The organism is Adlercreutzia rubneri, assembly GCF_009755265.1.
Taxonomy (GTDB): Bacteria; Actinomycetota; Coriobacteriia; order Coriobacteriales; family Eggerthellaceae; genus Adlercreutzia; species Adlercreutzia rubneri.
The window spans coordinates 1-92,323 of the sequence record NZ_WPOO01000012.1 but is presented as its reverse complement, the minus strand read 5'-3'; the positions used below and the strand labels follow the sequence as shown (position 1 = coordinate 92,323).

General features: G+C 63.0%; 80 protein-coding genes, 1 other RNA gene and 1 pseudogene. 58 read left to right on the top strand and 24 right to left on the bottom strand.

Going from position 1 to position 92,323, the window contains the following annotated elements:
• Positions 1-283: 283 nt before the first annotated feature.
• From GO707_RS07985 to aspS, 3 genes are all read left to right on the top strand, one after another.
• Positions 284-886 (top strand): HEAT repeat domain-containing protein, encoded by a 603-nt coding sequence (locus GO707_RS07985; RefSeq protein WP_114540188.1) that lies wholly within the window; start codon positions 284-286, stop codon positions 884-886.
• A gap of 18 nt (positions 887-904) precedes the next feature.
• Positions 905-3,565, top strand: a complete 2,661-nt coding sequence (acnA, locus tag GO707_RS07980) for an aconitate hydratase AcnA (protein ID WP_157012728.1) — start codon at positions 905-907, stop codon at positions 3,563-3,565.
• 172 nt (positions 3,566-3,737) lie between these two features.
• On the top strand, positions 3,738-5,519 hold the full coding sequence (gene aspS / locus GO707_RS07975; protein WP_114540186.1) for an aspartate--tRNA ligase: 1,782 nt from the start codon (positions 3,738-3,740) through the stop codon (positions 5,517-5,519).
• A 111-nt stretch (positions 5,520-5,630) separates the two neighbouring features.
• On the opposite strand, the gene GO707_RS07970 is transcribed toward aspS, so the two are convergent.
• Complete coding sequence (locus GO707_RS07970) at positions 5,631-6,302, bottom strand: type II toxin-antitoxin system RelB/DinJ family antitoxin (protein ID WP_114540185.1); 672 nt, start codon at positions 6,300-6,302, stop codon at positions 5,631-5,633.
• A 519-nt stretch (positions 6,303-6,821) separates the two neighbouring features.
• On the opposite strand from GO707_RS07970, the gene GO707_RS07965 reads away from it, so the two are divergent.
• Genes GO707_RS07965 through GO707_RS07895 form a run of 15 tightly spaced genes read left to right on the top strand, consistent with a single transcriptional unit; the run spans position 6,822 to position 22,661 of the window.
• Entirely contained in the window at positions 6,822-7,370 is a 549-nt protein-coding gene (locus tag GO707_RS07965; RefSeq protein ID WP_022739000.1) for a 4Fe-4S dicluster domain-containing protein, read from the top strand.
• A gap of 20 nt (positions 7,371-7,390) precedes the next feature.
• The gene (fdhF, locus tag GO707_RS07960) at positions 7,391-9,565 is read left to right on the top strand and encodes a formate dehydrogenase subunit alpha (RefSeq protein WP_022739002.1); all 2,175 of its coding nucleotides are present in this window, start codon (positions 7,391-7,393) and stop codon (positions 9,563-9,565) included.
• A gap of 37 nt (positions 9,566-9,602) precedes the next feature.
• Positions 9,603-10,196, top strand: coding sequence for a 4Fe-4S dicluster domain-containing protein (locus GO707_RS07955; protein ID WP_114540184.1), 594 nt, complete (start codon positions 9,603-9,605; stop codon positions 10,194-10,196).
• On the top strand, positions 10,197-12,287 hold the full coding sequence (gene hyfB / locus GO707_RS07950; protein WP_114540183.1) for a hydrogenase 4 subunit B: 2,091 nt from the start codon (positions 10,197-10,199) through the stop codon (positions 12,285-12,287).
• A 9-nt stretch (positions 12,288-12,296) separates the two neighbouring features.
• Positions 12,297-13,223, top strand: a complete 927-nt coding sequence (locus GO707_RS07945; protein ID WP_114540182.1) for a respiratory chain complex I subunit 1 family protein — start codon at positions 12,297-12,299, stop codon at positions 13,221-13,223.
• Positions 13,224-13,232: 9 nt separating this feature from the next.
• Positions 13,233-13,889, top strand: a complete 657-nt coding sequence (hyfE, locus tag GO707_RS07940) for a hydrogenase 4 membrane subunit (protein WP_114540181.1) — start codon at positions 13,233-13,235, stop codon at positions 13,887-13,889.
• A 3-nt stretch (positions 13,890-13,892) separates the two neighbouring features.
• The gene (locus tag GO707_RS07935) at positions 13,893-15,470 is read left to right on the top strand and encodes a hydrogenase 4 subunit F (RefSeq protein WP_114540180.1); all 1,578 of its coding nucleotides are present in this window, start codon (positions 13,893-13,895) and stop codon (positions 15,468-15,470) included.
• Positions 15,470-17,209, top strand: coding sequence for a hydrogenase large subunit (locus GO707_RS07930; RefSeq protein ID WP_114540179.1), 1,740 nt, complete (start codon positions 15,470-15,472; stop codon positions 17,207-17,209). Before GO707_RS07935 ends, GO707_RS07930 begins: the two co-directional genes overlap by 1 nt.
• Before the next feature lie 3 nt (positions 17,210-17,212).
• The gene (locus GO707_RS07925; RefSeq protein ID WP_114540178.1) at positions 17,213-17,743 is read left to right on the top strand and encodes a formate hydrogenlyase complex iron-sulfur subunit; all 531 of its coding nucleotides are present in this window, start codon (positions 17,213-17,215) and stop codon (positions 17,741-17,743) included.
• Entirely contained in the window at positions 17,744-18,526 is a 783-nt protein-coding gene (locus tag GO707_RS07920) for an NADH-quinone oxidoreductase subunit B family protein (protein WP_022739030.1), read from the top strand. It abuts the gene before it with no gap.
• The gene (locus GO707_RS07915; RefSeq protein ID WP_114540177.1) at positions 18,523-19,110 is read left to right on the top strand and encodes a formate hydrogenlyase maturation HycH family protein; all 588 of its coding nucleotides are present in this window, start codon (positions 18,523-18,525) and stop codon (positions 19,108-19,110) included. Before GO707_RS07920 ends, GO707_RS07915 begins: the two co-directional genes overlap by 4 nt.
• Entirely contained in the window at positions 19,104-19,610 is a 507-nt protein-coding gene (gene hycI / locus GO707_RS07910; protein WP_114540176.1) for a hydrogenase maturation peptidase HycI, read from the top strand. The genes GO707_RS07915 and hycI overlap by 7 nt, the downstream gene beginning before the upstream one ends.
• Before the next feature lie 51 nt (positions 19,611-19,661).
• Positions 19,662-20,492, top strand: a complete 831-nt coding sequence (locus GO707_RS07905; protein ID WP_157012727.1) for a formate/nitrite transporter family protein — start codon at positions 19,662-19,664, stop codon at positions 20,490-20,492.
• A 3-nt stretch (positions 20,493-20,495) separates the two neighbouring features.
• Positions 20,496-21,305 (top strand): formate dehydrogenase accessory sulfurtransferase FdhD, encoded by an 810-nt coding sequence (gene fdhD / locus GO707_RS07900; RefSeq protein ID WP_114540175.1) that lies wholly within the window; start codon positions 20,496-20,498, stop codon positions 21,303-21,305.
• Between the two features lie 21 nt (positions 21,306-21,326).
• Entirely contained in the window at positions 21,327-22,661 is a 1,335-nt protein-coding gene (locus tag GO707_RS07895; protein ID WP_157012726.1) for a chloride channel protein, read from the top strand.
• Positions 22,662-22,820: 159 nt separating this feature from the next.
• On the opposite strand, the gene GO707_RS07890 is transcribed toward GO707_RS07895, so the two are convergent.
• Entirely contained in the window at positions 22,821-23,858 is a 1,038-nt protein-coding gene (locus GO707_RS07890; protein WP_227070567.1) for a tyrosine-protein phosphatase, read from the bottom strand.
• 8 nt (positions 23,859-23,866) lie between these two features.
• On the bottom strand, positions 23,867-25,522 hold the full coding sequence (locus tag GO707_RS07885; RefSeq protein ID WP_114540173.1) for an SNUT3/LISCH7 family protein: 1,656 nt from the start codon (positions 25,520-25,522) through the stop codon (positions 23,867-23,869).
• A 231-nt stretch (positions 25,523-25,753) separates the two neighbouring features.
• Between GO707_RS07885 and ffs the strand changes: the two genes are divergently transcribed.
• From ffs to recR, 5 genes are all read left to right on the top strand, one after another.
• An RNA gene (gene ffs / locus GO707_RS07880) (signal recognition particle sRNA small type) lies at positions 25,754-25,847 on the top strand.
• Positions 25,848-25,992: 145 nt separating this feature from the next.
• The gene (locus GO707_RS07875; protein ID WP_022739063.1) at positions 25,993-26,823 is read left to right on the top strand and encodes a VTT domain-containing protein; all 831 of its coding nucleotides are present in this window, start codon (positions 25,993-25,995) and stop codon (positions 26,821-26,823) included.
• A gap of 3 nt (positions 26,824-26,826) precedes the next feature.
• Entirely contained in the window at positions 26,827-29,190 is a 2,364-nt protein-coding gene (gene dnaX, locus GO707_RS07870) for a DNA polymerase III subunit gamma/tau (protein ID WP_114540172.1), read from the top strand.
• Between the two features lie 75 nt (positions 29,191-29,265).
• Positions 29,266-29,574 (top strand): YbaB/EbfC family nucleoid-associated protein, encoded by a 309-nt coding sequence (locus tag GO707_RS07865; RefSeq protein ID WP_022739071.1) that lies wholly within the window; start codon positions 29,266-29,268, stop codon positions 29,572-29,574.
• A gap of 30 nt (positions 29,575-29,604) precedes the next feature.
• On the top strand, positions 29,605-30,201 hold the full coding sequence (gene recR, locus GO707_RS07860) for a recombination mediator RecR (protein WP_114540171.1): 597 nt from the start codon (positions 29,605-29,607) through the stop codon (positions 30,199-30,201).
• Positions 30,202-30,281: 80 nt separating this feature from the next.
• On the opposite strand, the gene nrdD is transcribed toward recR, so the two are convergent.
• Together nrdD and GO707_RS07850 are read right to left on the bottom strand one after the other, a co-directional pair.
• On the bottom strand, positions 30,282-30,599 hold the full coding sequence (gene nrdD, locus GO707_RS12935; RefSeq protein ID WP_022739078.1) for an anaerobic ribonucleoside-triphosphate reductase: 318 nt from the start codon (positions 30,597-30,599) through the stop codon (positions 30,282-30,284).
• Positions 30,600-30,742: 143 nt separating this feature from the next.
• A complete protein-coding gene (locus GO707_RS07850; protein ID WP_114540170.1) occupies positions 30,743-31,699 on the bottom strand; it encodes a response regulator transcription factor in 957 nt (318 codons plus the stop codon).
• A gap of 377 nt (positions 31,700-32,076) precedes the next feature.
• Between GO707_RS07850 and GO707_RS07845 the strand changes: the two genes are divergently transcribed.
• Positions 32,077-33,666, top strand: coding sequence for a YfcC family protein (locus tag GO707_RS07845; RefSeq protein WP_114540169.1), 1,590 nt, complete (start codon positions 32,077-32,079; stop codon positions 33,664-33,666).
• A gap of 255 nt (positions 33,667-33,921) precedes the next feature.
• Here GO707_RS07845 and GO707_RS07840 read toward each other — a convergent pair whose 3' ends face one another.
• Entirely contained in the window at positions 33,922-34,134 is a 213-nt protein-coding gene (locus tag GO707_RS07840; protein WP_114540168.1) for a hypothetical protein, read from the bottom strand.
• A 32-nt stretch (positions 34,135-34,166) separates the two neighbouring features.
• The gene (locus GO707_RS07835; protein WP_114540167.1) at positions 34,167-34,562 is read right to left on the bottom strand and encodes a hypothetical protein; all 396 of its coding nucleotides are present in this window, start codon (positions 34,560-34,562) and stop codon (positions 34,167-34,169) included.
• A gap of 279 nt (positions 34,563-34,841) precedes the next feature.
• Here GO707_RS07835 and GO707_RS07830 point away from each other — a divergent pair, with 279 nt between their 5' ends.
• From GO707_RS07830 to GO707_RS07805, 6 genes are all read left to right on the top strand, one after another.
• Positions 34,842-35,345, top strand: a complete 504-nt coding sequence (locus GO707_RS07830) for a helix-turn-helix domain-containing protein (RefSeq protein WP_114540166.1) — start codon at positions 34,842-34,844, stop codon at positions 35,343-35,345.
• Between the two features lie 254 nt (positions 35,346-35,599).
• Positions 35,600-35,971, top strand: coding sequence for a type IIL restriction-modification enzyme MmeI (locus GO707_RS07825; RefSeq protein ID WP_114540165.1), 372 nt, complete (start codon positions 35,600-35,602; stop codon positions 35,969-35,971).
• Positions 35,972-36,119: 148 nt separating this feature from the next.
• Positions 36,120-37,187 carry a DNA-processing protein DprA gene (locus GO707_RS07820; protein ID WP_114540164.1) on the top strand — a complete coding sequence of 356 codons (1,068 nt, stop codon included), beginning with the start codon at positions 36,120-36,122 and terminating at the stop codon, positions 37,185-37,187.
• 8 nt (positions 37,188-37,195) lie between these two features.
• On the top strand, positions 37,196-38,353 hold the full coding sequence (locus GO707_RS07815) for a hypothetical protein (protein WP_157012724.1): 1,158 nt from the start codon (positions 37,196-37,198) through the stop codon (positions 38,351-38,353).
• Between the two features lie 26 nt (positions 38,354-38,379).
• Entirely contained in the window at positions 38,380-40,884 is a 2,505-nt protein-coding gene (locus tag GO707_RS07810; protein ID WP_157012723.1) for a DUF6273 domain-containing protein, read from the top strand.
• Positions 40,885-40,925: 41 nt separating this feature from the next.
• Positions 40,926-41,075, top strand: a complete 150-nt coding sequence (locus GO707_RS07805) for a hypothetical protein (protein WP_157012722.1) — start codon at positions 40,926-40,928, stop codon at positions 41,073-41,075.
• Between the two features lie 115 nt (positions 41,076-41,190).
• On the opposite strand, the gene GO707_RS07800 is transcribed toward GO707_RS07805, so the two are convergent.
• From GO707_RS07800 to GO707_RS07780, 5 genes are all read right to left on the bottom strand, one after another.
• A complete protein-coding gene (locus GO707_RS07800) occupies positions 41,191-41,646 on the bottom strand; it encodes a HEPN domain-containing protein (RefSeq protein ID WP_114540162.1) in 456 nt (151 codons plus the stop codon).
• Positions 41,639-41,971: a nucleotidyltransferase domain-containing protein gene (locus tag GO707_RS12370; RefSeq protein WP_114540161.1), complete on the bottom strand. Its 333-nt coding sequence runs from the start codon at positions 41,969-41,971 to the stop codon at positions 41,639-41,641. The genes GO707_RS07800 and GO707_RS12370 overlap by 8 nt, the downstream gene beginning before the upstream one ends.
• Before the next feature lie 220 nt (positions 41,972-42,191).
• On the bottom strand, positions 42,192-42,872 hold the full coding sequence (locus GO707_RS07790; protein WP_157012721.1) for a hypothetical protein: 681 nt from the start codon (positions 42,870-42,872) through the stop codon (positions 42,192-42,194).
• 151 nt (positions 42,873-43,023) lie between these two features.
• The gene (locus tag GO707_RS07785) at positions 43,024-43,908 is read right to left on the bottom strand and encodes a methionyl aminopeptidase (protein ID WP_157012720.1); all 885 of its coding nucleotides are present in this window, start codon (positions 43,906-43,908) and stop codon (positions 43,024-43,026) included.
• A gap of 139 nt (positions 43,909-44,047) precedes the next feature.
• Positions 44,048-44,572 (bottom strand): TetR/AcrR family transcriptional regulator, encoded by a 525-nt coding sequence (locus GO707_RS07780; RefSeq protein ID WP_157012719.1) that lies wholly within the window; start codon positions 44,570-44,572, stop codon positions 44,048-44,050.
• A 392-nt stretch (positions 44,573-44,964) separates the two neighbouring features.
• On the opposite strand from GO707_RS07780, the gene GO707_RS07775 reads away from it, so the two are divergent.
• The 5 genes from GO707_RS07775 to GO707_RS07755 all read left to right on the top strand — a co-directional run bounded on the left by GO707_RS07775 (position 44,965) and on the right by GO707_RS07755 (position 51,034).
• The gene (locus GO707_RS07775; RefSeq protein WP_114548954.1) at positions 44,965-46,134 is read left to right on the top strand and encodes a DMT family transporter; all 1,170 of its coding nucleotides are present in this window, start codon (positions 44,965-44,967) and stop codon (positions 46,132-46,134) included.
• A 114-nt stretch (positions 46,135-46,248) separates the two neighbouring features.
• The gene (locus GO707_RS07770) at positions 46,249-47,079 is read left to right on the top strand and encodes a creatininase (protein ID WP_114548955.1); all 831 of its coding nucleotides are present in this window, start codon (positions 46,249-46,251) and stop codon (positions 47,077-47,079) included.
• The gene (locus GO707_RS07765; protein ID WP_157012718.1) at positions 47,069-48,391 is read left to right on the top strand and encodes an MFS transporter; all 1,323 of its coding nucleotides are present in this window, start codon (positions 47,069-47,071) and stop codon (positions 48,389-48,391) included. The genes GO707_RS07770 and GO707_RS07765 overlap by 11 nt, the downstream gene beginning before the upstream one ends.
• Before the next feature lie 234 nt (positions 48,392-48,625).
• Positions 48,626-50,014, top strand: a complete 1,389-nt coding sequence (locus GO707_RS12750; RefSeq protein ID WP_157012717.1) for an MFS transporter — start codon at positions 48,626-48,628, stop codon at positions 50,012-50,014.
• Between the two features lie 198 nt (positions 50,015-50,212).
• Complete coding sequence (locus tag GO707_RS07755; RefSeq protein WP_161127906.1) at positions 50,213-51,034, top strand: DUF4013 domain-containing protein; 822 nt, start codon at positions 50,213-50,215, stop codon at positions 51,032-51,034.
• A 4-nt stretch (positions 51,035-51,038) separates the two neighbouring features.
• On the opposite strand, the gene GO707_RS07750 is transcribed toward GO707_RS07755, so the two are convergent.
• Positions 51,039-51,812 (bottom strand): DnaJ domain-containing protein, encoded by a 774-nt coding sequence (locus GO707_RS07750; RefSeq protein ID WP_161127905.1) that lies wholly within the window; start codon positions 51,810-51,812, stop codon positions 51,039-51,041.
• 9 nt (positions 51,813-51,821) lie between these two features.
• Positions 51,822-53,036, bottom strand: a complete 1,215-nt coding sequence (locus GO707_RS07745) for a putative ABC transporter permease (protein ID WP_157012715.1) — start codon at positions 53,034-53,036, stop codon at positions 51,822-51,824.
• 112 nt (positions 53,037-53,148) lie between these two features.
• Between GO707_RS07745 and GO707_RS07740 the strand changes: the two genes are divergently transcribed.
• The 5 genes from GO707_RS07740 to GO707_RS07720 all read left to right on the top strand — a co-directional run bounded on the left by GO707_RS07740 (position 53,149) and on the right by GO707_RS07720 (position 58,327).
• On the top strand, positions 53,149-53,565 hold the full coding sequence (locus GO707_RS07740; protein ID WP_157012714.1) for a hypothetical protein: 417 nt from the start codon (positions 53,149-53,151) through the stop codon (positions 53,563-53,565).
• A 91-nt stretch (positions 53,566-53,656) separates the two neighbouring features.
• Positions 53,657-54,997, top strand: coding sequence for a hypothetical protein (locus tag GO707_RS07735; protein WP_157012713.1), 1,341 nt, complete (start codon positions 53,657-53,659; stop codon positions 54,995-54,997).
• A gap of 132 nt (positions 54,998-55,129) precedes the next feature.
• Positions 55,130-56,149, top strand: a complete 1,020-nt coding sequence (locus GO707_RS07730) for an acyl-CoA dehydratase activase-related protein (RefSeq protein WP_237974463.1) — start codon at positions 55,130-55,132, stop codon at positions 56,147-56,149.
• Complete coding sequence (locus GO707_RS07725; RefSeq protein ID WP_232325713.1) at positions 56,142-57,341, top strand: hypothetical protein; 1,200 nt, start codon at positions 56,142-56,144, stop codon at positions 57,339-57,341. Before GO707_RS07730 ends, GO707_RS07725 begins: the two co-directional genes overlap by 8 nt.
• Positions 57,338-58,327, top strand: a complete 990-nt coding sequence (locus tag GO707_RS07720) for an acyl-CoA dehydratase activase (RefSeq protein ID WP_157012711.1) — start codon at positions 57,338-57,340, stop codon at positions 58,325-58,327. The genes GO707_RS07725 and GO707_RS07720 overlap by 4 nt, the downstream gene beginning before the upstream one ends.
• A gap of 92 nt (positions 58,328-58,419) precedes the next feature.
• Here the strand turns inward: GO707_RS07720 and dmsD are convergent, their stop codons facing one another.
• The 5 genes from dmsD to GO707_RS07695 form a co-directional block, all read right to left on the bottom strand.
• Positions 58,420-59,088, bottom strand: a complete 669-nt coding sequence (dmsD, locus tag GO707_RS07715; protein ID WP_231699571.1) for a Tat proofreading chaperone DmsD — start codon at positions 59,086-59,088, stop codon at positions 58,420-58,422.
• Positions 59,089-59,124: 36 nt separating this feature from the next.
• Positions 59,125-59,979 (bottom strand): dimethyl sulfoxide reductase anchor subunit family protein, encoded by an 855-nt coding sequence (locus tag GO707_RS07710; RefSeq protein ID WP_157012710.1) that lies wholly within the window; start codon positions 59,977-59,979, stop codon positions 59,125-59,127.
• Positions 59,976-60,605 carry a 4Fe-4S dicluster domain-containing protein gene (locus GO707_RS07705; RefSeq protein ID WP_022739168.1) on the bottom strand — a complete coding sequence of 210 codons (630 nt, stop codon included), beginning with the start codon at positions 60,603-60,605 and terminating at the stop codon, positions 59,976-59,978. Before GO707_RS07705 ends, GO707_RS07710 begins: the two co-directional genes overlap by 4 nt.
• Positions 60,606-60,719: 114 nt before the next feature.
• The gene (locus GO707_RS07700) at positions 60,720-61,352 is read right to left on the bottom strand and encodes a DMSO/selenate family reductase complex B subunit (RefSeq protein ID WP_022739171.1); all 633 of its coding nucleotides are present in this window, start codon (positions 61,350-61,352) and stop codon (positions 60,720-60,722) included.
• A 13-nt stretch (positions 61,353-61,365) separates the two neighbouring features.
• Positions 61,366-63,792, bottom strand: coding sequence for a DMSO/selenate family reductase complex A subunit (locus tag GO707_RS07695; RefSeq protein ID WP_157012709.1), 2,427 nt, complete (start codon positions 63,790-63,792; stop codon positions 61,366-61,368).
• Positions 63,793-63,997: 205 nt separating this feature from the next.
• On the opposite strand from GO707_RS07695, the gene GO707_RS07690 reads away from it, so the two are divergent.
• The 13 genes from GO707_RS07690 (at position 63,998) to htpG (ending at position 80,494) form a co-directional block, all read left to right on the top strand.
• Entirely contained in the window at positions 63,998-65,674 is a 1,677-nt protein-coding gene (locus tag GO707_RS07690; protein WP_022739179.1) for a LuxR family transcriptional regulator, read from the top strand.
• Between the two features lie 139 nt (positions 65,675-65,813).
• Positions 65,814-67,787 carry an MDR family MFS transporter gene (locus tag GO707_RS07685; RefSeq protein ID WP_232325712.1) on the top strand — a complete coding sequence of 658 codons (1,974 nt, stop codon included), beginning with the start codon at positions 65,814-65,816 and terminating at the stop codon, positions 67,785-67,787.
• A gap of 195 nt (positions 67,788-67,982) precedes the next feature.
• A complete protein-coding gene (locus GO707_RS07680; protein ID WP_114548966.1) occupies positions 67,983-68,660 on the top strand; it encodes a hypothetical protein in 678 nt (225 codons plus the stop codon).
• A gap of 63 nt (positions 68,661-68,723) precedes the next feature.
• Positions 68,724-71,435: a molybdopterin-containing oxidoreductase family protein gene (locus GO707_RS07675; RefSeq protein WP_157012708.1), complete on the top strand. Its 2,712-nt coding sequence runs from the start codon at positions 68,724-68,726 to the stop codon at positions 71,433-71,435.
• Positions 71,425-72,051 carry a 4Fe-4S dicluster domain-containing protein gene (locus GO707_RS07670; protein ID WP_022739203.1) on the top strand — a complete coding sequence of 209 codons (627 nt, stop codon included), beginning with the start codon at positions 71,425-71,427 and terminating at the stop codon, positions 72,049-72,051. The genes GO707_RS07675 and GO707_RS07670 overlap by 11 nt, the downstream gene beginning before the upstream one ends.
• Positions 72,052-72,060: 9 nt before the next feature.
• Positions 72,061-72,873, top strand: a complete 813-nt coding sequence (locus tag GO707_RS07665) for a DmsC/YnfH family molybdoenzyme membrane anchor subunit (protein WP_022739206.1) — start codon at positions 72,061-72,063, stop codon at positions 72,871-72,873.
• A gap of 65 nt (positions 72,874-72,938) precedes the next feature.
• Positions 72,939-73,739 (top strand): TorD/DmsD family molecular chaperone, encoded by an 801-nt coding sequence (locus GO707_RS07660; RefSeq protein WP_157012707.1) that lies wholly within the window; start codon positions 72,939-72,941, stop codon positions 73,737-73,739.
• Positions 73,736-74,362 carry a 4Fe-4S dicluster domain-containing protein gene (locus GO707_RS07655; RefSeq protein WP_157012706.1) on the top strand — a complete coding sequence of 209 codons (627 nt, stop codon included), beginning with the start codon at positions 73,736-73,738 and terminating at the stop codon, positions 74,360-74,362. The genes GO707_RS07660 and GO707_RS07655 overlap by 4 nt, the downstream gene beginning before the upstream one ends.
• Before the next feature lie 4 nt (positions 74,363-74,366).
• Positions 74,367-75,236, top strand: a complete 870-nt coding sequence (locus GO707_RS07650; protein WP_022739216.1) for a 4Fe-4S binding protein — start codon at positions 74,367-74,369, stop codon at positions 75,234-75,236.
• Between the two features lie 174 nt (positions 75,237-75,410).
• Positions 75,411-77,123 carry a helix-turn-helix transcriptional regulator gene (locus GO707_RS07645; RefSeq protein WP_232325711.1) on the top strand — a complete coding sequence of 571 codons (1,713 nt, stop codon included), beginning with the start codon at positions 75,411-75,413 and terminating at the stop codon, positions 77,121-77,123.
• Between the two features lie 98 nt (positions 77,124-77,221).
• Positions 77,222-77,521: a hypothetical protein gene (locus GO707_RS07640; protein ID WP_157012705.1), complete on the top strand. Its 300-nt coding sequence runs from the start codon at positions 77,222-77,224 to the stop codon at positions 77,519-77,521.
• The gene (locus GO707_RS07635; RefSeq protein ID WP_157012704.1) at positions 77,505-77,951 is read left to right on the top strand and encodes a type II toxin-antitoxin system VapC family toxin; all 447 of its coding nucleotides are present in this window, start codon (positions 77,505-77,507) and stop codon (positions 77,949-77,951) included. Before GO707_RS07640 ends, GO707_RS07635 begins: the two co-directional genes overlap by 17 nt.
• A gap of 554 nt (positions 77,952-78,505) precedes the next feature.
• Positions 78,506-80,494 carry a molecular chaperone HtpG gene (gene htpG, locus GO707_RS07630; protein WP_157012703.1) on the top strand — a complete coding sequence of 663 codons (1,989 nt, stop codon included), beginning with the start codon at positions 78,506-78,508 and terminating at the stop codon, positions 80,492-80,494.
• Positions 80,495-80,799: 305 nt separating this feature from the next.
• Here the strand turns inward: htpG and GO707_RS07625 are convergent, their stop codons facing one another.
• From GO707_RS07625 to mihF, 3 genes are all read right to left on the bottom strand, one after another.
• Positions 80,800-81,387, bottom strand: coding sequence for a hypothetical protein (locus tag GO707_RS07625; RefSeq protein WP_237974468.1), 588 nt, complete (start codon positions 81,385-81,387; stop codon positions 80,800-80,802).
• Entirely contained in the window at positions 81,384-82,397 is a 1,014-nt protein-coding gene (locus GO707_RS07620) for a TrmH family RNA methyltransferase (RefSeq protein WP_157012702.1), read from the bottom strand. Before GO707_RS07620 ends, GO707_RS07625 begins: the two co-directional genes overlap by 4 nt.
• Positions 82,398-82,468: 71 nt before the next feature.
• Positions 82,469-82,777 (bottom strand): integration host factor, actinobacterial type, encoded by a 309-nt coding sequence (gene mihF, locus GO707_RS07615; protein WP_022739229.1) that lies wholly within the window; start codon positions 82,775-82,777, stop codon positions 82,469-82,471.
• Between the two features lie 353 nt (positions 82,778-83,130).
• Here mihF and mazG point away from each other — a divergent pair, with 353 nt between their 5' ends.
• Positions 83,131-84,006: a nucleoside triphosphate pyrophosphohydrolase gene (mazG, locus tag GO707_RS07610; protein ID WP_335878769.1), complete on the top strand. Its 876-nt coding sequence runs from the start codon at positions 83,131-83,133 to the stop codon at positions 84,004-84,006.
• Between the two features lies 1 nt (position 84,007).
• Here the strand turns inward: mazG and GO707_RS07605 are convergent, their stop codons facing one another.
• Positions 84,008-84,949 (bottom strand): LysR family transcriptional regulator, encoded by a 942-nt coding sequence (locus tag GO707_RS07605; RefSeq protein ID WP_022739231.1) that lies wholly within the window; start codon positions 84,947-84,949, stop codon positions 84,008-84,010.
• 202 nt (positions 84,950-85,151) lie between these two features.
• Between GO707_RS07605 and GO707_RS07600 the strand changes: the two genes are divergently transcribed.
• On the top strand, positions 85,152-86,945 hold the full coding sequence (locus tag GO707_RS07600) for an FAD-dependent oxidoreductase (protein ID WP_157012700.1): 1,794 nt from the start codon (positions 85,152-85,154) through the stop codon (positions 86,943-86,945).
• 189 nt (positions 86,946-87,134) lie between these two features.
• On the opposite strand, the gene GO707_RS07595 is transcribed toward GO707_RS07600, so the two are convergent.
• Entirely contained in the window at positions 87,135-88,763 is a 1,629-nt protein-coding gene (locus GO707_RS07595; RefSeq protein ID WP_157012699.1) for an amidohydrolase, read from the bottom strand.
• A gap of 742 nt (positions 88,764-89,505) precedes the next feature.
• Here GO707_RS07595 and arcA point away from each other — a divergent pair.
• From arcA to GO707_RS07580, 3 genes and pseudogenes are all read left to right on the top strand, one after another.
• Positions 89,506-90,729 carry an arginine deiminase gene (gene arcA / locus GO707_RS07590; protein WP_022739234.1) on the top strand — a complete coding sequence of 408 codons (1,224 nt, stop codon included), beginning with the start codon at positions 89,506-89,508 and terminating at the stop codon, positions 90,727-90,729.
• A 158-nt stretch (positions 90,730-90,887) separates the two neighbouring features.
• Positions 90,888-91,886, top strand: coding sequence for an ornithine carbamoyltransferase (gene argF, locus GO707_RS07585; protein ID WP_022739235.1), 999 nt, complete (start codon positions 90,888-90,890; stop codon positions 91,884-91,886).
• 301 nt (positions 91,887-92,187) lie between these two features.
• A pseudogene (locus GO707_RS07580) lies at positions 92,188-92,323 on the top strand (carbamate kinase); the annotation flags it as partial.

Here is a 92,323-nt window from a genome sequence, read left to right as displayed (position 1 = left end):
GCCCCTTGTTCGGGGCTCGGCGCGGCGCGGAGGCCGCTCGGCCCCGAGGCGGGGCGATTCCGGGCGCCTGCCGGACCCTCGCCGACTTCCTCGGGCGAGCCTGTGCGACAAAACTATATTATTATTTGGACGCCCATGCGGGCGTCTTTTTGTTTTTGTGCGCCCTTAACCGTGAAATGGGAACGGCTTCTTTCTTTGAAAATATAAGGACGCGTATAATGTTTTCTGGAAAACTGGCGTCGATGACAGAGCCGAAGGGCTCGTCAGGAAAGGGAGGTTTCCCTTGAGTTCAGAGACCCCTGAAGATAAGAAGCGCGTTGAGGAGGCGCTGAAGGATTCGGCGAAGCTGAAGGAGTTGGTGGAGGCTCTTTCCGATGGGAGCCGCCGCGGCCGCCAGCAGGCAGCGAAGGTCATTGCAGGCGTGGCTGCTGAGAATCCTGAAATACTCGTGCCTTTCGCGTCCGATCTCGTCGACGCATTGGAGCGCCCTGAGGCTCAGACGCGTTGGGAATGTCTTGATGCGCTGACTTACGTCGTGTCCTTCGACTCTCGGCCCTGCGACAAGGCCATCCCCGGCGCCGAGGCGGCCCTGTTCGACGAGGACAGCGGTCCTTTGCGTTTGGCCGCCATGCGCTTTCTGTGCAAGCTGGGTGCGACGACCGAGAAACGCTCGGAAAAAGTATGGCCTCTCATCGACGAGGGCATCCAGTGCTATCACGGCGATTTGGAATTCCAGGATATGCTTCTGGCGGTCATCGACTTCTCCCAGGGGAAGCTGGACGGGTCTGTGAAAAGCGCCCTGGCCGATCGTATGCGCTTCGATGCCGAGAACGGCAAGGGCATGCTCAAGCGCCGTGCCGCTCAGATCATCGAGAATGTAGCTTAGTTCCAAGGAGATTGATACATGAGCTTTGAAGCTTCTTTGAAGGTGGGCAATGGGGCCTACACCTATTACCCGGTGAGCGAGATAGAGGGGGCGGCGCAGCTGCCTTACTCCCTTACCGTGCTTTTGGAGAATGCGCTGCGCTGCGGGCGCACGCCCGAAGAGGCCCAGGCCATGGCCGAGCGCATCGTAACTGCTGGCTTGGCGGGCCAGACGGGCGAGGAAGTGGAGTTCTCGCCGGCGCGCGTGTTGTTCCAGGACTTCACGGGTGTGCCGGTGTTTGTCGATTTCGCCGTCATGCGCGAGGCCTGCGCCGATCTGGGCGGCGATCCGAAGAAGATCAACCCGCAGGTACCGTGCGATTTGGTCATCGACCATTCGGTCATCGCGGATGTGGCCGGGTGCGACGGCTGCATGGATGAGAACATGAAGCTGGAGTTCAAGCGCAACGGCGAGCGCTACGACTTTTTGAAGTGGGCCCAGGAGTCCTTCGAGAACGTGCGCATCGTGCCGCCGGGACAGGGCATCTGCCACCAGCTGAACATCGAGAAGTTCGCCAGCGTGGTCATGGAGTCTCCCGCCGGCCTTACCGGCGCCGATGGCACGCCCGTGGTGTACTTCGACACGCTTGTGGGCACCGACTCCCATACGCCCACGGCCAACGGCATCGGTGTGCTCGGCTGGGGCGTGGGCGGCATCGAGGCGGAGGCGGCCGCGCTGGGCCAACCCATCACGACGCTTGTGCCCCGCGTCATTGGCGTGAAGCTGACGGGCGACTTGTCCGAAGGCGTGTCGGCCATGGACGTGTCGCTGACGTTCGCACAAATGCTGCGCGAGCGCGGTGTGGTGGGCTGCTTTGTGGAATGCTTCGGCCCCGGCGTGGCGGCGCTTTCCGCCACCCAGCGCGCCTGCATCTCGAACATGACCCCGGAGTACGGCTGCACCTGCACGCTGTTCCCGGTGGACGACCGCACCCTGGACTACCTGCGCCTCACGGGCCGCAGCGCCGAGCAGGTGGCTCTGGTTGAAGCCTACGCGAAGGCCCAGGGCTACTGGAATGATCCCGAGGCGGCGCCGCGCACCTATGCCGAGGTGATCGAGCTCGATCTTTCCACGGTTCAACCTTCTCTGGCGGGCCCCTCGCGCCCCCACGATCGCATTCCGCTCGCCAAGGCCGGCGAGCGCTTCCGCGCCATCTGCGCCGAGCGCGGCCTCGACGATGCGACGGTGCATGTGGAAGTTGACGGCGAGGACTACGAGCTGACCCACGGAGCCATTGCCATCGCCGCCGTGACGAGCTGCACCACGGCCACCGACCAGGCCATGATGCTGGCCACGGGCCTCATGGCGCGCAACGCCGCCGAGCGCGGGCTTGCGCCGGCACCCTGGGTGAAGACCATCTTGGCTCCCGGTAGCCGCGCCACCGAGCTTCTGCTCGAGCGGGCGGGGCTTACTGAGCCCTTGCGCCAGCTGGGCTTCTATACCTGCGGTTTCGGTTGCATGAGCTGCATTGGCAACTCGGGTCCCCTCTCCGAGGCCATGCATGCCGTGGCCGACGACATCGAGCTGGCCAGCGTTCTGTCGGGCAACCGCAACTTCGAGGGCCGCATTTCACCGGACGTGTCGCAGAACTACCTGATGCAGCCGGCCAACGTCATCGCCTACGCCATCGCCGGCACCATGGACATCGATCTGGAGAAGGATCCCCTTGGTACGGACGCTGAGGGAAATCCCGTGTTCTACGCCGACATCGTGCCCGCCGCCGACGAGGTGGCCGCTTTTGTGGACGAGTTCGTGACGGCCGACTTGTACGAGCAGGGCGCCGCAAACATGTTTGAGGGCGACGCCGCGTGGCAGGCCCTGGGCGCCGAGCCGAGCGACACCTTCGCGTGGGACGATGACTCTACCTACGTGCGCCGCCCGCCCTATTTCGACGGGATGACCCGCGAGGTGTCGGGCCAGGATGCCATCGAGGGCGCTCGTGTGCTCGGCAACTTCGGCGACTTCATCACGACCGATCATATCTCGCCGGCCGGTGCCATCGCGCCGGACATGCCGGCGGCCGAGTACCTGGAGACCCATGGCGTGGCTCCGGCCGACTTCAACACCTACGGTAGCCGTCGAGGCAACCACGAGGTGATGATGCGCGGCACCTTCGCTAACGTGAAGCTGCAGAATAAGTTGGCCTGCGGCCGCAAGGGCGGCTGGACCCGCGACTTTACCACCGGTGAGATCACGCCTCTGTATTATGCCGCCGAGAACTACGCCGCCTCTGACACGCCGGCGGCAGTCCTTGCGGGCAAGATGTACGGCTCCGGTTCGTCCCGAGACTGGGCGGCCAAGGGCCCGATGCTGCTCGGCGTGCGCGTGGCCATCGCGGAGAGCTTCGAGCGCATTCACCGCTCCAACCTCATCGGCATGGGCATCCTGCCGCTGCAGTTCATCGAGGGGCAAAACGCGGAGACGCTGGGTCTCGACGGCTCCGAGACCATCACGGTGGCGCCCATCGACTTCTCGGCGGGGCTGCCGAGCCCGGCTGTCGTGAAGGTGACGGCCGAGAAGCCCGATGGAGGCGTCGTGACCTTCGACGCCATCGTGCGCATCGACACGCCCACGGAGGGCCGCTACTACGAGAATGGCGGCATCCTCCAGTACGTGCTGCGCGATCTGATCAAAGGATAAGAACTGATCGTGCATTGCTCAGCCCCCGTCGCTGCGCGAGAGCGACGGGGGCTTTTTGCTGCCGTCTGTGCGCTTTTCCGTTGCTGAACGCGCTGAAAGCTAGCTTGCGCGCCTGCAATGCGGTACGATTACGGGCACGTGATTTTTGACCCCTAGGAGCAACGAAACGACTATGGAAGACTTCCGCAACGAATATTGCATGCATACCGCCACCTGCGGACAGCTGCGTGCGACTGATGTGAACCAAGAGGTGACTTTGTGCGGTTGGGCGTGGCACACCCGCGACCACGGCGGCCTCATCTTCATCGACCTGCGCGACCGTGATGGCTATACCCAGGTGGTGGTCGATCCCGATTGCGTGAGCGAGGAGGACTTCCATGCGGCCGAGCACTTGGGTCGCGAGTACGTGCTGAAGGTGTCCGGGCGCGTGCGCGAGCGTGCACCGGAGGCGATCAACCCGAACATGATCACGGGCGAGATCGAAGTTTTGGCCAATGCGGTACAGGTGTTGAACACGTCGGTGACGCCGCCCTTCTCCATTGAGGATGGCATCGAGACCGATGAGATCACGCGCATGAAGTGGCGCTATCTGGACATCCGCCGTCCCGAGATGCTCGCCAACCTGAAGCTGCGCCACACGGTGACCCAGGCCATGCGCCGGGCCCTGGACGAGCGTGGTTTCCTGGAGATCGAGACGCCGATTCTGGCGAACTCCACGCCCGAGGGCGCCCGCGACTACATCGTGCCGTCGCGTCCGAACCCGGGCAAGTTCTACGCCCTGCCCCAGAGTCCCCAGCAGTTCAAGCAGATGCTCATGTGCGCCGGGGTGGAGCGCTATTACCAGATTGCCCGCTGTTTCCGCGACGAGGACCTGCGCGCCGATCGCCAGCCCGAGTTCACCCAGGTCGACATCGAGATGTCCTTCGTCGAGGGCGACGATGTGTGCGACATGATGGAAGGTGTCATGGCCGAGACCTTGAAGGCCGTGGGTGTGACCGACGTCGCCTTCCCGCTGCAGAAGATGCAGTACGCCGACGCCATGCGCCTGTACGGCTGCGATCGCCCCGACGTGCGCTTCGGCATGCTGCTTCACGACATCACCGACATTGTGAAGGACACCGGCTTCAAGGTGTTCGCGAGCGTGGCCCAGTCCGGCGGAGTGGTGAAGGCCATCAACGTCAAGGGTGCCGGCGACTGGTCCCGCGGCGAGGTGGAGAAGCTCGCCAGCATCGCCGAGGCCAACGGCGCCAAGGGCATGGCCTGGGTGGCGTTCACCACCGATGGCCAGGAGAAGAGCCCTATCAAGAAGTTCTTCACCGACGAGGAGTGGGCGGCCCTGAAGGCCGAGATGGAAGTAGAGCCCGGCGACCTTTTGCTGTTCGCGGCCGATAAGCCCGAGATCGCCAACGCGGTGCTCTCCGCCCTGCGCCTGCACATGGCTGACGCCATGAACATCCCCCGCGAGGGCCACGCGCTGCTGTGGGTCGTGAACTTCCCCATGTTCCGCTACGACGAGGACGAGAAGAAGTACGCTGCCGAGCACCATCCCTTCACCCATGTGCTGAAGGAGGATCTGGACAAGATCGAGAGCGATCCGCTGGCCTGCGGCAGCTACTCCTACGACTTGGTCATGGACGGCTTCGAGGTGGGCGGCGGCACCATCCGCATCCACAACGCCGAGGAGCAGCGCCGCATCCTGCGCGTCGTGGGACTGACCGATGAGGAGATCGACGAGAAGTTCGGCCACCTCATTCGCGCGCTGGAGCTGGGCGCCCCGCCGCACGGCGGCATCGCCCTGGGCTTGGATCGTCTCGTGATGCTTCTGGCCCGCAAGGACTCCATCCGCGATGTCATCGCCTTCCCGAAGACGAGCAGCGCGAGCGACCCCATGACCGGCGCTCCGAGTGCCGTCACCGGCCGTCAGCTGAAGGACGTGAGCCTGCGCATCCTGTAAGCGCGCAGCGAGCTCGCGCAGATGCGACAACCTGTTTTGCACGGCGCCTGCCCTTTGGGGTGGGCGCCCTTTTTGTGAGCAGTCGATTCTTCTCTGGCGGCGAACAGAGGCCTATCGGGTGATGTTGGAGAGCTGCTTGTTGAAGGTCTCCACCGGATAGCCCGTCAGCACGTTTCTGGCGGCAATGAGGCAAGCGGTGAACGAGAGGCGGTTGCCGGCGTAAAGGCGCGCGGCCAATCTGACGGTCGCGCCGTCTTGGAAGGAGACGTCGTCGGCGAGAAGCTCCATCACGGTGCCGATGAGCGATCGGGGAACGCGGTAGTCCTCCTCGAGCAGCTGGACGGTGAGCGCCGCCGTTTCCGGATAAGCTTGGGCGCATCCGGAGGCGATCAGGCGCCGCGCTTTGGCCGATGGTCGCGGCTCGTCGTCGAGCAGGTAGTGCAAGAGGACGGTTTCATCCACGATGGTTGTGGCGGGGTCGGCGACGGTTGTCGTGCGAAAGCGCGCGTCGCCCGTGTTCTCCCCCTGCTTTTTGAGCCATGCGGCGCGCTCGTCTCCCGTAAGGTGGGGGTTGGCGTAATGGCGCAGCTTGCCGAAAGCCGACGTGCCCCCCTCGCTTTTGCTGAGGTGCGGCGTGAAGGGGAGCCGTCGCTCGATAACCGATTGGGCCACGAAGAGGCGCACGGCCTCGGAGGGGGAGAGGCCAAGGGCCTCGAAGAGGCGGTCGGCTTGTTCTTTGAGATCCTCATCGATGCGAATTTGCATGGTTGCGTGCTTGGCCATGGGAGCCTCCTGGGTAGCGCCGTTGCGGCCTCTTCGGTAGCGAGAAGAGGCTTATTTCGGGGGTTTTGTACCAACTTCATAAAGAAACCCCTGGGAAATGGAATATAGTGTAGTACAAATACACTACAAATAGAAGAAGGCTCATCCAAGCTGTCCCTTATTTCCAATTTGAAAAAAGCCAAAATTCACTCTTGCGAAACACTTTCGAGGGGCGTATAACGGCCGTGACATCTTCGAGAGGCACTAGCTGTCCGACTTAATATCTTTTTCCTTTGCTACGGCTTTACCGCAGGGGACACCTGCGTCCATTTTGAGGGGTGCGCAAAGAGCACTCCCGGCGATTCCGGAGCGCCGGGAAGTCGTTGCGCAGCGTCAGGAGGCGCGCGTCTTTGTTGGGTGAAGCGAGCCGCCGCTCCGTGCTTGGGCCGATCCGACGATAGGGGAGGCAACGGCAGGGCGCGGAATCATGCCAGCGACGGCCTTGCGGCTGTCGCGCGAGAAGAGCGTAGGAGGATCTACATGGGTTCCAAATTCGTCATTGCCGACCCGGGCCTGTGCATTGGTTGCCAGACCTGCATGGCGGGCTGTCTTCTGAAGCACAGTGTGCCGGGTGACGTTCCCAAGCCGCGATTGAATCTCATCACCACCCTTACCATTTCGGCGCCCATCGTGTGCCACCATTGTGCCGACGCGCCCTGTGTGGCATCGTGCCCCGAAGGCGCGCTATACTTCGATGGCGCCCGCGTGGCCGTCAAGCAGGAGCGCTGCATCGGTTGCCGCAGCTGCGTGCTCGCCTGTCCCTATGGAGCCGTGGAGGTCGTCTCCCAGGAGGGCGCGGCCAAGCTCGGCGGCCTTACGGTGGAAAGCGCTCCCAAGGCATCCCTTGTCAAGTGCGATTTGTGCTACGACCGCGAGGGCGGCCCGGCCTGCGTGGAGGCCTGCCCCACCGGAGGTCTTATGGTCGTCGACGAGGAGGAGCTGGCCGACCGCCAGCGTCAGCGCCGTATGAGGGCCGCCGTGGCCTCGGGCGCCTTCTCGAGCGTGCCCTTGAACACCGATCTCAACTAGCCCCAAGGAGGAATTGCACTATGGAAAAGCACATGGCCGTCTGCCCGTACTGCGGTGCCGGTTGCAAGCTCAATCTCATCGTGGACGACGGCATGGTCATCGGCGCCGAGGGCCTCGATGGCGTGACCAACGAGGGCGAGCTGTGCCTGAAGGGCCTGTCGGGCTTCGATTTCATCAACGACACCAAGATTCTCACGCCGCGCATCCTGCATCCGATGATCCGCCGCGAGAAGGGCGGCGAGCTGGAGCGCGTCACCTGGGACGAGGCGCTGGACTTCACGGCCAAAAAGCTCATGGCCATCAAGGAGAAGTACGGCCCCGACGCCATTATGCTCACGGGCTCCTCGCGCGGGCCGGGCAACGAGGCCAACTACGTCATGCAGAAGTTCACCCGCGCCTGCGTGGGCACCAACAACATCGACAACTGCGCCCGCACCTGCCACGGCCCCTCGGTCATCGGCCTTATGGACACCGTGGGCTCCGGCGCCATGTCCGTCTCCATTCCCAACATGGAGAACGCCGACCTCATCATGTTGTTCGGCTACAACCCCTCGGCCTCGCACCCGATCGTCGCCCGCCGTATCGTGAAGGCCAAGGAGAAGGGCGCCAAGATCATCGTCGTCGACCCGCGCTCCATTGAGACGGCGCGCATCGCTGATCTGTACATCCAGATCAAGAACGGCTGCAACCTCGCCTTCATGAATGCGTTCGCCAACGTTATCGTGAGCGAGAACCTGCACGACCGCGCCTTCATCGACGCCCACACCAACGGCTTCGACGAGTGGTGGGAGACCATCAAGAACTACACGCCGGAGTCGGTCGCCGACATCTGCGGCTGCAGCCCCGACGATATTCGCAAGGCCGCCCGCATGTACGCTACGGCCCCCAACTCCATTATCGGCTGGGGCATGGGCGTCACCCAGCAGCGCCAGGGCGTGAAGACGGTGCACACCATCGCCGCCATTGCCTGCGTCACGAACCAGATCGGCCGCGACAACGCCGGCCTGGCTCCGGTGCGCGGCCAGAACAACGTCCAGGGCTCCTGCGACATGGGCATGTGGCCGAGCCTGCTTCCCGGCTATCAGAAGGTGGAGAACCCCGAGGCCCGCGCCAAGTTCGAAAAGGCATGGGGTCTGCCGGAGGGGAAGCTTCCCGCCGAGCCCGGCTTCAAGCTGACCGACCTGCCCCATGGCGTGAAAGAGGGTAAGATCAAGGCCTTCTACAACTTCGGCGAGGATCCGTTGCAGACTGAGCCCGACTCCGCCGATATGAAGGAGACGCTGGAGAACCTCGAGCTGCTCATCAGCCAGGACATCTTCATGACTCAGACGACGGCTTTGGCCGACGTGGTGTTCCCGGGCACGTCCTGGGGCGAGCATGACGGCGTGTTCTCCGCTTCCGACCGCACCTTCCAGCGCTTTACGGCTGCCGTGCCGCCCAAGGGCGAGTGCAAGCACGACTGGCAGATCTTCAGCGAGCTGTCGACCCGCATGGGCTATCCCATGCACTACGAGGACACCCAGGAGATTTGGGACGAGATGCGCTCGCTGTGCCCGAACTTCTACGGCGCCACCTACGAGAAGATGGCCGGCGTGGGCCATGCCCAGTGGCCGATTCCGACGCTGGAATGCCCGGGCACTCCGACGCTTTACAAGAACGGCCAGTTCAACACCGCCGACAAGAAGGCCATTCTCATGGCTCACGATTTCGTGGAGCCCACCGAGATGCCCGACGACGCCTATCCGCTCGTGCTGTGCACGGTGCGCGAGGTGGGGCACTACTCCTGCCGCTCTATGACCGGCAACTGCAAGGTGCTCTCGATGCTGGCCGACGAGCCGGGCTACGTGCACATCAACCCCGCCGATGCCGCCGCCCGCACCGTCAAGGACGAGGATCTGGTCTGGGTGAGCTCGCGCCGCGGCAAGGTGATCACGCGCGCGAAGCTGGACGAGCGCATCAACAAGGGCGCCGTCTACATGACCTACCAATGGTGGATCGGCAAGTGCAACGACCTGACCATGCATGTGACCGACCCGCTGTCCGGTACGCCCGAGGACAAGTACTCCGCCTGCGAGGTGCACTGCATCGACGACCAGGTGTGGGCCGAGCGCCATATGCAGTCGCTCTACAGCGCGATGAAAGATCGCCTGGCTGCGGAGGCGGCACCTCAGAACGTCGCGCCCGCCGCTCAATAGGGCGTCTCGCTACCGCACTCATTCCGAAAGGACTCTGATGAACACTTTCATCGCCATAGAGCCGGATAGGTGCATTGGATGCGGCACGTGCCTTGCCGCCTGCAGCCACGGCCACCGTGTGGCCGGGCTGCAGGCGGAGCCCCGTCTCGCACTGACGTTTACCCCGCAGGTGACGGCCGCCGTCACCTGCCATCAGTGCGAGGGGGCGCCGTGCTTGGCGGTTTGCCCCGTGGATGCGATCAAGCGCACCGAAGAGGCCATCGTCGTGAACGAGCAGACCTGCATAGGCTGCAAGTTGTGCGCGGTGGTGTGCCCCTTCGGCGCCATCCATCCCTCGGGCACGTCCACGGCGGGCGTTGCCGGCATCTCCTATCCCACTCCCACTCAGCCGCGGGGCACATCGCCTCTGCTGGCTTGGAGCATCGGCGTCTACACCTGCGCCGTCAAGTGCGACCTGTGCTCCACCTTGGGCCCCGACGAGGAGCCCCATTGCGTCGAAGCGTGTCCGACCAAGGCGCTCTACGTGCGCGATGCCACGACGCTCGCGGGCGTTCGCAAGGACAAGATGCGCGCCGCCGTGGCGGCCAACCAGATCATGATGGGTCGAACGACGAACTTGAAGGAGGCCTAAATGTTGGAACTGATACTGCTTTCCCTCGGGCTCTCCTGCGCCACCGGCGTACTGTCGCTGGTGGCGTCGAAGGCCCGCGCTGCTTCCAAGACCATCGCTTGCGTCGGCGGCATGGGGGCAGCGGCCTTAAGCTTTGCCGGCGGCATCGGCGCGCTGTTCCAGACGGCTACCTACGCCAGCTGGATCGGGCCTATGCCCTTCACGAACTTCACGCTCTTGCTGAATCCGCTGGCGGGCCTTCTCATCGCGGTCATCGCCGCGCTGGCCTTCGTGGCGTGGCTCTACGGGCTTTCCTACTTCGATGAGTACTACGAGGCGGGCATTGGCGTCATCGGGTTCTTCATGAACCTGTTCATCGCCTCCATGAACCTCGTCATCCTGGCCGACAACGCTTTTTGGTTCCTCGTGTTCTTCGAGCTGATGTCGCTCACGTCCTACGTGCTCGTCATCATCGACCGGACGGAAGCGTCGCTCAAGGGCGGTTTTCTGTACCTCATCATGGCCCACATCGGCTTTCTGATGATCGCGTGCTCGTTCTTCGCCATGGCCTCGGCCACCGGCTCGCTCGAGTTCGAGGCGTTCCGCACCCATGCGTTCGCCCCCGGCATCGCCACGCTGGCCTTCGCGCTGGCCTTCTTCGGTTTCGGGGCGAAGGCGGGCATGGTGCCCTTCCATTCGTGGCTGCCCCAGGCCCATCCGGCGGCGCCCTCCAACGTGAGTGCGCTCATGTCCGGCGGCATGATCAAGATCGGCATCTTCGGTATTTGCAAGGTGTGCTTCGATCTGCTCGGCGCTGCGGGCGGCGAAGTTGGTTGGGGCGTGCTCGTCATCGTCATCGGCGCCGTCTCCTCGGTGCTCGGCGTGGTCTATGCTCTGGGAGAGCACGACCTCAAGAGTCTTCTGGCCTACCACTCCGTCGAGAACATCGGTATCATCCTGCTTGGTGTCGGCGTGGGCATCTACGGCTGGGCCGCAGATCTGCCTTGGCTCGCCGCCATCGGGCTTCTGGCCGGTCTCTATCACTTGGTGAACCATGCCATGTTCAAGGGCCTGCTCTTCCTCGGCGCCGGCAGCGTGCTGCATGCCACGGGCACCCGCAACATGGAGGTGCTCGGCGGCCTGGCGAAGGTGATGCCCATCACGGCGGTGTGCTTCCTCATCGGCTCCCTCGCCATTTCGGCCATCCCGCCGCTCAACGGCTTCGTGTCCGAGTGGTTCACCTACCAGGGACTCATTGGGGCGGCCATGGACGGCGGCATCTTCATGCGCATCGTCTTCGCCTTTGCCGTGGTGGCCCTCGCCATCACCGGCGCTCTGGCGGTCACCTGCTTCGTGAAAGCCTTCGGCGTGACGTTCCTCGCCCGTCCCCGTTCGGAGGCGGCCGAGCATGCCCACGAGGTGCCGGCTCCCATGACCATCGCCATGGTCATCCTCACGGTGGCCTGCATCGCTCTGGGACTCGGCGCGGCCTGGGTGGCGCCCGTTATCAGCTCCATCGCGAGCTCGATGCTCGCGGCGCCGTCTCTGCCGGTGGTCGAGGGCGCGACACTGGTGTCCTTGGACACGGTCTCGGTAGTCTCGCCGCTCATCATGGCCGCTCTTATGGCCGTTGTCATCGCCCTGTGCGCCTTGGTGCGCAATGCCGCCAATCGGAAGGGCGGCATGAAGAGCGACCCGAGCACGTGGGCGTGCGGCTATGAGGCGGATCTGTCCATGGAGACGCTCGCCTCTACGGTGGGCGCGAACGTCAAGACCTTCATGGGGCCGCTCTACGCCCTTCGCTACGGCGTGAACCGCGCCGGCCAGGCGGTTGCCCGCTTGATCGCCCGCGCGCTTGAGTCCGATGCCGAAGAGGCTCCCGCCGCCCCCGTGGCGACCGGCGCTGTGGCCTCGCGCTACGATCGCGACCGGACGGTCGGCATCGCTCCAGCCGAGCGGCACGCTCCGGCGCTTTCCAACTCGGTGCTCTCCATCGTGAGCGATGTGGGCGCCTGGTTCGGCCGCATGGAGAGCGGGGATTTCCGCACCTACATCGTTTACATCGTCGGCGCGCTGGTGTTCTTCCTCGCGCTCATCATCCTGGTACGTTAGGGGGATGCCATGACTATCATTATCGCGATACTTCAGGCCATCCTTCTGGTCGCCATCGCCCCGCTTCTTTCCGGCATCACCCGCAAGATTCGTGCGAAGATGCACTCCCGTACGGGCACGAGCGTGCTGCAGGACTACTACGACCTGGCGAAGCTGTGGCGCCGCTGCGAGGTGAAGGAGGGCGGAAGCAGCATTGTCTCCCGCCTTGCGCCGCCGATATTCTTGGGCTCGTTCATCCTGCTCGCTGCGGGTCTTCCGCTTGTGACTCAGGCGTGCCCGGTGCCTATTCTCGGCGACATCATCACCATTCTGTACCTCATGGCCCTTCCGCGCTTCATGTTCGCCCTGGCCTCCATCGACTCGGCCGGTTCCTACACGGCCATCGGCGGTGTGCGCGAGCTGCTCGTGGGCGTGCTGGTTGAGCCCTCGCTCATACTGGTGCTCTTTGTCATGGCCGTGGCCGCGGGCTCGACCAACGTGGGGCTTATGGCCTCATCGGTGGCCAATCTGACGGCATGCCCCTTCGTGGCCGTCGTCGTGGCCGGCGTGGCCTGCGCCATGGCCTGCTACATCGAGACGGGAAAGCTCCCGTTCGATCTGGCCGAGGCGGAGCAGGAGATTCAGGAAGGCCCTCTGGCCGCCTACTCGGGTCCGTCGCTGGCCATGATGAAGCTGGGCGTCTCGCTCAAGCAGCTCGTGGTGGCGAGCTTGTTCGTGGCGATCTTTCTGCCCTTCGGCGCGGCGGCCACGGCGTCTCCTCTCGATCTGCTCGGCGGCCTGGTGGCCTACGCGTGCAAGGTGCTCGCGGTGTTCCTTGTCGCCTCGGTGATCGAGAACGCGGTCATGCGCGTGCGCTACAAGTATCTCGGCCGTTACACCTGGTTCGTCGTGGGGATTGCCTCGCTGTCCCTCGTGTTCCTCGTCATTGGAATTTAGGTGGTGAATATGTTCGGTTACCCATTAGTCAATGTGCTCGGCGCCTGCCTCATCATCACCTCGATGATGGTGGTGCTCGCCCGCACCGGACGGGCGGCGGCCTTCTTGTACTCGCTGCAGTCCCTGGTGCTCGTTGGCGTGCTCGCTTCGCTCGGCGCCGTCACGGGCTCGACAGAGCTGTTCACCTGGTCGGCCACGGCCTTCGCCACGAAGGTGGTGCTCGTGCCCGCCATCCTGCTGTTCACGCTGAAGAAGATTGGCGACGACGCCGAGGCGGACCTTCCGCCGAAGCTAAACCCCATGAAGTCGGTGGCGCTGGTGGCCGTGGAGGTGTTCGTCTGCTTCGTGGCCGTCTCCGGCATCGATTTGCCCACGGCTGCGGCGGTCAAGCCCACGCTGGCCGTGTCGCTCGCGCACTTCTTCATCGGGCTCACCTGCATCGTTATCCAGCGCTCCATCTTCAAGCAGATCTTCGGATACTGCCTGATGGAGAACGGCTCCCATGTGACGCTCGCGCTTCTGGCGCCTCAGGCGCCGGAGCTGGTGGAGATCGGCGTCGCCACCGACGCCATCTTCGCGGTGATTATCTTGGCGGTGCTCGTGTGGCGCATGGCGCGCTATGCGCACACCCTTGACGCCGACGACCTCTGCGAGCTGAAGGGATAAGCCATGGATTACTCAATGTTACTTCTGGTGCTTTTGGGCTGTCCTTTGGCGGCGGCGCTGCTCATTGCCGTGCTGCCAGCGAAATCGACTCCCCGCGGCGCCTACGAGACTCTTCACGTACTCTCCCTGGCGGGCGTCGCGGTAGCGGGTCTGACGCTTGTGGTGGCCGCCTTTGCGGGCAGCGACATCTTCGCTTTGGGGGAGTGGTTCCATCTCGATGGCCTCAGCGCCCTGTTCTTGGGGCTCATCGCCGTCATCGCGCCTTGCACGGGCGTGTACTCGCTGCCCTATGTGGCCCACGATGTGGCCGAGGGCAAACTCGGGCCCTCCCAGGTGAAGCAGTACTATGCCTTCTTCAGTCTGTTCGTGTTCTCGATGATTCTCGCCGTCACCTCCAACAACATCATCATGATGTGGGTTTCGGTGGAGGCCACGACGCTTTCCACGGTGTTTCTCGTCGGTGTGTACCGCACGAAACTCGCCCTGGAGGCGGCTTGGAAGTACGTCATCGTCTGCACGGCTGGCGTGGCCTTCGGCTTGTTCGGGACGCTGCTCGTCTATGCGAACGCCGCCGACATTATGGCCGATCCGCACCAGGCGGTGTTCTGGACAGCCATCCTTCCCAACGCGCCGTTCATGGACCGGTCCCTCATGATGATCGCGTTCGTATTCGCGGCCATCGGTTTTGGAACCAAGGCGGGCCTGTTCCCCATGCACACGTGGCTCCCCGATGCCCACTCCGAGGCGCCGAGCCCGGTGTCGGCCCTCCTCTCCGGCGTGCTTTTGAAATGTGCCATCCTCATTGTGCTGCGCTTCTACATTCTGACGGCGGCCAATGTGGGCGCGACGTTCCCCCAGACGGTCATGATGATCCTGGGCGTGCTGTCGGTGTGCTATGCGGCCTTCGAGGTGTACAAGCAGAACGACCTCAAGCGCAAGCTGGCCTACAGCTCGTGCGAGAACGTGGGGCTCATCGCCGTATGCTTCGGCATCGGCGGCCCCCTCGGCATCATCGCCGGGCTCGTGCACTGCGTTGCCCACGGCCTCACCAAGGCCCTCATGTTCTGCCTGTCCGGCAATGTGATGATGAAGTACCACACGCGCGACCTCGCGAAGATCTCGGGCATCATTTCGGTGGCGCCGGTGACCGGCGTGCTGTTCGCGGCCGGCTGCCTGGCTTTGGCGGGCTTCCCTCCCTTTGCCATGTTCGTCAGCGAGATGTTCATGGTTCTCGCCGGCGTGGCCGCGGAAGTTTGGTGGGCCGTGGCGCTTGTGCTCGTGGCGCTCGTGGTGGTGATTATGGCGCTCGTGCGCATGATCACCGGATCGGCGCTGGGGCGCGTGCCCGAGGGCGTGAAGCGCGGCGACGTGCCCGCTTTGGCGCTTGTGCCCGAGGTGGTGCTCCTCGCTTTGGTGGTGCTGCTCGGCGTGGCGCTGCCGGGGCCCTTGGCCGGCTCCATTGAAGAGGCCAGCGCCATTGTCATGTCCTACGAGGAAGAGGGCCTCTCTTCCGGCAGCTTGTTCGAAGATGCCCTGGCGGCTTTGGCTTTCGATGATACCCCCGAGGAGGTGTTCGAGTAATGACGACGAAGAAGCAGTCGCCTTTGCGCGTGGGCGAGACCCATGTTCAGGCCGTGAGGGACACCTTTCCCGGCGCGGTGCTCGATGCGACGTGGCAGGCCGCCGATCAGGTGACCATTACGGTGCCCACCGATATGCTGCCCGATGTGGTGGAGTTTCTGTACTACGGCCGCGGCGGCTGGCTGCCCAACATGGTGGCCAACGACGAGCGTCCGCTGCATGGTTGCTACGCCCTGTACTACCTGCTCTCTATGGAGGAGAGCGATCCGGGGTTCGTGGTGGTGCGCGCCGAGGTGGATCCGCATTCCATGGAATACCCGTCGGTGACCCCGCGGGTTCCCGCTTGCGTGTGGAGCGAGCGGGAGGCCTTCGACATGTTCGGCCTGCGCGCCATGGGGCTCCCCGACGAGCGCCGGCTCGTGCTGCCGGACGACTGGCCCGATAATCTGTATCCGCTGCGCAAGGACTCCATGGACTACCGCAAGCGCCCGGCTCCCGTGACCGATGTGGAGAACTACTCGTTTCTCTACGAGGGCCATGCCGAGGAGACGACCGAGGTGCCCATGGGCCCTCTGCATATCACCTCCGACGAGCCGGGGCACTTCCGCCTGTTCGTGGAAGGGGAGGACATCATCGATGCGGACTACCGCCTGTTCTACGTGCACCGTGGCATGGAGAAGGTGGCCGAGAGCCGCCTGAACTACGACGCCGTGACGTTTCTGGCGGATCGCATCTGCGGCATCTGTGGCAACGCCCACTCGGTGGCCTACGCCGAGGCGGTGGAACACGCCCAGGGCATCGAGGTGCCCGTGCGCGCCCAGTACATCCGCTCCATCTTGCTGGAGGTCGAGCGTTTGCACTCTCATTTGCTGAACCTGGGGCTGGTGTGCCACTACTGCGGGTTCGATACGGGATTCCAGCACTTCTTCCGGGTTCGCGAGAAGACCATGGACTTGGCCGTGCTGCTCACCGGAGCCCGCAAGACCTACGGCTTGAACCTGATCGGCGGCGTGCGGCGCGACATCTTGGACGAGCAGAAGCTCGCCACGATCAAGTACGTGCGGGAGCTGCGGCACGAGGTGGAGGCGCTCGTGGACATGCTCGTGTCCACGGCCAACTTCGAGTCGCGCACGGCCGGCATCGGAAGGCTTGACCCGGCGGTGGCCCGCGACTTCAGCCCCGTGGGGCCCTGTGTTCGCGGCAGCGGCATCGCCCGCGATGTCCGTTTCGACCATCCCTTCGACGGCTACAAGTTCCTCGTGGGAATGTCGGCGCGCAGCCACGACGGCTGCGACGTGCAGAGCCGCACGCTGGTGCGCGTGGAGGAGTTTATGGATTCCCTGGATATGATCGAGCAGCTGCTCGAGGGAGCGCCGTCCGGGCCCATTCAAACGGAAGACTGGCAGTACACACCGCACAAGTTCGCCTTGGGCTACACCGAGGCGCCCCGCGGCGAAGACATGCACTGGGCTCAGGTGGGGGACAACCAGAAATGCTATCGCTGGCGCGCCAAGGCGGCCACGTACTCGAACTGGCCGATTTTGCGCTACATGTTCCGCGGCAACACCGTGGCCGACGCCGCCATCATCGTGGGTTCCATGGATCCGTGCTATTCCTGCACCGATCGCGTGACGGTGGTCGATGTCAAGAAGAAGACGTCCACCGTGCTCACCAAAGATCAGCTCGAGGGCTACTGCCGCCGCCGCACGCACTCGCCTCTTTCCGGGAAGGGGTGGTAGGCTATGCTGAAGCTGTTCAAGGAAATCCGCAAAACCGGCGACGCCACGGTGGGCTATCCTTTCACTCCCCTGGAGATGCCCGCGGGGTTTCGCGGCAAGCCGGAGCACAACGAGAAGCTCTGCATCGCGTGCGCGGCCTGCGCCATCGCCTGTCCCGCCAATGCCATCACTATGGAACTTGATGCCGAGCAGAACTACCTCACGTGGGATATCAGCTACGGTCGCTGCATCTTCTGCGGGCGCTGCCAGGAGGTCTGCCCTCTGTTCGCCATCGAGCTGACAACCGACTTCGAGCTGGCCGTGACGAACAAGGAGGATCTGCGCGAGTCCTGCTCCTACGGCGTGGCCCGCTGCGCTCGTTGCGGCAAGCCCTATGCCCCGGCCAAGGAGGTCGATTACGCTCGCCGCGTGCTCGCGGGCGTGGGCGGTTCTGCCGCGGCCGATATCGAAAAGGTCGACCTGTGCCTGGATTGCCGCCGCATCGACGATGCCGAGGCCTTTGCGCACCAGGCGCCCGAGAGGGGGGAGGAGTAAATGCTGGAGAACGATTTTCCGCTCGATCTCCAATGGCGGCCCGATCCGGTCGTGCTGGACGCGAAGGTGGCCGAGGCGAAGCAGAAGCTCCTTGAGTCCATCAAGCGCTCCGTGTACGTCTATCGCGTCGATTGCGGCGGTTGCAACGGCTGCGAGATCGAGATTTTCGCCACCATCACCGCGGTCTTCGACGCGGAGCGCTTCGGCATAAAGGTCGTGCCCTCGCCGCGCCATGCGGATATGCTCATCTATACCGGGGCCATGACGCGCTCCATGCGGGAGCCGGCGCTTCGGGCCTACCATGCGGCCCCCGATCCGAAGATTGTGATGTCGTACGGGGCTTGCGGGTGCACGGGCGGCATCTTCCACGACAACTACTGCGTGTGGGGCGGCACCGATCCGATTCTGCCAGTTGACGTGTACGTGCCGGGATGCCCGCCCTCGCCGCCGGCCACGATCTTCGGGTTCGCCACGGCTTTGGGCCTTTTGGATCAGAAGTTGCACGCGAGCCACCATGTGGCCCCGGCCGGCGAGCAGGCGCCCGTGGCCTTCCCGGCCATTCCCTACAAGGTGCGCACGGCGTTCGAGCGCGAGGCGCGCCGCATGAGCGGGTACTACTACGGAAAGCAGATCGTGGACGAGTTCATGCTGGCGTTGTCCAAGGACACGGTGGATGCCCTGGGAGCGGCCGATGCGCTCATCGCCGCCGAGACCGATACGCGCAAGCGCGCCGTGTTCATGGATCTGAAGGCGCTGCTTTTGAGCAAGGTCGTCGACGAATGAGCGTGACCGTGCGACAGCGATGCAGGCGCGAGGCCGCCGGTTTCGAGGAGCCGGCGGCCTTGGGGGACGTCCTTTCGCCCACAAGGCCGCTCGCGGCCCATACCACCGATGGGCGCACGGCTCGCGAGGTGGTGTTCTACCGGCTGGGCGAGAAGTTCGTCGATCACGAGCGCTCTATCCCTGAGGATGTGCGGTCGGTGCTGTACTACACGCTGGCCATTGGGCACCATACCGGGGTCATCGATTGCCTTGCCCCTCGCTTGACGACTTCGCGCGAGGTGTTCGCCGACGTGCTGGCGCTTCTCGGCCCGGGTCGGGCCCACGACAAGCTGGCGGGTATTGAGAAGTTCGGCGAGATCGAGGTGAAAAAGGAGCACGTGCCCGTGCTGAAGCCCGCGGTTCTCGCGGCGCTCGATCGCGTGGGCGCTGCCCTGGAAGTGAGCGACGAGCCGCCCTTGTGCGCCGTGTCGGAGGCGGTTGTCGCCATCGATGCCCCGGCGTGGCTAGAGGAGTTCCTGCGTCTTTTGGAGGAGATCCAGTGCGAGCCGTGCGTGTACGCCATGGGGAGGAGGGTCACATGCTGAATGCCGAGGAGATTCTCGCGGCCAGCGAGGCGTCCAAACGCGGTGGCAACATCGTTTTCTGCGTGGGCAGCGTCCTGCGCGGCGACGATGCGGCCGGGCCTCTTCTGGCCAAGAAGCTGGAGGATTTTCCCGTGGAGGGCTGGACGGCCGTGGACGGCGGCCAGACCCCCGAGAACGATCTGGGCTATCTGCGGCGCCTTGCGCCGAGGCGGCTTCTGCTGGTGGATGCGGCGGCCATGGGCCTTGAGCCCGGCGCTATCCGCCGCCTTCAGGCCGCGGACGTGGCCACCCAGTCGCTTATAACGACCCACACGCTGCCCATCACGTACCTGCTCGGCGAGCTGGAGGCCGTGTGCGAAGAGGTCGTGTTTCTGGGCGTGCAGCCCGCGGGGACCGAGTTCTTCGATCCGGTGAGCCCCCGGGTGCTCGCGGCCGTGGAGCACGTGTACCAGTGCCTCGCCGATGGTGCCGATTTCGAGCAGTATCCCTTTGTGAATTGAGATGACGCACGTAGGTGCGCCTTTGGTAACTTGGAAAGGATTGAAACAACTATGGCTATTGTGAAAGAAGATCTGGCCGCTGTGAGCCCCGATGCGCTCGCGCCGGCGGCCACCGAGGCCAAGGCCGAGAACATCGGCGTGACGAAGGCGGCCATGCCCGGTGCCAAGTGCTTCGTCTCCGCCATGCTCGCCGGCGCCTTCATCGGCTTCGGCGGCATGTACTTCTGCACCTTCCTCGGCGACACCACCATGGCCTTCGGCGTGCAGCGCCTCGTCGGCGGCTTGTGCTTCTGCCTGGGCCTGTGCCTGGTGCTGTGCTGCGGCGCGGAGCTGTTCACGGGCAACGTGCTCATGGTGTGCGCGAAGGCGTCGAAAAAGATCACCTTCGGCGGCCTGTTCCGCAACTGGGGCATTGTATGGGTCGGCAACCTCGCCGGATCGCTTCTGGCTATGTTCATCATCTTCATGTCGAATTTGCAGGGTATGAACGGGGGCGCCGTGGGCGAGGCGTTCGTCTCGGTGGCCGCCGGCAAGGTGTCGCTCGCGCCCGAGGTGCTCTTCTTCAAGGCGATTCTCTGCAACATCCTCGTGTGCCTGGCCGTGTGGATCGGCTTCTCCTCGAAGACGACGGCCGATAAGGTTCTGGGCATCCTGCTTCCCATTTCGGCCTTCGTGGCCTGCGGGTTCGAGCACTGCGTGGCGAACATGTTCTTCCTTCCCATGGGCCTGGTGCTCAACGGCCTCGGCTTCGGCGCGGCCGGCGCGGTGACGCTGGGGGGCGTTGCCTACAACCTCGTGCTCGCCACGCTCGGCAACATTGTCGGCGGTCTTTTAGTGGGTCTGGCCTACTGGTTCATCTACCGCAAGAAGCAGGAGAAGTAGATCATGAACGTGATCGATCGGTATCGGGAGGGCGAGCCGGTGGAGCTCTGCGAGGGCGAGCTGCTGACGCCGGCGGGACTTGCAGGCGACGCCGCGAGAGGGGTGCTCGTCGAGCATGCCATGGAGGTGACCGTCAACACGGTGCCCACCATGCGCGTCGTCTGCACTCCCGATCACCTGGTCGATTTGGTGGTGGGCCGTCTCTACACCGAGGGCATCGTGGGAGGGCTCGACGATATCGAGGACATCTACGTATGCGATCAGGGGACGCGTGCCTCGGTGCTGCTCTCCTGCCATCATGCTGATTTTTCGCGGCAGGGTGTCGAGACGGTTCCCTCGTGCTGCACGGGCAACCGCGTCTATAACCGCTACTTCACCAGCGACGAGCGCCCGGCCAAGGTGAAGCCCATTCCGTGGGAGGCGGCATGGGTCTTCGCCGCGGCGCGAGCGTTTGCGGAGGATTCGCCTTTGCACAAGGCGACGACGGGCACTCACAGCTGCTATCTCGTGCTCGGGGGCACCGTGACCATCTGCCGCGAGGATCTGGGTCGCCACAACGCCTTCGACAAGGTGGTGGGGGCCGCTTTGCGCGAGGGCATCGATTTGCGGGACGCGCTGATCTTCTCAAGCGGTCGTTTGCCGGTGGACATGGTCATGAAGGCCATCCATGCCGGCGTTCCGATTTTGGCCACCAAGGCGGTGCCCACCGACGAGACCATTCGCCTCGCCCGTGAATTCGATCTGACGCTTATCTGCCAGGCGCGTCCCGATTCGGCCGTGGTCTACAACGACCCTTTGGGGGAGAAGCGCTAGGGGGTTGAGAAGGGGAGGCCGATGAGCGCCGCGAAGCGACAATCTGCGAGGGCGGGCGTGATTTTCGCGCTCGCCTTGGTGGTGCTCGGGGCGCTGGTCGGCCTGCTCACCGTTGCGCTCAGCGTTGCCGTAGACGGGGGCGCCTCCCTGTTTGCGGAGCGACCGCAGCTCGTTTGGCTGCTGCCGGTGGCGGGGCTTTGCTCCTATGGGGCGTATCGGGCGGTCGGCCTTGATTTTTCCTGGAGCACCGCTCGGGTCATGGAGGCAGTTCGCGATGGGCGTTCGGTGCCTCCGCTGCTTGCGCCGGCGATCATCGTGGGCACGGCGCTCACGGTGCTGTGCGGAGGGTCGGTGGGCAAGGAGGCGGCGGCGCTCCAGATGGGCGCGGCGGCAAGCGGCCTTTTGCGCGATCGTGTTTCCGCGCGTTTCCGCACGGTGCTGGCGCCAGCGGCTATGGGCGCCGCTCTCGGCGCTATGCTGGATGCCCCGTTGGCGGGCGTCGTGTTCTCCTTCGAGGCGCTTCGCCGAAGGCCCGGCTCGCTTGCTTCGCTCGCTGCGCCGGCGGTGACGTCTTTAGTGTCCTGGAGCGTGGTACGGGCGATGGGCGTACGCTTTCTTCCGGGTTCCGTTGCGGCGCCGGCCGTATTGGACGTTGTCCTCGCAGGCGATTCCTTCATGGGGGATCGGGTTGTCGGGGCTCTGCTTTTGCTCGCTGCGGTGGGTGCGGCGGCGGGACTGCTGGCCCTTGCTTTCTGCGGAGCGCTCGGGAAGCTTCGGGGCGGTCTCGCCCGGCTCGGGGCGCCCGTCTTTGCGCTGGCGGTCGGGGGAGTGGCCACGGCGCTCGTCGTCGGCTATGCGGATCTTTTCCACTATGAGGACGTGCGCTCGTACTGCGGTACGGGCCTTTTGCAGATTGAGGCGGCTCTGGCGGGGGAGGCTCTGCCTTGGTGGGCCTTCATCGTAAAGGCGGCACTTACGCTGCTCACTCTTGCCGGTGGTTTCAAGGGCGGCGAGATCATGCCCGTTCTCGCCATCGGCACCTGCCTCGGCGCGGCAGTCTTCTCCGCTGCGTCGTCGCTTCTCCCCGCATCTATCTTGGGCGCTGTGGGAGCGAGTAGGTCTCTCGGAGCCCTCGTCGGCATGGTCGCCTTTTTCGCCGCCTGCACTAACTGTACTCTGACGGCTCTCGTGTTTGCTGGCGAGCTACTCGGCTTCGCTTCCTTGCCCGCCACGATTGTCGCGATAGTTCCCGCCTATCTGATCGCCCGCCGGGTCAGTCTTTATCCGACCTCCTTGCAGCGTGCGCGAGGCAAATGCCAGTTCGACCCCGTTATGGCCCGGCGCGATGCCAGTTAAGGGGTGAAATGGTAAGGAAATGCCAGTTCGACCCCGTTATGGCAAGACGCAAACGACCATTTCTGGGTCGAACTGGCATTTGCACGGGCAAAAGCGAAAATGCGCGCCCGAGCTTTGGGCTGTCGGCTTCCAGGGCGCAGGCGTTTTCTGGAGCGCGTTCTAGGCCACCAGGGCGCGGAGGCTCTCGATCGCCTCGTTGGTGAGATGCAGGCCCTCGCGCAGGTAGGTAGCGAAGCTGCCGTAGAGGCGGTCGATCTCGTCGAAGTAGGCGCGCAGGTAGGCCGGGCGCGCTTCCAGAAACGACATCAGGATGGCACGCTCGTGGTCGGTCATGCCGCCGTCGAGGTGCGCGGCCTCCTCCGCGATGAGGTCGGCGTGGTCGGTGTTCACTCGCAGGTAGTCCTCCATGATGGCGTCCTCGTCGGCGCCGGTGGCGCGCAGCAAGGTGGCGCATAGCACGCCGGTGCGGTCCTTGCCGTTTACGCAGTGGATGAGCGCGGGGCGTCCCTCGGCGGCCATGGAGCGCAGGGCCTGGCCTACCAGCGGATACTCGCGCACGTAACGGCGGTAGTTCGCGCCCATGCGCTCCTCGGGCTCACCGTAGCGCTCGATAACGCCGGCAATCAGGCGCTTGTCGGAATCCTTGCGGCGGTGCTCGGTGGAAGGTTCCAGGGCCACGGTGCGCATGCCCACGATATAGGGCTCCGGGTGCGCCGCCACTTCGGCGGCCGTACGTAGGTCGTAAATGGTGGCGATGCCGAGGGCGCCCGAGAGGAAGGCCGCCTCTTCGCCCGTGAGGTTCGAAAGCTCTCGGGAACGGAAGATGCGCGCGTCTCTGAACGAGCCGCCCACGGCTCGGATACGCGCATCTCCGTAGGTGCCTCCGGCGGGCAGCGCCTCGAAGGCGAAGCCGGCCACGAGTGCGGAGGGCTCGCCGTCCTCGGTCACGGGTCGCACCTTCAAGAGGTAGCGCCCGGGGGTCTCCGGCGTGTAGACGAACCGCCAGTTCACCCCACGGCTTTTGTCCACCGCGGCGGTAGGGTAGGCCGTCCACGAGGCGCCGTCGTCCAGGGAGAACTCCATGGCGCAGATCGTGCGATCGAAGTCGTCAACATAGCCGGCGAACTCGATGGGCTGCCCGGCATAGTAGGGTGGCCGCGTGCGTGGGGCGAGAGGATTATCGGGAGCGTCGGCCACGGATCCTCCTATACCAAGTCGCCGCGGATTTCCAGTAGGGTGCGGGCGAGGTGGGCGAAGGCCTGCTCGCCGGCGGCCGAGTCGGGCGCATTGGTCATGATGGTTATGAGGTAGTCGCGACCGTTGATGGTGACGATGCCCGAATCGCACACGGCGTCGTCGTCTTGGCCGTCGATCCAGCCGGCTTTGTTGCGCACGGTGATGTTCGTGCCGATGGACGCAACGGTCTTATCCTCTTCAATGAGCGTCTGGCCGCCCTCCGCGTCTTCGGCGAGCACAGAGCCGTCGCCTTCGGAGCCGTCGGCGGGCGTGCTCTCCTCGGAGCCCTCCTCGTCGCTTCCGTCGTCTTCCACGCCCTCCTCGCCGCCGGAACCCTCTTCCGGCAGGTAGTCGGTGTGCCCTGCGCTCGTGGTGCCCAGGGCGCCGTTGCGCAGGAATGAGACTTCGGTTTTGCCGAAGGTGTCGGAGAGCCACTGGGCTGCCGAGGTATCGGCAGTCGTCAGGTACTCGTAGATCTTCAACCACATGAGGGCCGACTGGCGTGCCGTGTAGGTGGGGAAGTACGTGTCGTTTACCAGCGCGGTGTCGACGCCGGCCTCGGCCAGCCATGCTTCCATGCCGTCGTTTCCGTAGGTGCGGCGCAGCTTGCCGTAGGAGGAATTGTCCGACCAGACAATGGTGTTTTCCACCTGAGTGAGGCGCGAAGACGAGGCGCGGTCGATGTCGTTGGGGAACTCCTTGTTCACCACATAGGCGCAATAGGGGCCTTTGAACGAGCTGGCGCCGTAGATGGGCACGTCCACGTTGCCGGCAATGCCGCGTCCCGTGCCCAGATCCATGATGAGGTAGCTGGCCTCATAGCCATTGTTGTCGTAGTAGGAGAGCGCGTTGTTCAAGCTCACGAGGGAACGGTCGGAGAGCACGGGCGCGGCGGCCTGCTCGCCGGCGTCGTTGGTCGCGTTGCCGAGGGCGAAGGCGAAGGGGGCCTTCTGACCGGCGAGGTTGGTGAGGTCGTCGCGGGTCGGCGTGTAGGCGGGCAGCTGGGCCAGCTCCGGCTCGACGGGGCGGGCGAGGCTTACCTGGGTGGCGACGTTCTGCGCGAAGTAGGAAGCGTTGTTGCCCACGGCGTTGGCGCTGGCGACACCGACGTGCTTGCTGCCGTCTTTGGCGGCGGCCGATGCGAAAGGACCGATGTGGAAAAGCGCCATGGCGAAGATGACGGCCAGCGCGATGACGATGAGCGCCATGGCCGCCCGTGCGAGGTTGAAACCGCCAGTCGGGGCGAGGGTGTGCATCTGGGGGGCGAATGCGGCGCCTGCGCGAGGGGCGTGGCTGCCGCGGCCAGAGGGAGCGCCGTTGCGCGAACGCCCCTGGGCGCTGCGATTGCCGGCGGGCGCTTGATTGCCGCGGGGCCTCTCGCCGCGTGCAGAGCGCTCGTCGCCCGAGTGCCGGCGTCCCGACTCGGGTTCGCGACGCCGGTCGCGACTTGAGGGGTACTCGTCGCGCAGGGGATTATGCCGGGTGCTGCGCGGGCGATTGTCGGAGGAAGAAGACGAACGGGTGGCACCAGTGGAGCGGCCGTCGAAGCGGCCCGTGGAAAGAGAGAGGCCGCCTTGGGAGCGTCTGGGTTCGTCGTCGTAGCGGCTGTAATCGGATCGGGCCATGACATCCTCGGGACTGATGTGTTTGAGTTACGTTTAAGGGTCGAAAGAATAGTAGCAATTCCCCCGGTTTTTGCGAAGACCTTACGAAGATCTTAACAAGGATCGCGTAGTGAAAATGCCCGCAGACGGTCTTTAGCGGGCGCCCTATGGACTTTTAGTTGCCGGAGGGGAGCGCCGTCGCCAGTCGTGCGCGCTTCCCCTATACTTAGGCCTTACGAGTTCGAGTGCCTCGAATGGGTATGGGCGGCGACATGTTCCGAACCTGGTCAGGTCCGGGAGGAAGCAGCCATAAGGGACCGCTGACGAGCGCCCATACCTATTCGGGGCACTTTTGCGCGAAGGGCGCACCGCGGTGCCAACGTAAAATTACCGTGGCGCTTTTGCGCAGGGTCTCGTTGCCGTGACCTCTGAAAATACAATGGGGCCGGCGGCGCGCCGCCTTCTACGTTATTCTGCAGATTGGAGACTCGGTGGGCATCATCGACTTTTTCATCAACCTTTTGAAAGACCCGCGCGGCTTCATCGCCGGCTGGATCATCGCTTTGGGCCCGGTGTGGGTGTACACGCCGCTGTTCCTCATCGTGTTCGTGGAGACGGGGCTGGTGTTCTTCCCGTTTCTGCCGGGCGACTCGCTCCTGTTCGCAGCGGGCGTGTTCTCCGCCGACGGCGGCGGCCTGAACGTGTGGGCCACGCTCATCGTGTTCTGGGCGGCAGCCATTTTGGGCAACACCTCGAACTACTGGATCGCGCGCCTGTTCGGCAGCCGCATCATCGATTCGGGGAAGGTGAAGGCGCTCACGCCCGAGCGCATGGCCAAGCTCGACCACTTCTTCGAGCGCTATGGCGGGCTCACGATCATCATCACGCGGTTCATGCCGTTTTTCCGCACCTTCGCGCCGTTCATCGCCGGTACCGGACATATGAACTTCGGGAAGTTCACGTTCTTCAACGCCGTCGGCGGCATCTCCTGGGTGAGCCTGTTCGTGCTGGTGGGATACTTCTTCGGCGGTATTCCGTTTGTGCAGGAGCACTTCGAGGTGATCGTGCTGGGCATTGTGGCCGTGTCGGTGGCGCCGGCGTTCATCGGTGTCATCAAGGCCGCGCTGAACAGTCGTCGCGCCAAGGAGGGCGATCCGGTAGCCCAGGCGGCCGAGCGCGTGAACGAGGCCGAGTACGAGCGCGAGCTGACCGAGGAGCGCGTGATGCGCGCCGAGGCCGAGGCGAAGGCGGAGGCGCGGCGCCGGGTGGCGGCCGAGGACGCGCAGGCGGCTTCCGAGACTGAGGAGAAAGGCGGGGAGTAGGCCATGGCCGAGGCACTCTATCGCAAGTACCGACCGCAGATCTTCGAGGACGTGGTCGGTCAGGAGCACATCGAGCGCACCATCAAAAACGCCATCGCCCAGGACAAGGTGAGCCACGCCTACCTGTTCACGGGCCCGCGCGGCACCGGCAAGACCACCACGGCGCGCCTTCTGGCCAAGGCGCTTCTGTGCGAGAAGGGGCCTACGGCCGAGCCCGACGGCACCTGCGACGATTGCGAGATGATCGCTGCCGGCGAGCACCCCGATGTGTACGAGCTGGACGCCGCGAGCCGCACCGGCGTGGAGAACGTTCGCGAGGAGATCATCGGCCGCGTGCAGTTCGCGCCGACGCGCGGGCGCTACAAGGTATACATCATCGACGAGGTGCACATGCTCTCGACGGCCGCCTTCAACGCGTTGTTGAAGACGCTGGAGGAGCCGCCGAGCCACGTGGTATTCATCCTGGCCACCACCGATCCCCAGAAGGTGCCCGAGACCATTCACTCGCGGTGCCAGCGCTTCGATTTCCGCCGCATCTCCACCGAGGCCATGGTGTCTCGCTTGGGGGCCATCTGCACCGCCGAGAACGTGGAGTTCGAAGGGGAGGCCCTGGAGCTCATCGCGCATCGGGCCGAGGGCGGCATGCGCAACGCGCTCACTTCGCTGGAGCAGCTCATCGCCTTCGGCGACGGTGCGGTGACCATGGAAGTGGCCGAGCGGATGCTGGGAGCCGTGGACTCCACGGATTTGGCCGACATCGTGCGGACGATAGGCGTCCGCGACGCGGCGGCGTGCTTCCGCTGGGTGGCCGAGTACGTGGAAACCGGCGCCGACATGGCCCAGTTCGTCGCGAATTTGGCCGAGCATATGCGCAACATGTACGTTATGGCTGTGGCGGGGCCCGAGGTGGTGCTCGACGTGTCCGAGACGACGCGCCGCGAGCTGATCCAGGAGCTGCCGCTGTTCGGCGTCGACCGCCTGGCGCGGCTTCTGGGTGTTTTGGGGGATGTAGCCGGCGAGCTGAAGACGTCCACGAACCCGCGGCTTACCTTCGAGATCGCGCTGACGCGTATGGTACGCCCCGACGCCGATGTGACGTTGGAAGCTCTGGCCGAGCGCGTGGAAACCCTGGAGCGCCAGCTGGCCGGCGCCTCTGTCGTGGCTGCCGCGGCGCCCGCGTCCGCAGGCGTGCCGGTGGCTGCTCCTGCGCCTGTGTCTGCCGCTGCTCCGGCGGCGGTCGTTTCGGCAGCGGTTGCCCCTGCTGGAGCGAGCCCCGTAGGGGGCGACCTTGGTCGCCCCTCGGCTCCAGCTGGGTCAGCGCCGTGCGACAGCCCGTCCGCCTCGCTCGCCGAGGGGCGACCAAGGTCTGCCCCTACGGAAGAGGTTGTCCCGGCGGCAGCCCCTGCCGCGGCGACCTCTGCTGCCGTTGCCCCCGCGCCGTCTACGGCATCCGCCCCCGTTTCCGCACCGCCCGCTTCGGCCGCTGCGGGCGCCTTATCGCCGGAAATCACCGCCGCCCTCTCGAATATGGCCTCGCTTCAGCGTCTCTGGGCCGGTGTTCTCGCCTCGCTGAAGAAGTCCAAGGCGGCCTACGGCGTGCTGTTCATGAACACCAAGGCGGTCTTCGATGCGGCGGCGGGCGCGCTTCTCATCGAGTTCCCCGCCGAGAACGACTTCGCCTTCCGCGCCGTGCAGAAACCCGACGTGCAGGCCGAGCTCGCCCAGGCTCTGCGCCGTGAAGCCCACGGGGACATTCCCTTCGAGCTGCGCAAGGGCGGCGCCTCGGCTCCGATGGCCTCTGCTCCCGCCGCGGCTTCCGCATTTAACGTACCCGCACCGGCCTCTCAATCGGTACCTGCCCCGTCCGCTGCTTCGGCGAGCCCGATGTCCGGCGCGCCTTCTAGCGTGAGCGCGCCCGCGGTTCCCGCTTCCGCCGCTGTGCCGGCCCTCTCGCCGGCCCCCGCGCCCGATGACGATCGGCCGCCCTACGACGACTACGTCCCCTACGACGATGCGGATATCCCTTTCGAGGATCCCTTCGCCTCCCGGGGCGCCTCGCCCCAGGGCGCAGCGACCTTCCCGGCGCCGAGCGTCTCCGCAAATGCCTCTCCCGCAGCCTCTTCCGAAGTGCCCCCGTGGGAGGAGGCGCCCCAGGTGCCGGCGCCGTCTGGTGCGACACCTCAAGCGCCTGCGTCCGCTCCTGCCCCCTCGCCGGCCCCTTCGATGGCAGCACCGTCCGCCTCCGCGCTTCCCCCCGAGCCCGATGCCGTGTCCGGGCCTTCCCCGAATCCCGTAGAGGAGCCCGACCTCGCCGCCTCGCTTGCCTTCGGCTTCGGCGACGGCGTCAACTTCGAGGAAGTCGTCTAAGCGAGATTGGGCGAGATGCCCTAGAATACGTTAGCAGTCGGGCGCGACCCGCGAACCAGCAAAGGAGACCCTTTCATGGACATGAAGAAAATGATGAAGCAGGCTCAGAAGATGCAGCGCGATGCTGCCGCGGCCCAGCAGGAGATCGCCGCCATGACCTTCGAGGCCTCGGCCGGCGGCGGCATGGTGAAGGCCACGGCCACCGGCGAGATGGCCATCACCGACATCACCATCGACCCCGCTGCCGTGGATCCCGAGGACGTGGAGATGCTGCAGGACATGGTCGTCGCCGCCGTGAACGAGGCGCTGCGCGCCGCCAGCGAGGCGGCCAACGCCCGCATGAACGCCGTCATGGGCGGCATGAAGATCCCCGGCCTGATGTAGCCAGGCCGTCTCCATCTCAAGGCGACATTCGTGCAAGCGGCACCTTCCATTCAAAAGCTCCTCGACGAGCTGGAGCGTCTGCCCGGCGTGGGACCGAAGTCGGCCCAGCGCATGGCCTACTGGATCCTGAACACCGACGCCGCCGAGGCGCTGCGTCTGGCCGATGCTATCCGTGAGGTGAAGGCGGGCGTGCACTTCTGCGCTCGCTGCTTCAACTACGCCGAGGGCGATTTGTGCGAGATCTGCGTCAGCTCCAAGCGCGACGGCGCGGTCATCTGCGTGGTGAGCGAGCCTCGCGACATTCCGCCCATCGAGCGCACGGCCGTGTTCAACGGCGTCTACCATGTGCTCGGCGGCGTGCTGGCACCCATGGAGGGCGTTGGCCCCGGCGACTTGCGCATCGCCGAGCTGATGGCGCGTCTTGGTCGCGAGGACGTGACCGAGGTGGTGCTCGCCATGAACCCCAACATTGAAGGAGAGACCACGGCCGCCTACCTCGCGCGGCTCATCAAGCCCTTGGGCGTGAAGGTGACGCGCCCGGCTAGCGGGCTTCCCGTCGGCGGCGACTTGGAATTCGCCGACGAGGTCACCTTGGGCCGCGCCCTGGAAGGGCGATTGCCGCTGTAGGCTTTCAGGCTGCGAAAAAAGAAGGGCCGTTGCGAAAAGCATCTCGCAACGGCCCTTCTTTATGGGTTGAAAAAGCCAGGTTACTTGCAGCAGGCGGGAACCTCGTGTTTGACGCGGTCGTGCTCCTCGGCGCGCTTGGCGTCGTTGAAGCGGTCGAGCGTGCCCACCAGGTAGCCGGTGATGCGGCGGATGCGGTCGAACTTCACCGGCGCGAGCCCGTAGTGGATGCCCACGTCCTCGCCATCGACATCCAGCGTCAGCGACTCCAGCTGACCATGGGGGTACTTGTCGTAGGCGCGCTTGATGTAGGCCTTGATCTCGTCGTCGGATACGGGGGCATCGCTGGCTTGGGCGTAGTTCACGGCCACCTTCACGCCGTCGATCATCTTGTTCTCCATGATGGGCTCCTTGTCGTTTGCGGTTCGGTTAATGCCTCGCTGGTTCACTATATCTAGTTAGCGAAACGGAATTCTAACACAATATGTGGCCCTTTGGGGTCATGTTCTCGAGATGTAGCAAAAACCTCGCGAAAGACCTTTGCTCAGCGCTCCCAGAAGTCGGCGGCCAGCTCGGCGCGGTTGGCGTGGCCGGTCTTCTTCAGGATGTTGTGCATATGCACCTTCACGGTGCCGGCGGAAAGCGTCAGTGTGCTTGCAATGTTCTGGTTGTCCTTCCCCATGAGCGCGTGGCGCAATACCTCCTCCTCGCGTTTGGAGAGGTCGTAGGTGCGGCTATACAAAGGCAGCAGACGATCGATGGACTCCGCGAGCAAAGGATCGTCGCCTTCGGGCAGCTCGCGGGCTCGCAGCTGCAGGGACACCGACGCGCCCCGCAGAACCGCTAGGCCGTAGCAGATGAACAGGAGGTTCTCCATGGGGCTGCGCTCGGCGAGGACCCACATGCCGCGGGGAATGCTGCCGGGGTCGAAGATCAGCTGGACGTACACGTTCTCCAGAATGATGCCGCAGGTAAGACCGATGGCCCAGAAGAACGCGGTGCGGTGGCTCTTCATGATGGAGCGCCGCTCGGGGTCGGGGGAGTGCGTGTACCACCAGGCGAGCAGGCCGTAGCAGACCAGCTGCAGCACAGCGCGCAGGTTGTAATAGACGAACTCCCTCCATTGCGGGTTCTCGATGAACTGATAGGCGGCCAACGACAGCGCGGCCCACAGTGCCACGGGCGCAAAGCGAACGACGGGGCGTTCTTCCCGGCAGTAGCGGCAGGCGGCCAGCCACAGAAAGAGGAACGCACCGCCGCCGGTGATGATGGAGGTGTAAGGGTGTCCCACATCGTAGAACGAGGCGGCTTCGAACACGGCATCGGGGGTGATGAAATTGTCTTTAAAGACGAGGGAGACATCGAAGAAGTAGAACGTGAATCCGAACGTGGCGTACAGGAACGTGCGACGGTGCGACACGTAAAAGGCCGACAGGCTCGTGGCCGCCACGATGGTGTAGAAGAACATGATGAGAAGCGTGTAGTAGAACAGCAGGGTCATTGGTGCTCCTCGAAAGCAGATGCGGCGGCAGGACTCGCTCGGCGTGGTTTGCCAGCTTGGCGGTAGTGTAGCGAATCGCGGCGGGGGCCGTCGAGCCGCTATGGCGCTTTGTTGACGGATCGGCAACGGCGATGTTCCCACCTGCGGTTTAGTCCGTGTATAGATGGAGGTCTTCGCAATATCTCCAAGTTATACCCGCTGCGCTTGAGGAACATCCCCGGCTTATGCCTTGGCTGCGCGCAGCCCGTGCCCCTACACTCGGATCATCACATCCTCCCATGGCTCGCGGTCGAAAGCAGTGGCTCCGATGGCGATTCCGATGGCGGCCCATGGGAAGGCATCACGGCGTTTCGCCCCGATTCAGACAGGAGATCATCATGGCCGAGACAACCATGGAAGCCGTTCCCATCCCGACCGAAGAGCCCAAGAGGGAGAAAAAGAAGCGCAAGTTCTCTTTTCCCTCGGCGTTCACGATTCTGTTTATCGTGACCATCATTGCCGTCATTTGCACGTGGTTCGTGCCGGCCGGCCAGTACTCGAAGCTGCTCTACGATTCCGAGAGCGGCAAATTGGAGATGACGACACCGACCGGCGAGGTGTCCCAGCTTGATGCGACCCAGCAAACGCTCGATGAGCTGGGCGTGAAAATCGACATCGATCAATTCACGAGCGGCGCCATCACCAAGGCGGTGTCTATTCCCGGCACCTATGAAGGGCTCGATCCGCATCCGGTGTCGCTTGCCGACATTCCCTACTCCATGGTCTGGGGCGTGATCGACGGCATCGACGTCATGGTGTTCATCCTGTGCCTGGGCGGTCTTATCGGCGTCGTGAAAGTGACCGGCGCCTTCGAAAGCGGGCTTTCCGCCCTCACGAAGAAGACCAAGGGTCGCGAGTTTCTGCTCGTGTTCGGCGTGTCGGTGTTCATGATCTTCGGCGGCACCATGTGCGGCCTGGAGGAGGAGGCCGTGGCCTTCTACCCGATTCTCGCGCCGATCTTCATCGCGCTGGGCTACGACTCCATTGTGGTCGTGGGCGCGATCTTCATGGCCGGCTCCATCGGCACCACGTTCTCTACGGTGAACCCCTTCTCGGCCGTTATTGCCTCAAATGCTGCCGGCACGGTGTTCACCGAGGGCATCGCCGTGCGTGCCTTCGCTTTGGTCGTGGGCGCCATTGTGTTTCTGCTGTACTTGCATTGGTATGCCAAGAAGGTGAAGGCCGATCCGAAATTCAGCTACTCCTACGAGGATCGTGAGAAGTTCAATGCCCAGTGGGAGCTGGACGAAAGCGGCGCAGCGGCCCGGGAGTTCAGCCTGCGCAAGAAGATCGTGCTCGTCATCTTCGTGGCCGCCTTCATCATCATGATTGTGGGCGTCATGAACCTCGGTTGGTGGTTCCCGCAGATGGCCGCAGAATTCGTGACGCTGTCCATCCTGGTTATGTTCATCGGCGGCACGGGCAAGGACGGCGTGGGGGAGGCGAAAATGGTGGACGCTTTCGGTGCCGGCGCCTCCAGCCTGGTGCCCGTGGCCCTCATCATCGGCCTGGCCCGCGGCGTGAACCATGTGCTCACCGAGGGCATGATCAGCGACACCATGCTGAATGCGGCCTCCAACCTGGTGGCCGGCATGAGCGGCCCTCTGTTCGTGGTGTGCCTGCTGCTCATCTTCTTCGTGCTGGGCTTCGTGGTGCCTTCTTCCAGCGGCTTGGCGGTGCTGGCGATGCCTATCTTCGCGCCTTTGGCCGACACCGTGGGCATTCCCCGCTGGATCATTGTGGCGGCCTACCAGTTCGGCCAGTACGCCATGCTCTACATCGCGCCGACCGGCCTAGTGATGGCAACGCTGCAGATGCTGGACATGAAGATGTCCCACTGGTTCAGGTTCGTCTGGCCCATGATGGTGTTCACCTTGGTGTTCGGCGCCATCCTTTTGAGCATCTGCTCCGTGGTGTTCGCGGTGTAGCGACTTTTCCCGATAGGTCGGGCGGCCTTGCCGGCGCCGCCTAGGCCCTTCCCGACAGAGGGCGACCTTTTCGCGAGGGCCGCCCTCTGGTTGTTGCGCAGGAGGGGGCGTGCCACGGAGGCTCTGCGCCGGTAGCTACCAAGGCCTAGAATTCGGCTTGGGGGACAGATTCGCGCAGGATCGATCCTGCTGCAAAAAGCGCTGCCCTCGTAAAGGAGCGAGGGCAGCAATCGCGAAGGGCCGATCGGGCGGGAGCTAGGCTTCAACCACTTCGATTTTTATTTCTTCGTCGTAGTCGGGCTCGGGGTTGTCTCCTGGGTTGGACATATGCAGGATCTCTTGCCCCTGGAAGTAGCAGCTCTTGAGGTAGCATCCGTATTCGTAGGCGTCTTCCTCGGTATCGTAGAGGTCGTCTTCCTCGTGCACCTCGCCGTCTTCGGAGATGAGTCTGACCTTGTACTGTGCCATGTTATAGCCTTTCTCTTTGAGCAATTATTTTCTTAAGCCACGGCCAGTGCCTGGCTCGCGGTCTCTTCTTCAGGGAGCGAATCGAGCATGCCGACGAGCTTGAAGCGGAGGGATTTGGCCACGTGGTAGCCTTCGATTTTCTGCTTGATGGTCTCCTTCGTCTCGCCCTGCTTGTACAGCTGCTTGACCACGTTGGACAGGATTGCGTCGAAGCCGAACTCGGATATTCCTCGCACTAAAAGCAACGCGACGCCCAAAGTGGCCACGCCCCCGATCATACCGCCGGGCCCCAGGGAGCCCAAAGCTGTGGTGATCGCAGCTGCACCGGTGAGCCCGGATCCCCCCAGGGCCGTCAGGAGCATTAAGCCGGGCACTCCGAGTGAGGCTACGGTCTCGACGATCTTGTCTAGGGGTACTGTCTTTTTCATTTCTACCTCTCTTTCCGGCGTCGCGTCCGACGGCGCCATTTCTGGATCTGCGTCGGGGGCCGTTCGAGCCTGCGGAGATGGCGCGAAGTGTAAACTACTCGAAAGGAGGTATCAGCCCAAATGAAAGGAGATGGATTGCCTTCTCCGAGGATCGCGGTCTCCCGACGGACTAAATAATATGACGGAGAGGGTCATGAAGCGAGGAGCGGAAACAGCCCATTTTGGGCTCCAATGGATAGCTTTTCTATCCATTATGGGGCATATATAAGGTGGTAGCGAATGGAAAACATCGATTTGGCGAGGGAGATGAGAGCGCGGCTGTATCGGGAATGCCGCGAACGCGGGCAGTTCAGCAGCAGGGACAAGGCGGCGTCGGCCTTCTCTGTGGAGAACGTCAAGATCAGCGCGTCGTCTCTTAAAGATTTCGAGACGGGGAAGAGGACGCCGTCGCCTAATTTGGTGCTTGATATGGCAAGGGTGTACCAGACCCCCGAGCTCAAGTGGCTGCACTGCTCGACGGTCTGCCCGATCGGACTGGAGATCTACAAGAAGGGTGCCGGGCTGGGAACCGAGGACATCTACCGAACTTATTTCGAGCTGGCGGGGGCCTTCGACCGCATCAACGATGTCGAGACGTCACTGCACGAGATCATAGCCGATGACGCCTTCACTCCCGACGAGGAGGAGAAGATGGACGAGATACTGGGAGTTCTCGATAAGATCACCGAGAGCACCGATAGACTCCGAGTGTGGATTGAGAAGAGTCGGAAGGGCGCTCGCTGATAGGCAAATCGTGTCTAATTTGTGACCTCCGATTACCTTTGGGCCGCCAGCAATGAGCTGAACCCCGCTATCGGGGTTCAGCTCAGCTACGGCAGGGCCTTTTTTCATGTTGGCGGATGCTGTACGGGACACTTACAGCCCTGATCAAGCGTTAATCTGTGTCTTATGCAGATAGCAGAAATGCAAGGCAAGGTGATGCATCTATAATAGCTTCTTGGTGGTTTATACCCTCGATCAAAGATTGAAGTTGAAATATGACACAATCAGAGAAGGTAAAGGCTGCGCGGCAGTTTGCCGAAGCGTGGAAGGGCAGAGGCTACGAGAAGGGCGATGCCCAGGTTTTCTGGACGGAGCTTCTGCGCGATCTCATAGGCATGGAGCACGTCTCGTTTAATGCAAAATTCGAGTACTGGACCGTTGATGGCGGTTTCATAGACTACCTCATATCGGATGCGGCGGTGTTCGTTGAGCAGAAGGGCTTGAGCATAGACCTCAGCAGGCCCGAGGAGCCCGGAGGGAGGATGGTCGCGCCGTTCGAGCAGGCGCTTGCCTATGCGGAGAGTTTCGGGCGCAACAAGCAACCGCGCTTCATCGTTATGTGCAATTTCGGAACTTTCTGTGTGTGACCGCAATGCGCATTCCAGGAAAAAGCCGGGTGATAAGAACAAGATGCTTGTGGTAATGCAATGGCAACTCGACTCGGGTATGATACCGAGGGAACGATACTGCCTTTGAGCCTGCGAGCGATTGAGGGAGAGAACGAGAGATACAGAGATGGTTGGACTAGAGCCAGGTGATAGGTGCGTTAATACTTTCATTCTGACGCTTATGGAGCTGCCCGGGGTTGGAGCCCGGACGGTTCAGAAGATCCTCGAGGATAAGCGGTTGATAGTTGAATCGACGGAAGTTCTCGATGGGGAGTTCGCATTGGCCCTGAACGTTGGGGCAGTCAACAAGGCCCTGGCTTACGATCCTATCGATTCGCCGGATGCCAACGCGGAGCGTGCTGACGCCATTTGGATGGAGGCCGAGGGCGTGGCCGATATGATCGTCGAACGCGCGAATGACTGCGGTGCGAGCATCCTGAACCCCTATATGAGCGCATATCCGCGCCGCTTGCTTCTCAACAAGAGGTACCCGCCGATCCTGTTCTGTAGAGGCGATGCCGCCGTGCTCAACGCGGAGAAGGCTGTAGCCATAATCGGCACGCGGGAGCCCACGGATTTCGGGAAGAGAATGGGGACGAGGCTCGCGGAGGTTCTTGCAGCCGACGAGTACGTGATCGTGAGTGGGCTTGCTTTGGGCTGCGACACCGTTGGACACGAGGGCGCGCTTCTGGCCGAGGGGAAGACGATTGCTGTGCTGCCCACGCCGATCGACGCGCCCGTGTACCCCTCGCAGAACCAGGGTCTGGCAGACCGTATCGTGGGAGGTGGTGGCGCGTTGGTTTCGGAGTACGCGCCCGGCGCCATGTTGCACGACAAGCAGCTCGTGAGTAACCTAGTCGCGCGCGATGAGTGGCAGCCCGGACTCTCGGATGGTGTCATCGCTATCGAGACGAGCGTCGCGGGGGGCACCAACCACGCTATGAAGCACGCCCAGGGTACGAACACCCCCATCGCCGTTTTCGACTACAGCAGCCGCATGGGCGAGGACTTTTACGCCGACGAGCGCTTCGGCGGGAATGTAAAATACCTCAAGGACGGTGCGTTTCCCATATTCGAGGCCTCCACCATTGAAGACTTCAAGATCGCCATGGAGTCCTACCGTCAAAGGAATTTCAGAGGAGCCAGCGGTGGCACGGCGCTTGGCAGGGACAGCCAGCTGAATCTGTTCGGTTAGGGTGATCGATGATGGTCGGGGATTCCTGCGACAACCTGCTCGCCAACTATCGGATCTTTTTCGAGGGCATGCCCGATCCGGTGTTCTATAAGTACTTCTATCCCACTGGCGATAATACTGGCGTGCTCTGGGATCTTTACCACTATGTGAGGGGACTGAAGAAGGATAAGGATAGCGACGCCGAATGTTACTACAAGTACAGCGAGATGCCCGCGGGGCCCAATGGAGGGAACCTCAGCTATTACGAGAAGGATCTCCGACAAATGCTGAGGGCTGTTTGGAAAGACACGGGCGGCAAGGCAGTCAAGGGCGCCGTTGCCACGATACCCTCAAGTGACGTACTCAAGATCAACAGAGTGACCGAGATGGTACGCGACGTGCTGAGCAGCTCCGGCGGCGCCTATGTCGACCTGACGCGAATCATCCGGCGTGGGAAGAGCCGCGGAGCCTTCCATTTGGAGGGAGGAAAGCGCAGTGTGGCCGAGAACAAATCGACCCTTTTGATATCTAATCCGGGAATTCTCGCCAGGCTTGATTTGGTCGTCGTCGTTGACGACGTCCTGACCACGGGCAGTTCTTTCAGGGCGATGGGCGAGTTCCTGAGGGAAAACGGGTTCCGGGGGAGGATCGTCAATTTCGCCTATGCTCGGGCTTTTACGGGCGAGGTCGTGAAAGCATACTTGAGGTACGATCGCGGAATCGAGTACGAGTTCTTTCCCGACGCACGGCAGCTGCGGGAGCCGTTTCCCGAGAAGGGCGGGTCGCAGGATCCAGATGGCCCGATCGGCGCGATCGTCTACGACTTAGACCAAACGCTCATCGACAGCGGCATAAGGGATCTGCGCTACGAGGAGAACATGGCCCATGCGGTTATGCCCTACAAGGTCTACGAGGGCGTTAGGGAGCTCACCTCGCTTCCCATTCCGACTGCCCTTCTGAGCAATCGGTCGAAATGGCAGATGGACAAGTTGCTTTCTCCTTCCGAAGCGGTCGACAATATTAAATTCCCGGAGCACCGCGGGCTCATTCCCTTCCCGGTGTTCACCTATCCACAAGATGAGGATGAGGGGGCTTTCGCAGAAACTACTACAAGCCCTGCCGTCGTGGCGTTTGCGAAGTGGTGGACTATCTCAAGAAATACTACGACGTTGGAGGCTGTCGCATAGTGGGTCTGGGGAATACCTGTGAGGACATGATCGCGTACAAGTCTGCCGGCATCGACGGCGCTCTTGCGCTCTGGGGCGTCCCCGACTACCTCAAGGGGCACGCGCGCAAACATTGGGGTGCGGACTGGGTCTTCGAGAGAGTCGAGGATTTCGCGGCATGGTGTAAAAGCCGCATGAACTTCTACCAGCGCGGAATCGAATGCATGGACACAGACGCTGATCTCGCTAAGAAGCTTTTTGATAAGGCCATTCGGGTGGGAGATAATGTCGGTTCAGCGGCGAGTTGTCTGGGATATTTGATTTCCAAAGAAGATCCCAAGACAGCGATTGAGCTCTATAGAAAGGCCATCGATGCCGGCGAAGTAAAAATGGCCGCCAACAATCTCGCCCTTCTCATCGAAGAAGATTATCCCGAAGAGGCCGAGTCGTTGTATATGAAGGCGATCGAGGCGGGAAGCAATAAGCTAGCACCGAGAAACCTCGCGCTGCTTATCCGAATGAGCGATCCCAAGCGCGCCGTGAGTCTTTTCAGGCAGGCCGCCCTCAATGGCAATAGTCAATATCTCGAAAAAGACCTTCGGCCGCTGATTCGATCGGGTGTGGAATGCGCCGTGCGGTTGTACGAAGCGCTCTTGGTCTCTGCAGATGGAAAGAAAGCCGCAGAGCTGGCCCAGTTGGTCGAGGAATGGGACACCGAGAAGGCCGAGACGCTGTATGCCACCGCGATGTCCTCTGGAGACAACTATGATGCTCCCAGGTGTTTAGGACGACTGCTAAGGGAGAGCCAGCCGCAAAGGGCGCTCGACCTCTTCGCGGTGGCGGCGAGACACGGCAACACTGAGGGGATGTTTGAGGACGTCAAGCCGATGATCAAGAACGGCGTTCTGGAGGCCTTGGAATTCTTCGAGCGTTCAGTGATCACGCAGGACGGGAGAGGAGCGGCCGATCTGGCGCAATTCCTCGAGAAAGAGGATCCGGGCAAGGCGCGCGGGCTTTACGCAGCCGCGGTCGAAGCCGGTGCCGGAGGATTGACTTGCACGAAGTTAGCCGATTTGCTGCGCGACGAGGACCCTGCGAGGGCCCTGGAGTTGTACGAGCGCGCGATTAAGGAGGGGGACGAGTTTAGCGCGCCGATTCGTTGCGCGAAGATGATTATGGACCGCGATCCCGATCGCACCCTCGATTTGCTGCAGCTTGCGGGTAAAGCTGGCAATTACACGGAATTGTCGGATGTCCTCATGCCGCTCATTGCTGACGGCAGCGAGCGGGCGATGCAGCTTTATGAAAAATATGTCATAGCTACGGACGAGCTTGATGGGGATTCTCGTATTCAAGATTTGGCCACTTACCTTCACGATAAGAATCCGCATAAAGCGGTCGAGCTCTATAAACGGTTGTTCCACACCGACCTCAAGGGTGAAGCAATGTACAGTTATGGCATTTTGATACAAAAAGAAAGCCCCGGAAAGGCCAAGGAAGCATTCAGAATGGCGATAGCGGCGGGCAACGAGCAGTATGCAACCTGCGCCCTCGCGCGGCTTATTGAGGACGAGAACCCGGCAATGGCGATCGAGCTGTTTGAGAGATCGCTAGCCGTGAAGTACGACAGCGATGTCGTCAACGAGCTCGGGATCGTGAGGGCGAGTAAGGATCTTGACCTGGCTAAGGACACCTTCGTCGAGGCGATGGAGGCCGGGGACAAGCTGTGCGCCCCGTGCAATTTGGCCCATCTTCTCATTCCCGACGATCCCAACAGGGCAGCGGATCTGTATCTATCTATACTGGAACAAAACGAGCCGGAGGTTGCCCTCGGCCTCTCCTTTTTGGTGCGGGAGAGCGACCCGGCGCTGGCGGCCAACCTGTTGAACAGAGCCATCGTGAATCGAGAAGACAGAGAGCCGCTGCGCTTCTTCCTCACGTTCCTTGCCTTGGCCGACAAGGAAACAGCTCTGAATGCTTGCAAGTACTTTGCCAACCAAGGCTTCAGCGCAGCGCCCGGCATCGCGTCCGAGATCATGTTTGGGAGCGCGTACGACCCCGCTAAGGGCACCGTGTCCCTGAAAAAGGGCACTTGCGAAGACGATGCAGCATGCGAATGGATCGTATTGCGACAGGACGGAGGGAGGGTGCTCCTTCTCGCGCGCGACGTCGTGTCGCACATGCCGTTCGTCCAAGGGGTTGACACTCTGGACTGGTTCAGCTCCGAGGTCAGGCGATGGCTCAACGGGGAATTCCTGGCCGACTCGCTCGACTGGGACGTGGCCGAGTTATTGGTGGCTGGCGACGAGACGGACGATCTCGTCTTCTGCCTGTCCGCGGAGGAGGTCAAGAGGTACATGGACGAGGGGCACCTCCTGGCGGCTCGGGCCTGCAATGACGCGACCGGATTGCGCGCAGCGCGATGGTGGCTCAGGCCGTCAGGCGGCGAGAGCACGTTAAGCGTACCGTGCGTCGATGAGGATGGCGTCATCGGGTGGTGCATGTCGTTTGCCTCCGCTGGCGTGCGACCGGCGATATGGCTTGCTTTCTGATGAGTCGTTGTGCCTATTCGGCACTGAGGAAAACGTCCTCGGTGCCGAGCGTAGCGCAAGACTGGCTCGTGGCCTTCGAGGAGCAGTTCGATAGGCTGTTTCGCGCAGGTGAGGTCGTCGTAGTAGCTGGCCCGGAGATCGTAGAGCAGCGGCGACAGGGACGCCGTGCTCAGGGCTACGGGATGGCCTAGGGTCTGGGGCGCTATGACGTGGAGGCCCCCATGCTCGGCGCAGGTCTCGCCGATCCACAAGGCTGCCTTCCGAGTGCCGAAGGGGGCGGTGAATCTTCGCCGTGCGACGGGAGGCCTACTCGTCCGAGTCGTCTCTCGGTTTCTCTTCGTGCAGGTAATGTACTTCGACCTTGATTTCTACGGAGTCGTATCCGTTTTCAGCGAGCGATTTTGCGATGGTGTTGCAATCGGCGATGGCCTGAAGGGCCTCGCCGCGGTCGATATCCGGCATCTGGGAATAACGTGCTGCAACCGCATGCATGCTGATATTAATGGCAGCGTCGATAACAGGGGGCTCGACGCTCAGCCAGCCAGAATCGATGGCTTTCGACAGAAGCTCGTCGACGCTATGGGTCTTGCTGGGAACGATTCCATTCTGGATGAATACGTTCTTCACCATCTTTTCTGCTGCTTGCTGCGAATGGAAGGCGATGGCCTCGGTGTAGGGATCGATTTCCTTCGCCAGATTCTCGACAACGAGCACATCGCGGTGGGCGGCGTACATGAAGCCGGTGTATTCCGTATCAGCCATAAATCTTCACCCCTTCACGAGCGACGATGTATTCGGGTGTCGAGAGGTCGTGCGAGCGTTGCACAAAGGTGTCGGCGCTTGAGCAGAGCACGTCCTTGGGACGCTTCATCCAGAGAAGCGCCTTGCGAACCAAAGCGCCGTAGGCCAGGGGTCTCTTAGCGGCGTCTTTTGTGACGACGTAAAGGTCGACGTCGCTATCGGGTGTTTGCTCGCCGCGGGCGTAGGAGCCGAACACATAGATGGCGTCGGTGGGCACGGTGCTTACGATGCTGCCCACAATATCGTCGAGATGATCGATGGGAAGTTGTTTCGCATTGGGGTTCACGGTGCCTCCTTCCGATGGCTAGGTATGCGGCGTCGCCTGATGGGCGTGATTTGCCTGGCTCCGTCTGATTATACCTTCAACGAAAAGTCCCCAGGCATGACAAAGGGCCCTGTCCCCTCCAAAAACAGAGCCCTCATCGTTCGAAGCTTGTGGGCTTCGGCGTAAATCGGTGATTATTATAGCAACCCTCACAGAAAATGCAAAACGTCACCGAAAACTGTTACTTTTGCTCGCGCTTCTTGGCCTTCATGTACTTGGCGCCGAAGGCGCAGATGTCGGTGGCGCCGAAGCCGATGAGCAGCATCGAGAAGCCGGCCTTCAGCACTTGAGCCGAGGTGGCGCCGGCGCTTGCGAAGCCAGCGGAGCCGTTCATCTGGTAGGTGTCGAACAGGGAGCCGACGTCGTCGGGCGTGTAGTAGGCGAGCATGCACAGGCCGAAGACGATAATGACGGCGCCGACGATCATGCCGCAAATGCGGAAGGCCTGCTCGGGATCGATGGTCTTGTGCGTCTTCTGGACGGCGGCCGCGGTGGCGGCTGCCGCTGCGTGAGGCGAGGCGGTGGGGGCAGTGCCGGGTGCCGCGGCCGCAGTGGGAGCCTGGGGTGCCGCTGCTACCTGCTGGGGCGCGCCGTAGGTCGCCTGGTAGGCGGCTTGATGGGTCGCGACCGGATTCTGCGGCATAACGGGGGGCTCGTTGGTGACGGCGGGCTCACCGGGGTTCAGTTCCTGGGATTGCAGCACCTCGCCGAGCATCTCACTCGCATCGCCCGCAGCGGCGGTCTCGACGTCGCCAGGGGTGCGAGCCGGTTCGCCGTAGGCGAGAGATTCCCGCTCGAGCTCGCGGCCTTCGGGGCCGTAACCGGCGGTGGCGCCAGGGGTTTGGTTGGTGTTCTCGGTCATGGGAAAGCTCCTCTCAGAGAAAGGGTTCTTGGTTGAACGCAAACCAGCATAGAAGCGGCCCTCCCCAAAATCGGAGCGGGCCGCTAAGCGTATGGCGACCGTAAAGTTGCCGCCACCGTTTCGGAAACGGTGGCTGGCGAGTCGGTTCCCTCTACCAGCTGAGCAGCTCGTAGCCGTCTTCGGTGATGGCGAGTTGGACTTCCCATTGGGCCGTGAGCGAGCGATCGGCGGTGCGAACCGTCCAGCCGTTGGGGTCGGTCATGTCGATCTCCTGGGCGCCGGCGTTGATCATGGGCTCGATGGTGAAGCAGAGCCCCGGCACGAGAATGGGGCCGGTGCCCGCCTCCGTGACGAAGCTCACGAAAGGATCCTCGTGGAACTCCAGGCCGATGCCGTGGCCGCCGAACTCGCGCACGACCGTGTAGCCGTGCTCCCGGGCGTAAGCGTTCACGGCGGCGCCGATATCTCCCAGATGTCCCCACGGCTTGATGGCGTCCAGCCCCACCTGCACGGCCTCTTTTGTGACGCGCACGAGATCGGCCGCCTCCGGCGACACCTCGCCGATACAGAACATACGGGAGGAGTCCGAGAAGAAATCGTCCTTGATGGTGGAGCAGTCGATGTTGACGATATCGCCCTCGCGCAGCACCTCGTCCGGAGAGGGGATGCCGTGGCAGACCACCTCGTTGACCGAGGTGCACACCGACTTCGGGAAGCCCTCGTAATCGAGCGGCGCGGGAATGGCGCCGTGCTCCACGGTGTAGTCGTGCACCCACTGGTCAATCTGCTCAGTGGTAATGCCCGGCGCGATGCGCTCGGCCACGTAATCCAGCACGCCGATGTTCACCTTGGCGCTGCGCTTGATGCCCTCGATCTCGGCCGGGGTCTTCAGCAAATCGCGCGGCGGCACTTCCTCGCCGGCCTCGGCGAGCTCCTCTAGGCGCTCGTCGAAATCGAGGTGGCATTTCTTGTACTTCTTGCCACTGCCGCACCAGCACTCGTCGTTGCGTCCAGGACTTTGAAGGCCGTCATACATGGGGGCTCGCTCCTTTATAGTGTGCGCCCGCGGGCGCCTTGATGTTCGCGTTCCCATGGTACTACAAGTTCGCCGAAGCGAACCTGCTGGTTTGCTTCGGCGGGTTCATTGCGAGACGGGATGAAGGGCTTGCGCGACTCTACCGATCGGTTGCGGGCATCTCCAGGGCGCGGTAGAGGCGGTCGGGCACGAGGCTCACCAAATCGTCGGTCCAGCGCGCGAGGTTGGTGGGCTCGTCGGAGCGGAACCAGTCGTTCATGACCTCGCATTCCAGCTTCGAGAACACCTCCACGATGAAGCGCAGGTTGTCGTTCACCTCGACATGGCGGTAGTTCTCCAAGGTGTCGAGAAGCACGGCCTTGCGGTTTTCTGGCATGATGGTCTGCCCGAAGGGCGTGTTGATCGAATACTGGATGGACTCACGGAAGAAATCGCGCTCCTGGGCGATGAGCCGCAGATGGTGGTAGTAGCCCGTTTTCCAATCGATGGTGCGGCCGATCTCGTTCAAATAGAACTGGCGGCAGAAGATGGAGTACCACCAGGGGATGTCATACTTGCTCTCGAAGTGCCGGTAGAAGGTCTGTCGCGAGATGCCGGCGTTGCGGCAGATCTCGGCCACGGTAATCTGATCGAGAGATTTGTTCGTCGCATGAAGAATTTTCATCTTGATGCTCAAATCGGGGGAATTGAAGATGTTCTCGCCCAGGGGAGGTCAGTGATCATAGGAGTGCCGCCTTCTGCTCGTTTCGGGTATGCATCCGGGGGTTGGTCATGTCCTCCTTAAACGCATAGTACCTGATCGCTGTGGCTGTATTGATGACAACTGAAGGTGAACGTCAAGAGAACCATGATGCGGTTTCCCCCTTGTCGCAATTTTGTGACATTATTGCCAATTTGTCCTCCGCTTCAAACAAAAACCCGCTGACATTCTGTTTCGAGGAACAGGGTTTGCGACTCGACCTTTGCGCTCGCCTACGACTGGGCCGCACAATTCTTCTCATAGGGGAAGGTGCTTCCAATGAGGCGTCTTCGAAATCGAATGGGAAGAGGGTTCCTATGAACGAAAGGGCGAAGTACAAGCTCATCGGATTTATCATGATGTTCTGCTCGTCATCTTTGATGGGCGGCATCGGAGCGTTCACGCGCTTCATTGACGCCCCAGGCGACTTCGTGTCGTTCTGGCGCAACTTCGCGGGCCTTATTGCGCTCACGATCATCTTCTTGTTTATCGGCGGCTTCAAGAAGGTGAAGGCCACGCGGTTCTCGGGCATGATGTTGCTCTCGGGCATCTTCTTGGGGCTGCTTTCCGGCCTGTACTGCCTGTCCACCCAGTACACGACGTTGGCGAACGCGTCGTTCCTCATTTACACCGGCCCCATTTACTCGACGATCCTTGCGGCGATCTTCCTCAAGGAAAAGATTGATTGGCGTGGCATTCTTTGCATCATCGCCGTGGTAGTCGGCATGCTGTTCATCGTGGGCATCGTCACTCCCGAGGGCCTGACGCTCGATCTCGATCCCACCTATACCTTCGGCAACGCCATTGCCTTCGCATCGGGTGTCGCCTACGGCCTCTATTTGTTCTTCTCGCGCTATCGCGAGGATTGCGACTCGAACGTGCGCTCCTGGTGGAACTTCCTGTTCGCATCGCTGGCCATTCTCGTGCTGCTTCTGTGGCACAACTTCTGCCTGCAGCCGCTGTCCTATACCGAGAAAGTGAATGGCGTAACGCAGGTCGACGCCGCTGGCCAGATCATCACGCACCCCTGGAACCTGTTCACCATGCCGCTCGATTCCTGGCTGTGGCTGATTGCCGCCGCTCTCATCACCGGCTTCGGCGCGTTCTATCTGCTCACCCATGCCACCAAGCGCCTGAAGGCCGGCGAGCTGGCTGCCATCTCCTATCAAGAGACCATCATGGCGTCGCTTCTGGGCCTGTGCCTGTTCGGCGAGACCCTGACCGCCTTCCAGCTTATTGGCGGCGCGCTCATCGTTATCGGCGGCGTGAGCCAGATCGTCTTCACCACCAGTGCGGCGAACAAAGAAGTCGACGATGCCGCTGTTGATGGCGAAGTGGCCCTGGCGGCCCAAGTGGGAGCCGGCGGTGCGGGCTTCATCGATGCGAACCCGGATGGAATGGATCCGAAGCTGGCTGCTATGGCCGACGGCGCCCAGAAAGCTGCCGACGCTTACGATCGGGACCATCCCGACGCCGACGACCGCTAAGTCCCCTGCTTTCGCGGAGGGTCTGGCTGGGGAAGTGAGAGTCCGGCCCTCCGCTTACGCACTTGCCAAATGGGTCTTTTTGGGAGGGAAGGCCCCTGCTTTCAAGGAGTGACTATGAAAAACTCTGTATTCATGGAAGAGATGGACGCCTTTACCTACCGCGAGAAGCTCGCGAAGGATGCCGTCGTCTTCATCCCCGTTGGTGCGCTCGAACAGCATGGCAGCCATATGGCCATGTGCGTGGACGCCGCTCTTACCAAGGCCATGGCCGGCGCGACCGCTGAGGCGCTCACGGCCGATACGGACGGCGCGCTCGAGGGTATCGTGTGCTCGGCCATCAATTTCGGCTATCGTTCCCAGCAGCGCAGCGGCGGCGGGTTCCACCTGTCGGGCACGACTTCGCTGTCGGGTACTACGATCATCTCTTTGGCCCGCGATATCTGCTATAGCCTCATCGAGGACGGCGCTCGCAAGATCGTGTTCATGAACGGCCATTACGAGAACTACCAGTTTATCTTCGAAGGCGCCGAGCTGGCTCTCGAGAAGGCGTCGGCCGAGGGCATCAAGAACGTGAAAATCCAGCTTTTGTCCTACTGGGATTTCGTTGACGATGCCACCATCCAGGAGTTGTACCCCGATGGTTTCACGGGTTGGGATTTGGAACATGCTGGCGTGATGGAGACGTCCCTCATGCTCTTGTTCTATCCCGATTTGGTGGACATGGACCGCATCGATCCCGCGCTGTACACGGGGTTGCCCGCCGAGCTTCCCAATTACGATGTGCTGCCCATTGTGGCCGACTACACGCCCCCTTCGGGCTGCCTGTCGCATCCTGGTGCCTCTACGCGCGAAAAGGGCATCATCTTGCGTGACGTTGCCGTGGCCAATATGGTCATCGCCATCGAGGATGAATTCAGCGGAGCAGGTGATTTCCATGAGGACTAACGATGCCGCGGCTGAGGTCGCCCCTGTTGCTCACGAGCCCCACAGCGATTTGAAGCGCGTTGCCGCCTCGTCGTTTCTGGGAAACTTCATCGAGTGGTTCGATTATGCCACCTACACGTACTTCGCCATTACGATTGGCCAGGTCTTCTTTCCCGGCTCCGAGGTGAACTCCACTTTGATGGCCTTCGCCATCTTCGCCCTGGCCTTTATCTTCCGCCCGCTCGGCGCCATGTTCTGGGGAAGCATGGGCGACAAAAAAGGTCGCAAACAGTCGCTGGCCATCTCGGTTCTGCTGATGTCCGGTGCCGCTTTCCTCATCGGCTGTCTGCCGTCCTACCAGGCCATTGGCCTGGCCTCTCCCATCCTGTTGCTCGTGCTGCGCAGCGTGCAAGGGTTTTCAGTGGCTGGCGAGTACTCGGGTGCCGCCGTGTTTCTGGCCGAGTACGCCCCGCCTGAGAAGCGCGGCCGCTATTGCTCGCTCGTCCCCGCATCGACGGCCACGGGCCTGCTGGCGGGCTCCACGATGGCCCTTGTGCTGAAAATGGTTCTGCCCGAGGCCGCCATTATTGAGTGGGGCTGGCGCATTCCGTTTCTTCTGGCTGGCCCACTCGGCTTCATCGCCCACTACATCCGCACCAAGCTGGAAGACTCTCCGGCTTTCGTGAAGATGGAAGAGGGGAACAAGGAGGCGGAGCATCCGACGCACTTGGTGTTCAAGAAGTACCGCAAGCGCCTGCTGTCCTCCGTTGCCGCTACTATGGTGAACGCGGTGGGATTTTACCTGGTGCTCACCTATCTGCCGACGTACCTGACGAGCTACACCTCAATGGAGGCGTCCCAGGCGCAGCTGGCCACCGACATCGCGCTCATTGCGTATCTGCTCATCATCTTCGGCTCGGGTACGCTGTCCGATAAAGTGGGGCGTCGGCGTATGCTGCTCACCGCATGCGTTGCCTTCATTGTGCTTTCCATTCCCTGTTTCCTCATGCTGGGGACGGCGTCGCTGCCCATCGTTATTGTCGCCGAGCTGATCATGTGCGTGACGCTGTCGCTCAACGATGCGAACATCGCCTGCTATCAGGCGGAGATGTTCCCCACGGAAGTGCGCTACACCGGTGCGGCTTTGGGTTCGAACATTGCCTACGTGGTGTTCGGCGGCACGGCGTCGTTTGTGGCCACGGCGCTCATCGACGCCACAGGCAACGGGCTCATGCCAGCTTTTTACATGATGGCCATCAGCGCGGTGGCCGGCGTTATCCTGTTCTTCACAGCTCACGATTATAATGGCATACCCCTGGACGAGATCAGGTAGCTGGTTGGTTGACGCTGGCTCGTGCCCCTTCTTTCGGGCCAGCTCCCTCTGAGGTGTCAGCTACCGCCTCGTTCCGGCGGATCGGCCGCTTGCCCGGCGGCCGCCTTTCGAAGGCCCCGCAGCCTGCCCTGGCTGCGGGGTCTTCCGTCACCTGCGACGACGTGCTACCCTACAGGGCGGCAGGCGTTAAGCCGGGCGCGGCCCGGCATCATGAGCGGGAGCGGAGGTGGAAGCGTGGCGAAGGTGAGCCCGGGAGTCTACAAAAAAGTGCTGCGCGTGCGCGAAGCCTACCCCTTCGATATCGCCTGTTTGCTCATGCGCTTCTTCGGCAGCATGCTGAACATCGGCGTAGTCACGATGATCACGCTGTCGGGTTACTCCTTTCTCACAGCAGGGCTGTCCTCATCGCTCATCGCGCTGTCCATCTTCGTGGTGACGCCCCGGGTGTCGAAGCGCATCGACGAGCGCGGCCAGTCGGCCGTGGTGCCCAAGGCCGCGGCCGTATCGCTTCTGGGCCTTGCTGTTCTGATTGCGAACGTGGCGCTGCACGGGCCGGTATGGCCCCTGTTCGTAGGAGCGCTGCTGGTGGGGTTCTTCCCGAGTCCCCAGGCCATGGCCCGCGCCCGGTGGACCTACCTCATCCGCTCCGGTCGTTTGGGGGAGGCGGCTCCCGACTTGCGCACCATGTTCTCCTACGAGAGCGTGCTCGACGACATGGCGTTCATCTTCAGCCCGTCCATCTCCATCGCGCTCGCCGCTGCCATCGCCCCGGTGGCGGGTATGGTGTGCGGCGGCGTCGCCTTTGCCGTCGGGGTCGTGCTTCTGTGCGCGGCCAAGAGCACCGAGCCGCATCCCGGTTGGTCGCAGGCCGGGGCTGCGGGGGGCGATGCCGATATCGTCGATGTTGCTGATGCCGCCGATGCCGTCGCCGATGTGGCGGGAGACGGTGCGGCCGCTTCGAAGGGCGCGCTCGCCGAGGGGGCGGCTGCCGTCGCTTCGGCAGCGTCCGTGCCTTCGAAGAGCCTGCTTGCCACCTCCGCAGCGGTGCGCGTGCTGTTCGTGATCTACGCCTTCGCCGGGTCGTTCCTCGGCCTGTTCGATACTGCCACAGTGTCGCTTTCCGAGGACTTGAACAGCCCCGATTTCGCCGGCGCGGTTCTTATGGCCTCGGGCGCGGTGTCCATGACGGCGGGCTTTCTGTTCGGCATGGTGCGTCTGCGGGCGCCCCTGCCCAAGCAGCTCGTGGTGGCCGCCTGTGCCGTCGGCCTGTCCTTCGGCACCATGTTCCTCATCGACTCGGCGCCCACGCTGATGGCGGTGGCGCTTTTGGGGGCGTGCACCTACGCGCCGCTGCTCATTGTGGCCAACGGCGTCTGCGAGCGCGCGGTGCCCGACGCGCGCCTCACCGAGGCCATCACGTGGCTCAATGCCGGCTATACCTGTGGGGCCGCCTTCGGGCCCACCGTGGCCGGCGCTCTCATCGACACCTTCGGTACCATGGCCTCCTTCAAGGTGGGCACGCTTCTGTGCCTGGGCATGCCGCTTACGGCCATACTCTGCTATCGCGTGGTGAAAGCGAGCATCCTTCCCGCCTACACGGTGGTGGAAGAGCGCGAGATGTAGGCGGTCGCTCTCTTGGGGCCCTTCAAGCTTACTTAACCCTTGCGGAATTAGATGACAATTTTCCCACTGATCCGGTGTCAAAAGGGGAATGATGGCACAATAGCCCCAACGTCATTCGAGTCGGAGCGCCTCTGGTTTGCGCGGCGTCTCGCGTACCGCAAGGTGCAGGCATTTCGACTCCGGAAAGAGGAGGTTCCCATGGATCCGATGAACTACACGCCCCCGGTGCAACCTGCGCCCGCGCCTTCGCCCGCCTACACCACCAGCTGCCTGAAGGCCGCCTGGGAAGACGTGAAGGCGACGCCGAACTACATAAGCCGGCTGTTGGTGCTCGGCCTCATCATGTGCGTGCCGATTCTGAACTTCGTCGTGGCCGGCTACCTTCTGTTCTGGTCCCGCGAGGTGCCCTTCGGCGGCCGCAGCCTCTTGCCCCAGAAAATAGTGACGGGCAAGAACTTCGAGTATGGTTTTTACGCTTTCGTGCTGACGCTGGTGGTGGGCCTGGTTGGCGGCATCATCGGCGGTATCTTCGGCTGGATTCCCTTCATCGGCTGGGTCGTCTCCATCGCCGTTTCCCTGGCCACCTATGTGGCCGGCATCATCATGCAGATGCGCATGATCATGGGGCAGAGCCTGGGCGATGGCTTCAATGTGAAGGACATCTGGGAGAAGGCGCGCCGCAACTGGGGCCAGCTGTTCGCGGTGACGCTCATTCCCATGGCCATCGTCATCGGCATCTCGCTCGTGCTGAGCATTGTGGTGTTCTCGATCATGTTCCTCTGCATCATGGGTGCGGCTCCGACCATCGCCGCCATAGGCGGTGCGGCCGATCCCTCCTTCGCGCAGATCATGTCGCTCATCGCCGCTTTGGCCGGCCCGATGATTTTCTGCACGCTCATCCTGTACGTGGTGCTGTCGGTGGCGGAAACCTTCGCCGAGGCCGTGGCCATCCGCGGCGTGGCCCACTGGGTCGCCCGCTACGCCCCCGAATGGACGACGCTTTCCGCTCCGCGCTACTAATAAACTACAGGCAGAACAAAAACGGTTGGCAGAGGGCCGGGCCGCACATGAGGCAGCAGCACAGCGAGCTGGGATCCACGCAGCCGCCGAAGCCGCGGCTCTCGCTTTCCTGCTGGTAGGTGCGGGCGCGGGCGCCGATGACGGCCTCGGCCTGGCGGTAGTCACCGTTGGTGGGGTCGGCCTTGCGGGCGGTGCGGATCTGGTCCACGGCGGCCACGGTGTTGCCGGCGCCGTAGTTGGCCAGCGCCGCTAAATAGTGCCAGCGGGCCGTGCGCTCCTTGATGGGCAGGGCCGCGAGCACGGTGAGGGCCGCCTTGTAGTTGCCGCCGTCGATGAACAGCACCGCCTGGCGCAGCTCGGCCGAATCGGTGGCCGACACCTCCGGCCGCGGCACCGAGGAGGCCTGGTTCCAGGTGTTGAACAAGTCCTCCCAGTTGATTTCCACCCACTGGTACTGGTACCCGCCGCCGGGCGCACCGCCGCCATAAGGGCTGCCGGGGCCCGCGCCGCCGAAGGGGTTGCCGCCCGGCGTGCCGTAGCCGGTGTAGGTGGGGTTGTAGGGCGACCGATAGCGTCGGGCGTCCTCGCGGGCGTACTTCTCCGGGTTCGTGATGCGGTCGTAGGCCTCGTTGATCTTCTTCAGGCGCTCTTCGGCCTCGGGGTCGTCCGGGTTCAAATCCGGGTGGTTCTCCCGCGCCTTCTTGCGATAGGCCTTCTTTATCTCGTCGGACGTGGCCGTGCGGGGAACGCCGAGGATGTCGTACGGGTCTTCAGTCACGAAAATCTCCTAGGATGAGCGATGGGCGGCATCGGGGTGGATGCTCATCGATTCGAAGCGGTTTTCCATCCACTGGTTATCGAACTGCTCGGCGCAGAACTGCTCGAGCGCGTTGTCGGGCGCTGCGCCTGCCAAGCGCGAGTACCAGCAGTCGAGGGCCACGAGCGTCATGGCGCCGTCGAAGATCATGAGCGCCGCGCACAGCGCCGTAATCGAGTAGCGCCAGCGCCACGGGATGAGGTTCACCGTGTGCAAAAGTGCCGGCAGGGCCAGCTTCACCCACACCACGCCAAGGGCCCCCCACATGCACATGAACATGAAGTTGGTGCGACCGTTGATGTTGAGAAAGGTGCCGGTATAGTCCCAGGCGATGGCGCCGAAGGCGTATTCCATGAACCAGCTGACGAAGTACTCAAAGGCGCCCCCGATGACGGCGCTAACGAGGAACACCACGGGGATGGGCGCGTTGTGGAAGCGGTTGAGCGCCAGCGTCATGAGCACGGCGCCGAAGCCGTAAATGGGGGAGAAGGGCCCCCACAGAAGGCCGGCGCGATCCTCGTAGTGGCCGAAGTCGACCACGAGCACGTGGTAGATGGACTCGATGACCACCCCGGCCACCGAGGCGATGACGAAGATCCAGAACAGGTTGAAGAAGTCCAGCTCGATATAGCCGCGGCCGGTCTTGTCCAGACCGAGGGTGCCGTCCTCGGCCTCCTCGCGCGTTTGCATGAGTCGCAGCCGCCGCTGCAGCTCGCGCTCGCCGGACAGCGACGGGTCCACCCAGACGTGGGCCGCGATGAGGATGAGGGCGCAGGCGCCGAGGAACCACAGGCCCGGGTTCACGCCGAACAGCAGCAGATCGGCGGAGAAGGCGACGACGAGCCCTATAGCCACGGCCTCGGCGATGAGGCGGGCGCGCCGGCGGTTGCCGCGCAGGAGGCGGAAGCCGAGAACACCGGAGGCCAGGGCGCAGAAGCAGGCGGACAGCGCGAGCGTGACGTACAGGATGATGGTGAGCAGCGAGTCGTCGGTGTAGGTCTTCTCGACGAAGATGGTTCCCATTTGGGCGAGCGTGTGGATCACTTCGGGCACGACGGCCACGCCCCCGGCCATGAGCAGGGCGCCGAACACGCGAAGCGCCAGGGGAGTGCGCTCGCTTTTGCTGCCGTCTCCGATGCCGGGCGAGGGCTGCAAGGGGGTTTGTTGAAGAACCGTCGGATCCATGGGCCTATGGTATCATGACCCCCATCTTCAGGCGGCAAGCCCACAACAAGCCCGCAAGCTTGAGGGGCGTCCGTCACATTGCCCGCAGGGCAGCAGGCTGAAAGGAGCGCTGGTGGCAGTCGAACAGACAAGCACCATTTCATGGTATCTGCGCATGTTCTCGTACCTGCTGATGATTTGCGGCCTGTTCGGACTCGCCGTGGGCGGCGTGGTGATCTACGGGGCTCTTGCCGACGGGGCGGGCGCTACGACGGGGCTTCCGCTTTCTGCCTTTGTGCTGGGCATTGCCGCTGCGGTGGCCAACGGCATTACCATTGCGGCGGGGGTTCTCGGGCGCGCGGCCTCGCGCAACCCGGGGCGCGTGGCGGCCCTGCGCAGCCTCGCTTTGGCCGGCGTGGTCGCCTCGGTGTTCGGGTTGGGACTGCGCTATGCCACGGGCGGTCAGCTTCCCACGTCGCTCATCTTCAACCTGTTGCTCATGGCGATTTGCGTCGTCATCGCCGGCAACCTGGGGAAATCTGTCCAATAGTTCTTTCGCTGCTCTAGCCGACATCGAGTCAAATACAGTATACTGCGAGGCTAAGGCCGCATAATGGCGGTCTGCTTTCTCAGGAGGAATTATGACTGAACTCGATCCGCGCAGCGCCTCTCCGGCCGATTCCGCCCCCGACGAGGGTCTTTCCCCCCGCGCGGCCGCCGAGGCCAAGAAGGCCGCCGCCGCGAAAGCCGCCGCTGCGGCGTTCATCCAGAGTGCCGGGGACGATTACGGCAACGTCGAGGCCGCTCAGCCCCGCGACGTGAAGAAGGGCCAGCGCACGGCCGTCATCGTTGGTCTTATCATCTGCGTGCTCGTAGCCGCCGGCGTGCTCACCTATCTGTTCACCTCCGGCTTCTTCAACAAGCAGCCGGTCGCCGAGGAGACCCAGCGGGTGCCGCTGTCCGACGCCCGCGTCATCGCCGCCTTCGACGAGGTGGCCATGGACGCGCCGGACATCTCGCAGTACGCCTATGTCTCCCAAGACGCGCTCATCGGCCCGAAGTTCAGCGACATCGTGCTGAACGAGCCCACGAACTTGGGCACGCCGGGCAACCAGATCGTCACCTGCGAGGCCACTGCCACGGCCACCTTCAAGAACAAGGGCGTCGAGATCAACGTGCCCGTGACGCTGCCCTTCGAGTACTCCGATGCCGGCGAGACGTGGGTTCCCGGCGACTTGGTGGTGGGAGAGGCGGCGGCGGTGCCTTTGGCCAGCGCCAACGCCAACGACATCTTGGCCAATCTGAACGACATCCTCGCGACCAACGACCCCACCTACGGGGAGGCCATGGTTGATGCGTCCATCGTGAAGACCACCTCCGATCTCACCATCGACGGCGGCCCTATCACCGTGGATCTTTCGAAGACCGTGGAAAGCGAGGCCGACGGCGTGAAGACGAGCGAGCTGCGCACCTCCACGGTGACGCTGAACGTGGCCTGGTCCAACACCGAGGGCTGGCTTGTCACGGTGGCCGATGCGGGGCAGATCGACACGCAGACGAACCAGATTCCCGTCGCTCCGGCCGAGGGCACGGATTCGCCGGCATCGGTCGATCCCGCCAACACCGAGCCCGAGAACATCGGCAACGTCAAGTTCGGAGACTCGGTGTCGCTGTCGGGGACACTTCAGGCGGTGGAAGACGCTGCGGGCCTTTCCTCCGGCAACAACTACACCAATAAGGGCACGACGGACAACGCCAACGGCAGCGTGCAGCTGGTGCTGAAGCTCACCCGGCCGCTCGACATGAATCTGAACGGCACCCAGTACCGGCTGACCACCATCGCCGTGGCCACCTCGGGCCTCGACGACAACGGCAAGAGCCTCATTGGCCGCAAGGCCGATGTGAAGGGTCCCCTGGAGGAGTCGTTCGCCACGTCCTGGTCGCCGGCGGGCGTGAAGGCCCTCGAGATCCACGTGGAATAGCGGACAGCATTTCGAAATGTGCAGACAGCGCCCCTTGGACGAAGGTTCAAGGGGCGCTGTGCTATGATTGCCGGTACTGCTTATTCGCGCCGGGCCGCTCGGCCGGCGCCTCGATACCTGAGGAGGTTGCCCGTGCCCCAAACGACAGATTGGGCCGATGTGCAGGTGGTGGGCATTCCCCGCGCGCTTCTGTTCTATCGCTTCGGCGTGCTGTGGACCACGTTCTTCGAATCCATCGGGCGCACCGTGGTGGTGAGCGACCCGACGGACAAGGCCATCGCCGATGGGGGCGATCGTCTTTCCGTGGACGAGTGCTGCCTGGCCTCGAAGGTGTTCATCGGGCACGTGGAAAGCCTTGCGGGCCGCTGCGACGCCGTCTTCGTGCCCTGCTATCCGACGAGCGACCACCGCAGCGGGTTCTGCACGAAGTTCCAGTCGGCCACCGATATGGTGCGCAACACCTTCCGCGACGACAAGCTGCGCGTCATCTCCTGCGAGGTGCAAAATGCCCGGAAGGCGAAGGACGTGCGCCGCGCCTTCTGCGACATGGCCGCCCGCATGGGCGTCGCGCCCAAGGACGCCCGCGCTGCCTTCAAGGCCGCCTGGGACGCCCAGCGCGCCCACGACGAGGCGCTGGCCACCGCCCAGGAGCGCACGCTGCGCCGCCTGGTCGACGAGCGCCGGGCCGCCGATGCCGCCGCCGCGGCCGGCGACGATGCGGTCGCGCGCCCGCTTGGCATCCTCGTGGTGGCCCACCCCTACATTTCCCACGATCCGTACCTCTCCGGCGCGGTCATCGATTCGCTCGAGGAGATGGGCGCCACGGTCGTCTACGCCGACGCCATGGATCACGAGCGCGCCTACAAGAAGAGCTTCGAGTTCTCCGGCACCATGCCGTGGCTCATCAACCGCGAGCTCATAGGCTCTATCCTCCTGGCGCAGGATGACATCGACGGCATCGTGCTCATCAGCGCCTTCCCCTGCGGCCCCGACTCCATGACCGACGACGCCATCATGCGCTGCATCCAGGGCACGCCGATTCTGAACCTGATGATCGATGCGCAGTCCGGCACCGCCGGCGTGGAGACTCGCGTAGAGAGCTTCGTCGACATCCTGCGCTTCCAGCAGAAGGGAGGCTATGTCCATGAGTAAGCCCCAGGCCCTCATCGAGCAGGTGCGCTCCTCGGTGGCTGTTGAGCTGGAGCGGCGCCATGCCCCGACGCTTCTGGCCGACCGCAAGGCCGCCAAAGCCGCCAAGCACAAGGCCAAGCACCATAAGTACACCAAGGCGGCGTTCTTCCGCTACTGCTACTACGATCCGGCGTTCAAGTTCTTCTGCGAGCAGGTGCTCGACGTGGACTACCTGCCCCTGCCCGAGGCCACCCGCGCCGCCAGCGAGGTGGGCGTCCAGAACTCGAGCGATTACGTGTGCACGCCTTTCAAGCACATCCTGGGCGATTTCGCCGAGGCGCTCGATTTGGGCGCCGACATCCTCATCCAGTTCGGCGGCCCGTGCCGGCTGGGCTATTACGGCGAGCTGCAGGAGTCCATCTTGCGGGACATGGGCTACGAGTTCATCATGATGAACTTTGCCCGGGGCATCGAACTGGGGTACATCGGCTGGGCCAAGGAAGTGCTGAAGACGGTGAACCCGAACATCGACGTTCCCCACGGCGTGGTGAAGCTGAAGGCCGTGGCGAAGATGATCGAGCACTTGGACTCCCTGCGCGACTTCTACCTGGCCAACGCCGGTTTCGAGATGGAGCGCGGGGCCTTCGACGCCGCCTGGGTGTCGGCGATGGACGCCATGCGCACCTGCCTGGACGAGCGCGACATCAATGAGGCGTACCGCGAGGCCATGGCCGCCTTCCGCGCCATTCCGCTGGACAAGCCCGCCGATCCCATCCGCATCGGCATCGTCGGCGAGATGTTTACGGCCATCGACGAGCGCAGCAACCTAGGGCTCGACCACAAGCTCGTCGCCATGGGCGTGGAAGTGCACCGCATGTTGAACTTCACGAACCGCTACCTTCGCTACAACGAGCCGAACCTGCGCGTGGGGGCGAAAGACTACCTGACCTATGACATGGGGCCCACCTCCACGCTCACCGTGGCGGCGGCGAAGAAGTACGCTGCGGGGGGCTTCGACGGCCTCATCCACGCGAAGAGCGCCGGGTGCACGCCGGAGATCGACTGCATCCCCGTGCTGCAGAAGGTGAGCGAGGACTACTCGGTGCCCGTGCTGTACCTTACCTACGACTCCCAGACCTCCGACACCGGCCTGGACACGCGCCTCGAGGCGTTCTACGACATGCTTTCCATGAAGAAGGAGAAGAGCAAATGACAAAGGGTTATCTCGGCATCGACATCGGCTCCATTTCCACGAAGGGCGTGATCATCGACGAGAACCGCGCCATCATCGCGCGTTCGTATTTGTGGACCGAGGGCAACCCGACCGAGGCGTCGAAGAATGTCGTGCGCGAGCTGGAGCGCCAGGTGGAAGGCGCGGGGGTGGATATCGTCGGCGCTGGCACGACGGGCAGCGCGCGGCGTCTCGTGGGGGCCATGCTGGGGGCTTCCGTGATCAAGAACGAGATCACCGCCCATGCCGTGGGCACCACCCATCTGCACCCGGACGTGCGCACCATTCTGGAGATCGGCGGCCAGGATTCCAAGATCATCTGCGTGTCCGACGGCATCGCGGTGGACTACGCCATGAACACCTTGTGCGCCGCGGGCACCGGCTCGTTTCTGTCGTCGCAGGCGCACCGCTTGGGCGTGGAGGTAGAGGAGTTCGGCGACATCGCGCTCACTTCCACCAAGCCGGCCAACATCGCCGCCCGCTGCACCGTGTTCGCCGAGAGCGATCTCGTGCACAAGATCCAGGTGGGCTACGCGCGCGAGGACATCATCGCCGGCTTGTGCAACGCTGTGGCGTCGAACTACCTGAACAACGTGGGCAAGGGCAAGAAGATCGCCGCGCCCGTGGTGTTCCAGGGCGGCGTTTCCAAGAACGCTGGGGTGGTGCACGCCTTCGAGGAGCAGCTGGGGATGCCCGTGGCGGTGGATCCGGACGGGCACCTCATGGGCGCTTTCGGCGTGGCGCTGCTTGCCGCCGATGCCGGCCCTATTACGGGAGCCGAGTCGGGTCCGTTCGTAAGCGGCACCTTCGACTTCGAGGCGATGCTCGACTTCGACTTCAAGACCCGCGAGATCGAATGCCAGAAGTGCGCCAACCACTGCGAGGTCATCTGCGTCTACCGCGACAGGGACATCATCGACTCCTGGGGCAACCGCTGTGACAAGGGCGCCGTGAAGACCACAGCGTAGGGACTCTTTCGCCGTGGTGCAGGAGATTTTGTTGATGGCATGGGGCTGCTTTGGCGGCCCCTTTTTCGTACGGCAACATTACCCGTCGACGCTTAGCGATAAAAGCGAGGTTCGATCACGACAAGCGACAGCTCGTCCTGCGCTCCCTTCAGCGTGGCTTTGGTGAGAAGGGCGAGCCCTTTATAGAAAGGATGCTCGGCGCAGACTTCCAGAAGGCCCAGATAATGGGGGGCCCAAGGGAGAAGATGCTCAGACAAGTACTCTTCTACCAGCTCGGGGCGTTCTTCAGTCAAAGTGGCGAGCAGCGAGAGCATAAGGCCGATATGGTCGTCAGGCATGCGGTCGTCTGCGAGGCGAGCGATGCCGTGTTGGCGCATCCAGCTCCGCAGACGCAGTGTGCTTTCCCCGAAGATGACTTGCTCCCGGTCGGTATAGACGGAGCCCCAAGGCGGCGCCGGTTTTTGCGCAGGGCCGATGAACAGTCTTCGGTACTCGTCCACAAGCTTGTCTTCGGCGCAGAAAGCCCCGTCGGCTTCGGTGGCGCGGCTCGCTTTCAGCCCCGCAACGATAAGATCGAGGCCTTCTTGCGCCTCGGTTTTGTCGGCCAAAGGCCATTCTGCCGTAGCCTCGTCGGCGTTAAGCAAGCTCAATGCTTCGAAAAGCGCTCCTGCGCTACCAGTGCGTGGATCCTGCAGAAACAGGGGAGATAGTGTGGCGCCTGCAAATGACAGGCTGTTCAGGACATCTACGGATGGGGTCAAGGAAAGCCTCCTGAGCAAGTCAGTGATTTCGGCGGGCTAGAATCCGACGGTCATATGCAGATTGTAGAACACAATGCGTGTTGCAAAGACGGCGGCGAAGGCGAGGATGGCGGCGGCGATACGCAGGATGAGGCGCGCACACTCGGTTGCTCGGGGTCGCAGGGCCCAGCCGTCGAGGAGGAGCGCGCCAGCCCCGACAAGGGCGAAGATGCCGATGACAAGGGGGTAGCCCGGCGCAAGCGAGGCTGCGGATATCTCATTGTTGGCGATTGAGGCCAGATAGGCGTTCTGGGCGAGCATGGAGACGACGCCGGCAGCAAGGCTCGCCGCCCCCAGGCCCACAAGGAGAAAACTCCATCGTGATAGGGGTACTTTCGCAGCGGCAAGAAACAGCTGGCTTAGCACGGTCCCCTCGAATAAGCCCGTGAGCAAAAGGTTCGCCGGTGAATAAGGTGTGTTCCAGGTGGGCACGGTGCGCACGGCGTAGGCTTGGGAGGTGCACGCTAGCAGGGCGATTCCTGCAAGGCAAGCGACGAGCAGCCATGGCTTCGCAGCAGCATCGGGAAAGTTCACCTTGAAGGCGACCATCCAATAGGATCCAGCCAGGAATAAGAACATCACGGCGGCCAGCACCTCGTTGGAAAGCGGAGAGGTTCCCACGCCTGAGAACACGTGAAGCGCGTTGGCCGGCGTACCCAGATGCGTTGCCGAGGCGATGAAGACAACGAGCGCAACGGCGAAAGGCAGCGCGATCATGCGGTCGATGCGAACCGCGCGCTCGTGGTCGATAGCAAATAGGCGCGCCAGAGCCATGATGATGAAAGCTACGACGCCTGCAGGGGCCAAGGCGGTGAACAGCGCAAGGGAAAGATTGTCGAGGCCGCTTGTCATAAGCCGATTTCCTTGCGGTTGACCAGCGCGCCCTTGCGACCTTGGGCAGCAGCGGGGCAGGGCCGGATGAATAAATTGGGCCCGGTCTCCGTTTCCGAAGGCAAAGGAAGGATGTCGCCGCGCACCTCGTCCCACCATTCGGCATGGCGCTCGAAGATGTCGCCCTTCTCCCCGAAATCCAAGGCGCGCAAGGGGCAGGCCTCCACGCAGATAGGGGCCTGCCCCGCGGCCAGACGCTCGCGGCAGCCATCGCACTTGCTCGAGCGCTTGAGCTCTTTATCGATGACGGGCGCATGGTAGGGGCAGGCCATGGTACAGTAGCCGCAACCGATGCATTTGGTGATGTCGGGCCAGATAAGCCCCGTCTCATCGCGATGCATGGCCCCTGTGGGGCATACCTGGGTGCAGGCGGGGCTGGCGCAATGGTTGCAGGCCAGAGAAATGTGATAGGCGAAGGCGTCTTGGGAAACGGTTCCGTCCTCTGCTACGTTCCAGTCGCCGCCCTCGTAGTCGAGCACGCGGCGAAATCCTTCGTCGGGCCCATGGTCGTGGTAGTCCTTGCAGGCCATGACGCAGGTCCTGCATCCAGTGCAGCGCGCGTTATCGAAGAAAAATCCCTTCGGCATGGTCTCCAAGTCCCTTCAAACGGCGTAGCTCGGGCGAATCCGTGCTACGCCTCAATCATATCGGAAGCGGGCCGCCGCCTATGAGGGAGGGGTCGCGGCGGCCCTGAATGCTCCTTAGGCGTTTTCCACTTCCTTCGGATTCGCGATGGCGCCGGTGGTGTCACCGCAGTCTTTGGCGGCCGGGCAGGCCAGAATGGCCACAGAGGGCTTCGTCGCATCCGGAGGAGCCATGGGGGCAATGCCGTCCACGGTGCCGGGGTGCGCCGCTCGCAACTTTTCGATGTCCCCGAACTCGAGGGCCCGAAGCGGACAGGCGTCCACGCAGATCGGCATCTTGCCCTCGGCCACGCGGGAGGCGCAGCCGTCGCATTTCGCGGATTTCATGGTCTCGGTGTCCACTACGGGCACCTCGTAGGGACAGCTTTTCACGCAAGTGCCGCAGCCAATGCACTTCTCCTCGTCGCGGGACACGAGCCCGGTATCGGCATCCTTTTCCAAGGCGCCTTGGGGGCAATTGGCCACGCAGGCCGGCATTGCACAGTGGTTGCAGGCCATGGACACGTGGTAGGCCCAGCTCGTCGGCTCAAAGGTACCGTCACCGTTGTCTTTCCAATCGCCACCCTCGTAGTCGAACACGCGGCGGAAAGCGTAGTTGGCGGGCAGGTCGTTGTAGTCTTTGCAGGCCATCTCGCAGGTGCGGCAGCCGGTGCAGCGGGTGCTGTCGAAATAGAATCCGTACTGAGTCATCTTCGTACCTCCCTTAGGCCTTCGCAATCTGGACGATCATGGAGTGAGTGCCGTTGCCCTTGGCCATCGGCGTTGGTTTGTACTGCGTGAGCGTGTTCACGCAGCCGCCCTCGTCCACCTTGTCGCCATTCATGTTGGCCTTGTGCCAGGCGCCCTGCGGAATCATTACAGTTCCGGGGATGACGCGGGGCGTCACCTTCGCCTCGATGCGAATCTCGCCAACCGGACTTGTCACGGCAATCAGGTCGCCGTCTTCAATTGAGCGGCTCTCGGCATCAGCGGGGTTTACCCACAGCTGCTGACGGGCCACGGCTTCAAGCTCGGGGATGAAGCCGAACGATGAATGGGTGCGGCTCTTGTGATGGAAACCGCAGCAGTAGAGGGGGAATTCCTCGGTGACGGAACCGTATCCGTGAAATCCTGCTTGGAAGACGGGGATGGGGTAAATTACCTCGCCCTCTTCAAGATCCCAGGTACGTGACATCTCGTCCAGCGCTTCGGAGAAGATCTCGATTTTTCCGGAGGGGGTGCCCAGTGGGTTGGCGGAGGGATCGTTGCGGAACGCTTCGAAGGCGATGTAGGGTTCAACGGGTCGCTTGTATACGCCCTGCTCGAGCATTTCCTCCCAGGTCGGCATGGAGCCATCTTCTTCGGCCCCCTGCTCATAGAGGAACTTTACCCATTCGTCATGAGTGCGGCCTTCGGTGAACGCATCACGCACGCCGAACTTATCGGCAATGTCGGCCATGACGTCATAGCTCGAGCGACACTCGCCGGGTGCTTCTTGAGCGGGAGTACCCAGAACTACGCCCGAGTACCATTCGGTGTATCCCTGGGTCTGCAGGTTCATTTGTTCTGAGCGCATGGCATCGGGCAGCAGAATGTCAGCGTATTTCGCCGAGTCGGTCATGACCGTGTCCCAGACGAGGATGAACTCGCATTTCGATTCGTCGACGAGAATCTCATGGGTCATGTTGATATCGCCATGCTGGTTGGTCAGACAGTTGCCGGCGTAGTTCCAGATGAACTTGATATCGGTACCAAGTTCATCGCCTCCGACAAGACCGGAATTTGTGGCGGTCATGGTATGGCCGTGATCCACGGCGTTAACCCACTGATAAGCGGGAATGGAAAGCGTGACGGGGTTTTCGCCTGCTGGCAAGCCGGGAACGAGACTTGTGAGCGCCGCGGATTCACGCTCCCCGTTGTTGGTGCCCGGAAGTCCCCACTTGCCTAGGAGGAGCGGCAGCATGTAAATAGAGCGGCAGGCGTCCTCGCCATTTGTGTGGCGCTGGGGGCCCCATCCCTGGGTGATGAAGGGTGCCTTAGCAGCAGCGATGGTGTTGGCTAGTTCGCGGATGCTGGAGGCAGGAATCTGAGTGATGGGGGCGGCCCACTCGGGCGTCTTCTCCACCATGTCCCAGCCAGTGCCCATAATGTAATCCTTGTAGGATTTGTTCTGACCTTTGGCGGATTCGGGCATGGTGTCCTCGTCGTAGCCGAGGCAGTAAGTATCGAGGGATTCCTTGTCCACTTTGCCTTCGACGATCCATTCATGAGCGATGGCCGCGCAGAGGGCCGCGTCGGTACCAGGGCGAATGGGAAGCCATTCGTCAGGGTGGCCGGAGACCGTCTCGTTCATGCGCGGGTCGATAGAGATAATTTTGCCGCCGCGGTTCTGAATGGCTTCGCGAAGGCGGGCGAAATCCCATGAGGCATTGGCACCGCCCATGCGAGTTTCGGCGGGGCTGTTGCCGAACATGACGATGAGATCAGAATGCTCGGTTGCCTCAGTCAGAGAAGAGCCGTCGAGCGACGTACCGTACATGTAGGGCGCGACGGCCTCGATCATGTGGGCCGAATAGTCATAGGAACGGTTTAGGTAGCCGCCGAGCAGGTTGAGCAATCGGGCGGTGGGGTTGCCTGTTTTCGAGTACATGCCTGTGGCGTAGTTGACGTAGATGGCCTCATTGCCATAGGTGTCGATGACGCGTTTCAGCTCGCTGGCGATGGTGTCGATAGCCTCGTCCCAGGTAATCTGCTCGAACTTTCCTTCGCCGCGTTTGCCCGCACGCTTCATGGGGTACAGCAGACGGTCGGGGCTGTTGAGCCAGCGTCGCATGGAGCGGCCGCGTAGACAGGCGCGGGCCTGCAAGTCGGTATCTCCTGTGTTATCGGTCTCCATGTAGAGCACTTTGCCATCGCGGGAGTGCCACTGGAAGACGCAGTTGCCGCCGCAGTTGACGTTGCACTGACTCCAGTGGATCTCGTCGGGCGCAGTCTCCTCTCCGGTGGCGGCCATGGGCTCCTCCCCGGCTCCGGTGCCAGATTGGGGTGCGCATCCGAAGAGTGCGGTACCCGCGGCTCCCGTGGCAGCCAGGCCCGCGAGCGAGCCTTTGACGAAGGTGCGGCGCGACAGGGTGGATTGGGTTTCAGTCATAGTCCCTCCTCTAGTTGAATTGCCTTCTCGCCGCTTTCAAAAGTACCGGAAAAGGGGAAGTGCCGAATCACACGACAAGTGTGATTTAAGGACAAAACCCCAGTTCGCGCGTTTTCGGGTGATACCGAAGTGCGGTCATTTGCCTAACAGGCGCGTCCTCCTATGCTACCATGCGTGCCACCGAGATAAGAGAGGAGGTCAAGCTATGGCGACCGAGAGTGCCAGCGCAATCGGCCATGCGTCAAGTTGGGGCTATGCTTGTTTCCTCACGGTGAATGCCACCTCGGTATGGGGCGGCATCTTCCCGTTTCTTCCCCTTGAGTTTCAGACGGTGGAAGTGACTCTCACGTTCTTTTTGACTCAGGCTGTGGCTTTTGGCGGCGCCTTCCTGGCGAGTATGCTGGGATCGTATTTCTTTCCCTACGGTGCTCGGCGCATGCTCGTCTCGCTTTCCGCTGTCCTGCTATTCCTTGGGTCGGCCTGTCTGATTACGGCCATGTACGTGGCATCGGCTGCCATTGCATTTGTGGGAGCTGGCGGGGTGCTTCTCGGAATCGGGTGCGCCGGCATGTTCATGCTCTGGCAGCGGTATTTTGCTTCCCTCGATGCGAGAACCGGCAATTTCCGCCTTATTGTGGGCACGGCTATCGCTCCCTTCATCTACCTTGCCCTGTATTTAGTGCCCATTGCGCTAACGGCTTTTCTCGTCCCCCTGATCTTCGTGCCTCTGTGCGGTCTGTGCGTGGCACTTTCGGTGCGCGAGATGAACTTCGAGCAGCCCATGTTCGAGGACGTCCCGCGTCAGCACCCGCGCGTCTACCGTCAAGTGGTGGCCGACTATTGGCGCAGTGCTTTATGCGTGGGGTCGCTTGCTCTGGTAGCCGGCGTCATTCGCGGAATCGCTCTGCTACATGAGGAAATTAGCTCGCTTGTCAACAGCGCGTCCATGCTTGGTTCGTTTATTGCGGCTGCGGTGCTTTTAGTCCTGTGGCACCGCATGAGCTTTCGCTTCGGCCTCATCTCTGTGTTCCGCGTGGTATATCCGCTGCTCACGCTGGGATTTCTTCTCATGCCGTTTTGTGGCTTGGTGTATCTGAACGCCTTCGCGGCGGTCGCCTACATGGTCTTTTCCCTTGTGCAGATGCTCATGATGATGCAGTGCGCCCAGGTCTCCCGCGATCGTGGTATCAATCCTGTGTTCATCTACGGGTTCTTTGGGGCTATCGTCTATATTTTGCAAAGCGTCGGCTTCCTTTTTGGCTGGGCGAGCGAATTGACGGTGCCCGCGGGCTCCCAGTGGTTGTATTTCGTGGCGCTTATCTCTAGCTGCGGACTGGGGATCACGCTCCTGGTCTCTACGGGAACCCTTTTCAGGCCGATGGTGTCGAAAGGCACCGTAACCGCCGACCCCATCGAGTTCTATTCTCTTGCCGCCGTGCCCGCCGTGTCAGTGGGGAGAGGAAGCGGCTCGGTCTTTGGCGAGGATACTCGAAAGGCAAACTGCGGCTTAGGAGCGGAACTGGGCAGAGCGTCAGCGGAGTCTTTGGAGGATGGCGATTCCCGCGTAAGATCTACTGCCGACGATAAACCGGCCACGCCAGCCAAACGTCGTCGACGTCGGCCTTCGGCTTCGGAGGACGCCGGTGCCATTCGCGACCGGCTTTCCAAGCAGTGCCTGGTACTGCAGGAACGCCACGGTCTTTCCATGCGCGAGACAGAGGTGATGGAGCTCATCGCCCGTGGCAACTCCATGGCGGCCATCGCCGAGCGGCTTGTTATCAGCGAGAATACTGTGCGTACTCACGCTAAGCATATTTACACCAAATTGGACATTCATCGCCGCCAAGAGCTTCTCGATATGCTGCGCGAATTGGGGGATTAGCCATCTTTGCAGTATTGCAAAGATGGCAGGAGCCTCCTCGCCGCTTACCGAGCGGCCTCTTTTCTTTTTCCGCTGAACCCATAGCATCAGAACATTCACTTTTTTCACGGACGAGATGCGAGAGCGAGGTAGATGCGGAATGGCATTGGGTGTTGGAAGAAAAGAACTGGTGATGGTGGGCGTGCTTCTGGTGGGCGTGCTTTTGGCCGTGCTGAACCAGACGTTGTTGTCGCCGGCACTGCCGGCCATCATGGGCGACTTGCAAGTGGACGCCACCACGGTGCAGTGGCTGACGAGCGGCTATTCGCTGGTGGAAGCGGTCGTCATTCCGCTTTCGGCTTATCTTATCGGGCGCTTCTCCACGCGCCAGCTGTTCATCTCGGCTTTCGCGCTGTTCACGGCGGGCAGCTTGGCGGCAGCTGTGGCGCCGAACTTCTGGGTGCTGCTGCTCGGTCGCGTGCTGCAGGCCGCCTGCACCGGCATGTCCATGCCCATGGTGTTCACGGTGATCCTGCTCGTGTTCCCCCGCGAGAAGCGCGGCACGGCCATGGGCGTCATCGGGCTCATCATTGGCTTTGCTCCGGCCGTGGGCCCTTCGGTGGCGGGCCTTTTGGTGGATTCGGTGGGCTGGCGGGCGCTGTTCGCTATCGTGACCGTGCTGTCGGTAGTGGTGATCGTGCTGGCTGTGGTGGTGCTGAGAAACTACGGCAACTTCGCGCGCGCCCCCTTTGACAAGCTTTCGGTGGTTCTGTCCACGGTAGGGCTCGTCTGCGTGCTGTATGGGCTGTCTACCTTCGCCTCCTCCGATAACATGGCGGTCACTGCGGGGCTCATCGCGGCGGGGTTGGTGCTGTGCGCCCTGTACGTGCGGCGCCAGCTGACATTGCCCGAGCCTATGCTGCAGGTGGGCATTCTGCGTACGCGCAAGTACGCCACAGCGGTCGTCATTATCGTCATCGTGCAGGCGGCGCTTATGGGCACGGGCGTCATCACGCCGCTCTACATTCAGGGCGTGCTTGGATTCTCCGCAACTATGTCGGGCGTGGCCATGCTGCCGGGCGCGCTTATCGGCGCGTTCATGGGTCTTGTGTCGGGGCGTCTGTTCGACCGTTTCGGCGTGCGCCGCGTGGTGATTCCTGGCGTTATCGTGGCGGTGCTGGGGGCGTCGGGCTTGGCGCGGCTGGGCATCGACAGCAGCTTCATCAACCTGACGATCACCTATACGGTGCTCGTGGTGGGCCTGCAGTTCACTATGACGCCGCTGAACACCTGGGGCGTGAACTCGCTCGACAACAGCGTCATCCAGCACGCTCAGGGTGTGTCAAATACGTTGAACCAGGTGGCGGCCTCCCTTGGCACGGCGGTGCTGGTGTCCATCTCGGCGCTGGCGCCTTCCGTGGCTCCCGACGCCGCCCCGCTCGAGCAGGCCTACCTCGGCGATCACATGGCCTTCATGACCACCTTCATTTTGATGGGCGTAGCGGCGCTCGTCATTCTGTTCTTTGTGCGCGACAAGGCGAAGATGCCCGGCGCTGCGGCCGTGACGGCGGCCGAGCGCGGTGCGGAGCCCGTGGACTACGCGGCCGGTTTCGACGGCGTGACCGTGGACGGCACCCTGGGTGAGTCATGGGATGCTGAGCGCACCTACACGGCAGCCGACGTGATGAACCGCGAGCCGGTGTGCGCGGCCGACACCGCTACCATGGCCGAGGTCATCCGCCTTATGGACGCCAACCAGACGAGCGGGCTTCCCGTGGTGAACGGCACTGGCGACTTGGTGGGCTTCGTGTCCGACGGCGACGTGGCGAGCTACCTCGGCAAGACCGAGATCGCGCTCGTCGATTCCACGCTGCTGAATGGCTACCGCTACATCGACGACGAGGACGCCGCCACGCGCCTGCGCGAGCTCATGGGCCTCAACGTCATGGCCGTGGCCACCCGCCGCGTGATCTCCGTAGAGGCCACGACGCCGGTGGACGAGGTGTGCGCCCTGTTCGCCGCCAAGCGCATCAAGAAGGTGCCGGTGGTGGAGAACGGCAAGCTCGTCGGCGCCCTGTCCCGCCGCAACATCATGCGCTCCCTGGTGGAGGCCATCGACCTTTTGGAGAAGTAGGTTCCCGGCGATAACCTCACCCACAATTTTCCGTCTGAACGGGCATCTCATAGGGCCATCACCAACCATGGGTGATGGCCCTTCTTGGAGCTATTTCACCAACGAGCTCCAGGTTTTTCATCAATTGCGGACGTTTCGGCCCCACGCCCCTTCTCGGTAGAGTGCTCCCATCGCCGAAGAGAGCGAGGAGAGACGATGGAGAACTACGAAGCGGTGCGCAAGGCCCTTCTGGCCAATCGCGCGAACACCTTGGCGCTGCTCGGCTGCCTGCGCGAGACCTTGGAGGAGAGGCCCTTCCGCGAGGCGGAAGACGCGCTTGCGGGGTCGCGGGCCATGGCCCTCACCACGCAGACGCCCCATGCGCTCTACGCCATGCTGTTGAAGTGCGGGGCGGTGGAGGCCATCGAGGTGTCTGAAGAGCAAGGCGCCCATGCTGGCAGCCTGCCCTCCGACGGCGCCGGGAGCGCCGACGCTGCCGATGCCGCGGGCGCCGATGGCGGCGCAGACGTCGCGGTGGCTGATTCCCCCGCCGCCGAACTTCCCGATCAGCCCGTGGACTATCTGCTGCATACCACTGAGGCGGGCCGCGCGGCCCTGGATGAGTTCGAGCCCGCCAAGCGTTTCAGCGAGCTTCTGGCCGCCGAGCCCGACGGCTACGGCGATGCCTACGGGCGCGTGCTCGCCCTCTGCGAGACGGGGGCCTCCAAGGCCGCCATAGAGGAGGCCCTGGCGGGACATCCGGCCCTGAGCTTCCCCAAGCAGATCTATCCCGGCTATTTCATCTCCAAGCTGGAGACCGTAGACGGTATCTCATGGGACGGTGCCTGGCGCACGACGGAAGCGGGCCAGCGCATGCGCGCACTGCTGGCCTAGCGCCGCCACGCCACCTGTTCCAGGGACATGCAAGCCAATCAAGAGGAAAGAAGGAGAAGGCTTATGAGTCGAGCCACTATGACGCGTCGCGGATTCCTGAAATCCACGGCGGCCATGGGAGCGGTGACGGCACTGGGCATCAGTGCGGCCGACAGCCTCACGGCAGTTGATCCGGCCCATGCCGACGAGGCGTCGGACGTGAAGATCATCAAGACGTCCTGCCGCGCGTGCATCGCCAGCTGCGCGGTGCTGGCCCATGTGCGGGACGGCCGCGTCGTGAAGATCGAGGGGAATCCGGAAAGCCCCATGTCCCAGGGCGGCGTGTGTGCCAAGGGCCTCGCCGGCATCCAGGCGCTCTATCACCCGAACCGCAACAAGTACCCCATGCGCCGCGTGGGCGAGCGCGGAAGCAACCAGTGGGAGCGCATCTCGTGGGAGGAGGCGCTCACCGAGGTCGCGACCAAGATCAACGAAGTGTCCGACAAGTACGGCTCCGAGGCCATCTCCGTTTCCACGGGCGGCGGCGGAAACCCGCACTTCTCGAACGTGAAGCGCTTCGGCGAGGCCATCAACACCCCCAACGTGTGGGAGCCGGGCTGCTCGCAGTGCTACCTGCCCCGCATGGGCGCCTCGCTTCTGGCCTACGGCGCCGGCAAGCCCAACAACCTGTCGTTCTCCGACTCCAACGGCTGGGACTACTACTACACCGACAGCCCGGTGACCTCGCTCGTGCTCTGGGGCACCGACCCGTCCAACTCCTCGGTGGCCACCGGCGGCCGCGCCCTGGCCGAGCTGCGCAATCGCCCGGAGGGCCTGCGCACCGTGGTCATCGACCCCCGCTACACCCTGGACGCCGCCAAGGCCGAGGTGTGGCTGCCCATCCGCCCCGGCACCGATGCGGCCCTCTTGCTCACCTGGACCCGCTGGATCCTCGAGAACGAGAAGTACGATGCGGAATTCTGCCGCACCTGGACGAACATGCCCTACCTCATCAACCCCGAGACGCGCCTCACGCTGAAGGCGACCGAGGCGGGCCTGCCCGGCACCGATGCCGACTACGTGGTATGGGATCCCGAGAAGAACGCCCCGGTGGTCGTGGAGTTCCCCATGAACGAGGGACTCTCCCCGGCGCTGTTCGGCACCTACGAAGTCAACGGCATGCAGTGCGCCACGGGCGGCCAGCTTCTGAAGGAGTCCTGCGAGGAGTGGACGCTTGAGAAGGGCGCTGAGATCTGCTGGCTCGATCCCGAGCAGATCGAGCGCGCCCTTGAGATCTACACCGACCCGAATGGCCAGTCCGGCATCATGCAGGGCGTGTGCATCGACCAGTATGTGCAGTCCCAGCAGTGCGCCCTGGGTGCCCTGAACCTCGAGTTCCTCATGGGCAATGTGGAGAAGCCCGGCACCATGCTGCAGAAGTTCGCGCCGGCCCCCTGCAAGGACCAGCTGGGCAACACGCCCCGCCTGCTCTCCAAGGAGAAGGTCATGAAGCGCTGCGGCACCATCGAGCACAAGGGCATCTTGTGCTGGGACATGGCGCACATCCCCTCGGTGTTCAAGGCCATGAAGGACGGCGACCCCTACCAGATCCACATGTGGATCGAGCGCTCCGGCAACAAGCACGTGGTGCTCGGCAACTCCTCCTGCCTCGATGAGATCGTGCCGAACCTCGACTACATCGTGCAGTGCTTCATGTACCCGACGGCGTTCTCGGTGCTCTGCGCCGACCTGCTTCTGCCCACCACCGAGTGGCTGGAGACGAACCTCACCATTCCGCAGCTGAACACCATCGTCATGCGCCAGGCGGTCACGCACTTGTTCGAGACCGTGGAAGAGGGCATCATCTGGACCCAGATCGTGCAGAAGTGCGCCGAGCTCGGCAACACCCACTGCCCCAAGGCCTTCGACGAGGTGGCCTGCATGACCACGCCGTTCTACAAGAACGAGTACGAAAAGCAGCTGCAGCATCTGAACAAGCTGGATATGACCTGGGACGAGGCCTGCGAGAAGGGCGTCATCGAGTGGGCCACGCCCGAGGAGTACCGCACCTACCAGACCTACCTCGCCGACGACGAGGAGAATCCCGGCAAGCCCAAGGGCTTCGGCACGCCGTCGAAGAAGCTGGAAGTGTACTGCGAGTCCAACATCATCTTGGGCCGCACCGGTGCCCCGTGGTCCCAGTGCGCCGAGGAGGCGCCGCTCGTGCTGCCGCCGGCCAGCGCCGACTACGAGCCTCTGTGCTACTACGTGGAGCCGGCCGAGTCGCCCCTGACCGACACCGAGTACCCGCTCGTGCTCACCGAGGGCCGACTGCCCATGTACCACCACGGCACCCTGCGCAACATTCCCTATCTGCGCGAGATCTACCCGGTGCCGGAGATGTGGATCCACCCCGAGGACGCCGAGAAGTACGGCATCGCCGACGGCCAGTGGGTGAACATCGAGAGCCGCCGCGGCAAGACCCACGGCAAGGCCCGCGTCACCACCGCCATCGCCAAGGGCGTCGTGTACCAGGAACGCTTCTGGGCTCCCGAGCTGCTGGATTCCGACGACCCGGCCCAGGCCTACAAGGTGATGAACATCAACGTGCTCACCAAGAACGACCCGCCCTACAACCCCGAGTACGGCACCTACACCCTGCGCGGCTTCCAGGTGAAGGTAAGTCCGAGCGACGACGAGATCCTGAAGAGCGTGTGGATCGAACCCGAGCAGTTCCAGCCCTGGATGCCCGCTCCCAGCGACAAGACCGAGGATGTGTTTGACTATGGCGCGTAATTGCATTGTTGTGAACCTGGACCGCTGCACCGGATGCTTCGGGTGCGAGGTGGCATGCAAGATGGAGAATGGCGTCGCCTTGGGCGAGCGCTGGTCGAAGGTGTTCACCGTGGGCCCGGTGGGGGAGTATCCCGACATGACCCGCTACGCGCTGCCGACCATGTGCCAGCAGTGCGAGAACGCCCCGTGCGTGTCGGTGTGCCCCACGGGCGCCAGCTACCGCGACGGGAACAACGTCGTGTTGGTGGACAAGGAGAAGTGCATCGGCTGCAAGTACTGCATGATGGCCTGCCCCTACGGCGTGCGCTCGTGGAACGCGGCTGAGAAGTGCGCCGAGAAGTGCACGCTGTGCGGGCATCTCACCTCCCAGGACAAGCTGCCTGCCTGCGTGAAGAGCTGCGCGGCCGGCGCCCGCTTCTATGGCGATTTGGACGACCCTGACTCCGACGCCTCCAAGGAGCTGGCCAAGTATTCCGAAGGCGACATCCACACCCTGCAGGACGTGGGCAACCACCCTGCGACCCGTTACATCATGACGAGCATGATCGGCCAATGGCAGGATCGCATCGCGCCGGCCGATCATCCGCATACGGCTGCCTACCCGGTGGCCGAGTAAGGAGCACCCATGGAAATTCAATGGTCCCTCGTTCTGTTCACCGCCCTGTCGGGGGCGGGGGCGTGGCTTGTCGCCTGCGCCGGCCTCGACGCCTTTAAGGGCCTGGCCAAGAAAACGGTTGTGCCGGCGGTCGTCACGGGCATCGTCCTCATCATCGTGGGCGGCATCGCCTCGGCGACCCATCTGTCCCACGTCGATCGCATCATGGCCGTGCTGGCGCACCCGGCTCCGGGCATTTTCCTGGAGGCCGTGCTCCTCGGCATCGACGTCGTGGTTGCCGTCGCGTTCCTCGTGCTGTATCGGCGCGGCGCCTCCGAAGGGGTGCTCAAGGGCCTCGGTGTCGTCGCCGTGGCCATGGCCGCCGTCTTCAGTTATGCGTGCGGTTCCTCCTACATGATGTCCTCGCAGCTGGCCTGGAACACTGTTGCGCTGCCCTTGGGCTACCTGGGCACGGCGCTCGCTGCGGGCACGGCCCTGTGGTACCTCCTGTGCGCCGCCCGTAGGGAAGAGGGCGCTGCCCTGTCCTTCGCGGCCACCGAGACGCTCGTCGGCGCGGCCGCGGCGTTGGTGACCTCCCTGGCCTACGGCCTTCTGGCCGGCATCGTGGGCGGGGACTCCGCGATCTTGTTCTGGGTCGGCGTCGTTGTCTGCGGCGGCGTTGTGCCCGCGGCCTGCGGCGTGGCCGGCATGAAGAAGACCGAGGGCGCGCTGTCTTTGGCCATCGTGGCCGTCGTCGGCGCGTTCATCGGGGCGGTCGCCTACCGCGTGCTCATGTGGACCGCGTCCATCGCGCTGATGTCGCTGTTCGGTGTGAGCATCTAGCCTCACTGTTCCCGCCGCCCGGTCTTCCCCTCCCGGCCGGGCGGCCCTTCCCAAGGAGTTGCCCTATGGACCAGACCAACCGCATCGCCCTCGACGGGGCTGCCATCCAGGAAATGCGCGAGGCCAATGAGACGCGCGCCGCCTTCTGCCGATTCCTTGCCAGCTTGTACCTGTACGAGCTCACCGACGAGCAGATCGAGGCATTCGCCCATATCGAGATTGCCGGCGATGGCACGGCCATCGACGAGGGGCTGCGCGCCATCAAGGAGTATCTTCGCCATCGCCACGGCGGCACCCGCCAGGAGCTGGCCGTCGACTACGCGCGCGTGTTCCTCGGCGCCGGCAGCTACGACCGCATTCTGGCGCCGCCCTACGAGTCGGTGTTCACGAGCGAGGAGCGCATCCTCATGCAGGATGCCCGCGACGGCGCGGTGACCTACTACCGGCGGGGCGGCCTCGATCTGCCTGCCGACAACACGACCCCCGAAGACCATCTCGGCTTCGAGCTGCAGTTCGCCGCAGTCCTCGCGGACCGCGCGAACGAGGCCCTTGACGGGGATGACGCGGTGTCGCTGGCGGACGCGGTGTCGCTGGCGGACGCGGTGTCGCTGGCCCGCAGCTTCTTCGTGCACCATCAGCAGAACTGGCTGCCGGCTCTGTGCGAGGCCGTGGACGAGTTCGCCGAGACCGATTTCTACCGCGGCGTCGCCCAGATGACGCGCGGGTACGTGGAGTCGGAGGCGGCCTTCTTCGACGAGGTCGCCGCGGCGCTCTCCCTCGGTGCCGCAGTGGATGAGATTCGCCCGGCCTGGGATGGCGCCTGCGAGGGCACTCCATCCGCCGCGGAAGGCGCGGTGGCGTCATGACCGCCATGACGCGCCGCAGCTTCGTCGGCCTGGCAGCGGTCTGCGCCGTGGGCGCGGGCGTGGGCGGGGCCGGCGTGGCCTTTGCGGGGGAGGGCGAGCTGTTGCGTCCGCCGGGCGGCCAGGACGAGCGCGCCCTTGCGGCCGCCTGCCTCAAGTGCGATCGCTGCCGCAGCGCTTGCCCCACGGGAGCAGTGGCCGTGGCCTCGGTGGGCGACGGCTTTCTGCGGGCGCGCACGCCGGTGCTCGACTTCCACAAGGGCTACTGCGATTTTTGCGGCAAGTGCATCGAGGTGTGCCCCACCGGCGCGCTGAGATCCTTCGACGAGACGGCCGAGAAGCTGGGCGTGGCGGTGGTGCAGAAGGACCGCTGCCTGTCCTATTTCCAGGGCTGCACGGTCTGCGAGGACTCCTGCGCCTTCGACGCGCTGGCCTTCGTCGACGGCCATCCGGTGGTGGACGGCGACGCGTGCAACGGCTGCGGCCAGTGCGAGTTCGAGTGCACGGCGCTCGTGTACGGGACCTTTGCCGGCGGTACGCGGCGGGGCATCGTGGTGGTGCCTCCCGAGGCAGCCGGCCAGCTCGGGCGCACGGTGGTGGAAGACGGCAGCGAGACGGGGGTGTAGGCCCATGAAGTTGAAGACGAAGCGCACTATAGCCGCCGTCGGCCTTTTGGGCCTGGTCGGCGTGGGACTCGCCGTGCATACGGGCACGGGAACGCCGTCGGCCTGGGGCATTGGCGACATCGCCGCCATCTGCCCGTTGGGGGCCGTTGAGGCTGCCATCGCCTCGCGCACCATCGTGCCGCCGCTGCTGATCGGCCTGGTCATCGTTGCGGTTCTCGTGGCCCTGGCGGGTCGTGCCTTCTGCGCTTGGGGCTGTCCCGTGCCCTTGCTGCGCCGGGTCTTCGGCATCAAGGAGCGGAAGGCCGACAAGCCGACGCCGGCCGAGCGCGACGGGGCCAACGACTCGCGCAACTGGGTGCTCGGGGCCACGGTGCTCACCACGGCCGCCTTCGGGTTCCCGGTGTTCTGCCTCATCTGCCCCGTGGGCCTTTCCGTGGCCACCTTCATCGCCCTTTGGCGCCTGCTCCAGTTCAGCGAGGCGACGCTGTCGCTCGTGGTGTTCCCCGTCATCCTCGTGGCGGAGATCGTGCTCTTGCGAAAATGGTGCCACCGCTTCTGCCCCCTGGGCGCCCTGCTGGGCCTCATGGCGCGGTTGAACCGCACGTTCCGTCCGACGGTGGCCGCCGAGTCCTGCCTGCATTGCTCGGGCGCCAGCTGCTCGCGGTGCGCCGACGTGTGCCCCGAGGGGATTGACCTGCATCATCCCGAAGCGTCGGTTTCCCTGGCGGAGTGCACCAAGTGCGGCGAGTGCAGGGACGCCTGCCCGGCCCATGCCATCAGCTTCCCGCTCTTGGCACGCACGGAGAAGGCCGGGCTGCCCGTCGCCTCGGCGGCGCAAGAGGCCGATGAGGATGCCGTGGGCGCTGAGGGCTAGGAGAGGGGCGGAGGGAGCCGATTCAGCCGCCGTGAGAATTCGAACAGGGGGAATGTTGTGCCAATAGCCGAGGGTATACAATATGAGCCGTGGAACGAATGGGACGGCGACGCCCGTTCTTCAGTTGACAGTGCGGCCTTGGGGACGGCGGGCCGCCGATTATGGGGGAAGCGCATGCTCAAGCGGTTCGGTGATAATCAGGAGGCGTTCGCGCCCAACAGCGAGTTGGCGCCGACCCGCCTCGGCATGACCATAGAGGAGCAGTGGCCCGCCCTTAAGCTGGTGGGCTTCGGCTTTTACTACGCGTGGATCTGGGTGTCGTACAACAGCAACGTGCTCGTGTTCCCCTCCGCCGCCTCCGACTTGCCCCCTGACACCATTTCCCTCACCTATCTGGTCTCGACGCTTGCCCTGGGCGTCGCCCTCGTCCTGCTCTCGCTCGTGCGTCCTCTCACGCGGCGGCTCGTGGGCAGCAACCTGCTCCTCATTGCGGTGGCGGTGGTGGTGGGCGCGGCCACGGTGGGCACCTACGCATCGTCCAGCCTGGGCGCCGATGCGAACCTCTACCTTATCGTGAGCGCTGCACTGACCGGCGCGGGCACGTCGGTCATCGTGCTGAGGTTCGGCGTCGTCTACTCGAAGGCGCCGGCGCGCGAGGCTGCCATGTACACGGCGGCGTCCTTCGTGTTCGCCGCCATGATCTACTTCATGGCCGTAGGGCTGCCTGATCCGGTGGGCATGGTGTTCACGGCCCTTCTTCCCGTTCTGGCCGTGGTCTCCACGCTGACTAATCCCGAATGGTCGGATGAGGGCGAGGGCGGACGCCCCGAGGGCCCGGTTCCCCTGCGAAGGTTCTTCGTGAGGCTGCTCGTGGCCGTGGCGGTCTTCTCCGTCGTGGTGGGCGTCTCGCGCGGGTTTTCCGTGCCCCATTCCTCCATCAGCTCGCTGAACGCCGACGGCGCGCTCATCATCTTCAGCACCGCGGTAGTGGCCGGGGTGCTGTTCGTGGTGGTGGGACTGCTGCGCCGCCAGTTCGATGTGAGCCGCCTGTACTATCCCATCATCATTGCCGTGGCAGCCGGCATTCTCGTGACGCCCCTCTTGGGCGGAACGGGTTTCGGCAGCCAGTTCATTACGGTGGCCTACAACTGCTTCGTGCTGGTGATCTGGTGTCTGCTGGCCTATGTGGCCTACTCGTCGCGGCTTTCCCCGATATTGGTGTTCGGCTTGGGCCGCGGGGCCTCGGCTTTGGGGACGACCTTCGGTTGGCTGGCGGGTTTGGAAATTGTGCGCAGCCAGGGCGACGGCAGCTTGTCCTTGGAGGTTATCTCGGTGGCCATGGTCTTCGCGCTCCTGGTAGTCTCCATGCTGGTGCTGAACGACCGCCTGATCGGCGACGCGTTGCGTCCGGAGGAGCGCCCGTCGGGTAGGGCGGCCGGAATGGCGGCTGAGGGCCTGTCAACACTGGGGGCGTCTGCCGAGGGGGTGTCTGCAGAAGGAGTGGGCTCCGTCGGATGTGGGACGGCTCACAATTGCAGCGACGCGGCGGATGGCGGCGAAGGCGACGGAGATGATGCGGTAGAGCCTAGAGGAGCCGGCGGGGCTGGCGTTGCTCTTCCCGATAGCGGCCCGGGCGATGTTGCGCTGGGAGAGCGTCGGCCAGGTCACTACCGGATGCGCTGCGATGCGGTGGCCGAGCGCTACGGGCTCTCGCCCCGGGAGCGCGACGTGTTCGATCTTCTCGTGCGCGGCCGCTCCATCGACTACATCGCCCAGAACCTCACCATCTCCTTCAACACGGCGAAGTCCCACATTCGCCATATCTACGTGAAAGCCGACGTCCACTCTCGCCAGGAGCTCATCGACCTCATCGACCGCGAGCGCTAGATGCTGGGCCTTAGGGAGCTTGCGATTAGATCCCCTATGCCCTTGACCATCTCCCATCGAATATGTTATACGTATAACATATTCGATGGGAGGTTGTTATGGCAGAAAGTGTTCTTGTGAGTGCGCGGGTTCCGCAGGCGAAGAAAGATGCTTCGAAGGGCGTGCTGGCCTCTCTGGGGGCGAACACGTCCGATCTTATCAACAGTGCCTTCGACTATCTTCTCGAGAGACGGGAGCTGCCGACGACTGCTCCTGCTTCTCGGCCGAGTCGGGAGGAGTTGGATGCCTTTCTGGCCGCTTCGACACTCGATGTCGATTGGAGGGGAGAGGCGCCCGATGGCGATTATCGCTCCCTCGTGAGGGACGGAAAGCGAGGGCGCTATGAATCTCTTGCTTGATACCAATGTGCTCATCGACTACCTGGGCCGCAAGGAGCCGTTTTTCCTCTCAGCTCAGAAAGTAGTCATCGCCGGATTCTTTGGTGATGCTCGGCTGTGGGTTCCTTCCCAGTCTGTCGTCGATGCCTTCTACGTCCTGAGCCGCTATGTTGATTCGGCGCGGCTGCAGGCGGCGATCCTGAAAGCTCTCACAGTGATTGAGCCGGTAGATCTTACGGGCGCCTCCCTTGAGAGAGCGGCGCGTCTCGGCTGGGACGACTTCGAGGATTGCCTGATTGCCCTTGCTGCCGAGAGGGTGGGGGCCGACTATCTCATCACTCGCGACGCCAAGGGATTCGCACGCTCAACGGTTCCGGCGGTGTCCCCGGATGCGTGGCTTAACGTCATGCGCGAAGAGCACAGCCTCGACTACGGTGAGGTTCAGCTTTAGGGCGGAGGGGGCTGTAATCGACGAAGCAATTTTTGCACACACTGTGTGCAAAAATTGAGCTGGTCGGGGGGCGCGCCCATTGGCGTGAGCGAGTACCGTTTAGGCGACGAGCTGCCTGCGGCCTACGCCAGTGTGCTCCCGTCGCCCGAGGACTTGGTGGCCCGGATTTAGGGGGAACTGATAGCGATGTTGCACAGGGAGCGGAAGGTGATCTCCCCTGTTTGCTCGAAGCGCTTGTAGGAGGCGAACGTCACTATCAAAATGAGGTTTCAATTTTGATAGGATGCTCCCTTGTCTTTCCTCTCAAAATTGAAACCTCATTTTGAGAGGCTTCCCTCGTCCAAACTTAAAGAAAACTTGATAGGTATTGACTTAGGTTTCCTTCTGCGTAGAATGTGGTGTTAGCACTCGATAAGGGAGACTGCTAACGCCTTTGTCGCCGCCGGTCAACGACTGCCGTACAGACCGAATGCACCGCGAGATGACTGCCGGCGCGCGACCTACACTAGGAACGTTATGCGTCTTCCGCCCCAAGGAAAGAAGGACAAGAACCTATGCGCAAGTTCAAGACAGAGAGCAAGAAACTGCTCGACCTCATGATCAATTCCATCTACACCAATCGCGAGATCTTCCTACGCGAGCTTATCTCCAATGCGTCGGACGCGGTGGACAAGTTGTACTTCCGCAGCCTTACCGATCCGTCTGTGGCCGTGGGCCGCGACGACTTGGCCATCACGGTGGGCTTTTCCGCCGACGAACGCACGGTCACGGTGTCCGACAACGGCATCGGCATGACCAAAGACGAGCTGGACAAGAACCTCGGCACCATCGCCCATTCCGACTCTTTCGAATTCAAGGCCGCCCAGGCCGAGGCTGCTGCTGAAAGCGAGCCCGGCGAGGCGAAGGGACTCGACGACCTCACCGATGTGGACATCATCGGCCAGTTCGGCGTCGGCTTCTATTCCGCCTTCATGGTGGGCAAGAAGGTGCGCGTCGTCTCCCGCGCCATCGGCTCGGATGAGGCCTGGGCCTGGGAGTCCGACGGCATCGACGGCTACGACATCAAGCCGGCCGAGCGCGCCGAGCATGGCACCGACGTCATCGTGTACCTGAAGGACGACACCGCCGACGAGTCCTTCGGCACCTTCGCCAGCGAGCACGGGCTCACGCAGCTCATCAAGCGCTACAGCAACTACGTGCGCTATCCTATCAAGATGGAAGTGACGAAGAGCCGCAAGGTGGAGGCCCCCGAGCCGGCCGAGGGCGACCAGCCGGCCGCGCCGCAGTGGGAGAGCTACACCGAGGTGGAGACCATCAACTCCATGGTCCCCATCTGGAAGCGCAAGAAGTCCGAGGTCTCCCAGGAGGAGTACGACGAGTTCTACAAGACCGACTTCCACGACTTCGAAAACCCGGCCCGCACTATCTCCGTGCACGCGGAAGGGTCGCTCAACTATGACGCGCTCATGTTCGTGCCGAGCCGCGCGCCGTGGGACATGTACTCGAAGGACTACAAGCGCGGGCTCGCCCTGTACTCCTCCAACGTGCTCATCATGGACAAGTGCGAGGAGCTTCTGCCCGACTACTTCGGCTTCGTGCGCGGCGTGGTTGATTCCTCCGACCTCACGCTGAACATCTCCCGCGAGACGCTGCAGCACAACGGTCAGCTGCGCGCCATCGCCCGGCGCCTCGAGAAGAAGATCAAGGCCGACTTGGCGAATATGCGCGACGACGATCGTGAGGCCTACGAGGAGTTCTTCAAGCAGTTCGGCCGTACGCTGAAGTTCGGTATCTACCAGAGCTACGGCATGGCGAAGGACACGCTTGCCGACCTGCTTCTGTTCTACTCCGCCAAGGAGCAGAAGATGATCACCCTGGACGAGTATCTGGCCGCGGCTCCCGCCGGTGCCGACTCCATCTTCTACGCCGCGGGCGACTCGCTGGAGCGCCTGGCCGCCATGCCGCTCGTGACCACGGTTTTGGCCAAGGGCTACGACGTGCTGCTGTGCGACCAGGACGTGGACGAGTTCTGCATGATGGCCATGGGCACCTACGGCGAGCACGCGGTGGACGGCGACGAGGAGAACAAGCAGCCCTACTTCATCAAGAACGTGGGCTCCGAGGACCTGGGCCTTACCACCGATGAGGAGAAGAAGGAGGCCGAGGAGGCCACCGAGTCCAATGCCGAGCTGTTCGGCATTATGCAGGAGGCGCTTGACGGCAAGGTGGAGCGCGTCGTCGTTTCCACCCGCCTCACCGATGCGCCGGCCGTGGTCACGAGCGAGGGCGGCATGTCGCTGGCCATGGTGCAGGTGCTGAAGAGCCAGCCGGGCACTGACGAGTTGCCCGAGATGCACCTGGTGCTGGAAGTGAACGCCAAGCACCCGGTGTTCGCCACGCTGCAAGCGGCTCATGAGGCCGGCGACGACGAAAAGGTGCGCACCTACGCGGGCCTTCTGTTCGACCAGGCACTCCTCGTGGAGGGCATTCTGCCCGACAACCCGCTCGCCTTCGCCCAGGCTGTCGCTGAGCTGATGAAGTAGGCCCAGCCGCCAATCAGCGGCGGTTGCCGGCGCGGACGCGCTCTCGTGCCGCCGTGTCGGCGAACTAAGCAAACCCGAGAACCCCTTCTCTCTCCTGGAAAGGATCGCCCCGCGCGATCCTTTCCCGTTTTCGGGACAGGAAATTCGAGCGAGCGGATGCGAAATTTCGAGTTGTTAGGTGTTGGCTCTTGCCCTACTGGCTTCTCCAGAAGACCAATTTCTCTAAATATGATAAAAAATAATGAATAGCAATACATATGCTTCAGACATTGCGGACTTATAGGCAAAGGCGCCTCGCGGAACACCTAACAACTCGAAATTTTGCCTCCATTTTGGCCATCGGATTGTCTGGCGTGCTTTTCGAGCAGGAGAAGGATGCCCCACGAGGCGCCCATCAGAAGCAGGCCCACAGCGTCGAAGGTGATGAACAGATCGATGCTGCTGGCGAGGAGGTCGTGGCCGGTGGGCAGGGTGGCGCGAATGGCGGACTCACCGGCCAGGCCTACGATCTGCTGGATCAGAACGACGCCGGCTAAGGCCCGATGGCGTTCTGGGCGCCAAATGACCAGCGGGTAGGTGCAGTTCCACATGAGGAAGGCGATGCCGATGCCCTGGATGCCCACGCGGCCTGGCACCCCGGAAAGCTCGTAAGCGCCCATGTAAACCTCGGGCGCGAACGCGAAGCCCAACGCGCACTGCACGTTCACGACGAATACGAAGGCGAAGCAAAGCCGTACGGCCCAGGTCGCGATCTTGACGCTTCGAGGGGCCTTCCGCGGACCCGTCATGCTCGTATGGCTACTTGGCCCCGCCTCGTTCTGAGCGGCGCTCTCGTTCTTCTTTCCGGTGCCATCCTGGGCGGAGGTCGCAAGACCGAAGTCGAAGGAACTCACTGCGGTCTCCTCCCCAGCTGGCTCAAACGGCGGAAGGCGTAGAAGGCCACGGCGCTGGAGGCGGCGACGTTCAGGGAATCGACGCCATGGGCCATGGGGATGCGCACGGTGCAGTCGCAGCGAGCGATGGTGGCGGGGGAGAGCCCCTCGCCTTCGGTGCCGAACAGCAGCGCCAGCTTCGCCGGAGTGCCGGTTGCGGCCTCGCGCTCGGCCAGCAGCGCATTCAGCTCGTCGGGGGTCACCGAGTCGTCGGAGAGCGCCATGGCGGCGCAGGTGAAGCCGTGCTCGTGCAGCTCGGCGATGCCCTGCTCGCTCCAGGTGCCGCAGCCGGGACGGTTCGGCACGTCCTCATCGCCAATGCGCGTCCAAGGCACCTGGAAGACGGCACCCATAGACACGCGCACGGCCCGTCGGTATAGCGGGTCGTAACAGGCGGGACTTACGAGCACGGCATCTACTCCGAGGGCCGCCGCGCTGCGGAAGATAGCCCCGACGTTGGTGTGGTTCGTGATATCTTCGAGGACGGCCACCAGACGCGCGTCGCGCAGCACGTCGGCCACGGTGGGCAGGGCGGAGCGGCGGAAAGCACCCAAGGCGCCGCGCGTTAGCTCGAAGCCCGTTAGGCGCGCAAGCTCGTCGTGGGGTGCCACGAACACGGGCAGGCTGTCGGGGCCGGAGGGCAACTGCGCGAGGGGCGTTTCGGGTTCGCCGGTCGGTGCAGGTGCAGCGCCTTGCGCCCCTGTTTGCGTCGTTTCGAGCTCACGTGCCCGTGCTTGCCGGCGCGCCTCCATGCGCTCGATGAGCGGAGCCATAGAGGGTAGCCACTTCTCTTCCATGAGCAGTGAGATCGGTTCCATGCCGCCCTCGAAGGCCCGTTCGATCACCTTCTGCGACTCGGCGATGAACAGCGCACGCTCCGGCTCCAGCTTACTGCGCAGCTGAGCCTCGGTCAGCCGCGCGAACGCATCGAGCCGTGGGTCTTCCAATGTGTCTACATAGATAAGGGGCATGCCGGTTCCTTCCAAAACAAAAGCGCCCGTCTATTATAGGCGGGCGCTTGCAAGATTGCCTCGGTTGAGACTTAGGAAAGGGCGGCCTTCAGAGCGGCCATCTGGTTGGAGCCGAGGCCCTGCAGACGACGCTCGGCCGGAATGCCCAGCTCCTCCATGAGCTTCTCGGTCTTCACCTTGCCGAAGCCGGGCAGGGCGTTCACGAAAGCCTTGACCTTCATGCGGCCGATGATCGGGTCGTCGATCTGATCGAGAACCTCGGCCGGGGTGGTGAGACCCATGGCGAGCTTGTTGGTGATCTCGGAGCGCTTGGCGCGAACGACGCGAGCCTTCTCGAGGGCGGCGGCGCGCTGCTCAGGGGTCATGGTAGGTGCGGGCATATCACTTCTCTTTCTCTAGTCGGTGCCCTTCTAACAGGGCCTTCACTCGAAGAACGCTGGTACCAGAAGGCTTCGGTACCAGCGTTTCTCCGTTTTTAGCTACACGATCATAATAGAAAACCGCAGGTTGTACACCCCTTTTCCCGCTAATGTCGCGTTTTTGCAGAAAAATGTGCGCTTTTAAGGCTCCGAAATGGGGATTTGGTGACGAAATAGCTCGAATGCGGCTGCTCAAGCTTCGTGAGAAACTGCGAAAAAGGGGAGGGAAGGCGCTGCTCGAAGACGTTGGACGGGCACGCGAAAGCAGGAGCGCTATAATGCTGCGGAAACCTGCAATCGAAGGGAGCAATACTGTGACTGAGAAGCTGGTAGCCGAGGTGCAGCCGACCGAGCACCCCGCCTTCAACGAGTTCGTGGCCACCATCGAGGCGCTGCGCTCGCCGGACGGGTGCCCCTGGGACAAGGAGCAGACCCACAAGAGCATTTCCGGCAACATGGTGGAGGAGGCTTACGAGGCCGTGGATGCCATCGAGGCCGACGACGTGCCGCACATGCGCGAAGAGCTCGGCGACGTGCTGCTTCAGGTGGTGCTGCAGTCGCAGATTGCCGCGGACGCCGGCGAGTTCACCATCGACGACGTGTGCCGCGACGTGAACGCGAAGATCGTGCGCCGGCATCCCCATGTGTTCGGTGACGTGGTGGCAGGCGACGCCAACGAGGTGCTGGACGTATGGGATCAGATAAAGATGGCCGAGAAGGAGTCCGCCGACGCTGCGGCCGACGCGCCCCAGGGGCTGCTCGACGGCGTGCCGAAGAGCTTCCCGGCGCTGAAACAGGCGCAGAAGATCTCGCGGAAGGCGGCCTCGGCCGGTTTCGAGTGGGAAACGGTGGACGACGTGTGGGCCAAGGTGGACGAGGAGGTCGCCGAGCTTAAGGCCGCCTACGCCGCCGCGCCGAAGTCCGCGAACGGCAAAGTGGATGCCGCCGCCGATCCCGCGGCTGCCGCGGCGGTGGAACTGGAGATGGGCGACGTGCTGTTCTCGCTCGTGAACGTAGCCCGCAAGATGGGCGTCCAGGCTGAGGAGGCCCTGCGCGCCACCTGCGGCAAGTTCCGCGTCCGCTGGGCCTTCATGGAAGGCGCCGCTGCCGGAGGTGGCCGCCGCGTGGAAGACCTCTCCATGGAGGAGATGGAAGAACTCTGGCAGCTTTCGAAGGTCCTGGAGAGCTAAACTAGGCTCCGGGCTCTCCTTGGGCCACAGCGGCCTTCATCTCGTCGAAAAGGACGCGGCCATGGGGGCTTTCGACGAATTCGTCTCGGAACACGGCGATGAAGTCCGTCGAGAAATCCATATCGTCGAGGTCGAACAGGCGCAGCCCGGGGCGCCGGTCGAGCCCGAAGCGCGGCACAAGGGTGCCGGGCGCAACGCCGATGGCGCACCCGAAATCGTGGGCGAAATACTCGGCATGGTCGCGGAAGGGCATCGTCTTGAGCGTGACGCGAGCGCCGTTCGCGGCAAAGCGGTCGGCGACTCCGTCGCGCTCGTAGCTCTGGTGGACGTCGGGCGGCAGGAGCAGGACGGCGCCGTCGAGGTCGGTGGCGTGAATGGTATCGCGTCCGAACAACGGGTTATCCTCGGCCATAAACAAGTGAGTGGTCTCGGCGTTCAGCACGAATCCTGGATGCTCTTTCGTGAGAAGCCGATGTCCTGCCTCGCTGAAGTTCTTGCAGCCTACGACGACGATGTCGTTCTTCCGCTCGCCCAGCGCGTCTACGGTGGCCAAGGGGCCGTTGTCGGTGACGATGTCGATTTTGCCCTCGGGCCACTTTTCGGCGATGCGGTGCCGTGCGCGCAGAAGAGGCGCTTCGAGCCAGGGAAGGTTTGTGGCCGACACGGTAACGGTGAGCAGGTTGTCGGAGAGATCCCGGTATTCGTCGACAACTTCGTCCCATTGCCCCAGCAAGTCGGAAGCTGTGCCGAGGAACCGCCTCCCAAGCGGCGTCAGCGCGGGCTTTCCCCGACCGCGCTCGACGAGCTTGCAGCCCAGTTCATCCTCCAGCTCCGCCAGGTGCTCGCTGAGGGTGGGGCGCGTGGTATAGAGCCGCTTGGCCGCTGCAGAAAAGTTCAATTCATCGGCAATGACGAGGAATTCCTCCAGATAGCGTGTGTTCACGGCGCGTTCCTTCCAAACATGACGGCGAGACGTCCAGTGTCCCACTCATACGGCATGCTGTAAAGATTACTTTACACGTGCGTTGCCAACCTGAACAGAGATGCAAAGGAAACCGACGGCGCTCGCAATTAACCTCCCTCGTTCTCGGCAGGGGCGCCCCTATGATGGAGGAGCGACGAAACCTGAAGGAAAGGGGAGACCTATGAACATCGATCGCAGAACGTTTTTCAAGGGGGCGCTGCTCGGAGGAACGGCTGCTGCAGCGGGACTTGCCGGCTGCGCTCCGAAGGCCGAGATGGCCGATACTGGCGGCAGCGATGCTCGCGACAAGGAACGAGAGACCTTTGAGGCTGCCGCTGCCCCCATCGAGCCGGCTAGTGTTCCCGAGAACTGGGATGAGGAGGCCGAGGTCATCGTGGTCGGCTCCGGCGCCGCGGGCATCAACGCCGCCATCCGGCTCGGCCAGGCGGGTTACCAGGTGCTTGTGTTAGAGCGCAACATGGAGTTGAACGGCAACTCGAAGCACTCATCGGTGTTCTCGAACATGGGCGGCCACAAGGCCGCTGAAGAGCGCAAGTTCGCCTATCCGGAATATCCCTACGATGTGGATCGCATCCTAGAGTACGTCATGAGCTGCCAGCAGCAGACCGGTGATCCGGAGCTTGTGCGCGCCATGCTGGTGGAAGGCCCGAAGTGCATCGACTGGATGAACGAGAAGGCCGGGGCCAAATGGGTGCCTATGAACCCGAGCCCTGCCGGTGCGGGCATGCTGGAATGGGAGGGGATGTCCACGCCCACCAACGGCATCAACGTGAACCTGATCCCCTTGCAGCTGCTGACCGAGCAGGCGCAGAAAGACGGGGCCGAGGTGCGCGCCAACAGCAACGTGGACACGCTCGTCTTCGACGGTGGGGCCGTCGTGGGCGTGAAGGTCACCGACGAGGAGGGCGAGAAGTTCATCCACGCTACCAACTGCGTCATCCTGTGCGCCGGTGGTATGGAGGTGAACCGCGCCATGATGGCCAAGTACTCCGCCACGACTCTTCAGGGTATTGCGAATATCGCCACGCCGCCCAACGGCACTGGCGAGTGCATCCGCATGGGCCAGGGTGTAGGGGCCGATCTGGCCGGATACGATTCCACCGGCGCCTTCGACGGCGGCGTGTGGTGGCGCGACTATGACGAGTTCGATACCGAGATGGACTGCCACATCAACAAGGACGGCAACCAGGTAGTGCGCCAGCCCTGGCTGCGCATCAACCGCGACGGCAACCGCGTTCCCTATATCGGCACGAGCGCTCGCGTTTATCCCTATGTGAACGATGCGTCGCCCTCCTCTGAGGGGCTTTGCGAGACTGCCGCCATCGAGATGAGCCAGCCCGGCGGCAAGACCTACTGCATCTTCGATTCGAAGTACGAGCAGCTCATGCTGGACAACTACTTTGGCCAGGTGATTTGCCGCAAGGGCAAGATCCTCGCTGACGACGACCCCTTCTACGATCGCGTGCCGGAGTATCTGCGCGACTGGCACACCGGGTTCAACGACATGGTGGAGGCTGGCGTCATTCGCAAGTGCGACACCATTGAGGAGCTTGAGGCGGCGCTTGGCCTGCGCGAGGGCGTCCTCGTGGACAACGTGGAGAAATGGAACGCTGCCTGCGCAGCGGGCGAGGACTACGCTGCCACCTACAAATATCCGAAGGAGTGGCTGCTTGCTTTAGATGAGCCGCCCTACTATGGAGCCATCGTTGGTGGCCATGTGTTCGGCTCGAAGTGCGGTTTGAAGGTGAACCCTGACATGCAGGTCATCAGCACCGAGGGCGCGCCCATTCCGGGTCTGTACGCCGCCTGGCATACTGCCGGCGGGTCGGCGGGCGAGGGCAACCCCGCGGGCAAGCCTCTCACTGGCGTGTTCGCTGATCTGGGCTTGGCCTTCGTGGGCGGCTACATGGCCGCGGGCGGCGTCATGAAGAAGGACGGCCGCACCGACGCCTAATCGCTGAAGGGAAACTGGCGGCGGGACGTTCTCCTTCCTCCCCCTCGTTCCGCCGCCTTTCCATAGATCGAATTGGAGCGAGCCTGCTTGCGCGGGCTCGCTTCTCAGTTGGCGCAGCCGGCGGAAGGAAGGATGCTAGCCTAGGCTAAAATACGGAATCGGCGCATTTTAGCCTAAAGAGGCCCAATCTCATTGTTCGTACACCTTCTTGCCGGCGACGTAGGTGGCTTGTACCTTTGCCTGCTGCAGGTCGTCGGGAGCCAGCTCGAAGGGGTTCGGGTCCAGCACGACGATATCGGCGAACATGCCCGGGGCTAGCTGCCCCAGCTCGTCGGCGCGCTGGGCGGCGGCGGCGCTGCCGGCGGTGTAGGCGCGCAGGGCCTCGGCCAGGGTGATGCGCTCCTCGGGTAGCCAGCCCCCGCACGGCTCGTGGGTGTCGGCGTCGCGGCGGGTGACGGCGGTGTAGACGGCGTCGATGGGGTCGATGTCGGTAACGGGGGAGTCGGTGCCGAAGGCCAGCGTGGCACCGGAATCGAGCAGGGTGCGGAAAGGCCACATATAAGGGACGCGCTCGGGTCCCAAATCACGCTCCGGGCCGCCGGGATCCAGGGTGATGTGGCGTGGCTGCACGCTGGCGATGACGTCCGCCCGCGCGATGCGCGCGATGTCGTCGGGCTGGAAGTTCTCCAAATGCTCGATGGTGTGATGGGCGGGGGAGGCCACCGGGTGGGCTTCGAAGATATCGAGGCAGCGGTGGATGGCCTCGTCGCCGATGGCGTGGATGCGCACGGGCGAGCCCTCGGCCGCCGCCGGGGCCACCAGCGCCTCCATCACTTCGGCAGCCACGGTGGGGCGCCCGCAGTCGCCCTCGAAGCGAGCGTTGGTGTAGGGGTCGTGAACCCAGGCGGTGTGCTGGCTGGAAACGCCGTCGAAGAACTGCTTGAAGCCCTGAGCCGAAAGGAGCGGGCCCGTGTGGGCGGCCTGCAGGGCGGCCAGACGGCTGCGGTCTTCCAAAAGCGTGGGGAACATGGACACGCGCACGGTGAGCTCGCCGGCCTCTTCCAAGGCGCCGAACAGGTCGTCGCGCACGAAATCGAGGCCCGGCATCGCCATGAGCGACACGTCGCACACGCCCGTGATGCCGTGCTCGTTCAGATAACGCTCGAAGGAGCGGTAGGCGTCCAGCAGCTCCTCGCGCGAGAATTCCGCCACGATGCGCGGCATGAGCTCCATGGCTGCCGCCTCGCGCACAATGCCCGTAAGGTGCCCGTCGGTGTCTTTGTCGTAGCTCCCGCCTGCGGGCGGCTCGCTTTCCTCCGTGATGCCCAAGCGTTCCAGCGCGCAGCTGTTCAGCCACAGGGTGTGGGCGTCGCCGGAGTACATGGCCACGGGTCGGTCGGGGTAGGCAGCATCCAGCGACGCGCGGCTCGGCATGCCGGCCGGGTTCCACAAGTAGTCGCGCCAGCCCTGGGTGAGCAGCCACGAGCCGGCCGGTCGCCGTGCGGCCAAGGGCGCCAGGCGCGCTACCGCGTCGGCCTCGTTCTCGCCCACGAAGCGCTCAGCCAGAGGGGAGAGGTACAGCGCGGAGTGGAAGTAATGAAGATGGGCGTCGTGGAAGCCCGGCATCACGAGAGCGTTTCCGTAGTCGACGACTTCGGTATCGGTGCCGCGCAGATGCTCGGGCAGGACTTCAAGAGGGCCGGCCCACAAAACGCGGTCGCCCCCGATGGCCACGGCTCCGGGCGCAGGCTCGTCGTCGGCACCGGTAAACAAGGCAGAGGTAACGAGGATTCGATCAGCGGGGCGGGGAGTTGCCATGGTGCGTCTCCTTCCGAAGGCGAGCGTGTGGGGTGGCCGAGCGACTCGCAAGGGCGACTCGGTTTCTCAGGTGCAGTATACGCCTTGAAGTAAAATTGTTCATCTGCACTACGAAAAATGAGGGTTTGAACTGAAAAAAGATGAGGGAAGAAGAGGCCGAATGATGCACGCTCTACTAATTGACAAAGTAGATTATGGAGCCAATAAGAGTGCATTAAACATGGTCAAATGAGAAAAACATGACTTTTAGCTGGTAAAACACCTCAGATAAGCCGCCTTCCAGGCTCAAGCGCGACCAAGGTAGAGGCTGTGCTATCTTATGCATTCGTGAAATTTGATTGAATCCCTAAACGATTGGAACTTTTTTATTGCATGTGAACAAAAATGATGATACTTTAGGTTCATCGACGAATTGCGACCTCGGCTGTAATTGTTAGGGGGCCGAAAAGCAAAGCACCGTCGATGCGCAAGGAAGGCATCCGATGCAAAAGCTTCGGGTCGCACGCTTGACCTGGGGCGAAGGAGACGTAGCAAGGGGCGTTTACTAAGGGTGTAAGGCTGGCAGAGGGTTGGTAATGACAAGTTAAACCCTCATCTAATACCACTTTACCTCTTCCCCCTGGCCCGGATTCTGAGACATTAGATGCATCCATCGCGCCGACCGCGATGGGCTGAGGGTGGCATTCGCCCGCAGCTTCTCAACTATGATGGCGGACTTCAAGCCGCCGGATTGGAGAGTCACATGCAAGGAGTAAACGTCAAGAGCGAAATCGGCAACCTCAAGAAGGTCATCCTTCACCGCCCCGGCGACGAGCTGCTGAACCTCACCCCCAATACGCTTGAGGAGCTCTTGTTCGACGACATCCCGTTCCTCCCCGTGGCCCAGGAGGAGCACGACGCCTTCGCGAACATCCTTCGCGGCGAGGGTGTCGAGGTCGTGTACCTGGAGGACCTCATGGCCGAGGTTCTGGACGCCAAGCCCGAGCTGCGCCAGCAGTTCCTCGATCAGTGGATCTACGAGGCCGGCATCCGCACCGACATGTACCACGACATCATCACCGACTACATCAACTCCAATTACGCGGGCACCAAGGAGATGGTCATGAAGACCATGGCCGGCATCAACCTGCAGGAGCTGCCCCAGAAGGACACCCACCTTTTGGTGGACATGGTGTCCGACCGCTGCAAGCTCGTGTGCGCCCCGATGCCGAACCTGTACTTCACCCGCGACCCGTTCGCGATGATCGGCAACGGCGTGTCCATCAACCGCATGTACTCGGTGACGCGCAACCGCGAGACCATCTACGGCGATTACATCTTCAAGTACCATCCGGACTTCGCCGGCACGCCGACCTACTACGATCGCAACGACACCTTCCACATCGAGGGCGGCGACATCCTGAACATCAACGAGCACGTGCTGGCCATCGGCATCTCCCAGCGCACCGAGCCCGACGCCATCGACGCCATCGCCCACAACGTGTTCAACGATGAGACCTCGACCATCGACACGATTCTGGCCTTCAACATCCCGTCCTCCCGCGCCTTCATGCACCTGGACACGGTGTTCACCCAGATCGACTACGACAAGTTCACCATCCATCCCGGCATCATGGGCCCGCTCACGGTGTTCGAGATCACCCCGGACGGCAAGGGCGGCACGAAGATCCGCGAGCGCAACGAGGATCTCGAGAAAGTGCTCTCCGAGTACGTCGGCCAGCCGGTGAAGCTCATCCCCTGCGGCGGCGGCGACCGCATCGCGGCCGAGCGCGAGCAGTGGAACGATGGCTCCAACACGCTCTGCGTCCGTCCCGGCACCGTGGTGGTGTACCAGCGCAACAACGTCACCAACGACGTGCTGTACAAGCAGGGCATCAACTGCCTGGAGATGCCCTCGGCCGAGCTCTCCCGCGGCCGTGGCGGCCCGCGCTGCATGTCCATGCCGGCCTGGCGCGAGGCTCTGTAAGCCGCAAGGCGCCTGCTCCGTCAGGGAGCGCTCTTTCGTCCGTCTTTTCCGGCCCAGTCTAGCCAGCCAGCGCTGGGCCGTAAAAGAGGCGCGGGTTCCCCGGTTCTCGGGGGCCCCGCGCGATACAAATGTCTCTTTCAAGGGAAAGGAAACAGAACATGCCTATCAATCTCAGCGGTCGTCCGTTCCTCCGCCTGCTCGACTTCTCCACCGAGGAGATCGAGTACCTGCTGAAGCTCTCCAAGAACTTCAAGGACCTCAAGCGCACCGGCACCCCGCACCGCTACCTCGAGGGCAAGAACATCGTGCTGCTGTTCCAGAAGACCTCCACGCGCACCCGCTGCGCCTTCGAGGTCGGCGCCATGGACCTCGGCATGGGCGTGACCTACCTTGATCCGGGCAGCTCCCAGATGGGCAAGAAGGAGTCCATCGAGGACACCGCCCGCGTGCTCGGCCGCTTCTACGACGGCATCGAGTTCCGCGGCTTCGCCCAGACCGACGTGGAGGATCTGGCCGAGAACGCCGGCGTGCCGGTGTGGAACGGTCTGACCACCGAGTGGCATCCCACCCAGATGCTCGCCGACATCCTCACCGTGCAGGAGAACTTCAACTACGACATCAAGGGCAAGACCCTCGTGTTCATGGGCGACGCCGCCAACAACGTGGCCCGCTCGCTGATGGTCGTGTGCTCCAAGCTCGGCATGAACTTCGTGGCTTGCGGCCCGAAGGAGAACATGCCCGACGCCGAGCTCGTGAAGACCTGCGAGGCCATCGCTGCCGAGAACGGCTGCACCGTGAAGTGCACCGACGACGTGAAGGACGCCTGCACCGGCGCCGACGTCATCTACACCGACGTGTGGGTGTCCATGGGCGAGCCCGACGAGGTGTGGGCCGAGCGCATCAAGCATCTCGAGAAGTTCCGCGTGACCAAGGAAGTCATGGCCATGGCCAACCCCGACGCCATCTTCCTGCACTGCCTGCCGGCCTTCCACGACACCAACACCACCATCGGTGCTGACATCGCCGAGCGCTTCGGCGTCACCGAGATGGAAGTGGAGGACGAGGTGTTCGAGTCCAAGGCCTCCAAGGTCTTCGACGAGGCCGAGAACCGCATGCACACCATCAAGGCCGTCATGTACGCCACCCTCTGCGGCTAATTGCGGCAGGATCCATTCCGTAGGGGGCGACCTCGGTCGCCCCTCTGCAAGCGAGGTTGACTTGCGAGCGAAGGGCTGACCAAGGTCAGCCCCTACGGAGGGGTTTTCGGGGGTGGTTCCTTCTCGGAGTCACCCCCTACGATTTGACAACGGAATGCTTCTGCGCGGCGTCGTCATCGCCCTGAAACCTAGAATCACATCCGTTGCATGTTATGTTCCGTTTGGAACCGCAGTCTCGTCTCTCTTACATGCAACCTAGAAGCGAGATTGGCTGGTTCACCGAAAGATTGAGGTGAAATCTATGGCTTACGAAAAGGGCAACGGCAAGACCGCTGTCATCGCCCTGGGCGGCAACGCCCTCGGCAACACCCCGCAGGAGCAGCTCGAGCTCGTGCAGAACACCGCCAAGCACATCGTGGACATGATCCAGGACGGCA

Excerpts from the sequence above, each read along its gene's own strand:
- acnA (WP_157012728.1), top strand. The coding sequence starts at position 905 with ATGAGCTTTGAAGCTTCTTTGAAGGTGGGCAATGGGGCCTACACCTAT.
- aspS (WP_114540186.1), top strand. The coding sequence starts at position 3,738 with ATGGAAGACTTCCGCAACGAATATTGCATGCATACCGCCACCTGCGGA.
- GO707_RS07970 (WP_114540185.1), bottom strand. The coding sequence starts at position 6,302 with ATGGCCAAGCACGCAACCATGCAAATTCGCATCGATGAGGATCTCAAA.
- GO707_RS07965 (WP_022739000.1), top strand. The coding sequence starts at position 6,822 with ATGGGTTCCAAATTCGTCATTGCCGACCCGGGCCTGTGCATTGGTTGC.
- fdhF (WP_022739002.1), top strand. The coding sequence starts at position 7,391 with ATGGAAAAGCACATGGCCGTCTGCCCGTACTGCGGTGCCGGTTGCAAG.
- GO707_RS07955 (WP_114540184.1), top strand. The coding sequence starts at position 9,603 with ATGAACACTTTCATCGCCATAGAGCCGGATAGGTGCATTGGATGCGGC.
- hyfB (WP_114540183.1), top strand. The coding sequence starts at position 10,197 with ATGTTGGAACTGATACTGCTTTCCCTCGGGCTCTCCTGCGCCACCGGC.
- GO707_RS07945 (WP_114540182.1), top strand. The coding sequence starts at position 12,297 with ATGACTATCATTATCGCGATACTTCAGGCCATCCTTCTGGTCGCCATC.
- hyfE (WP_114540181.1), top strand. The coding sequence starts at position 13,233 with ATGTTCGGTTACCCATTAGTCAATGTGCTCGGCGCCTGCCTCATCATC.
- GO707_RS07935 (WP_114540180.1), top strand. The coding sequence starts at position 13,893 with ATGGATTACTCAATGTTACTTCTGGTGCTTTTGGGCTGTCCTTTGGCG.
- GO707_RS07930 (WP_114540179.1), top strand. The coding sequence starts at position 15,470 with ATGACGACGAAGAAGCAGTCGCCTTTGCGCGTGGGCGAGACCCATGTT.
- GO707_RS07925 (WP_114540178.1), top strand. The coding sequence starts at position 17,213 with ATGCTGAAGCTGTTCAAGGAAATCCGCAAAACCGGCGACGCCACGGTG.
- GO707_RS07920 (WP_022739030.1), top strand. The coding sequence starts at position 17,744 with ATGCTGGAGAACGATTTTCCGCTCGATCTCCAATGGCGGCCCGATCCG.
- GO707_RS07915 (WP_114540177.1), top strand. The coding sequence starts at position 18,523 with ATGAGCGTGACCGTGCGACAGCGATGCAGGCGCGAGGCCGCCGGTTTC.
- hycI (WP_114540176.1), top strand. The coding sequence starts at position 19,104 with ATGCTGAATGCCGAGGAGATTCTCGCGGCCAGCGAGGCGTCCAAACGC.
- GO707_RS07905 (WP_157012727.1), top strand. The coding sequence starts at position 19,662 with ATGGCTATTGTGAAAGAAGATCTGGCCGCTGTGAGCCCCGATGCGCTC.
- fdhD (WP_114540175.1), top strand. The coding sequence starts at position 20,496 with ATGAACGTGATCGATCGGTATCGGGAGGGCGAGCCGGTGGAGCTCTGC.
- GO707_RS07895 (WP_157012726.1), top strand. The coding sequence starts at position 21,327 with ATGAGCGCCGCGAAGCGACAATCTGCGAGGGCGGGCGTGATTTTCGCG.
- GO707_RS07885 (WP_114540173.1), bottom strand. The coding sequence starts at position 25,522 with ATGGCCCGATCCGATTACAGCCGCTACGACGACGAACCCAGACGCTCC.
- dnaX (WP_114540172.1), top strand. The coding sequence starts at position 26,827 with ATGGCCGAGGCACTCTATCGCAAGTACCGACCGCAGATCTTCGAGGAC.
- GO707_RS07865 (WP_022739071.1), top strand. The coding sequence starts at position 29,266 with ATGGACATGAAGAAAATGATGAAGCAGGCTCAGAAGATGCAGCGCGAT.
- nrdD (WP_022739078.1), bottom strand. The coding sequence starts at position 30,599 with ATGGAGAACAAGATGATCGACGGCGTGAAGGTGGCCGTGAACTACGCC.
- GO707_RS07850 (WP_114540170.1), bottom strand. The coding sequence starts at position 31,699 with ATGACCCTGCTGTTCTACTACACGCTTCTCATCATGTTCTTCTACACC.
- GO707_RS07845 (WP_114540169.1), top strand. The coding sequence starts at position 32,077 with ATGGCCGAGACAACCATGGAAGCCGTTCCCATCCCGACCGAAGAGCCC.
- GO707_RS07840 (WP_114540168.1), bottom strand. The coding sequence starts at position 34,134 with ATGGCACAGTACAAGGTCAGACTCATCTCCGAAGACGGCGAGGTGCAC.
- GO707_RS07835 (WP_114540167.1), bottom strand. The coding sequence starts at position 34,562 with ATGAAAAAGACAGTACCCCTAGACAAGATCGTCGAGACCGTAGCCTCA.
- GO707_RS07830 (WP_114540166.1), top strand. The coding sequence starts at position 34,842 with ATGGAAAACATCGATTTGGCGAGGGAGATGAGAGCGCGGCTGTATCGG.
- GO707_RS07825 (WP_114540165.1), top strand. The coding sequence starts at position 35,600 with ATGACACAATCAGAGAAGGTAAAGGCTGCGCGGCAGTTTGCCGAAGCG.
- GO707_RS07820 (WP_114540164.1), top strand. The coding sequence starts at position 36,120 with ATGGTTGGACTAGAGCCAGGTGATAGGTGCGTTAATACTTTCATTCTG.
- GO707_RS07815 (WP_157012724.1), top strand. The coding sequence starts at position 37,196 with ATGATGGTCGGGGATTCCTGCGACAACCTGCTCGCCAACTATCGGATC.
- GO707_RS07810 (WP_157012723.1), top strand. The coding sequence starts at position 38,380 with ATGATCGCGTACAAGTCTGCCGGCATCGACGGCGCTCTTGCGCTCTGG.
- GO707_RS07800 (WP_114540162.1), bottom strand. The coding sequence starts at position 41,646 with ATGGCTGATACGGAATACACCGGCTTCATGTACGCCGCCCACCGCGAT.
- GO707_RS07790 (WP_157012721.1), bottom strand. The coding sequence starts at position 42,872 with ATGACCGAGAACACCAACCAAACCCCTGGCGCCACCGCCGGTTACGGC.
- GO707_RS07785 (WP_157012720.1), bottom strand. The coding sequence starts at position 43,908 with ATGTATGACGGCCTTCAAAGTCCTGGACGCAACGACGAGTGCTGGTGC.
- GO707_RS07780 (WP_157012719.1), bottom strand. The coding sequence starts at position 44,572 with ATGAAAATTCTTCATGCGACGAACAAATCTCTCGATCAGATTACCGTG.
- GO707_RS07775 (WP_114548954.1), top strand. The coding sequence starts at position 44,965 with ATGAACGAAAGGGCGAAGTACAAGCTCATCGGATTTATCATGATGTTC.
- GO707_RS07770 (WP_114548955.1), top strand. The coding sequence starts at position 46,249 with ATGAAAAACTCTGTATTCATGGAAGAGATGGACGCCTTTACCTACCGC.
- GO707_RS07765 (WP_157012718.1), top strand. The coding sequence starts at position 47,069 with ATGAGGACTAACGATGCCGCGGCTGAGGTCGCCCCTGTTGCTCACGAG.
- GO707_RS07755 (WP_161127906.1), top strand. The coding sequence starts at position 50,213 with ATGGATCCGATGAACTACACGCCCCCGGTGCAACCTGCGCCCGCGCCT.
- GO707_RS07745 (WP_157012715.1), bottom strand. The coding sequence starts at position 53,036 with ATGGATCCGACGGTTCTTCAACAAACCCCCTTGCAGCCCTCGCCCGGC.
- GO707_RS07735 (WP_157012713.1), top strand. The coding sequence starts at position 53,657 with ATGACTGAACTCGATCCGCGCAGCGCCTCTCCGGCCGATTCCGCCCCC.
- GO707_RS07725 (WP_232325713.1), top strand. The coding sequence starts at position 56,142 with ATGAGTAAGCCCCAGGCCCTCATCGAGCAGGTGCGCTCCTCGGTGGCT.
- GO707_RS07720 (WP_157012711.1), top strand. The coding sequence starts at position 57,338 with ATGACAAAGGGTTATCTCGGCATCGACATCGGCTCCATTTCCACGAAG.
- GO707_RS07710 (WP_157012710.1), bottom strand. The coding sequence starts at position 59,979 with ATGACAAGCGGCCTCGACAATCTTTCCCTTGCGCTGTTCACCGCCTTG.
- GO707_RS07705 (WP_022739168.1), bottom strand. The coding sequence starts at position 60,605 with ATGCCGAAGGGATTTTTCTTCGATAACGCGCGCTGCACTGGATGCAGG.
- GO707_RS07700 (WP_022739171.1), bottom strand. The coding sequence starts at position 61,352 with ATGACTCAGTACGGATTCTATTTCGACAGCACCCGCTGCACCGGCTGC.
- GO707_RS07695 (WP_157012709.1), bottom strand. The coding sequence starts at position 63,792 with ATGACTGAAACCCAATCCACCCTGTCGCGCCGCACCTTCGTCAAAGGC.
- GO707_RS07690 (WP_022739179.1), top strand. The coding sequence starts at position 63,998 with ATGGCGACCGAGAGTGCCAGCGCAATCGGCCATGCGTCAAGTTGGGGC.
- GO707_RS07685 (WP_232325712.1), top strand. The coding sequence starts at position 65,814 with ATGGCATTGGGTGTTGGAAGAAAAGAACTGGTGATGGTGGGCGTGCTT.
- GO707_RS07680 (WP_114548966.1), top strand. The coding sequence starts at position 67,983 with ATGGAGAACTACGAAGCGGTGCGCAAGGCCCTTCTGGCCAATCGCGCG.
- GO707_RS07675 (WP_157012708.1), top strand. The coding sequence starts at position 68,724 with ATGAGTCGAGCCACTATGACGCGTCGCGGATTCCTGAAATCCACGGCG.
- GO707_RS07670 (WP_022739203.1), top strand. The coding sequence starts at position 71,425 with ATGGCGCGTAATTGCATTGTTGTGAACCTGGACCGCTGCACCGGATGC.
- GO707_RS07665 (WP_022739206.1), top strand. The coding sequence starts at position 72,061 with ATGGAAATTCAATGGTCCCTCGTTCTGTTCACCGCCCTGTCGGGGGCG.
- GO707_RS07660 (WP_157012707.1), top strand. The coding sequence starts at position 72,939 with ATGGACCAGACCAACCGCATCGCCCTCGACGGGGCTGCCATCCAGGAA.
- GO707_RS07655 (WP_157012706.1), top strand. The coding sequence starts at position 73,736 with ATGACCGCCATGACGCGCCGCAGCTTCGTCGGCCTGGCAGCGGTCTGC.
- GO707_RS07650 (WP_022739216.1), top strand. The coding sequence starts at position 74,367 with ATGAAGTTGAAGACGAAGCGCACTATAGCCGCCGTCGGCCTTTTGGGC.
- GO707_RS07645 (WP_232325711.1), top strand. The coding sequence starts at position 75,411 with ATGCTCAAGCGGTTCGGTGATAATCAGGAGGCGTTCGCGCCCAACAGC.
- GO707_RS07640 (WP_157012705.1), top strand. The coding sequence starts at position 77,222 with ATGGCAGAAAGTGTTCTTGTGAGTGCGCGGGTTCCGCAGGCGAAGAAA.
- GO707_RS07635 (WP_157012704.1), top strand. The coding sequence starts at position 77,505 with ATGAATCTCTTGCTTGATACCAATGTGCTCATCGACTACCTGGGCCGC.
- htpG (WP_157012703.1), top strand. The coding sequence starts at position 78,506 with ATGCGCAAGTTCAAGACAGAGAGCAAGAAACTGCTCGACCTCATGATC.
- GO707_RS07620 (WP_157012702.1), bottom strand. The coding sequence starts at position 82,397 with ATGCCCCTTATCTATGTAGACACATTGGAAGACCCACGGCTCGATGCG.
- mihF (WP_022739229.1), bottom strand. The coding sequence starts at position 82,777 with ATGCCCGCACCTACCATGACCCCTGAGCAGCGCGCCGCCGCCCTCGAG.
- GO707_RS07600 (WP_157012700.1), top strand. The coding sequence starts at position 85,152 with ATGAACATCGATCGCAGAACGTTTTTCAAGGGGGCGCTGCTCGGAGGA.
- GO707_RS07595 (WP_157012699.1), bottom strand. The coding sequence starts at position 88,763 with ATGGCAACTCCCCGCCCCGCTGATCGAATCCTCGTTACCTCTGCCTTG.
- arcA (WP_022739234.1), top strand. The coding sequence starts at position 89,506 with ATGCAAGGAGTAAACGTCAAGAGCGAAATCGGCAACCTCAAGAAGGTC.
- argF (WP_022739235.1), top strand. The coding sequence starts at position 90,888 with ATGCCTATCAATCTCAGCGGTCGTCCGTTCCTCCGCCTGCTCGACTTC.